Consider the following 110,634-nt stretch of genomic DNA (forward strand, 5'->3'; position numbering starts at 1 on the left):
AGGACCATGCGTCCGCCGGAGAAATAACCCGCGCCCGTACCGATACAGGTTGCGCCCGTGGTGGTGAGGTCGCCATCGACCGCCTGCCCTTTGCCATCCAGACTCACACGCATGTGCCAGCTCCTTGTGCTTGGTCAAGCCAAGGAACCTAGCAGCTCAGGCTGGGGCTTTTTCCCTGCATGCGGCGCAATAGACGCTTCCTACAAGCAATGCAGAAATTTCCGTCATGCTGTCGCACTGAGTAAAAAGAGCTGGCCTCGACGCCTCTCCGATCTCGTTTCGCTTGTCATGGGTGGGCTGCAACATTCAGTAACCTCTATGCGGGTGAGAGGAAAAATGGGATTCACTACCATTCGTACCTCTAAACCCATCGAGGAGTGCCTTCCATGTTGCCCCGCAAGCCCCTACTGGCCGCCCTGGCCCTGACCCTGTTCGGCGGCACCGCTCAGGCGGCGGACGAAGTGGTGGTGTACTCCTCGCGCATCGACGAGCTGATCAAGCCGGTGTTCGACGCCTACACCGCCGAAACCGGCGTGAAGATCAAGTTCATCACCGACAAGGAAGCCCCGTTGATGCAGCGCATCAAGGCCGAGGGCGCGAACGGCGTCGCCGACCTGCTGCTCACCGTGGATGCCGGCAACCTCTGGCAGGCCGAGCAGATGGGTATCCTGCAGCCGATCAAGTCGGACGTCATCGACCAGAACATCCCCTCCCAATACCGTGCCTCGTCCCATGACTGGACGGGCCTGAGCCTGCGTGCGCGGACCATCGTCTACTCCACCGAGCGGGTCAAGCCCGAGGAGCTGAGCACCTACGAGGCCCTGGCCGACAAGCAGTGGGAAGGCCGCCTGTGCCTGCGTACCGCGAAGAAGGTCTACAACCAGTCGCTGACCGCCACCCTGATCGAGAACCACGGCGAGGCCAAGACCGAAGAGATCATCAAGGGCTGGGTCAACAACCTCTCCACCGACGTGTTCTCCGACGACACCGCCGTGCTCCAGGCCATCGAGGCCGGCCAGTGCGACGTGGGCATCGTCAACACCTACTACTACGGCCGCCTGCACAAGGAGAAACCCAGCCTGCCGGTCAAGCTGTTCTGGCCCAACCAGGCTGACCGTGGCGTGCACGTGAACCTGTCGGGCATCGGCCTGACCAAGCACGCACCGCATCCGGAGGCCGCGAAGAAACTGGTCGAGTGGATGACCGGCGAGCGCGCGCAGAAGCTGTTCGCTGACGTCAACCAGGAGTTCCCGGCCAATCCGAAGGTCAAGCCTTCCGATGAAGTCGCCGCCTGGGGCAGTTTCAAGGCCGACAGCATTCCGGTCGAAGTGGCTGGCAAGCGCCAGGCCGAGGCGATTCGCCTGATGGATCGGGCTGGCTGGAACTAAGCGGCAGGCCTTATCCTTTGGGGCCATTCAGGCCCTGATTCGCGGCGGTTCGGCGCCCCGACAAGCCCGCTCCCACATGGCCGGGTACATCACATTGTGTGATCGACTCGGCCCCTATTGGGCGCGGGCTTGCCGGGGCGCCGAACCGCCGCGATGCGGTCGCCACGTCACCGAGATTTCAGCTTTGTCCCACGCCCCCCAACGCCGCTGGTACCTCCCGGTCTTCCTCATCGCCGCCCTGGTACTCCTGCCCCTGAGCGTCCTTGCGCTCTCGTGGCAATCGATCGACACGCAGATCTGGTCGCACCTGCTCGACACCCAGATGACCCGGTTGCTGAACAACACCCTCACCCTGGTGCTTGGCGTGGGCATCGGCGTGACCTTGCTGGGTGTGAGCCTGGCCTGGCTCACCAGCCTCTGCGAGTTCCCTGGGCGGCGTTGGCTGGACTGGGCACTCATGTTGCCCTTCGCCATCCCGGCCTATGTGCTGGCGTTCGTCTTCGTCGGCCTGCTCGACTTCGCCGGCCCCGTGCAGACGGCGCTGCGCGAGGTATTCGGGCCCATGCGCCTACCGCGGGTACGCTCCACCGGTGGCGTGATCATCGTCCTGGTGCTGGTGTTCTATCCCTATGTCTACCTGTTGGCGCGGACCGCCTTCCTGGCCCAGGGCAAGGGCCTGATGGAGGCGGCGCGGGTCCTGGGCCTGTCGCCGCTGCAGGCGTTCTGGCGGGTGGCCCTGCCGATGGCGCGGCCGGCCATCGGAGCCGGCATCGCCCTGGCACTGATGGAGACCCTGGCGGATTTCGGCGCCGTGGCCGTGTTCAACTTCGATACCTTCACCACGGCCATCTACAAGACCTGGTACGGCTTCTTCAGCCTGTCCAGCGCTGCCCAGCTGGCCAGCCTGCTGCTGCTGGTCGTGATGCTGGTGCTGTATGGCGAGCGCCGTGCCCGTGGTGCGACCCGCATCGGCAACGAGCGACCCCGAGGCCAGGCGCTCTATCACCTGCGTGGCTTCAAGGCGCTGGCGGCCAGTGGCTGGTGCCTGCTGGTATTCGCCTGCGCCTTCGTCATCCCGCTGCTGCAACTGCTGGCGTGGTTCTGGCAGCGTGGCCGGCATGACCTTGACGAGCGTTACGTCGGGCTGGTCCTGCACACCCTTTACCTAGGCGCCATGGCGGCGCTGATCACCGTCTGCGTGGCCCTGCTGCTGGCTTTCGCCCGGCGCCAGGCGCCGACCGGTGGCGTGCGGGCCGGTGTCGGCCTGGCCAACCTGGGCTATGCCTTGCCCGGCTCGGTACTGGCGGTGTCGATCATGCTGGCCTTCAGTTACCTCGACAACCAACTGGTGGTGCCCCTCTCCAAGTGGCTCGGTGGCGCCGGCAAGCCACTGCTGCTGGGAGGTCTCTCGGCGTTGCTGCTGGCCTACCTGGTGCGTTTCATCGCCGTGGCCTACGGCCCGCTGGAAAGCAGCCTCGAGCGCATCCGCCCCTCGCTGCCGGAGGCATCGCGCAGCCTTGGCGTCGGTGGGGCGAGATTGTTTTTCAAGGTGTATCTACCGCTGCTGGTGCCCGGTGCGCTGAGCGCCGCCTTGCTGGTGTTCGTCGACGTGCTCAAGGAAATGCCGGCGACCTTGCTGATGCGTCCGTTCGGTTGGGACACGCTGGCAGTCCGGGTCTTCGAGATGACCAGCGAAGGCGAGTGGGCACGGGCTTCGTTGCCGGCGCTGACCCTGGTGCTGGTCGGCCTGTTGCCGGTCATCGGCTTGATCCGCCGCTCGGCCCGGCGCCCGGGGCACCCTCGCTGAGGGTGCCAGGCTTCGCCCTTGCAGCTACAATGCGCGGCATTCGCTGCAGCGGGCCTTACAAGATCGGATGACGGACAGACGTCGCCACCCACCGCTGCTTCGCCACGCCCGGAAGGAGAAACCCATGGGACAGCGTACGCCTCTGTATGACCTGCACCTGGCGCTTGGCGCCAAGATGGTCGATTTTGGCGGTTGGGACATGCCCCTGCACTATGGTTCGCAGGTCGAGGAGCACCACCAGGTGCGCAGCGACTGCGGCGTCTTCGATGTCTCCCACATGACGGTGATCGACGTCGATGGCGTTGCCGCCACCCCTTGGCTGCAGCACCTGCTGGCCAACGACGTAGCGCGCCTGGACGGCCCCGGCAAGGCATTGTACAGCCCGCTGCTCAACGCGCAGGGTGGCGTCATCGACGACCTGATCGCCTACCGTACCGAAAGCGGCTACCGGCTGGTGGCCAACGCCGCCACCCGCGACAAGGTCCTGGCCTGGCTGCAGGCGCAGAGCGCCGGCTTCGCGGTCGGGTTCGTGGAGCGGCCGGAGCTGGCCATCCTGGCTATCCAAGGCCCCCATGCGCGGGAAAAGGTCGCCGACCTGCTCAGTGCCGCGCGCGCCGCGCTGATCCGCGAGCTGCGCCCGTTCGAGGGCGTCGCCGAGGGCGACTGGTTCATCGCCCGCACCGGCTACACCGGCGAGGACGGCCTGGAAATCATCTTCCCCGGCCAGCAGGCGCCGGCCTTCTTCAACGACCTGGTCGGCGCCGGCATCGCGCCGAGCGGCCTGGGCGCCCGCGACACCCTGCGCCTGGAAGCCGGCATGAACCTCTACGGCCAGGACATCGACGAAAACCATACTCCGCTGACGTCCAACCTGGGCTGGAGCGTCGCCTGGGAGCCGGCCGGGCGCGACTTCATCGGCCGTACCGGGCTGCTGGCGGAAATCGAGCACGGCGTGCAGGAGAAACTGGTTGGCCTGGTGCTCGAGGAGCGCGGCGTGCTGCGTGCCCACCAGGTGGTGCGGGTGGCCGGGATTGGCGAAGGGGAGATCACCAGTGGTAGTTTCTCGCCTACGCTGAGCAAGTCCATCGCCCTGGCGCGCGTGCCCATGGCCACCGGCGATCGCGCCGAGGTGGAGATCCGCGGCAAGTGGTACCCGGTGCGGGTGGTCAAGCCGACCTTCGTGCGCCACGGCAAGATCCTGATCTGAACAATTACCGGCGGGCCGACCGCTGAGCCAATCGAGGAATACAAGACATGAGCAATATCCCCGCCGAACTGCGTTTTGCCGAAAGCCACGAGTGGGCGCGCCTGGAAAGCGATGGCAGCGTGACCGTAGGTATCAGCGACCATGCCCAGGAAGCCCTGGGTGACGTGGTCTTCGTCGAGCTGGCGGAAGTGGGCAAGGTGTTCGCCGCAGGCGACGCCGCGGGCGTCGTCGAATCGGTCAAGGCCGCGTCGGACATCTACGCGCCGGTGGGGGGCGAAGTCATCGCCGTGAACGAAGCGCTGGCGGACAGCCCCGAAGAGCTGAACAACGACCCTTACGGTGCCTGGATCTTCAAGCTCAAGCCAAGCAATCCTGCTGAACTTGACAGCCTGCTGGACGCCGCCGGTTATAAAGCCGCCATAGGCGAGTAAGTTTTCCCACGGTATTGGCGATCCCTTCCTAGACTTATAAGTCTCCATGAGACCTGGTCTAGGAAGAGAGCGTCGCCATGTCCCAGTCGCCATCCCTGAGTCAACTGCAAGAGCTCAACCCCTTCCTGCATCGTCACCTGGGGCCTGACGCCTCGGAGCAGAAGGCCATGCTCGACGCCCTCGGCGTCGCCAGCCGCAGCGAACTGATCGAGCAGACCGTCCCGCCAGGCATTCGCTTCGATCGCCCTCTCGACCTGCCGCCCGCCCTGGATGAACAGGCAGCACTGGCCAGGCTGGCCGAGTACGCCGGGCAGAACCAGGTCTGGACCAGCCTGATCGGCATGGGCTACCACGGTACCGTCACGCCGACCGTCATCCTGCGCAACGTGCTGGAGAACCCAGGCTGGTACACCGCCTATACGCCCTACCAGCCGGAGATCGCCCAAGGGCGTCTGGAGGCGCTGCTGAACTTCCAGCAAATGGTCATCGACCTCACCGGCCTGCCCCTGGCCAACGCTTCGCTGCTCGACGAGGCGACGGCCGCCGCTGAGGCCATGGCCCTGGCCCGGCGCGTGGCCAAGAGCAAGAGCAACGCATTCTTCGCCGACGAGCACTGCCATCCGCAGACGCTCTCGGTGCTGCGCACCCGCGCCGAGGGTTTCGGCTTCGAACTGATCGTCGACTCCGTGGATAACCTGGGCCAGCACTCGGTGTTCGGCGCCTTGCTGCAATACCCCGACACCCATGGCGAGGTGCGCGACTTGCGGCCACTGATCGACCAGTTGCACGGCCAACACGCCCTGGCCTGTGTCGCCGCGGATATCCTCAGCCTGGTGGTGCTCACGCCGCCAGGCGAACAGGGTGCCGACGTGGTGCTCGGCTCGACCCAGCGCTTCGGCGTGCCCATGGGCTACGGTGGCCCTCACGCGGCCTATTTCGCCTGTCGCGACGAGTTCAAGCGGGCCATGCCAGGGCGCATCATCGGCGTGTCCCGCGATGCCCGTGGCAATACCGCCCTGCGCATGGCCCTGCAGACCCGCGAGCAGCATATCCGCCGTGAGAAGGCCAACTCGAACATCTGCACCGCCCAGGTGCTGCTGGCCAACATCGCTGGTTTCTACGCGGTCTACCACGGCCCCGAGGGGCTGCGACGGATCGCCCAGCGGGTGCACCGGCTGACCTTCATCCTCGCCGCCGGGCTGGAGGCCAAGGGCATCAAGCGGCTGAATGCGCACTTCTTCGACACGCTGACCCTCGACGTGGGCGGCACCCAGGCGGCCATCATCGAGAGCGCCGAGGCTGCGCACATCAACCTGCGCATCCTCGGCCGTGGCCACCTGGGCGTCAGCCTCGACGAGACCTGCACGGAAAAAACGGTGCTACGCCTGTTCGACATCTTCCTCGGCGTCGACCACGACCTGGACATCGCCGAGCTGGACCACAAGGCCCTGCCCGAAGGCATTCCCGCAGCTCTGGTGCGCCGCACACCTTTGCTCGAGCACCCGGTGTTCAACCTGCACCACAGCGAAACCGAGATGCTGCGTTACCTCAAGCAACTGGAGAACAAGGACCTGGCGCTGAACCAGTCGATGATCCCGCTGGGTTCCTGCACCATGAAACTCAACGCCACCAGCGAGATGATTCCCATCACCTGGCCGCAGTTCGCCCAGTTGCACCCCTTCGTGCCAGAGGCCCAGGCCCAGGGTTACAAGGCGATGATCGACGAGCTGGAACGCTGGTTATGCGCCATCACCGGTTTCGATGCCATCTGCATGCAGCCGAACTCCGGTGCCCAGGGTGAATACGCCGGGTTGATGGCGATCACCCGCTATCACCGCAGCCGCCACCAGCCCCAGCGCACCTTGTGCCTGATCCCGTCGTCGGCCCATGGCACCAACCCGGCGTCGGCGCAGATGGCGGGGATGGAGGTGGTAATCGTCGAGTGCGACGACGACGGCAACGTCGATATCGACGATCTCAAGGCCAAGGCCCATGCCGCCGGGGACAGGCTTTCCTGCCTGATGATCACGTATCCGTCGACCCACGGTGTGTACGAGGAAGGTATCCGCGAGATCTGCGAGGTGGTCCACCGGCAGGGGGGACAGGTCTACATGGACGGCGCCAACCTCAATGCCCAGGTCGGCCTGGCGCGGCCGGCGGACATCGGCGCCGACGTCTCGCACATGAACCTGCACAAGACCTTCTGCATCCCCCATGGCGGTGGTGGCCCAGGCATGGGGCCGATCGGCGTGCGCGCCCATCTCCAGCCATTCGTCGCCAGCCACCCGGTGGTACCGGTTCCGGGCCTGGACCCGAACAACAGCGCGGTCAGCGCCGCACCCTGGGGTAGCGCCAGCATCCTGCCGATCAGCTGGATGTACATTGCCATGATGGGGCCGCAACTGGTCGACGCCAGCGAGGTGGCGATCCTCTCGGCCAACTACCTGGCCAGCCAGCTGGGCGGGGCTTTCCCGGTGCTCTATCGTGGGCGCAACCAGCGCGTGGCCCACGAGTGCATCCTCGACCTGCGGCCGTTGAAGGCGCTGACCGGCATCACCGAGGAAGACGTGGCCAAGCGCCTGATGGACTACGGCTTCCATGCGCCGACCATGTCGTTCCCGGTGCCGGGTACCTTGATGGTCGAGCCGACCGAGAGCGAGTCCAAGGCCGAACTGGACCGTTTCGTCGAGGCCATGCTGGCGATCCGCGCCGAGATCGGCGAGGTGCAAGAGGGCAACTGGCCCGCCGAGGACAACCCGCTCAAGCATGCGCCGCATACCCTGGCCGACGTGCTGGCGCCGTGGGAGCGGCCATACAGCCTGGAGCAGGGCGTTGCGCCCAGCGCTCACGTGCGCCAGCACAAGTACTGGCCGGCGGTGAACCGGGTCGACAATGTGTATGGGGACAGGAACCTGTTCTGTGCGTGCGTGCCGGTGGAGGCGTATCGCTGAGGGATTGGCTTTGGGGCTGCAAAGCAGCCCCAGGATTACAACGCGCCTACAGGGTGAGCGACCTCGAAGCTCGCCCGAGGAGGTTTATTCGACGACGGCATTCTTGGCCAGGATCGCGTTGGCCAGTTCCATGTCGCTGGCTTGCACACCCGGATTGTCGGCACGCACCTGGCGGATCGCCGCCTCCAGGAACGGCCCGCGGATCGCGCCGTCGCTGGCGACGAAGCTGCCGGCGTCGTCCTGGGCGGCAACGATCAGCTTGTGGTCCTTGAACGTCAGGTAAGTCGATGCCGTGGTCGCGCCTGACGAGATGATATTGCGCCAGAAGGTGTCGGCCAGGGCAGAGCCAAAGGGTAACGAGAGCAGGGCAGTGACTGCGATGGCGGTTTTAAGACGCATGATGGTTTCACCTCGGTTGGTGAGGGCTGTGGATGACCGCTTTGAGCGTGTCGCGATGACGTAAGTTCCCTGTATACAAGGGGTTTTCCTCAGGAACAGACCCGTAGCACTTCCGCTGGGCTGGTCAGGCCGCGAGCCACTTTTTCGTCCCCGCAGCGCCGCAGATCGCGCAGTCCCTCGGCCAGGGCCAACTGGCGCAAGGCGGCGAGGTCCGTGCCGGGGCCGATGCTGGCGCGCAGGCGCTCGCCCGGCAGCAGCAGCTCGAACAGGCCGGTGCGGCCGTGATAGCCGGTGCTCCGGCAGGTCCGGCAGGAGGCTGCCCCGTGCTGGGCACTGCCCCGGCAGTCCTGGCATAGGGTGCGTACCAGGCGCTGGGCCATGACGCCGATCAGGGTGGCCTTGATCAGGTAGTCGGCTACGCCAAGCTCCTGCAGGCGGGTCACTGCGCCGCAGGCATCGTTGGTGTGCAGGGTCGAGAGCACCAGGTGCCCGGTGAGGGCGGCCTGGACTGCGACCTGGGCGGTCTCGCGGTCGCGTATCTCGCCGATCATGATGATGTCTGGGTCCTGGCGCAGCAGGGCGCGCACGCCATTGGCGAAGCCCAGGTCCAGCGCAGGCTGGACCTGCAACTGGTTGAAGGCTGGCTCCAGGCGTTCGATGGGGTCTTCGATGGTGCACAGGTTGACCTGCGGCGTGGCCAGTTGCTTGAGGCTGGCATAGAGCGTGCTGGTCTTGCCCGAACCGGTCGGGCCGGTGACCAGGATGATGCCTTGGCGCTGGCGCAGCAGGGCCTGCCAGCGTTGCAGCAGTTCGCCATCCAGGCCCAGGTTGTCGAAGTCTTCGTGCAACTGTTGCGGATCGAACAGGCGCAGCACCAGTTTCTCGCCGAAGGGCGTCGGCAGGGTGGACAGGCGCAGTTCCACTTCGCTTCCACCGGGCAGGCGGCTTTTCAGGCGGCCGTCCTGGGGGCGGCGTTTTTCGGCTACGTCCATGCGCCCCAGGTGCTTCAGGCGGCTGACCAGCGCCAGGATGACCCCGGCGGGGAAGGCGTAGACGGTGTGCAGCAGGCCGTCGATGCGATAGCGCAGGCGGCCCTGCTCGCGGCCGGGTTCGAGGTGGATGTCGCTGGCGCGCTGCTCGATGGCGTACTGCAGGATCCAGTCGACGATGTGCGCGATATGGGCATCGTCGACGCTGGCTTCGGCCTGGCGCTTGCCAAGCTCCAGCAGTTGCTCCAGCTCCCCCAGGCCAGTGGCCTGGTATTGCGCGCCCTGTACCGAGTGGGCCAGGCGCACGAAGGTCTGGCCCAGTTGGCGGATCTGCACCGGGTTGGCCAGCACGCGACGGATCGGCTTGCCCAGGCTGCGGGCCAGGTCGATTTCCCAGTCGCGCTGGCAGGGTTGTGCGCTGGCCACGGTGACGCCGTGTTCATCGACCGCCACGGCGAGGATGCCATGGCGCTGGGCGAAGGCAGGGGAGATCAGCCCGGCGACCTGCGACAGCTCCAGTTGCAGCGGGTCGAGGCGCAGGTAGGGTTGGCCCACCTTGCCGGCCAGCCACTGGCCCAGGCTGTCCAGGTCCAGGCGCTGGCCGGGCTGCTGGCGATCGTCCAGGGCCAGGCTGGCGAGGGTTTCCAGGGGATGTTCGTCGGGGTGGCTGGCGGCCCGTTCGAGCACGCGCATGACGTCGTTGGCGTCCAGGCGTCGCTCGGCCAGCAGGGCGTCGAGCAGGCGATTAAGGTCCAGGGCATGGTGTTGGTCGGTATACATGGCGGCGTCCGTGCCAGGTGTAGGTGTCCTGGGGAAGGCTAGCCGGGGGGAAGCAGATGCGCGCTGGCAAAGGGTTTCCGGATCTTGCGGCACGGGCCTTGCGCGATGAGTTCAGCCTGCCGCGAGTTCGACCATCTTCGGCATGTTCTCCAGGCTGACGTCACCCACGCACACCAGGTTGCGCAGCTTCTGCGCGATCACCTCGGCCCGGTGCCAGCTCAGGCCGTCGACGCCCACTTCGATGTCGAGCAGGTCATCCCGCTGGTTGACCTGGACGCGATGTGGCGTGAGGAACTGCAAGGCGAACAGGTTGAGCACCCGGCACAGGCTGTCTGGCTCGGCTTCGGCCTGCAGGCGGTAGTGCACGGTGCAGTGGACGGCGCTGGCGGCCCAGGTGTCGGTGCGGTGCGGGGTATCGGGCCGTTCGAGTGCGTTCATGCCGGTCTCCATCGGTGAGGGAGAAATTCTTGCACGCCTTAGCGGGTATTTTTTCGCTATGATCCCATCAATTTGCCTATTGGGCAGATAGATCTATTCGCCATTAGGCAGATTGGAGAATCATTCATGCAAGGTGAGCTGGACGCCTACGACCGACGCATCCTGGCGCTGCTGCAAGAAGACGCCTCGCTGTCCAGCGCGCAGATTGCCGAGCGCGTGGGCCTGTCGCAATCGCCGTGCTGGCGGCGTATCCAACGGCTCAAGGAGGAAGGGGTGATCCGTGGCCAGGTGACCCTGCTCGATCGCAAGAAGGTCGGCCTGAACACGCAGATATTCGCCGAAGTGAAGCTCAACGCCCACGGGCGCTCCAACTTCGCCGAGTTCACCGAGGCGATCCGGGGCTTTCCAGAGGTGCTGGAGTGCTATGTGCTGATGGGGTCGGTGGACTTCCTGCTGCGCATCGTGACCTCGGACATCGAGGCTTACGAGCGTTTCTTCTTCGAGAAACTGTCGAATGTGCCGGGGATCCAGGAAGTCAACTCGATCGTCGCGTTGTCGGAGATCAAGTCCACGACCAGCTTGCCGCTGGGGCGGTGATGCCGCCAGTTGGGACTGCAAAGCAGCCCCAATATCGCTTCGGCGGCCCCGGGTGGCTCAAGCCTTGAGCAGGTGCTTCCAGGCGCGGCTCTTGTCCACCAGACGTGCCTGCTCGACGCGGGCTTCCAGCAACTCATCCGACAGTGGCCGTTCGGCCAACTGGTGCAGCTTGTTCAGCTCACCATAGAGACGGTCCAGCTGCGGCGCCTCGACCACCTGGCGGGCATGGTGCAGCCAGGCCTGCAGGCGCTCGATACGAGGCAGTTGCTCGGCCAGGTCTTCCGGGCGCTGGGCATACAGTGGCAACTGCAGGGCGCGGGCTTCCTCGGCGAGCAGATGCAGCAGCCAGCTGGCCAGTTGCGCCTTGCCCTGGCGCTCGCCGCGGCCGGTGCGTTCGGCGGTCCAGGCGCGAGCCAGCAGCCAGCGCGAGGTCTCCAGGGAGAACTGGCCCCAGCGGGTGTCTTCCAGCTCCTCGGCGAACTGCTCCGGGGCGGCGCGGCGCACGTCCTCGTCGTCGTTGCCGGCGTGTACCAGTGGACGCCAGTCTTCCAGCAGGGCATCGAGGCTGGTGCGCAGGGTGCGGGTGCTGGCCCGTGGCGCAGCCTGGCCCAGGCTGCCGACCAGGGCACGCAGTTCGACCAGGCAGCCGACCCAGTCCTGCAGCAGGCGCCAGTGGCCGTTGTGGCGGTATTGCTCGGCCAGGCGCTGGCTGCTGCCCAGCAACTGCCAGGCGAGGGCGGCGAAGGCGTCGTCCAGCGCCATCTCGGCGTCCAGCTGGGTGCTCGGCAGGCTCAATTCGTAGCTATCGGGCTCGAGCAAGCGGTAGCCGCGCTCGGCCTTGCTGATGTCGCAAGGCATCAGCGGCAGGCTGGCGGCCAGCTCCGCCGCGAGCTCCAGCAGGGCTTCGGGGGCGCCTTCACGCAGTTCCAGCTCCAGTTCGCTGATCGCTTCCTTGCGCTTGCCGGCGATGACGAAACCCTGGTCGAGGGCGGCCTCGATCACCACCTTGGCCTTGCCGCGGCCCCAGGCGATCTCGGCGTATTCGCGGGTGAAGTCGGTGGTGAACAGCGGCTTGATGGTCTTCTTGTCCAGGTCGGCCAATTGCGCCGGCCAGCAACTGTCGTCGAGCTTCTTCAGGTCGAGCTTGACCTTGTCCAGGTACCATTCGTACTCGTTGCGCTCGGACAGGCCGGCCACGCTCTGGCCACGGCACTTGAGGGTCTGGATGATCACCTCGCCGTCGCGGCGCAGGCGCAGGGCGACGCGGGCGGCGGCGAGGTCGCGGGCCGGGGTGTCGAAGTACTGGTTGAGCAGCTCGCGGGTCTGCCAGCCGGACTTGTTGCGCTTTTTCAGCAAGGGGTGCTCGCGCAGCGCGGCGAGGGTTTCGCGGCTGGCACGGAGCTTGAGTTCGGTTTCTTTGTGCATCGCAGGCTCGAAGGAGAGGGCATCGTTGCCAGGCAGTTTACAGGAGTCGCTTGCGCACTGTGGGTTTACTGCTGGGGGCGGGCCGTCAGCTTGCCCGGGGACGGGCGTGCGTTGCTATGATGGGCAACGATTCCGAGGAGAACGTGCATGCCCTTGCCGTCGCTGAAAGACCAGTTCGCCGCCCTGATCGCCGCCCCCTCGGTCAGTTGTACCCAGCCTGCGCTGGACCAGTCCAACCGCCAGGTCATCGATCTGCTGGCCAGCTGGCTGGGCGACCTGGGGTTCGCCTGCGAAATCCGCCAGGTCACGCCGGGCAAGTTCAACCTGCTGGCCAGCCGTGGCAGCGGCCCGGGCGGCCTGGTGCTGGCCGGACACAGCGATACCGTGCCTTGCGACCCGAATTTGTGGGCCAGCAACCCGTGGACGCTGACCGAAGTCGATGGCCGTTGGATAGGCCTGGGCAGTTGCGACATGAAAGGCTTCTTCGCCCTGGTCATCGAGGCGGTCAGGCCCTTGCTGGAGCATGGCTTCAAGCGACCGCTGCTGATCCTCGCCACCTGCGACGAAGAAAGCTCCATGTCCGGCGCCCGCGCCCTGGCCGAGGCCGGGCAGCCTCTGGGGCGTGCGGCAGTGATCGGCGAGCCTACCGGCCTGCGGCCGATCCGCATGCACAAGGGGATTCTCATGGAGCGCATCGAGGTCCTTGGTCGCAGTGGCCACTCGTCGGACCCGAGCCTGGGCCGCAGCGCCCTGGAAGCCATGCATGCGCTGATGGGCGAGCTGATGGGGCTGCGCCAGCAATGGCAGCAGACCTATCGCAACCCGCAGTTCACGGTACCGACGCCGACGATGAATTTCGGTTGTATCCACGGTGGCGACAACCCCAACCGTATCTGCGGCCAGTGTGCCCTGGAGTTCGATCTGCGCCCCTTGCCGGGCATGGACGCCGAGCAGTTGCGTGCGGCGATCCGCGAGAAGCTGGTGCCGGTGGCGGAGCGTTTCGAGGTGCAGATCGACTATGCGCCGCTGTTCCCCGAGGTGCCGCCGTTCGAGCAGGCCGCCGATGCCGAGCTGGTGCAATTGGCCGAACGTCTGACCGGCCATCGCGCCGAAGCGGTGGCCTTCGGCACCGAAGCGCCTTATCTTCAGCAACTCGGTTGCCAGACCATCGTGCTCGGTCCCGGTGACATCGCCTGCGCCCACCAGCCGGGCGAATACCTGGAAATGTCACGAATCGAGCCTACCGTACGTCTATTGCGTGACCTGATCCGGCATTATTGCCTGAGCTAAACGCCCATTGACCTGATTCGTTCCTGCCTAGAGGAGAGCGCGCGTGACCGCAAGCCTGTTCCGACGATGATTTTGAACCGCGTCCGTTTCGCCGTTCTCCGTTCACTTATCCACAGGCCCCGTCATGCCCGAATACGTCAACTGGCTACGTCATGCCTCCCCGTACATCAATGCCCATCGCGACTGCACCTTCGTGGTCATGCTGCCCGGCGATGGGGTGGCGCATCCCAATTTCGGCAACATCGTCCATGACCTGGTGCTGCTGCACAGCCTCGGCGTGCGGCTGGTGCTGGTGCATGGCTCTCGTCCACAGATCGAGAGCCGCCTGGCCGCCCGCGGGTTGACCCCGCACTACCACCGCGGCATGCGCATCACCGACGCGGCGACCCTCGAATGCGTGATCGATGCGGTGGGCGCCCTGCGCATCGCCATCGAGGCGCGCCTGTCCATGGACATGGCGGCGTCGCCCATGCAGGGCTCGCGCCTGCGGGTGGCCGCCGGCAACCTGGTCACCGCCCGGCCGATCGGCGTGCTCGAAGGGGTCGACTATCACCACACCGGCGAGGTGCGGCGGATCGACCGCAAGGGCATCAACCGCCTGCTGGACGAGCGCTCCATCGTGCTGCTGTCGCCCCTGGGCTATTCGCCCACCGGCGAGATCTTCAACCTGGCCTGCGAGGACGTGGCGACCCGCGCCGCCATCGAGCTGGGAGCCGACAAGCTGCTGTTGTTCGGTGCCGAGTCGGGCCTGCTCGACGAGCACGGCAAGCTGGTGCGCGAGCTGCGTCCGCAGCAGGTCGCACCGCACCTGCTGCGCCTGGGCAGCGACTACCAGGGCGAGTTGCTGGACGCTGCGGCCGAGGCCTGCAAGGGCGGCGTGGCGCGCAGCCATATCGTCAGCTATGCCGAGGACGGTGCGCTGCTCACCGAGCTGTTCACCCGTGATGGCGGCGGCACCCTGGTGGCCCAGGAGCAGTTCGAGATCGTCCGCGAGGCGTCGATCGAGGATGTCGGCGGCCTGCTGGAGCTGATCAGCCCGCTGGAAGAGCAGGGCATCCTGGTGCGGCGTTCGCGCGAGGTGCTGGAGCGGGAGATCGAGCAGTTCAGCGTGGTCGAGCGTGACGGCATGATCATCGCCTGCGCGGCGTTGTACCCGATCGCCGATTCCGAGGCGGGGGAGTTGGCGTGCCTGGCGGTGAACCCGGAGTATCGCCATGGTGGGCGGGGGGACGAGTTGCTCGAGCGGATCGAGAGCCGGGCGCGCAAGCTTGGGCTCAAGACCTTGTTCGTGCTGACGACCCGTACCGCCCACTGGTTCCGCGAGCGTGGCTTCGCGCCCAGTGGCGTGGAGCGGCTGCCGGCGGCGCGGGCGTCGCTGTACAACTACCAGCGCAATTCGAAGATCTTCGAGAAGCCCCTGTAAGTAGCCTGTAGCGCGGTTTCTGTGTGGGGGCGGCCTTGTGTCGCGAAAGGCCGCTCCCACATCTGGGGGCGGCGTTTTCGTTTACACGGTATGCAGGTACCAGTTGTACTCGAGGTCGGAGATCGAATGCTCGAACTCCTCCAGCTCGCTCTCCTTGCACGCGACGAAGATGTCGATGTACTTCGGATCGATGTACTTGTTCAGGATCTCGCTGTCGTCCAGCGTACGCAGGGCATCGCGCAGGTTGTTCGGCAGGCTCTGCTCCAGCTGCTCGTAGGCGTTGCCTTCGATCGGAGTGCCTGGGTCGACCTTGTTGGTCAGGCCATGGTGCACGCCGGCCAGGACAGCGGCCATCATCAGGTACGGGTTGGCGTCGGCGCCGGCCACGCGGTGCTCGATGCGCACGGCGTCCGGGGTGCCGGTCGGCACGCGCAGGGCCACGGTACGGTTGTCCAGGCCCCAGCTCGGCGCATTCGGCACATAGAACTGCGCACCGAAGCGGCGGTAGGAGTTGACGTTCGGGCAGAGGAACGCCATGGACGCGGGCAGGGTCTCGAGCACACCGCCGACCGCGTGACGTAGCGCGGCGTTCTGCTCGGGATCCTCGCTGGTGAAGATGTTGTTGCCATCCTTGTCCAGCACGGAGATGTGTACATGCAGGCCGTTGCCTGCCTGGCCCGGGTAGGGCTTGGCCATGAAGGTGGTGTCCATCTCATGGTCGTAGGCGATGTTCTTGATCAGGCGCTTGAGCAGCACCGCGTAGTCACAGGCCTTGAGCGGGTCGGCGACGTGGTGCAGGTTGACCTCGAACTGCGCCGGGGCGCTTTCCTTGACGATGGCGTCGGCCGGGATGCCTTGTTCCTTGGCGCCTTCGAGGATGTCCTGGAGGCAGTCGGCGTATTCGTCGAGGTCGTCGATCAGGTAGACCTGGGTCGACTGCGGGCGCTTGCCGGAGATCGGCGAGCGCGGCGGCTGCGGACGGCCATTCACGTTCTCCTGGTCGATCAGGTAGAACTCCAGCTCGAACGCCGCGCAGATGGTCAGGCCCATGTCGGTGAACTTGCTCACCACCTGGCGCAGCACTTCGCGCGGGTCGGCGAAGAACGGCTCGCCTTCGAGCTCGTGCATGGTCATCAGCAGCTGGGCGGTGGGGCGCTTCTGCCAGGGTTCGTTGGACAGGGTGCCGGGGATCGGGTAGCAGATGCGGTCGGCATCGCCGATGTCCAGGCCAAGGCCTGTGCTCTCGACGGTGGAACCGTTGATATCCAGGGCGAAGAGGGAGGCGGGCAGGTTGATGCCTTTCTCGTAAACCTTGTGGAGGCTGGTGCGTTCGATGCGTTTGCCACGCACCACACCATTCATATCTGCAATCAGAAGGTCAACGTAGAGAACCTCGGGATGTTCCTTAAGGAACGCGTTCGCTTCGTTAAGCTGAACGGCACGCGGGGGTACCGACATGATGCAACACCTTTGTTGTTAAAAATATCAATCAAGGGGGGCTTGCAAGCCCAGTCAATCCGAAAGACCAGGTGAAGTCAAGCCAGCCCCATGATGCCCTGAAATGGCACATCGACGGCAGATTTGCTGCATATAGGGGCGTGCCATTATCCGCTATTTTGCCGTGGAAGGGCTATCTCGGGCTTAACGTGTTTTATTTTTTACAGAGGTGTTGTGTAAAAAAATGAACAAGGCTAAGCTCGGTCTCAACCCAGAACACAATAATACGAGGGTCACATGGTCCGCCTGCCGCGACCTGAAAGCGCCGCCTGCGCCGCGCAGTCAGGTATTTCCGTCACTTGCCGCAAGGGCTTCGCACGCATCGCCGATCGCGTGGGCGCTCTGGCCGCAATAATTGACGGCGGGTACAGCCCATCCTCCTTTCGTAGCAGTTTACTGCACGCTTTTTCGCTCATCTGCCCTTCGAGTTCTGCCCGGACGCACTCCACTGGCGTGTATCCACTGTCGTCCTGCGCGGGGGTTTTTGCTTTAGCAATCCACTCCATCCAGAATCAAGGCACGGGTCTGCCGCGGCCGTTCGGGTCGCACGGCAACCCCCTTGACCGACGCCAGGCGTCAGCGGCGCCCGGCTTTCGCCGGCCGGGCCACATTACCTCCTGAGGTATTTATGAGTAACAACCTCGACCAGCTCACCGATTGGTTGAAAGAGCACAAGATCACCGAAGTCGAATGCCTGATCAGCGACCTGACCGGCATCACCCGCGGCAAGATCTCGCCTACCAACAAGTTCATCGCCGAAAAAGGCATGCGCCTGCCCGAGAGTGTCCTGCTGCAGACCGTGACCGGCGACTACGTCGACGACGACATCTATTACCAACTGCTGGACCCGGCCGACATCGACATGATCTGCCGCCCCGACGAGAACGCGGTGTTCCTCGTGCCTTGGGCGATCGAGCCGACCGCCCAGGTGATCCACGACACCTACGACAAGAAGGGCAACCCGGTCGAGCTGTCGCCGCGCAACGTGCTCAAGAAGGTCCTCAAGCTCTATGCCGACAAGGGCTGGCAGCCGATCGTCGCGCCGGAGATGGAGTTCTACCTGACCAAGCGCAGCGAAGACCCGGACTTCCCGCTGCAACCGCCGGTGGGCCGCTCCGGTCGTCCGGAAACCGGGCGCCAGTCGTTCTCCATCGAGGCCGCCAACGAATTCGACCCGCTGTTCGAGGACGTCTACGACTGGTGCGAGCTGCAGCAGCTGGACCTCGACACCCTGATCCATGAAGACGGCACGGCGCAGATGGAGATCAACTTCCGTCATGGCAACGCCCTGCACCTGGCCGACCAGATCCTGGTATTCAAGCGCACCATGCGCGAGGCCGCGCTCAAGCACAACGTGGCGGCCACCTTCATGGCCAAGCCCATGACCGGCGAGCCGGGCAGCGCCATGCACCTGCACCAGAGCGTGGTCGACGTCGCCACCGGCAAGAACATCTTCGCCAACGAGGACGGCAGCATGAGCGAGCTGTTCCTCAACCACATCGGCGGCCTGCAGAAGTTCATTCCCGAGGCGCTGCCGCTGTTCGCCCCCAACGTCAACTCGTTCCGCCGATTCCTGCCAGACACCTCGGCACCGGTGAACGTCGAATGGGGCGAAGAGAACCGCACCGTCGGCCTGCGCGTACCGGACGCCGGCCCGCAGAACCGCCGCGTGGAGAACCGCCTGCCGGGCGCCGACGCCAACCCCTACCTGGCCATCGCCGCGAGCCTGCTGTGCGGCTATATCGGCATGGTCGAAGGCATCGGTGCCAGCGCGCCGGTCCAGGGGCGGGGCTACGAGCGGCGTAACCTGCGCCTGCCGCTGACCATCGAGGATGCGCTGGAGCGCATGCAGAACTGCCGGGCCCTGGACCAGTACCTGGGCAAGAAATTCATCACCGGCTATGTCGCCACCAAGCGGGCGGAACATGAAAACTTCAAACGGGTAATCAGCTCCTGGGAGCGCGAGTTCCTGCTGTTTGCCGTCTGATCAACCCTGGGGCCGCAGGAGCGCGGCTGTCGGATAACGGAGAAGCACATGAGCGTCAACAACCCGCAAACCCGTGAATGGCAAACCCTGAGCGGTGAGCACCACCTGGCTCCCTTCAGCGACTACAAGCAGCTGAAGGAGAAGGGGCCGCGCATCATCACCAAGGCCCAGGGCGTGCATTTGTGGGACAGTGAGGGCCACAAGATCCTCGACGGCATGGCGGGCCTGTGGTGCGTGGCGGTCGGCTATGGCCGTGAAGAGCTGGTGCAGGCGGCCGAAAAGCAGATGCGCGAACTGCCGTACTACAACCTGTTCTTCCAGACCGCCCACCCGCCGGCGCTGGAGCTGGCCAAGGCGATCACCGACGTGGCGCCCAAGGGCATGACCCATGTGTTTTTCACCGGCTCCGGCTCCGAGGGCAACGACACCGTGCTGCGCATGGTGCGCCACTACTGGGCGCTCAAGGGCAAGCCGGGCAAGCAGACCATCATCGGCCGGGTCAACGGCTACCACGGCTCCACCGTGGCCGGCGCCAGCCTCGGTGGCATGAGCGGCATGCACGAGCAGGGCGGCCTGCCGATCCCAGGCATCGTGCACATCCCGCAGCCGTACTGGTTCGGCGAAGGGGGCGACATGACTCCGGACGAATTCGGGGTCTGGGCCGCCGAGCAGTTGGAGAAGAAGATCCTGGAAGTCGGCGAGGACAAGGTCGCCGCCTTCATCGCCGAGCCGATCCAGGGGGCTGGCGGTGTGATCATCCCGCCCGAGACCTACTGGCCGAAGATCAAGGAGATCCTCGCCAAGTACGACATCCTGTTCGTCGCCGACGAAGTGATCTGCGGTTTCGGCCGCACCGGCGAGTGGTTCGGCTCCGACTACTACGACCTGCAACCCGACCTGATGACCATCGCCAAGGGCCTGACCTCCGGTTACATCCCCATGGGCGGTGTGATCGTGCGTGACACCGTGGCCCAGGTGCTCAGCGAGGGCGGCGACTTCAACCACGGCTTCACCTACTCCGGTCACCCCGTGGCGGCCGCGGTGGGCCTGGAAAACCTGCGTATCCTGCGCGACGAGAAGATCGTCGAGCGTGCCCGCACGGAAACGGCACCCTATTTGCAAAAGCGTCTGCGTGAGCTGCAGGACCACCCGCTGGTGGGCGAGGTACGCGGCCTGGGCCTGCTCGGCGCGATCGAGCTGGTCAAGGACAAGGCGACCCGCAGCCGCTACGAAGGCAAGGGCGTGGGCATGATCTGCCGTAATTTCTGCTTCGAAAACGGCTTGGTCATGCGTGCGGTGGGCGACACCATGATCATCGCACCGCCTCTGGTGATCAGCCGTGAGGAGGTCGACGAGCTGGTGGAAAAGGCGCGCAAATGCCTGGACCTGACGCTCGAAGCGGTCCGGTGACCGCCTGCTACGCTAGCGAAGTGACATTAAGCGGTTACAAGGCCCTGCTTTCCTTGAAACAGCGCCTTGTAACTTGCCAGACTAGCGGCTGTTTCAGTCGCCCAGCGCTGCACCGTGGGATCTTGGCTGCTGAACAGATGGCTTGATAATAAATTCTGGAGCATTACGCATGAAGAAAATGGGCAAGACGCTGCTGGCCACGGCCCTGATGGGTGTCATGGCGACCGCTGTTCAGGCTGACGACAAGGTGCTGCACGTCTACAACTGGTCGGACTACATCGCCCCGGAAACCGTGGCCAAGTTCGAGAAGCAGAGCGGCATCAAGGTGGTCTACGACGTCTTCGACAGCAACGAGACCCTCGAAGCCAAGTTGCTGGCGGGCAAGTCCGGCTACGACGTGGTCGTGCCATCGAACAACTTCCTGGCCAAGCAGATCAAGGCCGGCGTCTACCAGGAGCTGGACCGCTCCAAGCTGCCGAACTGGAAGAACCTCGACGAAGACCTGCTCAAGGCCGTCGGTGATGCTAGCGACCCGGGCAACAAGTACGCCTTCCCCTACATGTGGGGCTCCATCGGCATCGGCTACAACCCGGAGAAGGTCAAGGCCGCGCTGGGCGTGGACAAGATCGACTCGTGGGATGCCGTGTTCAAGCCGGAGAACATCGCCAAGCTCAAGAGCTGCGGCGTGAGTTTCCTCGATGCTCCGACCGAGATGATCCCGGCGGCCCTGCACTACCTGGGCAAGCCGACCGACAGCAAGGACAAGCAGGACCTGAAGGCCGCCGAGGAGCTGTTCCTGAGCGTCCGGCCGTCGATCACCTACTTCCATTCCTCCAAGTACATTTCCGACCTGGCCAACGGCAACATCTGCGTGGCCGTCGGCTACTCGGGCGACTTGGAGCAGTCCAAGGCCCGTGCCCACGAGGCCGGTGACAAGGTCAAGCTGGAATACGTCATTCCGAAGGAAGGCGCCGGTACCTTCTATGACATGGTCGCCATCCCCAAGGACGCCACGAACGTCGAAGGCGCCTACAAGTTCATGGACTTCCTGATGCAGCCGGAAATCATGGCCGAGATCACCAATGCCGTGCGCTTCCCGAACGGTAACAAGGCGGCCACCCCGCTGGTGGACAAGGAAATCTCCGGCGACCCGAGCATCTACCCCTCGGATGACGTGAAGAAGCAGCTGTATGCGATCAGCGACCAGGATGCAGGCACCCTGCGTCTGATCACCCGCAGCTGGACGAAGATCAAGTCGGGCAAGTAAGCCCGTCGCGGGCCCTCTGGGCCGGGGCTTCCCGGCCCAGAGGCGATGTGAGGCAAATAAGTTTGCGGCATCGATGCCGCGAAGGTAAGTTGCGCGCCGGTTTTGCGTGTACGGCCGCTTCGCGCCGTCACAGGCACTGATTGAGAGGACCACCCACTTGTCTATTTCCATATTTCGCAAGGCCATGATGGCTGGAGCGGGTCTGACGCTGGCATTCGGCGTCCAAGCAGCGCCTACGGTGCACATCTACAACTGGTCCGACTACATCGGCCCGACGACCCTTGCCGACTTCCAGAAGGAAACCGGTATCGCGGCCAAGTACGATGTCTTCGACTCCAACGAAACCCTGGAAGGCAAGTTGCTGGCCGGCCGTACCGGCTACGACGTGGTGGTGCCGTCCAACCATTTCCTCGGCAAGCAGATCAAGGCGGGCGCTTTCCAGAAGCTCGACAAGAGCCTGCTGCCCAATTATTCCAACCTGGATCCGGTGCTGATGAAGCGCCTCGAGAAGAACGATCCGGGCAACCAGTACGCCGTGCCTTACCTGTGGGGCACCAACGGTATCGGCTACAACGTCGAGAAGGTCAAGGCCGCGCTGGGCACCGACACGATCGACTCCTGGGCGGTGTTGTTCGAGCCGCAGAACATGGAAAAGCTCGCCAAGTGCGGCGTGGCCTTCCTCGATTCGGCCGACGAGATGCTGCCGGCGGTCCTCCAGTACCTGGGCCTGGACCCCAACAGCACCGACCCCAAGGACTACCAGAAGGCCGAGGAGAAGCTCCTGGCCGTGCGTCCCTACGTGACCTACTTCCATTCTTCCAAGTACATCACCGACCTGGCCAACGGCGACATCTGCGTCGCCGCCGGCTTCTCCGGCGATGTATTCCAGGCCAAGGCCCGCGCCGAAGAGGCCGGCAAGGGCGTGAAGCTGGCCTACGCCATTCCCAAGGAAGGCGGCAACCTCTGGTTCGACGTGCTGGCCATCCCCAAGGATGCCAGCAACGCCAAGGAGGCCCATGCCTTCATCAACTACTTGCTGAAGCCTGAGGTTATCGCCCAGGTCAGTGACTACGTCGGTTATGCCAACCCCAACCCCAAGGCTGGCGACCTGATGGACCAGGATGTGAGGACTGACGCTGCGGTTTACCCACCGCAGGAAGTACTGGACAAGATGTTCGTCAATGCCGAGTTGCCACCCAAGGTACAACGTTTGATGACCCGCAGCTGGACCAAGGTCAAGTCGGGCAAATAACAATCCAGAGCCGCCGCGCGCCCTGCAGCGACAGGGTGTGCGGGCATAAAAATCTTGTTGGGAGTTTCATTCATGGCAGTTGCCTCCGGAGCCTATAAGAAAGCCCTCGAGGGTAGCCAGCAGCCCAAGCAGGTGCTGGTCAAGATCGATCGGGTCACGAAAAAGTTCGACGAAACGGTAGCTGTGGACGATGTGTCCCTGGAAATCAGCAAGGGCGAGATCTTCGCCCTGCTGGGTGGCTCCGGCTCCGGCAAATCGACCTTGCTGCGCATGCTGGCGGGCTTCGAGCGCCCGACCGAAGGGCGGATCTTCCTCGATGGCGTCGACATCACCGACATGCCGCCCTACGAGCGGCCGATCAACATGATGTTCCAGTCCTACGCCCTGTTCCCACACATGACCGTGGCGCAGAACATCGCCTTCGGCCTGCAACAGGACAGGATGCCCAAGGCCGAGATCGACGCCCGCGTGGCCGAGATGCTCAAGCTGGTGCACATGACCCAGTACGCCAAGCGCAAGCCGCACCAGCTCTCCGGTGGCCAGCGCCAGCGTGTGGCCCTGGCCCGTTCGCTGGCCAAGCGGCCGAAGCTGTTGCTGCTCGACGAACCCATGGGCGCGCTGGACAAGAAGCTGCGCTCGCAGATGCAACTGGAACTGGTCGAGATCATCGAGCGGGTCGGCGTGACCTGCGTGATGGTGACCCACGACCAGGAAGAGGCCATGACCATGGCCCAGCGCATCGCCATCATGCACCTGGGCTGGATCGCCCAGATCGGCTCGCCGGTGGACGTCTACGAGACCCCGACCAGCCGTCTGGTCTGCGAATTCATCGGCAACGTCAACCTGTTCGAGGGTGAAGTGGTCGACGATGCCGAGGGCCACGCGCTGATCGCCTCGCCGGAGCTCGAGCGCAACATCTATGTGGGCCATGGCGTCACGACCTCGGTCGAGGACAAGCGCATCACCTATGCCCTGCGGCCGGAGAAGCTGCTGGTCACCACCGAGCAGCCGACCTGCGAGCACAACTGGTCGCGCGGCAAGGTCCACGACATCGCCTACCTGGGCGGCCACTCGGTGTTCTACGTGGAGCTGCCCACCGGCAAGGTCGTCCAGTCGTTCGTCGCCAACGCCGAGCGCCAGGGTACCCGGCCGACCTGGGGCGACGACGTGTACGTCTGGTGGGAAGACGACAGCGGCGTGGTACTGCGCTCATGAACATCCGCAAGCTCAAGCGAGCACTCAACAAGGTCACCCCGCAGGGGCGCCACCTGGTGATCGGTGTGCCGTTCATCTGGCTGTTCCTGTTCTTCATGCTGCCGTTCTTCATCGTCCTGAAGATCAGCTTCGCCGAAGCCGACGTGGCGATCCCGCCCTACACGGAGATCTACAGCTACGTCGAGGACAAGGTGCAGCTGGTGCTGAACCTGGCCAACTACGGCTTGCTGACCGAGGACGAACTGTACATCTCGGCCTACCTGGGCTCGTTGAAGATCGCTTTCTTCAGCACCCTGCTGTGCCTGTTGATCGGCTACCCCATGGCCTACGCCATCGCCAATGCACGCAAGGAAACCCAGACCGTACTGTTGCTGCTGATCATGATGCCGACCTGGACCGCGATCCTGATCCGCGTCTATGCCTGGATGGGCATCCTCAGCAACAACGGCTTGCTCAACAGCTTCCTGCTGTGGCTCGGGGTGATCGACCAGCCGTTGCAGATCCTCAACACCAACCTGGCGGTGTACATCGGCGTGGTCTATTCGTACCTGCCGTTCATGATCCTGCCGTTGTACGCCAACCTGGTGAAGCACGACCCAAGCCTGCTCGAGGCCGCGTCGGACCTGGGTTCGAGCACCTTCAACAGCTTCTGGAAAATCACTGTGCCGCTGTCGAAGAACGGCATCATCGCCGGCTGCATGCTGGTGTTCATCCCGGTGGTGGGCGAGTTCGTCATCCCCGAGCTGCTCGGCGGCCCGGAAACCCTGATGATCGGCAAGGTGCTGTGGCAGGAGTTCTTCAACAACCGTGACTGGCCGGTGGCGTCCGCCCTGGCGGTGGTGATGCTGGTGATCCTGATCGTGCCCATCCTCCTGTTCAACCGCAGCCAGGCCAAGGAAATGGAGGGCAGGGCATGAAGCGTTTCAGTTTCTCCACATTGATGCTGGTGCTCGGCTTGCTGTTCATCTACCTGCCGATGCTGATCCTGGTGATCTACTCGTTCAACGCCTCCAAGCTGGTGACGGTCTGGGGCGGCTGGTCGGTGAAATGGTACGTCGGCCTGCTCGACAACTCCCAGCTGATGGGTTCGGTGATGCGCTCGCTGGAGATCGCCTGCTACACCGCGGTCGCCGCGGTGGCGCTGGGGACCCTGGCGGCGTTCGTGCTGACCCGGGTGACCCGCTTCAAGGGCCGCACGCTGTTCGGCGGCCTGGTCACCGCGCCGCTGGTGATGCCCGAGGTGATCACCGGTCTGTCGTTGCTGCTGCTGTTCGTGGCCATGGCCCAGATGATCGGCTGGCCCCAGGAGCGTGGCATCGTCACCATCTGGATTGCCCACACCACCTTCTGCGCGGCCTATGTGGCGGTGGTGGTGTCGGCGCGCCTGCGCGAGCTCGACCTGTCCATCGAGGAAGCGGCCATGGACCTGGGGGCCAAGCCGTGGAAGGTGTTCTTCCTGATCACCATCCCGATGATCGCCCCGTCGCTGGCGGCGGGCGGCATGATGTCGTTCGCCCTGTCGCTGGACGACCTGGTACTGGCCAGCTTCGTGTCCGGTCCGGGCTCGACCACCCTGCCGATGGAAGTGTTCTCTGCCGTGCGCCTGGGCGTGAAGCCTGAGATCAACGCGGTGGCCAGCCTGATCCTGCTGTCGGTATCGCTGATGACCTTCCTGGTCTGGTATTTCAGCCGCCGCGCCGAAGAGCGTCGCCGCCGGGCGATCCAGCAGGCGATCGAGGAGAGTGCCGCCGGCGAGTGGCGCCAGCCAGAGGGCCAGCGCCCACCGGCTGCGGCATCCGCCTGATCCACTTCCTGGGGCCGCTTCGCGGCCCCAGGATGACAACGTCCCCGCCTGACTGCCCCACCTCGCCTCGAACACACCGCCCCAGTGCTGTTTATCGAACCCTGATCTACGCTAATAGTCGCATCCCTCGAATCATTGCGCGCAAACAAGGAGCCTGCATGACGTTGACGCGTCTGCTGTTGGTCGTTTGCCTGGTGCTGCCGTACATGCTGTCGGGCTGTAGCAGGGAAGAGAGCACGCCAGCGCTGCCCAGGGTCGGTGTCCTGCGGGTCGAGCCCACCGATTTCGCAGCCCGGGTGACCTTGACCGGCGATGTCCAGGCGCGGGTCCAGACCGACCTGTCGTTTCGCGTGGGCGGCAAGATCATTTCCCGCAGTGTCGATGTGGGCGACCACGTCAAGGCCAACCAGGTGCTGGCGCGCCTGGACCCGAAGGACCTGCAGAACAACGTCGACTCGGCCAAGGCCGAGGTGTTCGCCGAGCAGGCGCGGGTCACCCAGGCCAGCGCCGCCTTCGTGCGCCAGCAGAAACTGCTGCCCAAGGGCTATACCAGCCAGAGTGAATACGACGCCGCCGAAGCCGCCCTGCGCAGCAGCCAGAGCGCTCTGAAGGCCGCCCAGGCGCAGTTGGCCAACGCTCAGGAGCAACTGGGCTATACCGCGTTGGTTTCCGAGGCGGACGGCGTGATCACCGCGCGCCAGGCCGAGGTCGGCCAGGTGGTGCAGGCGACCATGCCGATCTTCAGCCTGGCCCGCGACGGCGATCGCGACGCGGTGTTCAACGTCTACGAGTCCCTGCTGGTGGCGCCGGCGAGCGATGAGGGCGTGATCGTCAGCCTGCTGGACGATCCGCGGGTCCGTGCCGAGGGGCATGTCCGCGAGATCACCCCGACCGTTTCCGCCCAGAGCGGTACGGTGCAGGTCAAAGTGGGCCTGCGCAACGTGCCGCCGGGCATGCGCCTGGGCTCGCCGGTGACCGCCACGGCCAGTTCCCAGGGGCGGCCGAGCGTCGAGCTGCCCTGGTCGGCCCTGACCAAGGCGCTGCACGAGCCTGCGGTATGGGTGGTGGGCGAGGGCGACAAGGTGGAGCTGCGCAAGGTCCAGGTGTCGCGCTACCTGACCGGCAAGGTGGTGATCGCAGGGGGCCTCAAGAGTGGCGAGACCGTGGTGGTCCGTGGCGGCCAGTTGTTGCATCCGGGCATGCAGGTGGAAAAGGTCGACACCCAGGATGAAGGGGGCGAGCCATGAAGCGCCTGCTGCCGATGTTCTGCGCTGCCTTGCTGCTGGCCGCGTGCAGCAGCGATGAGCAAAACACCGAACCGGTGCGCCCGGTGCTGTCCACGCTCGTCGAACCCCAGGTACAGGCGCAATTGGGGCGCTTCGCCGGCAGCATCCAGGCGCGCTACGAAAGCACCCTGGGCTTTCGCGTGTCCGGGCGCATCGCCCGGCGCTGGGTGGACGTGGGCACCCAGGTGAAGCCAGGCGACACCCTGGCCACCCTCGACCCGACCGACCAGCAGAACCAGTTGCGCGCCGCCGAGGGCGACCTGGCCAGGGTCCAGGCGCAGTGGATCAATGCCCAGGCCAACGCACGCCGCCAGCAGCAGTTGTACGACCGTGGCGTCGGTGCCCAGGCCCAGCTGGACATCGCCCAGACAGACCTGAAGACCACCGGTGCCTCCCTGGAGCAGGCGCGCTCGGCAGTCAGCCAGGCCCGCGACCAGCTCGACTACAGCACCTTGCGCTCCGACCACGCGGCGGTGGTCACGGCCTGGCAGGCCGAGGCCGGGCAGACGGTCAGCGCCGGCCAGGCGGTGGTCACCCTGGCGCGGCCGGACGTCAAGGAGGCCGTGATCGACCTGCCGATCCACCTGGCCGAACAGTTGCGCAAGGACCTGACCTTCACCGTCGCCTTGCAGCTCGAGCCCAGCATCCACACCACCGCGACCTTGCGCGAGCTGGAGCCCCAGGCCGACGCCACCACCCGTACCCGGCGCGCCCGCCTGACCCTGGCCAGTACCCCCGATGCCTTTCACCTGGGCACCGCGATCAGCGTCACCCTGACCTCAACGGTTTCCCCTCGCAGCGAACTGCCGAGCACCGCGCTGCTCGAGCGCGACGGCAAGACCCAGGTGTGGGTGGTCGACCCGCAGCAAAAGACCGTGGCCACCCGTGACGTCACCCTGATCGAGCGCAGCGCCAAGCGTATCGTCCTGGCCTCCGGCGTGCAGCCGGGCGAGCGGGTGGTCACCGCCGGCGTCAACAGCCTCAAGCCTGGCCAGAAGGTCACCTTCGACGAGGACGCGCGATGAAAGGAAGCTTCAACCTGTCCGAATGGGCCCTCAGGCACCAGTCCTTCGTCTGGTACCTGATGTTCGTCAGCCTGCTGATGGGTGTGTTCTCCTACTTCAACCTGGGCCGCGAGGAAGACCCCTCGTTCACCATCAAGACCATGGTGATCCAGACCCGCTGGCCCGGTGCGACCCAGGACGAGACGCTCTACCAGGTCACCGACCGCATCGAGAAGAAGCTCGAGGAGCTGGATTCGCTCGACTACGTCAAGAGCTACACCCGCCCGGGCGAGTCCACCGTCTACGTCTACCTGCGCGACACCACCAAGGCCGAGGACATTCCGGACATCTGGTACCAGGTGCGCAAGAAGATCCAGGACATCCGTGGCGAGTTTCCCCAGGGCATCCAGGGGCCGGGTTTCAACGACGAGTTCGGCGACGTGTTCGGCTCGATCTACGCTTTCACCGCCGACGGCCTGACCCTGCGCCAACTGCGCGACTATGTGGAGCAGGTGCGTGCCGAGGTCCGCGATGTCCCCAACATCGGCAAGATCGAGCTGATCGGCACCCAGGACGAAGTGCTCTACCTGAACTTCTCGACCCGCAAGCTGGCGGCCCTGGGGATCGACCAGCGCCAGGTCATGCAGGCGCTGCAAGCGCAGAACGCGGTGACCCCGGCGGGGGTGATCGAGGCCGGGCCCGAACGCATCTCCGTGCGCACCACCGGCCAGTTCGCCTCGGAGAAAGACCTGGAAGGCGTCAACCTGCGCATCAACGACCGTTTCTTCCGCCTGGCCGACATCGCCGACATCGAGCGAGGCTATGCCGATCCACCGTCACCGATGTTCCGCTACAACGGCCAGACCGCGATCGGCCTGGCCATCGGCATGAAGGCCGGCGGCAACATCGAGGTGTTCGGCCAGTTGCTCAAGACGAAGATGGACAGCGTCATCGGCGAGCTGCCGGTAGGGATTGGCGTGCACACGGTGTCCGACCAGGCGGTGGTGGTCAAGCAGGCAGTCGGCGGCTTCACCAGTGCGCTGTTCGAGGCGGTGGTGATCGTCCTGGTGGTGAGCTTCGTCAGCCTCGGCATTCGTGCCGGCCTGGTGGTGGCCTGCTCGATCCCGCTGGTGCTGGCCATGGTCTTCGTGTTCATGGAGTACAGCGGCATCACCATGCAGCGGATTTCCCTGGGCGCGCTGATCATCGCCCTGGGCCTGTTGGTGGACGATGCGATGATCACCGTGGAGGTGATGGTCACCCGCCTGGAGATGGGTGAGAGCAAGGAGCAGGCGGCGACCTTCGCCTACACCTCCACCGCCTTTCCCATGCTCACCGGCACGCTGGTGACCGTGGCCGGCTTCGTGCCGATCGGGCTCAATGCCAGCTCAGCGGGCGAGTACACCTTCACCCTGTTCGCGGTGATCGCCGTGGCATTGCTGGTGTCCTGGGTGGTGGCGGTGTTCTTCGCCCCGGTGCTGGGCGTGCATATCCTCAGCACCCAGGTCAAACCCCACGCGGCGGAGGCGGGGCGGGTCGGCAAGGCGTTCGAGCATGGCCTGCTGTGGTGCATGCGCCATCGCTGGCTGACGGTGATCGGCACCATCGTGCTGTTCGCCCTGTCGGTGGTCAGCATGCGTTTCGTGCAGAACCAGTTCTTCCCGTCCTCGGACCGGCCGGAGATCCTGGTGGACCTCAACCTGCCGCAGAATGCCTCGATCGAGGAAACCCGCAAGGTGGTCGATCGCCTGGAGGCGACCCTGAAGGGCGACCCGGACATCGAGCGCTGGAGCACCTATATCGGCCAGGGCGCGATTCGTTTCTACCTGCCGCTGGACCAGCAGTTGCAGAACCCCTACTACGCCCAGTTGGTGATCGTCAGCAAGGGCCTGGAGTCCCGTGGCGCGCTCATGGCGCGCCTGCAGGAGCGCCTGCGCAAGGACTTCGTCGGCATCGGCACCAACGTCCAGTCGCTGGAAATGGGCCCGCCGGTGGGCCGGCCGATCCAGTACCGGGTCAGCGGCAAGGACATCGACCAGGTGCGCCGTCATGCCATCGAGTTGGCCACGCTGCTCGATGGCAACCCGCATATCGGCGAGATGATCTACGACTGGAACGAGCCGGGCAAGGTGCTGCGGGTGGAGATCGCCCAGGACAAGGCGCGCCAGTTGGGGCTGTCGTCCGAGGATGTGGCCAACGTGATGAACAGCATCGTCAGCGGCGTGCCGATCACCCAGGTCAACGACACTATCTACCTGGTCGACGTGATCGCACGCGCCGAGGACAGCGAGCGTGGCTCGCCCGACACCCTGCAGAACCTGCAGATCGTCAGTCCCAACGGCACGTCCATCCCGCTGCTGGCCTTCGCCACCGTGCGCTACGAACAGGAGCAACCATTGGTCTGGCGGCGCGACCGCAAGCCGACCATCACCATCAAGGCTTCGGTCAACGGCGACATCCAGCCCACCGACCTGGTGGCCCAGCTCAAGCCCAGCATCGACGCGTTCGCCAGCCAGTTGCCGGTCGGCTACGAGGTGGCCACCGGTGGTACGGTGGAGGAGAGCAGCAAGGCCCAGGGGCCGATCGCCAAGGTCATCCCGCTGATGCTATTCCTCATGGCGACCTTCCTGATGATCCAGCTGCACAGCGTTCAGAAGCTGTTCCTGGTGGTCAGCGTGGCGCCGCTGGGGCTGATCGGCGTGGTCCTGGCGCTGGTGCCCACGGGGACGCCGATGGGCTTCGTGGCGATCCTCGGGATCCTCGCGCTGATCGGCATCATCATCCGCAACTCGGTGATCCTGGTGACTCAGATCGACGAGTTCGAGGCGCAGGGGTACGCCCCCTGGGATGCGGTGATGGAGGCGACCAACCACCGGCGTCGGCCGATCCTGCTCACGGCAGCGGCGGCCAGCCTGGGCATGATCCCGATCGCCCGGGAGGTGTTCTGGGGGCCGATGGCCTACGCCATGATCGGCGGCATCATCAGTGCAACGCTGCTGACGCTGCTGTTCCTGCCGGCGTTGTACGTGGCCTGGTACAAGATCCGCGAGCCAGAGACGCAAGGCTGAAGACCGGCCAGGGCTGCAAAACAGCCCAGGCCTCTCACATCCAATGACGGTTGGTTATATAAAAATTCTCAAACAGTATTTTTCAGAATAAATACCGCTCTCTAAGATTGCCCTCAAGCCAGGCGCAAACCCCTTCCTCTGCCCGGCGCCCTCATTCACAGGAGAACGAGCATGAGTGCATCTGTGCGTAGCATCGACGGCCAGGACGAAGCCACCATTCTGCGTGAGATCCAGAGCGCACTGCGGGATCTGCGTTTCGGCGCGGTGGAGATCACCGTACATAACGCCCAGGTGGTGCAGATCGAGCGCAAGGAGAAGTTCCGCCTGCAACAGCCGGGCAACAAGTCCGGCTGACACCGCATCACTTCCAACTAGAAAAAATGCCAATCGGGAGCTTCACCATGTCCATCCGCCGTTATGCCCTGGCCGCCCTGGCCAGTGCCGTTTTTGCCGGTTCCGCGATCGCCAAGGACTACGAACTGCTGAACGTGTCCTACGACCCGACCCGCGAGCTGTACCAGCAGTACAACGCCGAATTCATCAAGCACTGGCAGCAGTCCCACCCGGGTGACAAGGTGAAGATCCAGCAATCCCATGGCGGCTCCGGCAAGCAGGGCCGTGCCGTGATCGACGGCCTGCGTGCCGACGTGGTGACCCTGGCCCTGGCCGGTGACATCGACGAGATCGCCAAGCTCGGCAAGACCCTGCCGGAGGACTGGCAGAAACGCCTGCCGGACGCCAGCACGCCCTACACCTCGACCATCGTGTTCCTGGTGCGCAAGGGCAACCCCAAGGGCATCAAGGACTGGGGCGACCTGGTCAAGCCGGACGTCTCGGTCATCACCCCCAATCCCAAGACCTCCGGCGGCGCCCGCTGGAACTTCCTCGCCGCCTGGGCCTACGGCCTGAAGACCGGCGGCAGCGAAGAAAAAGCCAAGGAATACGTCCAGGAACTGTTCAAGCACGTGCCGGTACTGGACACCGGCGCCCGTGGTTCGACCATCACCTTCGTCAACAACGGCCAGGGCGATGTCCTGCTGGCCTGGGAGAACGAGGCCTTCCTGGCACTGAAGGAAGACGGTGGCAACGACAAGTTCGAGATCGTCGTGCCGTCCCTGTCGATCCTCGCCGAACCGCCGGTGGCGGTGGTCGACAAGAACGCCGAGAGAAAAGGCAACACCGAGATCGCCACCGAGTACCTCAAGCACCTGTACAGCCCCGCCGGGCAGAAGATCGCGGCAGAGAACTTCTACCGTCCGCGTGACGAGAAGGTCGCCGCCGAATATGCCAAGCAGTTCCCGAAACTCGAACTGGTGACCATCGACAAGGACTTCGGTGGCTGGAAGACTGCACAACCGAAATTCTTCAATGACGGTGGCGTGTTCGACCAGATCTACCAGGCACAGTGATATTGTTGCCCGACACGAGCTTCACCCTTCAGTAGCCTGCATGGGCCCGGGACGCGTCCCGGGCTTCGTGCGTTCAACCAGGGACCTTTATGTCACGTCGTATTTCCCCCGTCATACCCGGCTTCGGGCTGACACTGGGCTACACCTTGGTGTATCTCAGCCTGATCGTGCTGATACCACTGGCCGCCATGTTCGTGCATGCCGCGCAGCTCACCTGGGAGCAGTTCTGGAGCATCGTCAGCGCACCACGGGTGCTCGCCGCGCTCAAGCTGAGCTTCGGCACCGCCCTGGCCGCCGCCCTCATCAATGGCGTGATCGGCACCCTGCTGGCCTGGGTGCTGGTGCGCTATGACTTCCCCGGGCGCAAGATCATCGACGCGATGATCGACCTGCCGTTCGCCCTGCCCACCGCCGTCGCCGGCATCGCCCTGACTGCCTTGTACGCGCCCGCCGGCTGGGTCGGCCAGTTCGCCACCGACCTTGGCTTCAAGATCGCCTACACGCCGCTGGGCATCACCCTGGCGCTGACCTTCGTCACCCTGCCGTTCGTGGTGCGCACGGTGCAGCCGGTACTCGCCGACATCCCCCGCGAGGTCGAGGAGGCCGCCGCCTGCCTGGGGGCCAGGCCATTGCAGGTGTTCCGCCACGTGCTGGCACCGGCGCTGCTGCCGGCCTGGCTGACCGGCTTCGCCCTGGCCTTCGCCCGGGGTGTCGGCGAATACGGCTCGGTGATCTTCATCGCCGGCAACATGCCGATGAAGACCGAGATCCTGCCGCTGCTGATCATGGTCAAGCTGGACCAGTACGACTACACCGGCGCCACCGCCATCGGCGTGCTGATGCTGGTGGTTTCCTTCATCCTGCTGCTGCTGATCAACCTGCTGCAGCGGCGCATCGAAACCCCTTGAAGGAGGCCCGGTAATGTCTTCGTCATCCCTTGGCGCCGCCACCGCGGCCAATGCCGCCCGCCGTAGCAGCGCCACTTCGCGGCGCGTACTGGTCGGCCTGGCCTGGCTGGTGTTCGCGCTGTTCTTGCTGTTGCCGCTGTTCATCGTGGTGTCCCAGGCTTTGAAGAACGGCTTTGGCACCTTCTTCGAGGCGATCTTCGAACCCGACGCCCTGGCGGCGCTCAGGCTCACCTTGCTCGCGGTGGTCATCTCGGTGCCGTTGAACCTGGTGTTCGGTGTCTGCGCCGCCTGGTGCGTGAGCAAGTACGACTTTCGCGGCAAGAGCGTGCTGGTCACCCTGATCGACCTGCCGTTCTCGGTCTCGCCGGTGATCGCCGGCCTGGTCTACGTGCTGATGTTCGGCGCCCAGGGCCTGCTCGGGCCATGGCTGCAGGACCACGACATCCAGATCGTCTTCGCCCTGCCGGGCATCGTCCTGGCGACCATCTTCGTCACCGTGCCCTTCGTCGCCCGCGAGCTGATCCCGCTGATGCAGGAGCAGGGCACCCAGGAAGAAGAAGCCGCACGCCTGCTCGGCGCCAACGGCTGGCAGATGTTCTGGCACGTGACCTTGCCGAACATCAAGTGGGGCCTGATCTACGGCGTGGTGCTGTGTACCGCTCGGGCCATGGGCGAGTTCGGCGCGGTGTCGGTGGTATCCGGACATATCCGTGGCGTCACCAACACCTTGCCGCTGCACGTCGAGATTCTCTACAACGAGTACAACCACGTCGCGGCCTTCAGCGTGGCCAGCCTGCTGCTGATCCTGGCGCTGTTCATCCTGCTGCTCAAGCAGTGGAGCGAATCCCGTATTGACCGCCTGCGCCACGGCGCAGCGGAGGAATAATTCATGTCGATCGAAGTTCGTAACGTCAGCAAGCGCTTCAATACTTTCCAGGCCCTGGACAACATCAACCTGGACATCAACAGTGGCGAGCTGGTGGCCCTGCTTGGCCCCTCCGGTTGCGGCAAGACCACCCTGCTGCGCATCATCGCCGGCCTCGAGACCCCGGACCAGGGCAACATCGTGTTCCATGGCGAGGATGTCTCCGGCCATGACGTGCGTGACCGCAACGTCGGTTTCGTGTTCCAGCACTACGCCTTGTTCCGCCACATGAGCGTGTTCGACAACGTCGCCTTCGGCCTGCGCATGAAGCCCAAGGGTGAGCGCCCGAGCGAGAGCAAGATCGCCGAGAAGGTGCATGAGCTGCTGAACATGGTCCAGCTCGACTGGCTCGCCGACCGCTACCCCGAGCAGCTTTCCGGTGGCCAGCGCCAGCGCATCGCCCTGGCCCGCGCCCTGGCGGTGGAGCCCAAGGTACTGCTGCTCGACGAGCCGTTCGGGGCTCTCGACGCCAAGGTGCGCAAGGAGCTGCGCCGCTGGCTGGCGCGGTTGCACGAGGACATCAACCTGACCTCGGTGTTCGTGACCCACGATCAGGAAGAGGCGATGGAAGTGGCCGACCGTATCGTGGTGATGAACAAGGGCGTGATCGAGCAGATCGGCTCGCCCGGCGAGGTGTACGAGAAGCCGGCCAACGACTTCGTCTATCACTTCCTGGGCGATTCCAACCGGTTGAGCCTGAGCGACGACCATCATGTGCTGTTCCGTCCCCACGAGGTGTCGCTGTCGCGCCATGAGACCGAAGGCCACCATGCCGCCGAGGTTCGCGACATCCGCCCGCTGGGGGCGACTACCCGGGTCACCCTCAAGGTGCCGGGGCAGAGCGAGCTGATCGAAGCCGAGGTGGTCAAGGACCATGACAGCCTGACGGGGCTGGCGCGCGGAGAGACCTTGTTCTTCCGGCCGAAGGTCTGGCAGAAGGTGGTGGATATTTGATCGACCGTCAGGTTGAGAGGGCCAGGGGCTGCTTTGCAGCCCTTCGCTGGCAAGCCAGCTCCTCACCAGTTCCTCTCGCCGGCATCGATGCCTTGCATGAATATTTCGCATGCCCACGCTGCATCGCGATTCCGCTGCCCCGCTGCAGCCCTTGAATGACGCGGCTCAGCGGTAAATCATGAAAATTAATATTCAATAAAGTTCTATTTTTAAGTTTAAACATTACTTTCAGAGATAAGCCTCTGGCACCGATGATTCAGCCATGAATCAACACCCCAGGAGTGTGATCGATGGGTAATGTCCAGACGGCCGTCAGGGCCTACGACCAGCCGTGGCGCCCGGCGCCAGGCGACCTGGTCGAGCTTGGACGGGCGCTTCGTCTGCCACTGGCGCACGCGCGCCTGCAACGCACACCGGTCAGCGGCCTCAAGCGTCGCGACAAGCTGGCGCTGGGGCTGCTGGTCCTGGCCCTGCACGGTGCCGCCGCCTACTGGATCAGCCAGAAGCCGATAACGCAGCTGCCGGTGGTGCCGCCGCAGGTTCCCCCCATGACCATCGAGTTCGCCGCACCTGCGCCGCCCGTGGTCGAACCACCACCGCCCGCACCGGCCCCGGCGGTCGTCGAACCGCCACCACCGCCGGTGGTCGACGAGCTGGCGGCCAAGCCTGCAGCCAAGCCCAAACCGAAGCCTGCACCCAAGCCGGTGGCCAAGCCCCAACCCAAGCCCAAGCCGGTCGAGGCACCTCCTGCCCCGCCCGTGGCGGCCCCCGCGCCGCCGGCGCCGCCCGCACCGGCACCGGTCACGCCGCCGTCGGCCAACGCCGCCTACCTGAAGAATCCGGCGCCGGAATACCCGCAGATGGCCTTGCGTCGTGGTTGGGAGGGCACCGTGCTGCTGCGCGTCGAGGTACTGGCCAGCGGCAAGCCCGGGCAAATCCAGGTGCAAAAGAGCAGTGGTCGCCAGGCACTGGACGCCGCCGCCCTGGCTGCCGTGAAGCGCTGGAGCTTCGTGCCGGCCAAGCAGGGCGATGTGGCCCAGGCCGGCTGGGTCAGCGTGCCCATCGATTTCAAGCTTCGTTAACCCGCGTCCCTCGGCCGAACATAGGAAGACATCATCATGAGCCTGTTGGCATCCCCCCTCGAATCCGTTGAAAGCGCAGTCATCTGGCTGCTGGTCGGCTTCTCCGTCGTCACTTGGGCGTTGGCCCTGGTCAAGGTGGCGCAGTTCGTGCGCCTGAAGAACCAAGACAGGCGCTTCCATGCGCAGTTCTGGGCGGCCTCCAGCCTGGACTCGGCTGCGCCGACCAGTCATGAACTGCCAGGCCCTGCCGCCCGTGTGGCCCAGGCCGGCTACGCTGCCATCGCCGTTGGCGAGCCGGGCCAGGCCAACGACCTGAGCCACGCCATCAATCACCAGGACCGCCTCGAGCGTGCCCTGCGCCAGCAGATCGTTCGCGAGCGTCGCTCTCTGGAGACTGGCCTGGCGGTGGTTGCCAGTATCGGCAGCACCTCGCCCTTCATCGGCCTGTTCGGCACCGTGTGGGGCATCATGGAAGCGCTCAAGGGCATCAGCGCGGCAGGCTCGGCCAGCCTGGAGACCGTCGCCGGCCCGATCGGCGCAGCCTTGGTGGCCACGGGCGTGGGGATCGCCGTCGCGGTGCCGGCGGTGCTGGTCTACAACTACTTCCTCCGGCGCCTCAAGCTGACCGCTGCCGACCTCGACGACTTCGCCCACGACTTCTACAGCCTGGCCCAGAAGAGCGCCTTCCGCGTGCTGGTGCACCCGACCGCGCACAAGCCCCAGGCCGGTTTCACCCAGCCGGTGAAGGAGGCCTCCTGACATGGCGTTCTCGACCCAGGACAGCGACGAAGTCCTCAGTGAAATCAACGTCACGCCGCTGGTGGATGTCATGCTGGTGTTGCTGGTGGTGTTCATCGTCACGGCGCCACTGCTGACCAACGCTATCCCCATCAACCTGCCCAAGACCGAGGCCGTGGCGCCGGTGGAGCAGAAGGACCCGCTGGTGGTGAGCATCGACGGCGATGGCAAGTTGTTCATCAACAAGGACGAGATCCAGCCCGACCTGTTGGAAACCCACCTCAAGGCCGCCAAGGACAAGGACGCCGAGCTGCGTGTGCAGCTGCAGGCCGATGACGGCGTGAACTACGGCGAGGTGGCGCGGGCGATGGCGGCCATCGAACGCGCCGGGATCACCAAGCTGGCGGTGATTACCGCGCGCTGATCCGCCCACCCCTCTTCAGGCAAGTGCTTCAGGGCCATATCTCTTGGCAGGGGATGGCCTAATGCCGGTCAGTTAAGACTTTCAGTTGTCATTTGGGGCCGCTTCGCGCCCCATCGCCGGCAAGCCGGCTCCCACATTGTCCGTGCAAACCGCATCATGTGTGGTCGCCGCGGTCCCTGTGGGAGCCGGCTTGCCGGCGATGGGCTGCAAGGTAGCCCCAAAAATGACAAAGCGCCGCTTAACTGACCGGCATTAGGGGATGGCCCTTTTTTTTAGCTGCACGCTTTCAGGCAAAAAAGTTATTAATAAATATCTTCTTATTCCTTTACGAATATATTCGCCTCCCTATACTGGTCCCAAGCACGCAAACTTCCAGGAGGCGTCCCCATGCGCAATGAGTCGATTCGTTATCTGATTGTGCCGGGCTGGCAAGGATCGCCAGACAACCATTGGCAGAGTCACTGGCAGCGTACGTTGCCCAACAGTGCGCGCGTCGAGCAGCAGGACTGGCTGACACCGCAGCGGCACGACTGGGTGCAGGCGTTGGAGCAGGCGATTGCCGCCGAACGCTCGCCAGTGATCCTCATCGCCCATAGCCTGGGCTGCGTTACCGTTGCCCATTGGGCTGCCCAGGCCTCCCCAGCCTTGTTGCGCCGCGTACGCGGGGCCTTGCTGGTGGCGCCGGCAGATGTCGAGCGGCCAACCTGCGCGCCGGCCCTGCGCAACTTCGCACCTATTCCGCTGCAGGCCTTGCCGTTCCCCAGCCAGGTGGTCAGCTCCGACAACGATCCGGCAGTAAGCGTACCGCGGGCGCTGTACCTGGCCCGGGCCTGGGGCGCCGAGGCGGGTCTTTTGGCCAACGCCGGGCACATCAACGTCAAGTCCGGCCACGAACGCTGGGAGCAGGGCTTCGCCTACCTCTATCGCCTGCAGGGCCGGATCGAACAGCGCGCGCTGCGTCGCGCCTGATCCGGCGATTATCCATCGAATGCCTTGACGCCCGGCCGGCAACGGCCCTGGGCGGGAGTTCGTCATGACATTTCACAACACCTTCGGCCAGCCCTTGCTGACCTTTCCTGAACTGGATAAAAGCCCCCTGAGCATCCGTGCCAAGGCGCTGGTGTTCATCGATCCGCGCTCGCAGCAACTGCGCGAGGCCCTCGAGCACCTGGCGCCGCAGCCATTGCCGGTGCTGATCCGCGGCGAGACCGGCACCGGCAAGGAGCTGCTGGCCCGCCAGGTGCATCGCGCCAGCGACCGCAGCGGGTTGTTCGTCTCGGTGAGTTGCGCGGCGATCAGCCCGACCTATGCCGACGCCGAACTGTTCGGCTACAGCGCCGGAACCCACGGCGGTACTGCCAGCAGCCGGGCTGGCTGGTTCGGCTCGGCCAATGGCGGCACCCTGTACCTGGACGAGATCGCCGACCTGCCACTGGTGATCCAGGGCAAGCTGCTGGCGGCGCTGGAAAACCGTGAAGTCACCCGGGTAGGCGCCCAGCGTCCGCAGCCGGTGGATGTACGGCTGGTCGCCGCCACCAGCATCGACCTGGCCCAGGCCGTGCGTGCCGGGCGTTTCAACGAGCGACTATACCTCTACCTGCGCGAAGGCGAACTGGAACTGCCGGCCCTGCGCGAGCGGGTGGGCGACATCCTGCCTTTGGCCGAATACTTCGTCGGCATCTACAGTGCGCGCCTGGGCCGCGCGGTGCCGTTGATCAGCGAGCCGGCCCAGCAGGCCCTGGAAGCCCATGCCTGGCCAGGCAATACCCGCGAGCTGGAAAACGTCATCCATTTCGCCCTGCTGGTGAGCGACGGCGAGCAGATCCTGCCCGAGCACCTGGACCTGCCGGACACAACGCCCTTGGCCAGCCTGGCCGGCCAACTGGCGCAACTGGGGCGCAGCCGCGAACCGGAAACCCTGGCGACCCTGCGCCAGATCCTGCTGGCATCCCTGGCCAGCCTGGAGGAACCCGCGCGCTAGAGCGGCGCGAAGTCGGTCATAAGCAAAAGCCGTAATGGCTTTTTGTTTTTGGAATAAGCAGCTAAGCAAAAGATATTGTTACGGAATAAAAATTCCCGGTATCGTCCGCTTCACGCTCCTGCAGATAGCGGTGAGCAACCGACTTCGCCATCCCCGATGGCCCCAGCTTGATACAAGGATCGCCATGAAGAAAACCCTGCTGACCACCGCCCTGGCTGCCGCCCTGTCGTTGACTGGCCTGGCCCAGGCGGCCGAGAAACTGGTGGTGGCTGCCACCCCCGTACCCCACGCCGAGATCCTCGAGCTGATCAAGCCGACCCTGGCCAAGGAAGGGGTGGACCTGCAAGTGAAGGTCTTCACCGATTACGTCCAGCCCAACGTGCAAGTCGACCAGAAGCGCCTGGACGCCAACTACTTCCAGACCTTGCCGTACCTGAAGAACTTCAACGAGGGCAAGGGCACCCACCTGGAAACCGTGATCGGCGTGCACGTCGAGCCTTTCGGTGGCTACTCGAAGAAGGTCAAGAGCCTGGACGAGCTGAAGGAAGGCGCCACCGTCGCCATCCCCAACGAAGGCAGCAACAGTGGCCGTGCCCTGCTGCTCCTGCAGAAGGCTGGCCTGATCACCCTGAAGGATCCGAAGAATGCCCTGGCCACGCCCAAGGACATCGCCGAGAACCCGAAGAAGCTGAAGTTCCGCGAGCTGGAATCGGCCATGCTGCCGCGCGTGCTGGACCAGGTCGACCTGGACATGATCAACACCAACTACGCACTCGAAGCCGGCCTGAACCCGGCCAAGGATGCCCTGGTGATCGAAGGCAGCGACTCGCCTTACGTGAACTTCCTGGTGGCCCGCCCGGACAACAAGGACAGCGACGCCATCCAGAAGCTGGCCAAGGCGCTGACCAGTCCGCAAGTGAAGGCATTCATCGAGAAGAAGTACAGCGGTGCGGTACTGCCGGCGTTCTGATCGCCACGGCATTGCCCATCAAAGAACGCCGACGCATTTGCGTCGGCGTTTTCGTTTGTGCGGTGCACAGAACAGCAGGGCTGCAACGCAGCCCCAGTTCAGCGCTGCTCCCCAAGGGCCTTGCGCAAGGCCAGCAACCACTGGAGTTGTTCGTTCGAAGCCGGTGTGCTGGGGCTGTTCATCGCTATCGTCCTGGTTGCTCTTGGATGGGCCATGCAGGCCACAGTTCGAAAACTGTTTGAGGCGGCTTTTGCAGGAAAAATCCCGAGCAAACAAAGGAAATTTGCGGTTACCCGTCGGTGCAGGCGCTCGACATGCATATGCAAGGAATTGAGCGAGGGTACCAAGCCTGGGAGCGTAGGGCCGGAGACAGGGGATGTTCCCCGGGGGCTGCAAAGCAGCCCCAGTGGATCAACCGCTAGCGATTGCGTGGCAACCAGTTCAGCAGGAAATCACTCACGACCTGCGGGTTCTCCAGGCAGGAGATATGCCCGGCGCATGGAATTTGCGCCGCCAGGCAATCGATGAGCCGCGCCATCTCGTTGGACTCATGCGCCGGCCTTGGAATGTCCTGGTCGCCGCAGAGCACGATGGTACGCTCGGCCGCTAGCTCGCCCAAGCGAGACAACAGGTCCGGGCGCCCGAAGATCACCCGGCCCAGCGGATCGAGGCTGTTGCGGATGGCTTCGGCGCTACTGGCCTTGAGCTCGGCACGGAAGCGTTCGCGGATGTGTGGAACGGTCTGCCCACCGGCATGGAAGAAGATCGGCACGATGATGTCGAGCAACTGATCGGTGAACTCACCCGCCGCGCTGGCCATGTCGAGCAGCGCGAAGTACTTCTGCCGGGTCTCCTCCGGTTCGGCACCCAGGTAGGTGTCCATCAGCACCAGTCGATCGATCCGCTCGGCATGTTCGATGGCCAATGGCGCGCCCCACATGCCGCCGACCGACAGGCCCACCAGGTGGCATCGCTGGATGTCCAACGCATCGAGGAAGGCCACGTGCTGACGGGTGAGCGCGCTCATGTCGGTGGTCGTGGCCGGTGGCGCCTCCGAGTCGCCATGGCCCCAGAGTTCAGGCACCAGGACCCGGAAGTGCTTTGACAGTTGTTCGATCTGCGGCGCCCACATGGCGGCCGACCACAGGTAGCTGTGGCCTAGCACCACGGGGAAGCCTTGGCCTTGGTCGACGTAGCTCATCCTGGCTCCGTCGATTTCTACGAATTGCTTGCGCATGGACGCTTCCTTACCGAGAGAGGGGAAGAAGGAAAAGTAGCCGTACCGCTGCGCCACGGCTACTGGTAGAAATGACAGTCATCGTCAGGCGATTCCCAGGGTAAGGCTTCACTGCCCGGACGCCGCCCCTGCCGTCGGCACCAGCCGCAAGGTGCTGTGCGCCGGGATCGGCCCCAGTCGGGCCTTGTGGTAACGCCCTTCGATGTAGGCCTCGGCCTGGTCGTCGTAGTGCCTGTCGAAGGGCACACCGCTTTGCCCGACCGGGTTGATGGTCAGTGCCTGGCCTGCGTCGGCGAAGTCGATCAGGCGGCGGGTCGAGGGGCCATAGTTGACCGGCCAGGGCGCCGGGCCGATCTTCGCCGACAGGTTGTTCGGCACCTCGTGGGTGCCCGGCGCGGCGAAGGGGCCGACGTTGAACAATAGGTGCAGTGGCTTCTTCGCCCCCAGCGGGTGATTGTGGGTGAGGGTATGCGCCTTGCCCCACTGCCAACGGGTCGGGTCCTTGCCCATGCTGTCGCGCAGGTGGGCGAGGCTGCGTTGCCAGGCCAGGCGCACGATGGCCTGGCGATCGCTTCGCTCGTTGGCGCCCCGCAGGTTCCACCAGGGCGAATCCGGGTTGGCGGCCAGCCTCGGCAGGGCGGCATCGATGGCACGGGTGCCGATCAACACCGGGAACCAGGTATCGCCCAGCTCATCGTGCAGGGCGGCGAACGCCAGCTCGTAGAGGAACTGGTTGAACAGTGTGGCGCTGGTGGAGTCCAGTGGATAGTCGCCGCGCCAGGCTGCCAGTTGCTCGACCAGCTCGCGCTCCTCGTCGTTCGCGGCGACCGTGCGCAGGGTGCCGAGCAGTGGTGCCAGGGTGCGGGGGCCATAGTCGGTGGCGGTATCCAGTTGCAGGGCCTGGCTGTTCTGCGTGTCCCATTTCACTTGCGGGTCGGCCAGGTGACGATCGAGCTGGCGGCCACGGTCGGGCAGGTTGTAGTAGCCCGGCACCGGGATCACGGCTGGCGGCTGGTAGTTGGCCGAGACGATATAGCCACTGGCTGGGTTCTCCTGCTGCGGATTGACGCTGAACGGGTAGAAACCGAGCTTGTCGGCCTGGGCGCTGCTGCCGTCGAGGATGAACGCCGGATCGACCCCATCGGGGCGGATCGGCAGTTGCGCCGCGGCCCACCAGCCGATGTCGCCCTGGGCGTTGGCCCAGACCAGGTTGAGCCCAGGTGCCTGGATCTTCGCCGCGGCCTCGCGCATCTTGTCCAGGGTGTCGGCGCGGTTGAGCTGGTGGAAGCCGTCCAGGATCGGGTTCTCGGTTTCCAGGAATGCCCACCACATGGCGATCGGCGTGGGGCCGGCCGTCTCGCCGAGCACCTCGTTGACGACAGGGCCATGGGGCGAGCGGCGCAGGGTGATGCTGACCGGCGCCTCGCCCTTTACCGCGATTCGTTGCGTGGTCTTTTCCAGCGTTCGCCATTGGCCATCGACCCTGACTTGGTCGGGGTCCTGTGGATTGACCTGTTCCGCGACCAGGTCGACGTCGTCGTTCTGGAACATGGTCAGGCTCCAGCCGAAGTCACGGTTGTGGCCCAGCAGGGCGAAGGGGTTGAGGGCCTGGAAGTAGCCATACAGCTCGAAGCCCGGCGCCGACAGCTCGGCCTCGTACCACACCGCCGGCACGGCGAAGCTGATGTGTGGGTCGCCAGCCAGCAGGGGCTTGCCGCTGCGGGTCCGGCTGCCGGCCACCGCCCAGGCGTTGCTGCCTTCGAACTGGGGCAGGGCGGCATTGCCCAGGGCTTCGTGGCTCAGGCGTGCCAGGTGCTCGAGGCTGTGCCAGTCGGCATCGGCCAGGGGCGTGGAGAGGGCGCCGTCGGGTTGCCAGCCGAGGTCGAAGATCTCCAGGTATTCAGGGCCCAAGCGGTCACGGATGTAGGTCAGTGCAGGTTCGGTGCGAAAGGCCGCGGCGAAGCTGTAGGCCAGGTAGCCGGCGATGCTCAGGGTGTCCTCTGCGGTGAAAGGGCGCGGGGCGATGCCCAAAAGATCGAACTCCACGGGCTTGGGGTGGCTGGCCTGCCAGGCGTTGACGCCCTCCAGGTAGGCCTGCAGGGCGAGCCAGGCGGGGGATTGCCGGTCCTGGCGCGCCAGCATGCGTTCGGCCTGCTCACCGATGCGCAGGCTGCGGAACAGGGTATCGGTGGGCAACAGCGTGCTGCCGAGGATCTCGGCCAGCTCGCCCCGGGCCAGGCGGCGCATGATCTCCATCTGGAACAAGCGATCCTGGGCGTGCACGTAGCCCAGGGCGCGGTACAGGTCAGGTTCGTTGCGTGCCTGGATATGCGGCACGCCGCGATCGTCGTAGCGCACGCTGACCGGCGCTTGCAGCCCCGCCAGCGCCACCTCGCCATCCCGCTGTGGCAGCTTGCCCTGCACGTACCAGTAACCGGTGCCGGCGGCCACTGCGATCACCACCGCCAGCAGGGTCAGGCTGCGCTTCATTGAAACTCCTTGTGCATTCGGGCAGAAATTGTGGTCCGATCATCGGCGCAATCGCGAACTGAGACTAGTCCTGAAAGGAGTTTGCATGGCTCTCAGCGAAAAACAGAAGATGCTCAGCGGCCAGCTCTATCACGCCAGCTGTCCTGAACTGCAGGCAGAACAGATCGCCAACAAGCATTGGATGCACCGTTACAACGCCAGCGTCGAGCTGCTCAACGACGCGCGCCATGGCCTGTTGGTCGAGCATTTCGCCCAGGTTGGCGAAGGGGCGGTGATCCGCCCGCCATTCTATTGCGACTACGGCTACAACATCAGTGTCGGTGCCAACACCTTCATGAACTTCAACTGCGTGATCCTCGACGTGCTGCCCGTGCGCATCGGTGCCGACTGCCAGATCGGCCCGGCCGTACAGATCTACACCGCCGATCACCCGCTCGACCCTGAGGTACGCCGCACAGGGTTGGAAAGCGGGCGGCCGGTCACGATCGGCGACAACGTCTGGATCGGTGGCGGGGCGATCATCCTGCCGGGTGTGACCATCGGCGACAACGCCGTGGTCGGCGCAGGGAGCGTGGTCACTCGCGATGTGCCGGCCGGAGCCGTCGTGGTGGGCAACCCCGCACGGGTGCGTCAGCCGGCCCAGGGGCAGTAGCAGCCTACCGCCAGGGTGTTGGAGGCATTGACCTGGCGGCCGTCGATGAGCGCCTTGAGGATTGGCTCGACGAAGCTGTTGCTGGCATTGCACACGGCACCCTCGCTGTAGGGGCCGAAGTAGGCCAGGCGACCCTGGTGATCCCAGATGGCCACGGCGGGGCTGGCGGGCAGGCGCTCGCTGCCGGGCAGTTGCGTCAGGGGCTGCAAGGCGCCCAGGTCGGCCGGTGGTTGGCCATGGCTGCCGGGCTTGGACAGCACGTGGAAGGTGACACCCTGGGCGGCGAAGCGTTCGACCAACTCGCCCAGGTGCTGCTGGTTGCCGACGTTGCACGGGCAGCCTGGGTCCCAGAAGTGCACCACGCGGATCGGGCCTGGGCCGGCCAGCTCGGCGGGCAGGCGCAATTGGCTGCCGTCGAACAGCGTGGCCTGGCTGTCGAAAGGGCGCAGGTAGCGGGACTGGAAGCTGTCGTAGGCCCACCAGAGGGCGGCGGCGCAGAGCAGAACGGCGAGCAGGGTCAGCAGTCGTTTGAGGGGTCGTGGAGCCATGAGTTGTCCGCAAGGGCCTGGGGCCCGGCCTGTCTTGCCCGTTGCAAAGGTGCTCCAGCTTGCCACGACGAGGCCCAGAGCTGAATATCGCAGATCAATACTCGCTCCGGATGTACCGATGCCCGCCTCATTCCACCCCGATCTGCTGCGCGCCAGCCTGTCTCCCCTCGCGCATCGCCAACCCCTGTCGGCCCAGGCCGGCGACTACCAGCGCTACTACGGCCTGGACCTGCCGGCACAGAGCTGGCTGGGCAGCTTCCGGGCCGCGGGGTTCGAGCTGGTCGGGCAAGTCTGGTTGCCTGAGGCGCCGGTGGCGACCTTGTTCCTGCTGCACGGTTACTACGATCACATGGGCCTGTACCGTCATGTGATCGAGTGGGCCTTGCAGCAAGGTTTCGCGGTAATCAGCTGCGACCTGCCAGGCCATGGGCTGTCCAGCGGCGAGCGTGCCAGCATCGCCGACTTCGGCCTCTACCAGCAGACGCTCGATGCCCTGTTCGAACAGGCACGCGACCTCGACCTGCCACGCCCCTGGCACCTGTGCGGGCAGAGTACCGGCGGCGCGATCGCGGTGGATCATCTCCTGCACCGTGGCGAACAGAGCCCGGTCGATGGCCAGGTGATCCTGCTGGCCCCCTTGGTGCGGCCACGGGCCTGGTACTGGTCGAAATTCAGCTATTGCGTGCTGCGCCACTTCGTCAATGGCATCGAGCGGCGTTTCACCGACAACAGCAGCGACCCGGCCTTCCTGCCCTTCCTCGAGGCCGACCCGCTGCAGCCCAGGCGCCTGCCGACCGCCTGGGTCGGGGCGCTGGTGGCCTGGGTCAAGCGTATCGAGGCGGCGCCGCATAGCCTGCGCCGGCCTTTGATCGTGCAAGGGGAAGCGGACGCCACGGTGGACTGGCCCTACAACCTCAAGGTACTCAAGGCCAAGTTCGCCGAACCGCAGATCCTCATGCTGCCCGAGGCACGCCACCATCTGGCCAACGAGCTGCCGGGCATCCGCCAGCGCTACTTCAGTTTCATCGACCAGCGCCTGGGCTGATCACTGCAGGTCGGCGGTGCTCTGGCCTACCGCCAGGCCTGCGCGTACCGCCGCCAGGGCCGCCTTGTAGTAGGCCTGGCCCTCCGTGGATTCGGCAAAGGTGGCGAACGCCTCCAGCTCGGTATCGGACAGATCCCGGTAGACGTACAGCAGGGTATTGTTCAGGTCTTCGCCGATCTGCTGCATCAAGCGCTGACGCTGGCCATCGAGCAGGCCCTGGGCCTGGCCTGCGCCGAACAGGCCGGGGATCATCGAGCTGAGACTGTCGGCCGCCACGCCGGCGATCGCCAGGCTGACCTCGGCACCGGCTTCGCGGGCCGGCAGGGCCTGGGCCAGGTGACCGATGATCAGCAGGCGGTCGTCGCTGGCCTGGACCTTCGGCAGCCCCTTGGCGTGCTTGGCCAGTTGGTCCTTGCGGGTGGCCAGCAGCTCGGCGGCCACCACCTTGCGGCCGAGCGGCGACTGGAAGAACGCCAGGGCGGGCGTGGGATTCGCCAGGTTGGCGCGCAGTTGCGCCTGGGCGCGACGGTCCATGGCCTGGGGCTGGAAGCGTTGGTTGCTGTTGCTGACCAGCGCCTGGTAGACCGCAGGCGGCAGGCTGTTGCGGTAGCGCTGCTGGGCGGCGTTCACGGCATCGATGAAATGGGCGCGCTGGTCGGGCCAGCCGGCGGCCTTGTACAACTGGTCGAGGGTGTCTGCCCAGACAGGCATGGTGCAGATCATCAGCAGAAGCAGGGAAAACAAGCGGCGCATTCAGGACTCCTGTCGGCAGGTCGCTATTGTCCTTGGCGTGGCGGGGCTTTGTCGAGACGCAATGGCGACCGTCGGCCAAGTGGCGCTGGAGGGCTTCGGGGCGAGTGGCTATCATGCGCGCCATGCACACTTCATCCGAACATCCCCTGCGTTGGGCCATCGTCGACGACCTGGCGTCCCGTGGCTGGAGCCGGCAGGACGCCGTCCTGCCGCCAGGCCTGCTGCGCCAGCTTGCCTTCGAGTGCCGTCAACGCGAACTGAGCCCGGCCAGCGTCGGCCGTGGCGCCGGCCAGGAGGTCCGCGAAGCGATCCGTGGCGACCGCATCCAGTGGCTCGAAGCGGGCCAGTCCGAGGCCTGCGACCAGTATCTGGCGGCCATGGACGATCTGCGTCAGGCGCTGAACCAGGGCCTGTACCTGGGCCTGGAGGACTTCGAGTGCCATTTCGCCCTGTATCCGCCGGGTGCGTTCTACCGTCGGCACCTGGACCGCTTCCGCGATGACGACCGACGCACCGTTTCGGCGATCCTCTACCTCAACGAAGACTGGCAGCCCGAGGACGGTGGCCAGTTGCGCATGTTCCTCGCCGACGAGGTGGTGCACGACGTGCAGCCGCAGGCCGGGTGCCTGGTGGTGTTCCTCTCCGGCGACATCCCCCACGAAGTCCTGCCGGCCGGGCGTGAGCGCCTGTCGCTGACCGGCTGGTTCCGCCGCCGTGGCAACGATCCGTTCTGACCTGCCGAAGGTCCTGGTCAGCGCGTGCCTGCTGGGCCAGCCGGTGCGCTACGACGGGCGTGACAGTGGCCATCCGGGCCTGCTGCAACGCTGGCAGGCCGAGGGGCGCGTGGTGCCGCTCTGCCCGGAGGTGGCGGGCGGCTTGCCGACGCCGCGTCCGCCTGCGGAGATTCTGGGCGGGCAGGGCGCGCAAGTGCTGGAGGGGCAGGTACAGGTGCTGACGGTCGGTGGCGAGGATGTCAGCGAGGCCTTTCTCGCCGGTGCCCGGCAGGCCCTGGAGCTGGTGCGCCGGTATGGGATCCGGGTGGCGGTGCTCAAGTCCGGCAGTCCGTCCTGTGGCAATCGGCTGACCTACGACGGTAGCTTCAGCGGCGTGAAGGTGGCGGGTGAAGGGGTGACCACGGCGTTGTTGCGACGGGAAGGGGTGCAGGTGTTCAGCGAGCTGGAGCTGGAAGCGGCGCAGCAGGTGCTGGATGGGATAGCCCTGTAGCTGGGGCCGCTTTGCAGCCCCAGCGCTGGAACGCCGAAAGCCTACGGTTCATTCGCTGCCCGCCCCTCGAGCCACTTCTGCTCCAGCGCCGCCAGCCGTCCATCCGCCTCGATCCGCTGCAGGGCGTTGTTCACCGCGCTCTCGAAGGCCGGGTTGTCTTTCTGGAAAGGAATCACCAGGCTCTTGCGGCCATAGGGCTGGCTGAGGTCCAGTGCGCCGTCGGTTTTCTGTTCGGCGCCTGTCTGGTTGAGGGCGATGTCGTACTTGCCGTTCTCCACGCCCGGCAGCATGTCATCGGCGGTCGTTTCGATGAACTCCACGCGCACGTCCAGCTCGTTGGCCAGGGCCTGGCCAAGCTCGATCTCGAAACCGGTCAGGTGCTCGTTTTCCCTGTAGGCATAGGGCGGCGTGTCGGCCTGTACGGCAATGCGCAGCTCGCCCCGGTCATTGACCTCGTCTATCAGTTCGGCCTGGGCCAATGGGCTGATCAGTGCTGCCAGCAGTACGCCAATGGTCAAACGCATGGATGCTCCCTTTCCTGTGCGGTGGGTGAATGGCCTTCGCCGCGACGCAGGCTATGACCTCGACACCTTGGCGATGTTTAGGCCTTGCGGAAATATTTCTGGCGGCGCCGAAGGACACCTTTGGCCACAATTGGACTATGTTGAACTACCGCTGCCATTCGTTAAACCGGTAGCGGTCAATGAAGTGAATCACAGGAGAAGTGAATGAACAGCCTATTTTCGCGTGCTGCCGTTGCCGGCCTGCTGATGGGGGCGTCGGTGTTCGCCAGCGCCGCGGATGCCCTGAAGAGCCAGGAGCCGCCGGAGGGCGCCAAGGTCTTCATCGTTTCCCCCGCCGACGGTGCGACGGTCGAGAAGACCTTCACGGTCAAGTTCGGTATCGAGGGCATGGACCTCAAGCCTGCGGGTGATGCGACCCCTCATACTGGCCACCATCACCTGCTGGTGGACGTGAACGAGGCGCCTGCCGCCGACCAGCCGTTGCCCACCAGCCTGATGCCGGAGAACAACCAGCCGCTGCCGGCTGGTCCGCAAGTGCTGCACTTCGGCAAGGCGCAGACCGAAGCGACCATCACCCTGGCGCCGGGCAAGCACACCCTGCAATTGGTGCTGGGGGATCTGTACCACGTGCCGTTCAAGCCGAGCGTGGAATCGCAGAAGATCACCGTCGACGTCAAATAATGCTGATGGGGGCGCTCGGCGGTATTAGGGGCCGCTGAGCGCCCCATCGCCGGCAAGCCGGCTCCCACAAGGTGGCGCCACTCTTGAGATCGGCGCCCAACCTGTAGGAGCTGGCTTGCCAGCGATGGGCTGCAACGCAGCCCTTGGGATCAGAACAGTACGCGGGAGCGGATGGTGCCCTTGACGTGCTGGAGTTTCTCCTGGGCCAGATCGGAGTACTCGGCATCCACGTCGATGACCACGTAACCCACTTTCTCGTCGGTCTGCAGGAACTGGCCGGAGATGTTGATGCCGTTTTCGGCGAACACCTTGTTGATTTCGCTGAGCACGCCCGGGATGTTCTGGTGGATGTGCAGCAGGCGGTGCTTGCCCGGGTGCGCCGGCAGGGCCACTTCCGGGAAGTTGACCGACGATACCGAGGTACCGTTGTCGCTGTACTTGACCAGCTTCTCGGCCACTTCCAGGCCGATGTTGGCCTGGGCCTCGGCGGTGGAACCACCGATGTGCGGGGTCAGGATCACGTTGTCCAGGCCACGCAGTGGGCTTTCGAACTGCTCGTCGTTGGAGCGCGGCTCGACCGGGAACACGTCGATGGCAGCGCCGATCAGGTGCTTGTCCTTGATCGCGGCGGCCAGGTGGTCCAGCTCGACTACGGTGCCACGGGCGGCGTTGATGAGGATCGAGCCCTTCTTCATCGCGCGGATTTCCTTCTCGCCGATCATCCACTGGGTGGAGGGCAGCTCAGGCACGTGCAGCGAGACGATGTCGGCCAGGCCCAGCAGTTCGTGCAGGCTGGTCACCTGGGTGGCGTTGCCTAGCGGCAGCTTGGTCAGCGGGTCGTAGAAGTAGACCTGCATACCCAGGCTTTCGGCCAGGACCGACAGTTGGGTGCCGATCGAGCCGTAGCCGACGATGCCCAGCTTCTTGCCACGGATCTCGAAGGAGTTGGCCGCGCTCTTGATCCAGCCGCCACGGTGGCAGGAGGCGTTCTTCTCGGGGATGCCGCGCAGCAGCAGGATGGCTTCGGCCAGCACCAGCTCGGCGACGGAGCGGGTGTTGGAGTAGGGCGCGTTGAACACGGCGATGCCGCGCTCGCGGGCCGCGTTGAGGTCGACCTGGTTGGTACCGATGCAGAAGCAGCCGACCGCGACCAGTTTCTTCGCGCAGTCGAAGATCTCTTCAGTCAGTTGGGTGCGCGAGCGGATGCCGATGAAATGGGCATCGGCGATCTTTTCCTTCAGCTCGGCTTCCGGCAAGGAACCAGTGAGGTACTCGATGTTGGTGTACCCGGCAGCCTTGAGGGTATCGACCGCATTCTGGTGGACACCTTCAAGAAGAAGGAACCTGATCTTGCTCTTTTCGAGAGAAGTCTTGCTCATCTGCGTAAACCTGTATCCCGGAGAAAAAATGGCAGGGGGTGAAGCGGCGCGGCGTCGGCCTTAGCACGAACAGCGGGAGGGCTATGCTAGCATACGCGACACAATCTGAGCTTATCCCGACAGGTGAAGAGTGCTCAGGGTGACTATGAATAGTTCGAGAGTTCTACCGATGACCCAAGCCGCGGTACTTGATGAGCTGATGACCCTGGTCGACCCTGGCAAGGTCCTCACCGACCCGGCCTCGCTGGAGGCCTACGGCAAGGATTGGACCAAGCATTTTCCGCCCGCACCCAGCGCCATCGTCTTCCCCAAGACCATCGAGCAGGTGCAGGCCATCGTCCTGTGGGCCAACCGGCACAGGGTGGCGCTGGTGCCTTCGGGCGGGCGCACCGGCCTGTCGGGAGCCGCGGTCGCCGCCCATGGCGAGGTGGTGGTGGCCTTCGACTACATGAACCGGATCCTCGACTTCAACGCCTTCGACCGCACCGTGGTGTGCGAGCCGGGCGTGGTCACCCGCCAGTTGCAGCAGTTCGCCGAGGACAACGGCCTTTATTACCCAGTGGATTTCGCCTCGTCCGGTTCGAGCCAGATCGGCGGCAACATCGGCACCAATGCCGGTGGGATCAAGGTCATTCGCTATGGCATGACCCGCAACTGGGTCGCCGGCCTCAAGGTGGTGACCGGCAAGGGCGAACTGCTGGAGCTGAACAAGGACCTGATCAAGAACGCCACCGGCTACGACCTGCGCCAGCTGTTCATCGGCGCCGAGGGCACCCTGGGCTTCGTGGTCGAGGCGACCATGCGCCTGGAGCGCACCCCGCGCAACCTCACCGCCATGGTGCTGGGCACGCCGGACTTCGACTCGATCATGCCGGTATTGCATGCATTCCAGGGCCGGCTCGACCTGACCGCCTTCGAGTTCTTCTCCGACAAGGCCCTGGCCAAGGTCATGGGCCGCGGCGACGTGCCGCCGCCATTCGACACCGCCTGCCCGTTCTACGCCTTGCTGGAGTTCGAGGCCAGCACCGAGCAGGTGGCCAATGAAGCCCTCGCCACCTTCGAGCACTGCGTCGAGCAGGGCTGGGTGCTCGACGGCGTCATGAGCCAGAGCGAGACCCAGCTGAAGAACCTGTGGAAGCTGCGCGAGTACATCTCCGAGACCATCTCCCACTGGACGCCCTACAAGAACGACATTTCAGTCACCGTGTCCAAGGTGCCGGCGTTCCTGCGCGACATCGATGCTATCGTCGGCGAGCACTACCCGGACTTCGAGGTGGTCTGGTACGGCCACATCGGCGACGGCAACCTGCACCTGAACATCCTCAAGCCCGACGACATGGCCAGGGACGAGTTCTTCGCCCGCTGCGCGACGGTCAACAAATGGGTGTTCGAGATCGTCGAGCGCTACAACGGTTCGATCTCCGCCGAGCACGGCGTGGGCATGACCAAGCGCGACTACCTGGGCTATAGCCGCTCACCGGCGGAAATCGCCTGCATGAAGGCGATAAAGGCGGTATTCGACCCGAACGGCATCATGAATCCGGGTAAGATCTTCGCTCCTGAATAAAAAGCAGTGAGGAGTCGGCCATGAGTTACCAGCACCAGTACCTAGACGGCACACGCATCCACTTCCCCCTGGGCAAGGTGGTGTGCATTGGCCGCAACTATGCCGAACATGCCAAGGAGCTGGACAACCCCATTCCCAGCGAGCCGCTGCTGTTCATCAAGCCGGGTAGTTGCGTGGTGCCCCTGGACGATGGCTTCAAGATCCCGACCGACCGGGGCGCGGTGCACTACGAGGCGGAAATCGCCGTGCTGCTGGGCAAGCCGCTGTCCACGCACCCGACCGAAGAGGAAGTGCGCGATGCCATCTCCGGCTTCGCCCCGGCGCTGGACCTGACCTTGCGCGAGGTCCAGGCCAAGCTCAAGGAAAAGGGCCTGCCCTGGGAGCTGGCCAAGAGTTTCGATGGCGCCTGTGTGTTGCCGCCTTTCGTGGTCGCCGACTGCTTCGAGGACCTGGCCGACATCGGCATCCGCCTGTCGATCAACGGTGAAGTCCGCCAGGATGGCAACAGCGCGATGATGCTCAACCCTATCGTGCCGATCATCCAGCACATCGCCGCGCACTTTTCCCTGCAGCCGGGCGACGTGATTCTCACCGGTACCCCGGCCGGCGTCGGCCCACTGAATGTGGGCGATGAGCTGGTGCTGGAACTTCCGGGCGCGAGCCGGTTCGAAAGCCGCGTGCTCTGATCTTGTGGCGACGGCAGCCCTAGGGCTGCCATCGTGCGCCGTGCCCGCCTGGCGGTGTTTTGCCGTTTTTTTCACAAATGATCCGGATAATGCACGCGATAACGTCCATTCGCCGGTGTTAGGGAGAACTCGGCCAGCCTCCAGGAACTACCTTAAATGGCATTTTCTTCCAGTGCTTCCCTTCCTCCGCTGCGCAAGCGTGGCGTTCTCCTGCGTTGGCAATTCTGGCTGCTCCTGGCCGTGGTGGTGGGCTATGGCTTGTCCGTGGCCATGCACTGGGACGATCGTGGCCTGCTGTGGGTGCAGGAACGTTTCGAAAGCACGCTCGAGCGCCGCGAAAGCGTGTGGCTGCCGGACTACGTGGCGGACATCGACGCCAAGGTCCTGCCGGGGATGGAAGACGACGAGGCCTCCGACCTGGCCTTCAACCCGCATACCCGTACCCTGTTCGCGGTCATGGGCAAGAACCCCTTCCTGGTCGAGCTGAGCCTCGACGGCGATGTGCTGCGCAAGATGCCGCTGGTCGGCTGGAGCAATCCGGAAGGGGTCGCCGTCATGCAAGACGGGCAACTGGCGATCGTCGACGAGCGTGAGCACGACCTCACCCTGGTGACGGTGGATGCCCACACCACGTCGCTGAAGTACGCCGATTTCCAGCACTACGACCTGGGCGAGTCGGTGAAGAGCAACAAAGGGTTCGAAGCGGTCGCCTGGGACCCGCAGCAGCGGCGCCTGGTGATCGGCGAGGAGCGGCCGCCGAAGCTGTTCACCTGGGGTGTGGATGAGCGTGGTGCGCTCAAGGGCGAGAAACAGGTGCTGCCCAATGACGAGCTCGACCTGCGCAATCTTTCTGCCTTGAGCGTCGATCCGCGCACGGGCCACCTGCTGGTGTTGTCGGCCGATTCCAACATGCTGCTGGAGCTGGACGAGAAGGGCGAGCAAGTCAGCTTCATGACGGTGCTGGGTGGCTTCAACGGCCTTAAGGAAACTATCCCACGGGCCGAGGGCGTCGCCATGGACGACCGCGGCAACCTGTACATGGTGAGCGAACCCGATCTTTTCTATCGTTTCAGGAAGCACTGACGCCATCATCCGGTTTTCGATGCTGGCATTTAAGCTTTACTTCAGCTGTTCGTGGTTAGATTCGTGCCTCCTTTGTCGAGTCTGCCTTCATGCGCCGTCCATCACGTCTTACCCGGTTGGTTGTTTTCCTGGCCCTGGCCGTCCTGCTTCTGCTGGGCGTGGCGGCCCATGAGTTTCGCTTGTTCGAGCGCGGCTGGTTCAATCTCAAGACCTGGTGGCAGCCTGCCGAGCAGAGCATCGGTCTGGATCGCTATCGCGCGGTGATCCAGGCCCAGCCCATAGAAGGGCTGGACGACGATATCTCGGCGCTGACCTACGACCCTGATCGCAAGACCCTGTTCACCGTTACCAACCAGCGCGCGGAGCTGATCGAGCTGTCGCTGGACGGGCGCATCCTGCGCCGGGTGCCGCTGACGGGGTTTGGCGACCCGGAGGCGGTGGAGTATGTCGGACCCAACAGCTACGTGATCACCGATGAGCGCCAGCAGCGGTTGATCCGAGTGCATCTGGACGACGACACCCTGTTTCTCGACGCCAAGGATGCCGAGCAACTGACCCTCGCTATCGGTCGCAGCGGCAACAAGGGCTTCGAGGGCCTGGCCTACGATTCGGCGGGCAAGCGCCTGTTCGTGGCCAAGGAGCGCGACCCGATGATGATCTACGAGATCCATGGTTTTCCCCACGACAATGCCGGGCAGCCCTATGCCGTGCACGTGGTGCAGGACCGCAAGCGTGATTCGCGGCTGTTCGTGCGGGACCTGTCGAGCCTGCAGTTCGACGAGCGCAGCGGGCACCTGCTGGCGCTGTCGGACGAGTCTCGGCTGGTGGTGGAACTGGATGTGAAGGGCAAGCCGTTGAGCACCCTGTCGCTGAACAAGGGGTTCCAGGGCTTGGAACGCAGCGTGCCGCAGGCGGAGGGGATCGCCATGGACGATGCCGGGACCATCTACCTGGTCAGTGAACCGAACCTGTTCTACGTGTTCCGCCAGCCGGCCGATTGAGGCGGGGCCTGGGCTGGCCAATTCGCCGGCAAGCCCCTACTGGCTCGAGGGCAACGGTGAACCTGTGTGGGGCTGCTTGCCGGCGATGGGCTGCAAGGCAGCCCTAATTCAAGTGACTGGCTTACTCGGCCGTGAGGGTCTTCACGCCTTCGGCGGTGCCCAGCAGCAGCAGGTCGGCCGGCCGTGCCGCGAACAGGCCATTGGTCACCACGCCGACGATGGCGTTGATCTGGCGCTCCAGGCCTACCGGGTCGGTGATCTGCAGGTTGTGCACATCGAGGATGACGTTGCCGTTGTCGGTCACCACGCCTTCGCGGTACACAGGATCGCCCCCCAGCTTGACCAGTTGGCGCGCCACATGGCTGCGGGCCATCGGGATCACCTCGACCGGCAGCGGGAAGGCGCCCAGTACCGGGACCAGCTTGCTGGCATCGGCGATGCAGATGAAGGTCTTGGCCACCGCCGCGACGATCTTCTCGCGGGTCAGGGCCGCGCCGCCACCCTTGATCAGGTTCAGGTGCGCGTCGCTTTCGTCGGCGCCATCGACGTAGAACTCCAGCTCGCTGACGCTGTTCAGCTCGTAGACCGGGATGCCATGGCCCTTCAGGCGTTCGGCGGTGGCCTCGGAGCTGGCGACGGCGCCGTCGAAGGCGGTCTTGTGCTTGGCCAGGGCGTCGATGAAGAAGTTGGCGGTCGAACCGGTACCGACGCCGACGACGCTTTTCTCATCCAGCTTGGGCAGAATGAAGTCGACGGCGGCCTGGGCGACGGCCTGTTTGAGTTGGTCCTGGGTCATGCGGGCTCCGGGAGGGGCGGGGGCGGTTGGAAATTCGCCTAGTATAACGGCTCGTACGGCTTTGCTGTGGTCGCCCGACGCAGCGCTGGGGTAGACTCCCTGGCCTTGTCCCGCGGCCCAGTGATGCTTTCCCGATGCTCGAACAGTACGTCAAGAAGATCCTCACCTCGCGCGTCTACGACGTCGCGGTCGAAACCCCGCTGCAGAGCGCCAGCCAGCTGAGCAAGCGGCTGGGCAACCAGGTCCTGCTCAAGCGCGAGGACCTGCAGCCGGTGTTTTCCTTCAAGATCCGCGGGGCCTACAACAAGCTGGCGCAACTGAGCCCGGAGGAACTGGCCCACGGCGTGGTCACCGCATCGGCTGGCAACCATGCCCAGGGCGTGGCCCTGGCGGCGCGCGAGCTGGGTATCAAGGCGACCATCGTGATGCCCAAGACCACCCCGGAGATCAAGATCGAGGGCGTTCGCTCCCGGGGCGGCAAGGTGGTGCTGCATGGCGACTCCTTCCCCGAGGCGCTGGCCTACTCGCTGAAGCTGGTCGAGGAAAAGGGCTACGTCTATATCCATCCCTATGACGATCCACACACCATCGCCGGGCAGGGCACCGTGGCCATGGAAATCCTGCGCCAGCACCCGGGCCGATTGGACGCGATCTTCGTGCCGGTCGGCGGTGGCGGCCTGATCGCCGGTATCGCCGCCTATGTGAAGTACCTGCGCCCGGACATCAAGATCATCGGCGTCGAGCCGGACGACTCCAACTGCCTGCAGGCCGCCATGGCTGCCGGCGAGCGCGTGGTGCTGCCGCAGGTGGGGCTGTTCGCCGATGGCGTGGCGGTGGCGCAGATCGGCCAGCACACCTTCGACATCTGCAGGCACCATGTGGACGAGGTGGTGACCGTCAGTACCGACGAGATCTGCGCGGCAATCAAGGATATCTACGACGATACCCGCTCGATCACCGAACCTGCCGGCGCCTTGGGCGTGGCCGGCATCAAGCGCTACGTCGAGCTCCACGGCGTGACGGGGCAGACCCTGGTGGCCATCGACTCGGGGGCCAACGTCAACTTCGACCGCCTGCGCCACGTGGCCGAGCGCGCCGAGCTGGGCGAAAAGCGCGAAGCGATCATCGCCGTGACCATCCCCGAGCGCCCGGGCAGCTTCAAGGCCTTCTGCGAGGCCATCGGCAAGCGCCAGATCACCGAGTTCAACTACCGCTACCACGCCGACAAGGAGGCGCATATCTTCGTCGGCGTGCAGACCCACCCGGAAACCGACCCGCGGGCGGCGCTGGTGCAGCACCTGATCGATCAGGGTTTCCCCGTCACCGACCTGACCGACAACGAACTGGCCAAGCTGCACATCCGCCATATGGTCGGCGGCCACTCCGCCAGCGTCAGCGACGAAATCGTGCTGCGCTTCGAGTTCCCCGAGCGGCCGGGTGCGCTGTTCAACTTCCTCAACAAGCTGGGCGGGCGCTGGAACATCTCCATGTTCCACTACCGCAACCACGGCGCGGCCGATGGCCGTGTGGTCGCGGGCCTGCAGGTGCCGGACGACGAACGCCACCTGGTACCGGCGGCCCTGGCCAAGATCGGCTATCCATACTGGGACGAGACCGACAACCCGGCTTATACGCTGTTCCTGGGTTGAGTAGCTAAGCTTGGCGTAACGCTCAAGGACGTGAAGACATGGAATACCTGACCACGCTCAAGACCCTGCATATTCTCAGCACCGTGCTGCTGCTCCTCGGTGGCCTGGGGCTGGCCGTCTGGACCTGGCGTGCGCGCCGGCGCGGCGATGTCGAGGCCTATGGCAAGTTGCTGCGCCGGCCGTTGTTGTTCGTCTGGTTGGTGATGGGGGTGTGCCTGGTGAGCATGCCGTTCACCGGCTGGTGGCTGGTGCACCTGATCGGCTGGCCCCTGGGGCAGACCTGGGTGTTGGCGTCCAGCGTCATCTACACCCTCGGAGCCTTCAGCGCCTGGTGGTTGTTGGTGCGGCTGAACCGGCTGCGCAAGGCTGAGCCTACCGGGTTGCGCTTCACCTTGGCGCTGGCGGTGTTCAGCGGGGTGTGCTTCCTCTCCATCGCCGGGCTGATGGGCGCCAAGCCGGTCTAGATCCTTGGGGCTGCCAGGCCGCCCCAAGGCCATGCTCGATGATCCGATGCCCCAGACACATTCCGGCCACCTGTTCGGCATCCCGGGGATGCCCGTGCAACACCGACCTTCCACCTCGCCGCACATAAGCTCGGCGGGCGCGTTGCTGCGCTCGTGAGCTTTGTGGAACAATGCGTTGACATGCGTTTGCGAGGTTGCTGCCGTGATCGACCCGGATGGTTTTCGCCCCAATGTCGGGATCATTCTCACGAATGATGCCGGGCAGGTGCTATGGGCTCGGCGGATCAACCAGGATGCCTGGCAATTTCCCCAGGGTGGCATCAACCCTGACGAGACGCCGGAAGACGCCCTGTACCGCGAGCTGAACGAAGAAGTTGGCCTGGAACGCGAGGATGTGGAAATACTTGCCTGCACCCGTGGCTGGTTGCGTTATCGTTTACCCCAGCGCCTGGTGCGCACCCACAGCCAGCCGCTGTGCATCGGCCAGAAGCAGAAGTGGTTCCTGCTGCGCCTGGTGACCAACGAGCAGCGGGTGCGCATGGACCTGACCGGCAAACCGGAGTTCGACGGCTGGCGCTGGGTCAGCTATTGGTATCCGCTGGGCCAGGTGGTGACCTTCAAGCGCGAGGTGTACCGGCGCGCCCTGAAAGAGCTAGCCCCGCGCCTGCTGACGCGCGACTGAAGACGGAGTCCGACCCCGAGCCATGCTCAATACGCTGCGCAAGATCGTCCAGGAAGTGAACTCCGCCAAAGATCTCAAGACGGCGCTGGGGATCATTGTCTTGCGCGTCAAGGAAGCCATGGGCAGCCAGGTCTGCTCGGTGTACCTGCTCGACCCGGACACCAACCGTTTCGTGCTGATGGCCACCGAGGGCCTGAACAAGCGCTCCATCGGCAAGGTCAGCATGGCCCCCAACGAGGGCCTGGTCGGCCTGGTCGGGACCCGGGAAGAGCCGTTGAACCTGGAGAACGCCGCCGCCCACCCCCGTTACCGCTACTTCGCCGAGACCGGCGAGGAGCGCTTCGCCTCCTTCCTGGGTGCGCCGATCATCCACCACCGCCGTGTGGTCGGGGTGCTGGTCATCCAGCAAAAGGAGCGCCGCCAGTTCGACGAGGGCGAGGAAGCCTTCCTGGTCACCATGAGCGCCCAGCTCGCCGGCGTCATCGCCCATGCCGAGGCCACAGGCTCGATCCGTGGCCTCGGTCGCCAGGGCAAGGGCATCCAGGAGGCGCGCTTCGTCGGCGTGCCGGGCTCGCCGGGCGCGGCCGTCGGACGGGCCCTGGTCATGCTGCCGCCGGCCGACCTGGAGGTGGTCCCGGACAAGACCGTCGATGACATCGACACCGAACTCAAGCTGTTCAACAACGCCCTCGAGGGTGTGCGTGCCGACATGCGCAAGCTGTCGGCCAAGCTCGCCACCCAGTTGCGCCCGGAAGAACGGGCGCTGTTCGACGTCTACCTGATGATGCTCGACGATGCCGCCCTGGGTGGCGAGGTGATCGAGGTCATCAAGACTGGCCAGTGGGCCCAAGGCGCCCTGCGCCAGGTGGTTGGCGAGCACGTCAACCGCTTCGAGCTGATGGACGACGACTACCTGCGCGAGCGCGCCTCGGACGTCAAGGACCTGGGCCGGCGCCTGCTAGCCTATCTTCAGGAAGCCCGCTCGCTGTCGCTGGTGTACCCGGACAATACCATCCTGGTCAGCGAGGAGCTGACCCCGGCCATGCTCGGCGAGGTGCCGGAAGGCAAGCTGGTGGGCCTGGTCTCGGTGCTCGGCTCGGGCAACTCCCACGTGGCGATCCTGGCCAGGGCCATGGGTATCCCCACGGTCATGGGCGTGGTCGACCTGCCGTATTCGAAGGTCGACGGCATCGAGATGATCGTCGACGGCTACAAGGGCGAGGTGTTCACCAACCCGGGCGAGGTATTGCGCAAGCAGTACAGCGACGTGGTCGAGGAGGAGCGCCAGCTGGCCCAGGGCCTGGACGCCCTGCGCGAGTTGCCGTGCGTCACCCCGGATGGCCATCGCATGCCGCTGTGGGTCAACACCGGCCTGCTCGCTGACGTGGCCCGCGCCCAGCAGCGTGGCGCCGAGGGCGTCGGCTTGTACCGCACCGAAGTGCCGTTCATGATCAACCAGCGCTTCCCCAGCGAAAAGGAGCAGTTGGCGATCTACCGCGAGCAACTGGCGGCGTTCCACCCGTTGCCGGTGACCATGCGCACCCTCGACATCGGCGGCGACAAGGCGCTTTCGTACTTCCCGATCAAGGAAGAGAACCCGTTCCTGGGCTGGCGTGGTATCCGCGTCACCCTCGATCACCCGGAGATATTCCTGGTCCAGACCCGCGCCATGCTCAAGGCCAGCGAGGGGCTGAACAACCTGCGCATCCTGCTGCCGATGATTTCCGGCATCCACGAACTGGAAGAAGCCCTGCACCTGATCCACCGTGCCTGGGGCGAGGTGCGCGACGAGGGCACCGACGTGCCGATGCCGCCGGTCGGGGTGATGGTCGAGATCCCCGCCGCGGTCTACCAGACCCGGGAACTGGCGCGGCAGGTGGACTTCCTCTCGGTCGGTTCCAACGACCTGACCCAGTACCTGCTGGCCGTCGACCGCAACAACCCACGGGTCGCCGACCTGTACGACTACCTTCATCCGGCGGTGCTGCAGGCCCTGTTGACGGTGGTCCGCGAGGCCCACGGCGAAGGCAAGCCGGTGAGCATCTGTGGCGAGATGGCCGGCGACCCGGCGGCGGCCGTGTTGTTGATGGCGATGGGGTTCGACAGCCTGTCGATGAACGCCACCAACCTGCCCAAGGTCAAGTGGATGCTGCGCCAGATCAACATGAGCAAGGCCAAGGAGCTGCTGACCGAAGCCTTGGCCCATGACAACCCGCAGGTCATCCACAGTTCATTGCAACTGGCGCTGAAGAACCTGGGGCTGGCGCGAATGATCGGGCCTGGGGCCAACAAGACGCTGTAGGCATCGTTGGGGCTCTGTATGCTGGGGCTGCTTTGCAGCCATCGCCGGCAAGCCGGCTCCCACAGGGACGTGCAAACCGCATCATTCGTGATCGACTCGACCTTGTGGGAGTCGGCTTGCCGGCGATGGGGCGCGAAGCGGCCCCGAATGGCAGCAGAAAAGCTAACTGACCGGCACCGGCTCAGACCAGTAGCTCCACTTCCCCGAGGTGCCCGCCAAAGGGCCCGAAGCTGCGTTCGATGATCCGTCTTTTCCCCTGGTCATCGACGATCAACACGGTACTGGCCCGCGTCCCATAGTTCTGGCTGGCGATGAACACGCTCGACAACAGCTTCTCCGTGGCCAGGCCCACCCCGGTTTCCGGCAATTCCGTCTCCGCTGCAGGCTCAGCATCGGCCAGCAATGCCAGCAGCCGCTGCGGCTCGGGCGACCCGAGCAAGCCCTCCAGCCCGCTGCGTGCCTTGAGCAGCTTGGGCCACGGCGTATCCAGCCCGGCATTGGACAGCCCGTACACCCCAGGGCCCAACAAGCGCGGCGCGGCCTCGCGGGCATGCAGGTAACCCAGGCGTTCGCCATCGCCCACCAGCAGGTTGAAGCCGGAATACTGGGTGCTGCGGCTGGCCACCTGATCGAGATACGCCTCCATGCCCGAGTCGCCGCGCAGGTAGCCCGCCACCAGCTCGCCCCGTGAACGAGGCCCCGGGGGCGAACTGGGGTCACGAATGTTGGTCAGGGCGGCGAAGCGCCCGCCGGGCCCGACGCCGAGCCAGGTCCCGCCGGCCTCCAGATCGCGTCCGGCATGTACGCCCGGGGCGTCCTCCCAGGCGGCCAGGGCCTGGGTCGGCCGGGCATAGAACTCGTCACGGTTGGCCGCGACGATCAGCGGCAGGGCATGCCCTGGCCGCCAGGCGAATACGATCAGGCACATGGCATGGCCTCGTTGTTTTCCGCCACTCTACCCATTGCGCCTGCCTCTATCCATCATCTGACACAGACTTCACTAGAGCCCTGGGGTCGGCTTCCGTTACCATGCCGGATTGTTTTCCTGGGGGGCGACGAATGGAGTTCGTACTCTATCTGCTGTTGGGCGCATGCGCCGGCGTGCTGGCCGGGCTGTTCGGCGTGGGTGGCGGCATCATCATCGTGCCGGTGCTGGTGTTCAGCTTCACCTTGCAGGGCTTCGACCCCGCCGTGCTGACCCACCTGGCGGTCGGTACCTCGCTGGCGACCATCGTCTTCACCTCGATCAACGCCGTGCTGGAGCACCAGCGCAAGGGCGCGGTGCGCTGGCCGATCTTCGCCTGGATGACCCTGGGCATCCTCATCGGTGCCGGCATCGGTGCCAAGACCGCCTCGTTGATCCAGGGCCCCATGCTGCAGAAGATCATCGGCGTGTTCGCCTTGGTCATCGCCGCGCAGATGGCCCTCGACCTCAAGCCCAAGGCCAGCCGCGGTATCCCCGGCAAGCCGATGCTGGCCGCCGCCGGTGGGGTGATCGGCTGGGCCTCGGCGATCTTCGGCATCGGTGGCGGCTCGCTGACCGTGCCGTTCCTGACCTGGCGCAGCCTGCCGATGCAGCAGGCGGTGGCCACGTCCTCGGCCTGCGGCCTGCCGATCGCCCTGGCCAGTGCCCTGGGCTTCATGTGGCTCGGCTGGCACGAGGCGCACCTGCCGGCCCACAGCCTGGGCTACGTCTACCTGCCGGCGCTGGTCGGCATCGCCGTGACCAGCATGTTCTTCGCCCGCTTCGGCGCGCGCCTGGCGCACAGGCTGTCGCCGCGGCTGCTCAAGCGCCTGTTCGCCGCGCTGCTGTTCTGCGTTGGCCTGAGCTTCTTGATCTAGCTTCCTGATTCGAACCGAGAGGACCCTACATGCTGCCTTACCCGCAGATCGACCCCGTGGCCATCGCCATCGGGCCGCTGAAAATCCACTGGTACGGCTTGATGTACCTGATCGGCATCGGCGGTGCCTGGCTGCTCGCCTCGCGCCGGCTGAAGCGCTTCGACCCCACCTGGAACCGCGAGAAGCTCTCCGACCTGGTGTTCTGGTTGTCGATGGGGGTGATCGTCGGCGGGCGCCTGGGCTACGTGCTGTTCTACGACTTGCACGCCTACCTGGCCAACCCGACGCTGATCCTCGAAGTGTGGAAGGGCGGCATGTCATTCCACGGTGGCTTCATCGGCGTGATGTTGGCGGCGCTGTGGTTCGGCAAGCGCCACAACAAGTCGTTCTTCGAGCTGATGGACTTCGTCGCCCCGCTGGTGCCGATCGGCCTGGGGGCCGGGCGCATCGGCAACTTCATCAACGCCGAGCTGTGGGGCAAGCCGACCGACGTGCCCTGGGCGATGATCTTCCCGCCGTTCAGCGACCCCGCCCAATTGCCGCGCCACCCGTCGCAGCTGTACCAGTTCGCCCTGGAAGGTGTGGCACTATTCCTGATTCTCTGGGCGTTCTCGCGCAAGCCGCGTCCCACCATGGCGGTGTCGGGCATGTTCGCCCTGTTCTACGGCATCTTCCGCTTCATCGTCGAGTTCGTCCGGGTACCGGATGCCCAGCTCGGCTACATCGCCTTCGGCTGGCTGACCATGGGCCAGTTGCTCTGCGTGCCGATGATCCTTGGTGGCATCGGCCTGATCTGGTGGGCCTATCACCGTACACCCACGGCCAAGGCCGCCGCTTGAATCCATGCGGCAGGGGCGATCCCCCTGCCGTCCTTGCTACAGGTAAGCCATGAAACAGTATCTAGATCTGGTCCGTGACGTCATCGAGAACGGCACCCTGCAGGAGAACCGCACCGGCATCCGCACCATCAGCCTGCCGGGCGCCATGCTGCGCTTCGACCTGCAGAAGGGCTTTCCGGCCATCACCACGCGCAAGCTGGCGTTCAAGTCGGCGATCGGCGAGATGGTCGGTTTCTTGCGCGGCGTGAAGAACGCCGGGCAGTTCCGTGAGCTGGGCTGCAAGGTCTGGGACCAGAATGCCAACGAGAATGCCCAGTGGCTGGCCAACCCGTTCCGCCAGGGGCATGACGACCTGGGTGAGATCTACGGCGTGCAATGGCGCCAGTGGCCGGGCTACAAGCGCATTCCGCTGAGCAATCCGGCGGCCATCGCGATGGCCGAGGGGCAGGGCTTTCGCAAGATCGCCCAGGACGAGGAAGACGGCCAGGCGTTCGTCATCCTGTACAAGGCCATCGACCAGGTGCGCCAGTGCCTGGACACCATCGCCAACGACCCGGGCAGCCGGCGCATCCTGTTCCATGGCTGGAACTGCGCCCAGCTCGACGAGATGGCCCTGCCGCCGTGCCACCTGCTGTACCAGTTCCACCCGAATGTCGAGACGAAGGAGATTTCCCTGACCCTCTACATCCGTTCCAACGACCTGGGCCTGGGCACGCCGTTCAACCTCACCGAGGGTGCGGCATTGCTGTCGCTGTTCGGCCGCCTGACCGGCTACACGCCGCGCTGGTTCACCTACTTCATCGGCGATGCCCATGTGTACGAGAACCACCTGGAGATGCTCAACGAGCAGCTCAAGCGCGAGCCGCTGGCGGCGCCGAAGCTGGTGATCAGCGATCGCGTGCCGGCGTTCGCCGAGACGGGCAAGTACGAACCTGAGTGGCTGGAGAAGATCGAGCCAAGCGATTTCAGCCTCGAGGGGTATGAGCACCATGCGCCGATGACGGCGCCGATGGCGGTCTGACGGATCGCATTGGGGCTGCAAGGCAGCCCACTGGCGGCAGAAAGTCTCGACTGATCGGCGTGCCCCGCGCCTACATTCGCAGGCCAGGGCTCAATGCCCGTGACTGCGCCCCACGTGCGAATGCTCCGCCTCCGGTACGGTCACCGCGCCGTTCGTCTCCAGCCGCTGCAGGATCGCGCACTCCGACCCCTGCGCATTGCAGCGTTGACGCAATTCCACCAGTTGCGCCTGCAGCGCCATCAAGCCATCGATCCGTGCCTGCACATGCTCGATATGCTCGTCGATCAGCGCATTGACGCTGCCGCACGCGCCTTCGGGGCTGTCGCGCAGGCTCAGCAGGCTGCGGATTTCGTCCAGGGTCATGTCCAGGGTGCGGCAATTGCGGATGAACGTCAGGCGCTCCACGTGGGCCTGGGTGTAGAGCCGGTAGTTCCCTTCGGTGCGAGCCGGTGCCGGCAGCAGTTGCTCGCGCTCGTAGTAACGGATGGTCTCGACGGGGCAGTCGGTGGCCTTGGCCAGTTCTCCGATCTTCATTGGCAATCTCCACGGGTGGGCTTGACCCTATAGTGGCTACAGGGTGTTCACTTGGCAACAGGCTCACCTAAGGATTGAAACCATGAACCAGCCTGTCAGCCACGAACACAAGCATGACCACGGCCAGGAAGGCCATTGCCATGACCATCCTGCGCACAGCTGCTGCGCCGCTGCGCCAGCGCCTGCCCTGGTGCAACTGAGCGAATCGGCCAGCGACAGCGCGCGGCTCAGCCGCTTTCGCATCGAGGCCATGGACTGCCCCACCGAGCAGGGCCTGATCCAGGACACGCTGGGCAAGCTGGCCGGTATCGAGCAACTGGAATTCAACCTGATCAACCGGGTGCTTGGCGTGCGCCATACCCTGGACGGTACCGCTGCGATCGAGCGTGCCATCGACAGCCTGGGCATGCATGCCGAGCCCTTGGCCGACGAGGACGATGGCACCAGCACCGCTCCCCACGCCAGCAAGACCCGGTGGTGGCCGCTGGCCCTGTCCGGCCTGGCGGCGATCATGGCCGAGGTCGTGCATTTCGGCGCATTGGCACCTGAGTGGGTCGTGGCTGCATTGGCGCTGGCGGCGATCCTTGGCTGCGGCCTGGGTACCTACAAGAAGGGCTGGATCGCCCTGAAGAACCGCAACCTCAACATCAATGCGCTGATGAGCATTGCCGTGACGGGTGCGGTGCTGATCGGCCAATGGCCGGAGGCGGCCATGGTGATGGTGCTGTTCACCGTCGCCGAACTGATCGAGGCCCGCTCCCTGGACCGGGCGCGCAATGCCATCAGCGGGCTGATGCAGCTCAGCCCGGACATGGCCACGGTGCGGCAGGCCGATGGCCAGTGGCGTGAGGTCGAGGTGCGCGCGGTGCCCATCGGCGCCCTGGTGCGGGTGCGCCCAGGCGAGCGCATCGGCCTGGACGGCGAGGTGGTCATGGGGCAGTCCAGTGTCGACCAGGCGCCGATCACTGGTGAAAGCCTGCCGGTGGAGAAGGCCCCCGGCGACAAGCTGTTCGCCGGCACCATCAACCAGGCCGGTGCCCTGGAGTACCGTGTCACTGCCGCTGCCGGGCAATCGACCTTGGCGCGGATCATCAAGGCGGTGGAACAGGCCCAGGGCGCCCGGGCGCCGACCCAGCGCTTCGTCGACCGCTTCTCGCGCATCTACACCCCGGCAGTGTTCGCCGTCGCCCTGGCCGTGGCGATCGTCCCGCCGTTGTTCATGGCCGGTGCCTGGTTCGACTGGATCTACCGCGCCCTGGTGCTGCTGGTGGTGGCCTGCCCCTGTGCATTGGTGATCTCCACCCCGGTGACCATCGTCAGCGGCCTGGCTGCCGCGGCGCGCAAAGGCATCCTCATCAAGGGCGGGGTGTACCTGGAGGGTGGGCGCAAGCTGGACTTCCTGGCCCTGGACAAGACCGGCACCCTCACCCACGGCAAGCCGGTGCAGACTGACAGCAACGTGCTCGATCCGCTGTTCGAAGGCCGCGCCCAGGCGCTGGCCGCTAGCCTCGCCACCCGTTCCGACCATCCGGTGTCGGGGGCCATTGCCCAGTATGCGAGGGCGCAAGGCCTGGCCTTCGACGACGTCGGTGAGTTCGCCGCCCTCGCCGGGCGCGGCGTGCGCGGTGAGGTGGACGGTGAGCTGTATCACCTGGGCAACCACCGCCTGGTCGAGGAACTGGGCCTGTGCTCGCCGCAGTTGGAAGCCGAGCTGGACCAGTTGGAGCGCCAGGGCAAGAGCGTGGTCCTGCTGATTGGCCGCACGGGGCCTCTGGCGCTGTTCGCCGTGGCCGACACGGTCAAGGACAGCAGCCGCCAGGCCATCGCCGAGCTGCATGAGCTGGGTATCAGGACTGTCATGCTGACCGGCGACAATCCGCACACGGCCCAGGCCATCGCCGGCCAAGTCGGCATCGACCGCGCTGAAGGCAACCTGCTGCCGGCAGACAAGCTCACGGCCATCGAGGACCTGTACGCCGAGGGACACCGGGTCGGCATGGTGGGCGACGGTATCAACGACGCACCGGCCCTGGCCCGCGCCGAGATCGGTTTCGCCATGGCCGCCGCCGGTACCGACACGGCCATCGAGACCGCCGACGTGGCCTTGATGGACGACGACTTGCGGAAAATCCCGGCGTTCGTCAGGCTGTCGCGCCAAAGCGCGGCGATACTCACCCAGAACATCGTCCTGGCCCTGGGCATCAAGGCGATTTTCCTGGCGATCACCTTTGCCGGCATGGCCACCATGTGGATGGCGGTGTTCGCCGACATGGGCGTGAGCTTGCTGGTGGTGTTCAACGGCTTGCGCCTGTTGCGCAAGTAGCGGCTGCAAGCTTCAAGTTGACCGAGGTGACAGTGAGTTGGATGAATGTGCACGGCCCTGCTTTTACTTGCAGCTTGCCGCTTGAAGCTTGCCGCTGCGGCCCCAAACCATGCTGAGCGCCGAACTCAAGGCTTTCTATATGGTGGCCCGGCTGGGCAGTATCACCCTGGCGGCGAAGAAGCTCGGGCTCAGCCAGCCCACGGTGACCACGCAGATCCGCAACCTGGAGAACCAGTATGCGGTGGAGCTGTTCTACCGTGGCGGGCGGCGGTTGGTGCTGAGCGACGAAGGCGCGCGCCTGCTGCCGATGGTCAAGGCGCTGCTGCAGCAGGAGGCCGATATCGAGTTCGAGTTGCGCAACAGCGGCCAGGCCCAGGGCAGCTTGCGCATCGCCGCCACTGCGCCGTACTACGTCCTCGACCTGGTGAAGATCTTTCGCGAGCGCCTGCCCCAGGTCGAGGTGGCGGTGGAGATCGGCAATTCCCAGCAAGTGCTGGAAATGCTCGAGGACTACCGGGTCGACATCGCCGCCTCGTCGCAACTGGTGGAAGACACCCGGCTGGTGCGTCGGGTGCTGGGCAGCGACCCACTGGTGGTGGCGGTGCACCGCAACCATCCCCTGGCCCATCGCCAGGTGGTTGCCATCGACGCCCTGGCCGGGCATTGCCTGTTGATGCGCGAGCAGGGCTCGACCACACGCAAGCTGACCGAGCGGATGCTTTCGCAAGCCAAGGTGCAGATGGGCGCGCTGCTGGAGATCGGTAGCCGCGAGTCGATCCGCGAGGCGGTGCTGCGCAATATCGGCATCAGCATCATTGCCCGCCACGAGGTGCCGCATAACTCGGAGCTGCGGGTGCTGGAGCTGGAGGATGCGCCGGTGATGCACGAGTACCTGTATTGCCTGAAAGAGCGGCGCCAGGCGCGATTGCCGGCGGCATTCCTGGGGGTGGCGCAGGAGGTGGCGGGGTCGCAGTTCTGATCGTTCTATCGGTGGCGTCTGTCCAAGCGGCTGGCGCTGCCTTGCAGCCCATCGCCGGCAGGGCCAATCCAAAATCCATGAATATCACTATCGGCAGCTTTTGCCTCTCAGCCACATAACCTTCGTATTGCCTCCCTAGCATGGCCTCCATCTCTTCGATGAGGCCCTGTCATGAACAACGCCATCGCAACCCCGGGCGCACAAATGAAAGTGCGCGGTATCCACAAGCGTTTCGGTGCCTTCACGGCGCTGAACGATGTTTCCCTGGACATCGCCGCCGGCGAGCTGGTCTGCCTGCTCGGCCCCTCGGGCTGCGGCAAGACCACCCTGCTGCGCTGCATCGCCGGCCTGGAGCGCCAGGACCGTGGCGAGCTGTACATCGGCGAGCGCAACATCTCCGACCTGCCGCCCCAGGCCCGCGATTATGGCATCCTGTTCCAGTCCTACGCGCTGTTCCCCAACCTCACCGTCGAGGCCAACATCGCCTACGGCCTGACCGGCAGCAGCCGCGACGAGGCCCGCCAGCGCGTGGCCGAGATGCTCGAGCTGGTCGGCCTGTCGGGCAGCGAAAAGAAATACCCCGGCCAGCTCTCCGGCGGCCAGCAACAGCGTGTGGCCCTGGCCCGCGCCCTGGCGCCATCGCCGTCGCTGCTGCTGCTCGACGAGCCGATGTCGGCCCTCGATGCGCGGGTCCGTGAGCACCTGTGCACCGAGCTGCGCCAACTGCAGCGGCAGTTGGGCATCACCACCCTGATGGTCACCCACAACCAGGACGAAGCCATGCTCATGGCCGACCGCATCGCCGTGATGAACAACGGCCAGGTCGAGCAGTACGCCACGCCCCAGGAAATCTACGACCAGCCGGCCACGCCATTCGTTGCCGAGTTCGTCGGCCAGGGCAACTGGTTGCCGTTCCAGCGCAGCAGTGACAGCCATGCCCAGGTCGGTGGCATGAGCATGCGCCTGGCGTCCGGGGCGGTGCGCGCCAGCAGTGGCCGGCTGTTCTGCCGTCCGGAGGCGATCACGGTCAACCCGCCGGTGCATGAGGAAAACCTGTTCCCGGCCATGGTCCGCGAGATCACCTTCCTCGGTAACCGTTGCCGCATGAGCTTCGAGCTCAAGGCCCTGCCGGGTCATGCCCTGCTCGCCGAGCTGGCGCCGGAAGCCATGCCGCGCCTGGGTTCCCAGGATATCTGGGTGGCCCTGCCGCCGCGCAGCCTGCAGGTCTTTGCCTGAGATGGCCGCGCCAATGTCCGTATCGATCGCCCAGGCCAGGGCCGTGCCACGCAGTGGTGTCGCCCTGGGGGACCGTCTCTTCGTCGTCGGCGGCAAGAGCCTGCTGCTGGTTTTGCTCATCCTCGCCGTGCTGATGCCCTTGCTGGCGATCTTCTGGCGCGGTTTCAGTGGCGACGCCGGCCAGGGTGGCGGCCTGCTGGCTGCCCGCGAGCTGTTCGCCAGCGCGAATTTCCACTGGTTGCTAGGCAACAGCCTGAGCGTGGCCTTCAGCGTCGCGGCCATCGTCGTGCCGCTGGCCTACCTGTTCGCCTATGCCTTGCAGCGTACCCTGATCCCAGCCAAGGGCCTGTGGCGGGGCATTTCCCTGCTGCCGCTGCTGGCGCCGTCGATGCTGCCGGCGATCGCCCTGGTGTACCTGTTCGGCAACCAGGGCCTGTTGCGCGGTTTGCTCAGCGACAACATCTATGGCTTCTGGGGCATCGTCCTCGGCGAGGCCATCTACACCTTCCCGCATGCCCTGATGATCCTGCTCTCGGCACTGTCGCTGGCCGATGCCCGTCTGTTCGATGCCGCGTCGAGCATGGGCGCCGGCCCCTGGCGGGCGTTTCGCAGCATCACCTGGCCGGCCACGCGCCAGGCGGTGTTCGCTGCCTTCTGTCTGGTGTTCACCTTGACCATCACCGACTTCGGCGTGCCGGTCGTGGTGGGGGGCGACTACCAGGTTCTGGCGCTGGAAGCTTACAAGGCTGTAGTCGGCCAGCAGCAGTTCGGCCGTGGCGCGCTGATCGGCATGGTCCTGTTGGTGCCGGCACTGCTGAGCTTCGCCGTCGACGCCTGGCTGCGCCGCCGTCAGGGCGAGGCCATGAGCGGCCGCGCCCAGGTGTTCCAGCCCAAGCCGTCGCGTCGCCGCGATGCCTGCTTCCTGGCCATCGTGCTGCTGGTCTGCGCAGTGCTGCTGCTGGTCGTCGGTATGGCGGTGTACTCCTCGCTGGTCAAGTTCTGGCCCTACAACCTGTCGCTGTCGCTCAAGCACTACATGTTCGAGGACACCGCCGGCGGCGGCTGGCTGGCCTACCGCAACAGCGTGACCATGGCCCTGGGCACGGCGCTGGTCGGCAGCATCGTGATCTTCACCTGCGCCTACCTGATGGAGAAGACCCAGGGCCAGCGCTTGCTCAACCAGGCCTTGCGCCTGCTGAGCTTCATCCCCATGGCGGTACCGGGGTTGGTCCTGGGCCTGGGCTACGTGTTCTTCTTCAACCTCAGCGGCAACCCGTTGCACGTGTTCTACGGTGGCATGACCTTGCTGGTGGTATGCACCATCGCCCACTACCTGACCACCGCGCAGATGACCGCGACCACCGCCCTGCGCCAGCTCGACGGCGAGTTCGAGGCTGCCGCGCTGTCGCTCAAGGCGCCGCTGTACCGGCACTTCCTGCGGGTCACCGTGCCGATCTGCCTGCCGGCGCTGCTGGACATCGTCCGCTACCTGTTCGTCTCGGCGATGACCACGGTATCGGCGGCGATCTTCCTGTACAGCCCCGACACCATCCTCGCCGCCGTCGCCGTGCTGAACATGGACGACGCCGGCAACGTGGGCGGCGCCGCCGCCATGTCGACCCTGATCCTGTTGACCAGCGCGGCCGCCTCGCTGCTGCTGGCCGGTGCTTCCCGCGGCCTGTTGCGCCGCTCCCAGGCCTGGCGCCAGCGCGCCGCCGACCACTGACTGACTGCCAACCCTGTAAGGAACCGCACCATGTTCAAGCCCCTGGTACTTGCCGCTGCCGTATCCGCCGTGTTCAGCCTGCAGGCTTCGGCCGCCGAGACCCAACTGACCGTCTATACCGCCCTGGAAGCCGAGCAGCTCAAGAGCTACAAGCAGGCCTTCGAGAAGGCCAACCCGGACATCGAGATCAAGTGGGTGCGCGACTCCACCGGCATCATCACCGCCAAGCTGCTGGCCGAGAAGGATCGCCCGCAGGCCGACGCGGTGTGGGGCCTGGCCGCCTCCAGCCTGGCCATCCTCGACCAGAACGGCATGCTCGAAGCCTATGCGCCGAAGGACCTGGCGAAGATCGGCGAACACTACCGTGATGCGGCCAATCCGCCGGCTTGGGTCGGCATGGACGTGTGGGCCGCGACCATCTGCTTCAACACCATCGAGGCCGAGAAGCAGGGCCTGAGCAAGCCGGTGAGCTGGCAGGACCTGACCAAGCCTGAATACAAGGGCAAGATCGTCATGCCCAACCCGGCCTCGTCCGGTACTGGCTTCCTGGATGTCAGCGCCTGGTTGCAGACCTTCGGCGAGCCCCAGGGCTGGGCCTACATGGACGCTTTGCACCAGAACATCGGCCAGTACGTCCACTCCGGTTCCAAACCGTGCAAGCTGGCGGCTGCGGGTGAGTTCCCGATCGGCATCTCCTTCGAATACCCGGCCGTGCAGCTCAAGCGCCAGGGCGCACCGCTGGACATCGTCCTGCCCAAGGAGGGCCTGGGCTGGGAGATCGAGGCGACCGCGGTGATCAAGGGCACGCCCAAGGCCGAGGCCGCCAGGCGCCTGGCCGACTTCTCCGCGAGCCCCGCTGCCATGGAGTTGTACAAGGAAAACTTCGCCGTGCTCGCCGCGCCGGGTATCGCCAAGCCGCAGACCGAATTGCCGGCGGACTACGAGCAGCGCCTGATCAAGAACGACTTCAACTGGGCCTCGCAGAACCGTGACCAGATCCTGGCCGAGTGGAGCAAACGCTATGACGGCAAGTCGGAGAAGGTTGCCCAGCAGTAAGTGTCTTCAGTTGTCATCTGGGGCTGCAAAGCAGCCCCAATACCGCTTGGCTGACTGGCCTGGGGGCTTGTTTAGAGTTCTGCCACCAAGGCTTCGAGCTGCTCCTGACGTTCTGCCTGGTTGATCCGCGCCCCGGCATTGAGCGACGACCATTGCGGATGCGCCCGCGCCCGTTTCAGCGCCTCGGGCAGCTTGCCTTCGCGCCAGGTCTTCTCATCCAGCTCGCCCAGGCGCACCCTGTCCTGTGCGGCATGCCCGCGATTATCCAATGCTGCCATCAACTGCTGTTGGCGCAACGCCAGCAAACGCAGTACCGCGTCGTCCACGGTCAGCTCGCGCTGGCCCTTCAGCTTGCCCATCAACCTGGCGCCATAGTTGCGCGCGGTTTGTAGCGCACCACCGGCGATGGCGCCTGCCAGCGCCGCAGCGCCGAGGGTCAGCCCGCCCACCAGCAGATCGACCCCCGCCCCGGCAGCGGCACCGGCCGCGACCCCGCTACCCAGGCGCACGCCAAGCAGTTTCAGTGTCTCGGGGTTGAACAGGTCGTCGCCCCAGCGCCCGTCCAGCAGCGGCAGGTCGCCAGCGTTGGCGTCGTCGTGGCGGAAGGCGTACAGCTTGAGCAGCGCCTCGACGCAACGTTGCTCGCGCTGGCGCACCTCCTGGCGCAAGGCTTCGATGGCCTTGGCTTCGGCGGCTGGCTCGGCCTCGACGCTGCGTCGGCAGGCGGCGCAGTCGAGCAGCAGCTCGGCGATCAGGCGCTTGCCGCTTTGCTGGCGGGCCTGGCGCTGGGCCTGCTGGTCGTCGATCAGCCGCTGCAGGGCAGGGCGGGCGTCTTCGAGCAGCAGGGCGAGGCTTTCGTACAAGCGCCGCTCGCCATCTTCCGGCGGGGCCACGCTGTCGAACCGCACCAGTGCATGCAGGCCCAGGCGGGCCAGGGCCTCGCGCCATTGCGGCTCGCGGTGCTGGCTGCTGGCGACGAAGTTGAGCACCGGCAGCAACGGCTTGCCGCAGCCGGCCAGCACTTCCAGTTCGTCACGGTACTTGGCCAGCACCGGTTCGCGGGCGTCGATCACATAGAGCCCGGCATCGCTGGACAGCAACTGGCGCAGCACCTTGGCCTCCTGCTCGAAACGCTGGCGCGCCTCGCTGCCCTGGAGAAAGCGCTCCAGCCGGGCCGGGCCATCCAGGCGTTCGCCGGGGCGTTCCAGACGTTCCAGGTAGTCGAGCAGGGCGATGGCATCCTCCAGGCCCGGCGTATCGTACAGTTCCAGCAAGGGCTCGCCGTCCACCGACAGGCGTGCCCCTTCCACGTGGCGGGTGGTGCTGGGGCGATGAGAGACCTCGCCGAAGCCGACATCGCGGGTCAGGGTGCGTAGCAGGGAGGTCTTGCCGACGTTGGTGTGGCCGACCACGGCCAGTTTCAGCGGCTCAGTCATGGCCATGCTCCAGCCAGGTCAGCGGCGAGGTGTCGGCGTGCGGCAGGCCGAGGCGGTCCAGGGCGTCGTGCCAGTCGCCCAGGCGGGCGGCATCCAGCGCCTGGCCCGGCAATGCCTGGAGCAGCCAGATGCGGGTGGCACCGGCGTTGCGCGCCAGTTCGGCGAGCAGCGCCAGGCTGCCGCGGTCCGGCGAACGGCGGGGGTCGCAGGCGATGGCCAGGCGCGCCGGGGGGAAGCGGCTCAATTGCTCCAGCAGCTTGTGGCGCGACTCGCGGCTGTCCAGTACACCGGCATCCATCACCGCCTTCGGCAGGGCCGGAGGCCAGGGGCGCTGGTCGTCCAGCTCCAGGCCCACCAGCAACGCCCCGCCGTGCTGTGCATCCACCTGGCCGGATTCGAAATGCGGCAGGGTAGCCGGGGCGGCATCTTGCACGCCAAGCCGTTCGCTGCTGGGCATCAGGGCGTCGCGCAGTTGGCTGTAGCCGGGCAGGCTCAGGTCCAGGGCCAGGCGCGCTCGGCCCTGGCGCCAGCGCCACAGGCACATGGCTGCCAGCAACAGGCGCGGCAGCAGGCCGTAGACCAGCACCACGCCGAGCAGCCAGCTGGCCCAGGCCTGGCGCGCCAGGTCGAGTGCGGGAAGGGTATCGCCGCTGGCGCGGATCATGGCTTCGTCAGGCACGGCGAAACCGAGCAGCGAGGGCAGGGCGCCGAGGGCCTGGGTCAGGGTGATGAAGGGTTCGGCAGCGAGCAGGGTGGTCTCCCAGACGAAGCCATAGCGGCGGGCGGCCAGCAGCGCCAGGAGCATGCCCAGCGCCGCGGCCATCGCCAGCGACCACAGGCCATGCACCAGCAGGCCGAGCAGCCAGCGGTTCAGGCGCTGGCGCTGCAGCATCACCAGCAATGCCGGGGCCAGGTGCGCAGCCTTGGCGTCGCGGGCGAAGCGTTCGCTCAGCCATAGCCACAGGCGTCCGAGGCTGGCGCCGTGTTCGCCGCTCAAGGCGAAGCCGATTGCCCAGCCCAGCAGCATCAGCAGGTTCAGCCCGAGCAGGCTGCCCAGGGCCCAGAACACGTTCACCGAGCGCTGGCCGTCGCCCAGGGCGGCGAGGCCCAGGCCGGCGCCGCTGAGCACGGCCAGCACCAGCAGGGCCAGCAGCGCCAGGCGCGCGCCCTGCTTCCAGTGGTGCAGGGCGGCGGTCATGCCGTCGCGTTCGGCCAGCCACAGGGCGCGGGTTTCGATACGCGCCGCCAGTTCGCCGCCCTGCTGTCGGGCGCGGCGGTTGGCCTCCTGGTCCTCGAGGGGGCCGGCGTGCTCCTCGCGCAGGCGCACCGCTTCGGTGAGCCAGCGTTTGTCGAATGGGGTCGGTGCAGTCACAAGGTCTTCCATTGCACAAGTCAGGGCAAAGCATAACCCAGGCGACGAGTGCTATCCTCGCCCCCATGAATACATCACTTCCCCTCAGCCTGATCGCGGCCCTCGCCGAGAACCGCGTGATCGGCATCGACAACTCCATGCCCTGGCACCTGCCAGGGGATTTCAAGTACTTCAAGGCCACTACCTTGGGCAAGCCGATCATCATGGGGCGCAAGACCTGGGATTCGCTGGGCCGGCCATTGCCGGGCCGCCTGAACCTCGTGGTCAGCCGCCAGCCGGGCCTTGCGCTTGCGGGGGCCGAGGTCTTCGCTTCGCTGGAGCAGGCGCTGGTGCGTGCCGAGCAGTGGGCCCGGGAGCAGGGTGTCGACGAGCTGATGCTGATCGGTGGGGCGCAGTTGTATGGGCAGGCGCTGGAGAAAGGGCTGGTCAGCCGTATGTACCTGACCCGCGTGGAGCTGTCGCCGGAGGGGGATGCCTGGTTCCCGGAGTTCGACCAGGCGCAGTGGGCGTTGACGTCGAGTGTGCCGCAGGCGGGCGAGGGTGAGGGGCCTGCGTATCGCTTCGAGGTCTGGGACAAGGTTTGAGACTGTTGGGGCCGCGCAGCGGCCCCAGGCGCTCAGGAGTGGCTCAGCTCGGCATGCTGGTCATCGGCCAGCACCTCTTTGTCGGTCTCTTTCAGCAACTGGCTGGTCACCACGCCCGCGGTCATCGAGCCGTTGACGTTCAGCGCGGTGCGGCCCATGTCGATCAGTGGCTCGACCGAGATCAGCAACGCCACCAGTTCCACCGGCAGGCCCATGGCCGGCAGCACGATCAGCGCGGCGAAGGTCGCACCACCGCCCACGCCGGCGACGCCCGCCGAGCTCAGGGTGACGATGGCCACCAGGGTAGCGATCCACAGCGGGTCGAAGGTGTCGATGCCCACCGCCGGGGCCACCATCACCGCCAGCATGGCCGGATACAGGCCGGCGCAGCCGTTCTGGCCGATGGTCGCGCCGAACGAGGCGCTGAAGCTGGCGATGGACTGCGGCACGCCCAGGCGGCGGGTCTGCGCCTCGATGTTCAGCGGGATGCTGGCGGCGCTGGAGCGGCTGGTGAAGGCGAAAGTCAGCACCGGCCAGACCTTGCGCAGGAAGCGCAGCGGGCTGACGCCGGAGATCGTCAGGATCACCCCGTGAACCACGAACATCAGCCCCAGGCCGAGGTACGACACCACCACGAAGCTGCCCAGCTTGAGGATGTCCTCCAGGTTGGAGCTGGCCACCACCTTGGCCATCAGCGCGAGCACGCCGTAAGGGGTGAGTTTCATCACCAGGCGTACCAGGCGCATCACCCAGGCCTGCAAGGTGTCGATGGCCGCCAGGGCGCGCCCGCCCTTGTCGCTGTCGTCCTTGATCAACTGCAGCGCGGCCAGGCCCAGGAACACGGCGAAGATCACCACGCTGATGATCGAGGTCGGCTTGGCCCGCGCAAGGTCGCCGACAGGGTTGCTGGGGATGAACGACAGCAGCAGTTGTGGCACGTTGAGGTCGGCGACCTTGCCCGCGTAGTCGCTCTGGATCGCCTGCAGGCGCGCGGTTTCCTGGGCTCCGGCCACCAGCCCTTCGGCGCTCAGGCCGAACAGGTTGGTCAGGGCGATGCCGATCAGCGCGGCGATGGCGGTGGTCAGCAGCAGGATACCGATGCTCAGCACGCTGATCCGCCCGAGGGACGAGGCGTTGTGCAGGCGCGCCACGGCACTGAGGATCGAGGCGAACACCAGCGGTATGACGATCATCTGCAGCAGGCCCACGTAGCCGTTGCCGACCAGGTCGAGCCAGCCGATGGTGGCCTTGAGCACCGGGTGGCCGGCGCCATAGAACGTGTGCAGGGCCAGGCCGAACAGCACGCCCAGGCCAAGGCCCAGCAGGACTTTCTTCGCCAGGCTCCAGTCGGTACGGCGGGTTTGCGCCAGGCCCAGCAGCAAAGCCAGGAACACCAGCAGGTTGAGTGACAGCGGCAGGTTCATTGAAGCTCCAGGATAAAGCAGAAAGGGCGTCGCCTCTGGTGAGCGATTGCGAACATAAATGCTAACAGTCTGAAAACAAACGAATTTATATCCAAATGGAATTTGGATAGTCGTAAATGGAATAACACCTTGTCGTTCCTGGCAATGAACACGGCGTTTGCAGCTGCGTGGAGGTCGTTGTCAGGGGGGCGATGGCAGGGTTGTTTGGCTAGCGTTCCAAGGCCACTTTTCAGGAGATTCGCACATGATCGCTCCGAAAGTCCTCGCCGGCGGCCTGGCCTTGGCGCTCAGCTTCACTACCTGGGCCGTCGAGCTCAAGCATTGGCCGCAGGATGCCGCCAGGCAGCTCGACCAGATGATCGCGGCCAATGCCAACCAGGGCAACTACGCCGTCTTCGACATGGACAACACCAGCTATCGCTTCGACCTGGAAGAAGCCTTGCTGCCCTTCATGGAGAACAAAGGGCTGATCAGCCGCGACACGCTCGACCCCTCCCTGAAGCTGATCCCGTTCAAGGACACTGCCGAGCACAAGGAAAGCCTGTTCAGCTATTACTACCGTTTGTGCGAGATCGATGACATGGTCTGCTACCCCTGGGTGGCCCAGGTGTTCTCCGGCTTCAGCCTCAAGGCGCTGAAGGCCCAGGTCGATGAACTGATGGCGTCCGGCAAGCCCGTCCCCGCCACCTATTACGACGGTGAGCAGGTCAAGCGCATGGAGGTGCCGCCGCCCAAGGTGTTCACTGGGCAGACCGAGCTGTTCAACAAGCTGATGGAGAATGGCATCGACGTCTATGTGATCTCCGCTGCGTCGGAGGAGCTGGTACGCATGGTCGCCTCCGACCCCAGGTATGGCTACAACGTGAAGCCCGAGAACGTCATCGGCGTCAGCCTGCTGCTCAAGGACCCCGCCACCGGTCAGTTGACCACCGCGCGCAAGCAGATCAGCGAAGGCCGCTACGATCCCAAGGCCAACCAGGACCTGGAGCTGACCCCTTACCTATGGACCCCGGCCACCTGGATGGCTGGCAAGCAGGCGGCCATCCTCACCTACATCGACGAGTGGAAGAAGCCGGTGCTGGTGGGAGGCGATACGCCGACCAGCGATGGCTACATGCAGTTTCATGGTGTCGACGTGGGCAAGGGTGGCATCCACCTGTGGATAAACCGCAAGGCCAAGTACATGGCGCAGATGAACGGGATGATCGCCAAGCAGGCCGCGGCCCAGGCGAAGGAAGGAGTGCCGGTGACGGCGGACAAGAACTGGGTGATCGTGACGCCGGAGCAGATCCAGTAGGGTTGTTTCAGATGAAAACTGAGCGACAGCTACGACCGCTGGCAGAAGTGGATCCAATGGCTATGGTTGATAGCTACTGGCTACCATTTCTGCGTGAGGTCATCAGTGGCTATTCGAGATCAGCAATTCATTTATCACCTGACCAGTGTCCACAATGTGCCTTCAATCATGCAGCGAGGGCTGATCCCTAGAGCTCAGCTGAATGGAGATTTCGCGGATATCGCTGATCCTGAGATCATTGAAGGGCGGTGTAGTGAGGCTCTGGAACAGTTTGTGCCATTTCACTGGTTTGCCAGGAACCCCTTTGATGGCAGGGTGCATCAGGACAGACCAGATGAGAGCTTTGTGCTGATTGCAGTGGAAAGATCTTTAGCGCGTCGGTGCAATTGGTGGGTGATTCCACGGCATCCACTGGCGGGTGGGGCTTTCGAGTTACTCGACTACGAGAGGGGGTTCGCGGCGATAGATTGGGATATGATGGATCGCCGAGATTACCGTGACCCACTTTGCAAACACGTCTGCATGGCGGAATGTCTATCTCCTGGGCCCGTGCCCGCAGCGCAGTTTGCAAAGATCTATACCCCATCGGCAGAGATCGAGCGAACCGTGCTTCAAGCGGCGCGGCAGTCGGGGTATAGCCGCCTGTGGGTTGACTCGAATCCGAATATGTTTCCACCTCGATGATCTATACCAGCCTCAACCCCTCCAAAGCGCTCATTTGGCGAATTGTCCATCGCGACAATCTTCCTTGGCTTTTGGATAACGGTTTGCACTCGGTTTCTTCCGGGAGGCTTTCCAGCGCCTACGTCGGTATCGGTAATCCAGATCTGATCAGCAAGCGGGCGCAGCGCTATGTGCCCATCGAGCCACGAGGTACATTGGCCGACTACGTACCGTTCTATTTCACCCCGTTTTCGGTGATGATGAAGAACATCCATTCGGGCTGGAGCGTACAGCAGCGCCGGAACGAAGAGATCGTGATCTTGGTCTCAAGCCTGTACCATGCGCGATCTCTTGGCCTGCGCTTCGTCTTCACCGACGCCCATGCCTACCCGCATTGGGCAGGCTACTACAGCGAGCTGCAGCATCTGGACAAGATCGATTGGGGGATCCTGCAGCGCAGGGACTTTAAGCGCGATCCTGACGATCCAAGAAAAATGGAGCGCTACCAGGCTGAGGCCTTGATCCACAGGCATGTTCCGACAGCTGGTCTTTTGGGTATTGTCTGCTACAACGAAGCTTTGAAACGTCGTGTTGACATGGAGGTTCAGCAGCGTCAGCTGAACCTTCCCGTGCATGCTCGACCCGGGTGGTACTTCTGATGATCCGCTTTACACAAGGTAACCTGCTGGAGGCGAAGGCTGAAGCGCTGGTTAACACAGTCAACACCGTAGGGGTGATGGGAAAAGGCATTGCGTTGATGTTCAAGGAACGCTTTGCCGAGAACTATCGCCTGTACGCGGCTGCCTGCAAAGCGGACGAGGTGGTCACCGGGAAGATGTTCGTCACCGAGGTCCGAGAATTGGAAGGGCCGCGATGGATCGTGAACTTCCCAACCAAACGGCATTGGCGCTCTCCCTCACAGATCGCCTGGATCATCGAAGGCCTGCACGATCTGCGCAGATTCGTTATCGAGAACAAGGTGATTTCCATCGCCATTCCTCCCTTGGGTGCAGGTAATGGAGGATTACCTTGGGCGTCCGTACGTGAGCAGATCGAAGCGATCCTGGGGGATCTGGAGGCGGATGTCCTGGTTTTCGAACCCACGGGCAAGTATCAGAACGTCTCCAAGCGCAGCGGTGTAGAAAAGCTGACGCCGGCCCGGGCGCTGATTGCGGAGCTTGTGCGCCGCTACTGGGTTCTCGGTATGGAGTGCAGTTTGCTAGAGATCCAGAAGTTGGCCTGGTTCCTTGAGCGTTCGATAGAGCGGTTCACGCCTGAGGATAATCCTCTGGATCTGAAGTTTTCTGCCCATAAGTACGGTCCTTATGCCAACCGGCTTGAGCACCTGCTGGACAATCTGGATGGGAGCTATCTCCATTGCGGCAAGCGCATCAGCGATGCGGGGCCGATGGACGTCATCTGGTTCGACGAAGGCCGAAAGGCTTTTGTCCAGGCGTACCTGAACAGTGAGGCCAAAGCATATCTGCCAGCCCTGGAGTTCACTACCAGCCTGATTGACGGTTTCGAATCGCCTTTCGGCATGGAGCTTCTCGCCACCGTGGATTGGCTACTGCATCGAGATGGTATTGAGCCGGATGTGTCCTCGATTCGCCGAGGATTGAAAGCCTGGTCCGGGGGGGCAGGTGCTGCAGCCCGAAAAAGCAAACTGTTCGACGACGAATCCCTCAGCATCGCCTTGAATAAGCTGTCTGTATTCAGGACGAGTCCAATCCCTGTCAGTGCAGTAAATTAGTCGTTCACTCTCAAGAATAAAAACCGGCGCACAGGGCGCCGGTTTTTATTTGCCGCGAGCCTTACAGCCCTTCGAGCATCGCCTTGTTGCGCACCGCGCCCTTGTCGGCGCTGGTGGCCAGCAGGGCGTAGGCCTTCAGGGCGGTGCTGACCTTGCGTGGGCGGGCTTCGGCCGGTTTCCAGCCTTTCTTGTCCTGCTCCACACGGCGAGCGGCCAGTTCCTCGTCGCTGACCAGCAGGTTGATCGAGCGGTTGGGGATGTCGATGAGGATCTTGTCGCCATCGCGCACCAGGCCGATGGCACCGCCTGCGGCGGCTTCCGGCGAGGCGTGGCCGATCGACAGGCCCGAGGTGCCGCCGGAGAAGCGGCCATCGGTGAGCAGGGCGCAAGCCTTGCCCAGGCCCTTGGACTTCAGGTACGAGGTCGGGTAGAGCATCTCCTGCATGCCTGGGCCGCCTTTCGGGCCTTCGTAGCGGATGATGACCACGTCGCCGGCTTTCACTTCGTCGGCGAGGATGCCGCGCACGGCGCTGTCCTGGCTCTCGAAGATCTTCGCGCTGCCCTCGAACACCAGGATCGACTCGTCGACACCGGCGGTCTTCACCACGCAGCCATCCTGCGCGATGTTGCCGTACAGCACGGCCAGGCCACCCTCTTGCGAGTAGGCGTGCTCGACGCTACGGATGCAGCCTTCGGCGCGGTCCAGGTCCAGGCTCGGCCAGCGGGTCGACTGGCTGAAGGCGGTCTGGGTCGGGATACCGGCGGGGCCGGCCTTGAAGAAGGTGTGCACCGCCTCGTCATCGGTCTGGGTAATGTCCCACTTGGCGATGGCTTCCTCCATGCTGCGGCTGTGCACGGTCGGCAGGTCGGTGTGCAGCAGGCCGCCACGGGCCAGCGAACCGAGGATGCTGAAGATGCCGCCAGCGCGGTGGACGTCCTCCATGTGGTACTTCTGGATGTTCGGCGCCACCTTGCACAGCTGTGGCACTTTGCGCGACAGGCGATCGATGTCGCGCAGGTCGAAGTCCACCTCGGCTTCCTGGGCCGCAGCCAGCAGGTGCAGGATGGTGTTGGTCGAACCACCCATGGCGATGTCGAGCATCATGGCGTTCTCGAACGCCTTGAAGTTGGCGATACTGCGCGGCAGGACCGAGGTGTCGTTCTCGCCGTAGTAGCGCTTGCACAGCTCGACGATGGTGCGCCCGGCGCTGAGGAACAGTTGTTCGCGGTCGGCGTGGGTGGCCAGGGTCGAACCGTTGCCTGGCAGGGCCAGGCCAAGGGCTTCGGTCAGGCAGTTCATCGAGTTGGCGGTGAACATGCCGGAGCACGAACCACAGGTCGGGCACGCGCTGCGCTCGTACTCGGCGACCTTCTCGTCGCTGGCGGACGAGTCGGCGGCGATGACCATGGCGTCGACCAGGTCCAGGCCGTGGTTGGCCAGCTTGGTCTTGCCGGCTTCCATCGGGCCGCCGGAGACGAAGATCACCGGAATGTTCAGGCGCAGGGCGGCCATCAGCATGCCGGGGGTGATCTTGTCGCAGTTGGAGATGCACACGATGGCGTCGGCGCAGTGGGCGTTGACCATGTATTCCACGGCGTCAGCGATGATCTCGCGGCTCGGCAGCGAATAGAGCATGCCGTCGTGGCCCATGGCGATGCCGTCGTCGACCGCGATGGTGTTGAATTCCTTGGCCACGCCACCGGCGCGCTCGATCTCGCGGGCCACCAGTTGGCCCAGGTCCTTCAGGTGCACATGCCCTGGGACGAACTGGGTGAACGAGTTGGCGATGGCGATGATCGGTTTCTTGAAGTCTTCGTCCTTCATCCCGGTGGCGCGCCAGAGGGCACGGGCACCGGCCATGTTGCGGCCCTGGGTGGAAGTCTTGGAACGGTAAGCAGGCATGAAGCACTCCTGGCGGCTGAATCAGGTCACAAAAAGGGGAGTGAGCTTCTCTTGTCCTTTGCGCCGAGGCCGGTTGCCACTGGCACGGATGAGGTCGAAGACAGCGCGGGATCGCCGCGTGCTCGACCAGAGCTCATAAACCCGCCGGGGATGTCTGGCGATGAATAGGCCGATTCTACACCGCTGGCGCGGCGAGGGAATGGCGATGTGGATGGCCGGCGGCCATCTGGGACGGGGTTCGGCGATGATTTCATCTGACAGACGCTCTGTAGGAGGCTTCCCAAATGTAGCCAGAAGGCCTTTTCGCCACTGACGCGCCGGTGCGCCTGGCCTATCATCCCCGCGCCGCATGTGCGGCTTCACGAGACACGACCTCAATGGACCTTCCCAGTTTCAGTTCGTCACGAACCTGCAACCTGGCACTGAGTGCGCCGTCGCCAGGGCTACCGAAGGCTTGAGCCGGCAAGGCTGAGGTCTGCGGGCGCCTGGGTCGGCGCCTGGAGAACCTTATGCACTGCACATCCGATACCCTCGCTTCGCCATTCGACCCGCGCCAGGCCGCCCAGGCCCGTCGCGATGGCCTCCTGCAACAGGGCCGCTATCTCGAGGGCACCGCCGGCGCCCTGATGACCGGCGAATACTCGAGTCTCGACCGCGGCCTGAGCGCCAGCCAGGCCATCGACATGCTGCGCCGAGAGGCCGCCGATGCCGAGACCATCTACCAGGCCTACGTCCTCGACGGGCAACGCAACCTGCTGGGTACCCTGTCCCTGCGCGAGCTGATCCTGGCCGCACCTGACCAGCCGATCGAGCGGATCATGGTGCGCGATGTCATTTGCGTCGGCACGTCCACTGGCCAGGAAGAGGTGGCCCGCCTGGTCCGCGAACACGACCTGCTGGCCGTGCCGGTGCTCGACGAGGCTGGCCGGCTGGTGGGCATCGTCACCTGCGACGATGCCATCGACGTGGTGGTCGAGGAGGCCACCGAGGATTTCCACAAGGGCGCGCTGATCACCAACCACGTCGGCAACCTCAAGGAGGCCACCATTGGCCTGCTGTACCGCAAGCGTGTGCTGTGGCTGGTGCTGCTGGTGTTCGGCAACCTGTTCTCCGGGGCGGGCATCGCCGCGTTCGAGGAGACCATCGCCGCGCATATCGCCCTGGTGTTCTTCCTGCCCCTGCTGGTGGACAGTGGCGGCAATGCCGGCGCCCAGTCGGCGACGCTGATGGTCCGTGGCCTGGCCACGGGCGAGGTGGTGTTACGCGACTGGCTGCGCATGCTGACCCGCGAATGCGCGGTGGCGCTGGCCCTGGGCGGCACCATGGCGATCGCCGTGGCGTCGCTGGGCATGCTGCGGGGCGGGCCGGAGATCGCCGTGATCGTCGCCAGCAGCATGTTGGTGATCGTGCTCATCGGCAGCCTGATCGGCATGAGCCTGCCGTTCATGCTCAGCCGCCTGAAGCTCGATCCGGCCACTGCTAGTGGGCCGCTGGTGACCTCGATCGCCGATGCGGCGGGGGTACTGGTGTACTTCGGGATCGCTTCGCAGGTGCTGGGTCTGTGATGCGACCTGGGGCCGCGAGGCGGCCCCAGGTGACGGTCAGCTGTTGGGCAGCAGTCGGCAGGTGATGCTCTTGATGTAGCGGGTTTCGGCGATCGCCGGGTGCACCGGGTGGTCCGGCCCCTGGCCGCCGCGCTCAAGCAGTTGCAGGTTGCGGTCCAGGTGACGGGCGCTGGTCAGCAGGATGCTGTGCAGGTCGTCTTCCGGCAGGTGCATCGAGCACGAGGCACTGACCAGGATGCCGTCCTTGGTGAGCATGCGCATGGCCTGCTCGTTCAGGCGACGGTAGGCTGCCTCGCCGTTCTTCAGGTCTTTCTTGCGTTTGATGAAGGCGGGCGGGTCGGCGATGATCACATCGAAACGTTCCTCGGCGGCCTTCAGTTCGCGCAGGGCCTCGAACACGTCACCTTCGATGCAGGTCAGCTTTTCGCCGATGCCATTGAGCGTGGCATTGCGCTCCACGCCGTCGAGTGCGAAAGCGGAGGCATCGACGCAGAACACTTCGCTGGCACCGAACGCGCCGGCCTGTACGCCCCAGCCACCGATGTAGCTGAACAGGTCCAGTACACGCTTGCCCTTGACGTAGGGCGCCAGGCGCGCGCGGTTCATGCGGTGGTCGTAGAACCAGCCGGTCTTCTGGCCGTCGCGCACCGGGGCTTCGAACTTCACGCCGTTCTCTTCCAGCGGCACCCAGTCGGGCACTTCGCCGTAGACGGTTTCGACGTAACGCCCCAGGCCTTCGGCATCGCGGGCGGCGGAGTCGTTCTTGAACAGGATGCCGCTGGGCTTGAGCACCTGGACCAGGGCGGCGATCACCTCGTCCTTGTGCTGCTCCATGGTGGCCGAGGCCAGTTGTACCACGAGGATGTCGAAGAAGCGGTCGACCACCAGGCCTGGCAGCAGGTCCGAGTCGCCGTAGACCAGGCGGTAGCAAGGCTTGTCGAACAGGCGCTCGCGCAAGGACAGGGCGACGTTCAGGCGGTGCACCAGCAGCGACTTGTCCAGCGGCAGCTTGGCATCGCGCGACAGCAGGCGGGCGCAGATCAGGTTGTTGGGGCTCACCGCCACCACGCCCAGGGGTTTGCCGTTGGCGGCCTCGAGGATCGCCTGCTGGCCGGCACGCAGGCCTTGCAGCGGGGTCGCGGCGACGTCGACTTCATTGCTGTAGACCCACAGGTGGCCGGCGCGCAGGCGGCGGTCGGCATTGGCTTTGAGGCGAAGGCTGGGCAGGGACATGACGTCGCTCCGGGAAAAAGAGCGGGATTATAGCGCGTTGGACATAGGGCCGGGGCGGTTGACGATAAAGCGTGGATCGGGTTCCGGGGGGCTGGTCCGGCCTGTTTACGGCGGTTCGGCGCCCCGAACCGCCGCGAATGGGCTGCCGGTTTCACCTCGCCAGCGCCCTGACCAACTGTTCGTTGAAGGCCGGGATGTCGTCCGGCTTGCGGCTGGTGATCAGGTTACCGTCCACCACCACTTCCTCGTCGACCCAGTTGCCGCCCGCGTTGCGGATATCGTCCTGCAGGGTCTTGTAGCTGGTCATCCGGCGTCCCTGGGCCAGTCCGCTGGACACCAGCAGCCAGGCGCCGTGGCAGATGACCGCCAGGGGCTTGCTGGCCGAGTCATGGCTCTTGACCAATTTTTGCGCGGCCGGAATCACTCGAATGGTGTCGGAATTTTGCACGCCGCCAGGTAGCACCAGGGCGTCGTACAGGTCGAGGCTGGCACTTTCGAAGGTGGCGTCGACCGGGAACGTGTCTGCCGGTTTGTCATGGTTCCAGCCACGCACGGTGCCTTCCTTGTCGCTCAGGATATCCACCACCGCACCGTGCCGCTCCAGGGTTTCGCGGGGGCCGGTGAGCTCCACCTGCTCGAAACCGTCGGTGACCAGGAAGGCCACGCGCTTGCCGTTCAGTTCTGCGCTCATGGGGTTGTGCTCCTTTTCTGGATGGGCCTGAGAAGGAGGCTGGCGGGGCTGTGGCAAAGTTCCTGGAAAAGGTGCCAGTGGTTGGTACGCCGATGGGATCCAGGGTTAGAATTCGCCGTCCTTTCCGAGTGTGTGTCCATGCCCCAGGAACTCAGCCCCGAACAGATCCAGCAAGCCTTGCAAGGCATCACCATCCCGCCGCAACCGCAGATCATGGTCGACCTGCAGTTCGAGCAATACATGCCCGACCCGGACCTGGAGACCATCGCCAAGCTGATCGCCCAGGACCCCGGCCTGTCCGGTGCCTTGCTCAAGCTGGTGAACTCGCCGCACTTCGGCCTTGCCAACAAGATCGGCTCGATCCAGCGTGCGGTGAACCTGCTGGGCAGCCGTTCGATCATCAACCTGATCAACGCCCAGTCGATCAAGGGCGAGATGAGCGACGAGACCATCGTCACCCTCAACCGCTTCTGGGACACCGCCCAGGACGTGGCCATGACTTGTCTGACCCTGGCCAAGCGCACCGGGCTCCAGGCGGTGGACGAGGCCTACACCCTGGGCCTGTTCCACGACTGCGGCGTGCCGCTGATGCTCAAGCGTTTCCCCGACTACATGCAGGTGCTGGAGGAGGCCTATGCCAATGCCGGCGAGGACCGGCGCGTGGTGGATACCGAGAACCGTGCCTTCAACACCAATCATTCGGTGGTCGGCTACTTCACTGCCAAGTCCTGGCGCCTGCCGGAGCACCTGAGCGCGGCCATCGCCAACCACCACAATGCCCTGGCGGTGTTCCGCGACGAGTCGTCGCGCAATACCCAGACCCAACTGAAGAACCTGCTGGCGGTGCTGAAGATGGCCGAGCACATCTGTGCCTCCTACCGGGTGCTGGGCAACCAGGGCGTTGACCATGAGTGGAACGTGGTCGGCCCGCTGGTGCTGGACTACATCGGCCTTTCGGAGTACGACTTCGAGAACCTCAAACAGACCATTCGCGAACTGGGTGGGCACTGATCCATGCCGGAATTGCCAGAAGTCGAGACTACGCGGCGCGGTATCGCGCCTTACCTGGAAGGCCAGCGGGTCAGCCGCGTGGTGGTCCGTGACGGGCGCCTGCGCTGGCCGATCCCGGAGGACCTGGACGTGCGCCTGTCGGGGCAGCGCATCGTCACGGTGCAGCGGCGTGCCAAGTACCTGCTGCTCAATGCCGAGGTCGGCACCCTGATCAGCCACTTGGGCATGTCGGGCAACCTGCGCCTGGTGGAGCTGGGCTTGCCTGCTGCCAGGCACGAGCATGTGGATATCGAGCTGGAGTCGGGCCTGGCCCTGCGCTACACCGACCCGCGCCGTTTCGGCGCCATGCTCTGGAGCCTCGATCCGCTCAACCACGAACTGCTGGTGCGCCTGGGGCCGGAGCCGCTGACCGACCTGTTCGACGGCGAGCGCCTGTTCCAGCTTTCCCGGGGGCGGGCCATGGCGGTCAAGCCGTTCATCATGGACAACGCCGTGGTGGTGGGGGTGGGCAACATCTACGCCACCGAAGCGCTGTTCGCCGCGGGCATCGACCCGCGCCGCGAGGCCGGCGGCATTTCCCGAGCCCGCTACCTGAAGCTGGCGATCGAGATCAAGCGGGTGCTGGCGGCGGCCATCGAACAGGGCGGCACCACGCTGCGCGATTTCGTGGGGGGCGATGGGAAACCGGGGTATTTCCAGCAGGAACTGTTCGTCTATGGCCGGGGCGGCCAGCCGTGCAAGGTCTGTGGCACCACCCTGCGTGAAGTGAAGCTGGGGCAGCGGGCGAGCGTCTACTGCCCGCGTTGCCAGCGCTGACATCCCTCTTGGGGCTGCTTTGCAGCCCATCGCCTTTGGCGTTGACCTCAAGAGCAGCGCGCCCCTTGTGGGAGCGGGCTTGCCCGCGATAGGGCCGCAAAGCGGCCCCTCTCGCAGGCTATTCGAATACCATGGCCTCGCCGACCCCACGCGGATCGCTCGCGGCCTCCAGTGTGCCGGCAGCCTTGTCCCAGTACAGCACCTGCTGGTTGCCATAGGTGCGCCCCAGGTCTTTCAGGCGGTAGCCGCGTGCCTGCAACTGCTCCTTCTGCGCCTGGCTGAAGGTCCCTGGTTCGTGTTCGAGCACATCCGGCAGGTACTGGTGATGGTAGCGGGGCATGGCCGGCCACTCGGCCACCGGGCGACCTTCGAGATAACCCAGCATCGACAGCAGCACCATGCTCGGGATGCGGCTGCCGCCCGGCGTGCCGAAGCTGGCGAACTGCTCCGGGCTTTCGATGAAGCTCGGGCTCATGCTCGACAACGGCCGCTTGCCCGCCGCCACCGCATTGGCCTGGCTGCCGGCCAGGCCATAGCTGTTGCTGCCGCCAGGGTCGGCGGCGAAGTCGTCCATCTCGTTGTTCAACACCACACCCGTGCCCGGCACGCTGAAGGCTGCGCCAAACGGCAGGTTGACCGAGAGCGTGGCCGACACGGCATTGCCCAGGGCATCGATCACCGCGAAATGCGTGGTGTGGTCGCCTTCGCGCCAGGCGCTGGCCGGTGGCAGGGTACTGCTGGGCGTGGCCTGGTGGACATCGATGCTGTCGGCCAGACCTGTCAGGTAGCCACGGGCCAACAGGCGGTCGATGGGGTTGGCGACGTAGTCCGGGTCGCCGAGCGAGCCACGGTCGCGGTACGCGCGGCGCAGCGTTTCGACCACGTAGTGGCTGCGCTGGACCGGCTCGGCCTGCTGCCACGGCAGGCGCTGGAGCATGGCCAGGCTCTGGGCCACGGCCACGCCGCCGGCCGAGGGGGGCGGGCTGCTGATCAGCTCGCGGCGCTCGGCCAGTGCGAAGCGCAGCGGTTCGCGCCAGGCGGTGTGGTAGCTGGCGAGGTCGTCGAGGGTCCAGATCCCGCCTGCCTGGCGTACACCATCGACCAGTTGACGCGCCAGGGGGCCACGGTAGAAGCCATCGCGACCGTGATCGGCCAGGCGTTGCAGGGTGTCGGCCAGCTCCGGCTGACGGATCACCGTGCCAAGGGCTGGCACCTGGCTGTCGCTCAGGAACAGCCGCGCGCTTTCCGGGTTGTCGCGCAGGGCAGACAGGCGCATGGTCGCGCGGTCGCGATAGATGCGATCGACGGCGAACCCCTGGTTCGCCAGGCGGATGGCCGGGGCCAGGCTGTCCTTGAGGGGGAGTTGGCCGTGGGCCTGCGCAAGGTCGGCCAGGGCCTGGGGCAGGCCGGGGATGGCGGCGGCCAGCGGTCCGTTGATCGACAGGTTGGGCAGGGGCTTGCCGTCTTTGAGGTACATGCCTGGCGTCGCTGCGCCAGGGGCGCGCTCGCGGGCGTCGAGAAAGGCATAGCGTGGTGTGTCGCCGGCTTCGCGGAGCAGGAAGAAACCACCGCCGCCGAGCCCGGAGCCATAGGGCTCGACCACCGCCAGCGCGGCGCTGATGGCAATGGCCGCGTCGAAGGCGTTACCACCTTGCGCGAGGATCTGCCGGGCAGCTGCGGTAGCCTCGCCATGGGGGCTGGCGATGGCGGCGCGACCGGGCCCGTCGGCCAGGGCGGCGCTGGCCAGCAGCGCCAGGAGCGTGCCGAGGCATACGCTGCGAAACGCGGCGACGAGTGGCATTAGGCCTTGCCGGTGATCCGGCGGTACTTGGCCATCAGTTCGTCGTGGGTCTCCGGGTGGGCTTCATCCAGGGGGATGCAGTCGACCGGGCAGACCTGCTGGCACTGGGGCTCGTCATAGTGGCCCACGCACTGGGTGCACAGGTTCGGGTCGATCACGTAGATCTCTTCGCCCTGGGAGATGGCGGCGTTCGGGCACTCGGGTTCGCAGACGTCGCAGTTGATGCAATCGTCGGTGATGATCAGGGACATGGGGACTCCGGCCGGGGCTCGAGGCCCGGGCATGTTTCAAACCAATGGGCACAATTGTGCCGCATTCGCGCCCGCAGTGCACGCGGGCGCGACGTTCAGGCAGGGGGCATCACTTCCTGAAGCGTTCGCTCAGGGCGTCGGCCACCACCGGATGAACGAACTTGCTGATGTCGCCACCCAGCGCGGCGATCTCCCGGACCAGGGTCGAAGAGATGAAGGAGTAACGCTCCGACGGCGTGAGGAACAGGCTCTCGACATCCGGTGCCAGTTGGCGGTTCATGTTGGCCAGCTGGAACTCGTACTCGAAGTCCGATACCGCGCGCAGGCCGCGCAGCAGCACATTGGCGCCCTGTTCCTTGGCGAACGCCGCCAGCAGGGTGGAGAAGCCGATGACTTCGACATTGGGCAGGTGCTTGGTGACCTCGCGGGCCAGCGCGACCCGTTGCTCCAGGGGGAACAGCGGATTCTTCTTCGGGCTGGCCGCCACGGCGATGATCACGTGGTCGAACAGGCGCGACGCACGTTCGACCAGATCGCCATGGCCTTTGGTAATGGGGTCGAAAGTACCCGGGTACAACACTCGGTTCATCGCGTCATCCTGGCTGGAGTGCGTTGGGGAGTCGGATGGTAGCGCAGGGACTGCGCCCGGCCAAGTCACGCGGCCGAATGATGGCACTATAGACAGTGCGGATAATCGTTGTCATGCGCCACGCGCCAGGCGGGTAGCCAGCGCCTCGCCGAGCCGGGCGCTGATGGCGTAGACCGACAGTTGCGGGTTGGCACCGATGCTGGTGGGGAACAGCGAACCGTCGTGGATCGACAGGTTCTGCAACTGGTGATGCCGACCCAGGCTGTCGCACACCGCTTGACGCGGGTCCTCGCCCAGCGCGCAGCCGCCCATGACATGGGCGCTGCCCAGGCGGGTGTGAAAGGGTTCCAGGCGCAGGCGCTCGATCAGTGCCTGGGCCTGGCGCAGGTCGTCGACGTAGCGTGCATCCCCATGTACCGGCATCACCTGGGCGGTGCTGGCGGCGAACTGGATCTGCGCCATGCTGTGGTAGGCCCGGCGCAGGCCGTCGCGCAGGTAGTCGGTGAGCGGGTAGTCGAGCACGGGCGAGCCGTCGCTGCGCAGCTCCACCTGGCCGCCCTGGCTCTGCGGGTGGAAACCGTCGCGCAGCAAGGCCAGCATCATGTGGGTATGCGGCAGCTCGGCCATGCGCTGGGCATTCTCCAGGCCATGCCCGCCCAACAGGGTACTGGCCAGGGCCGGGTGCAGCGGCGGCACCTCCAGCTTGTAGCCAATCGGGCCGTCGACACCCTCCAGCCACTGGAAATGATCGCTGTAGATGGACTGGGGCGCGCCGTAGAAAGGGTCGATCCGTTCGGCGAACCGCGCCACGCTGAAGTTGACCAGGTGCAGGAAGGTGCGCTTGCCCAGGCGCTGGTAAGGGTCTGGCGCTGCCGAGCGCAGCAGCAGGGCAGGGCTGTTGATGCCGCCGCCGGCCAGCACGTAGTGGCGAGCGCGGACCCGTACCTGGCGCCCGTTGGGATGTACGCCTTGGCTGTCCAGGGCCTGGCAGAGCAGTTCGCCAATGCGCTCGCCGTCGTGCAGGAAGCGCTCGGCCCGCGCCAGGTAGAGCAGTTCGCCGCCGTTGTCGAGGGTGGCCGGGATGCTGGTCACCAGCATCGACTGCTTGGCGTTGACCGGGCAGCCCATGCCGCAGTAGCCGAGGTTCCAGCAGTCGCGCACGTTGCGTGGGATCACCGCCCAGTGGTAGCCGAGGGCTTCGCAGCCGCGCCGCAGTACCTCGTTGTTGGCGTTCGGCGGGACGGCCCAGGGGCTGATGCCCAGGCGTCGCTCCAGGCGTTCGAACCAGGGTTGCAGGTCTTCGCTGCCCAGGCCTTTCACCCCGTGCTCCCTGGCCCAGTGGCCGAGGGTCTGTGGCGGCGTGCGGAAGCTCGAGGTCCAGTTGACTAGCGTCGTCCCCCCCACGGCTCGACCCTGGAGGATGGTGATGGCGCCGTCCTTGCTCATGCGCCCCAGCCCTTCCTGGTAGAGGCTGGCGTAGGCCTCGTTCTCCAGCAGGTGGAAGTCGCTGCTGGTCTTGAGCGGGCCTTCCTCGATCAGCAGGACCTTGAAGCCGGCGGCACTGAGTATTTCCGCAGTGGTGGCGCCACCTGCGCCGCTGCCGATCACGGCGACGTCGGCTTGCAGGGTCAGGTCTTGCTCCAGGCGCGAGGCATCATGGGTGATCCAGCCTTGTTCCAGGCCTTGGCGAAACGGGTCGGCTACGGGCATCGGGGAGGCTCTTGTGGGATCAGATGTTCGGAGGGCCGGGGTAACCACAGGCCGCCCAGGCTTCGGGGCGCTCGTACCAGGCCATGAGCAGCAGTTGCAGCAGCGAGGCGTGGCCCATGCGCAGCAGGTTCAGCGAGCTGTCCTGCCAGCGCGCGAGAAAGGCGCTGACCTGTGCGGGGCTGGCGTTCTCCCAGCGGCCCCAGACACCGGTCAAGGGCCCGCGGGTCAGCGGCAGGTTGAGCACGTCGAACAGTTGCCGGGTGAGCTTGAGCATCGCCGGCGACAGCGCCGCCAGCTTGTGGTCCAGGCTGTGCAGGACCAGCGTCGGCGACGCTTGGGTGCCGGCCAGCACCACGGGAATCAGGGCATGCAGCAGCGGCAGGTCGTCGTCGCGCAGCGTGCTGAAGCCCGGCGCGCTGGCCTGTGGCGAACAACCGACCAGGCTGGCGCCGGCCAGGAAGACGCTGGCGCCGAGGCTGAACTGGAGCAGGTCGCGGCGGTGCATGGGGGCGCCTCGCTCAGCGGATGAACAGCTTGTAGACCAGGCGTTGCAAGGCCTTGCCGTAAGGCGGGTAGATCAATCGGGCGGCGTTGAAGCGCTGCTTGGCCAGCACCGCCTTGGCCTTGCTGAAGGTCAGGAAACCCTCGTGCCCGTGGTAGTGCCCCATGCCGGATGGGCCGATGCCACCGAAGGGCAGGTCGTCCTGGGCCACATGCAGCAGGGTGTCGTTGAGGCAGACGCCGCCGGAATGGCTATGGCGCATGACATGGTCCTGCTCGGCGCGGTCGTAGCCGAAGTAATAGAGCGCCAAGGGGCGCGGACGGTCGTTGATGTAGGCCAGGGCGTCGTCGAGGCTGTCGTAGGGCACCAGCGGTAGCAAGGGGCCGAAGATCTCCTCCTGCATCACCTGCATGTCATCGTTCACATCCAGCAGCACATGGGGCGGCAGGCGCCGGCCCTGGCGAGGTTCGTCAGGGTAGAGGTCGAGCGCTTGGGCACCTTTGTCGCGGGCATCCTCCAGCAGTCGCTCCAGGCGCTGCAATTGCCGCGGGTTGACGATGGCGCTGTAGTCCGGGTTGTCGCCGATGCGTGGGTACAAGCGGCGCACGGCACGCCGGTAGGCATCGGCGAAGGCTCCCAGGCGTTGGCGTGGGACCAGTACATAGTCGGGGGCGACGCAGGTCTGGCCGGCGTTGAGGGTCTTGCCGAAGGCGATGCGCTCGGCGGCGGTGTCCAGCGGCACGCTGGCCGAGACGATGGCCGGCGACTTGCCGCCCAGCTCCAGGGTCACGGGGGTCAGGTTCTGTGCGGCGGCGAGCATCACGTGGCGGCCGACGGCAGTGGAGCCGGTGAACAGCAGGTGGTCGAACGGCAGGCGGGAGAAGGCCTGGCCGACTTGCATGTCGCCGAGCACGACACTGACCAGGTCGCCGGGGAACACTCGCTCCAGCAATGCCTTGAGCGCTTGCCCGGTGGCCGGCGTGGCTTCGCTGAGCTTGAGCATCACCCGGTTGCCGGCGGCCAGGGCGCAGGTCAACGGGCCGATGGCCAGGAACAGCGGGTAGTTCCACGGCACGATGATGCCCACCACCCCCAGCGGCTGGTACAGCACCCGGGCGCTGGCCGGCTGGAAGGCCAGGCCGACCCTGCGCCGCGAAGGTCGCATCCAGCGTTGCAGGTGACGCTCGGCATGGCGCAGGCCCTGTACCGATGGCAGCAACTCGGCCAGCAGGGTTTCGTCGGCGCTGCGGCCTGCGAAGTCCTGGTCGATGGCTTCGACCAGCTGTTGCTGCCCTGCCAGCAAGGCCTCGCGCAGGCTTTTCAGCCATTGCCGGCGTTGGGCCGCCTCGGGCATGGGGTGGCTGGCGAACGCCTGGCGCTGGGCAGCGAACGTCGCGGCCAGGTCGGGGTCGGAATACACAGGAGGCAAGGCGATCGGCGAAGTCATGGCGGCTCCACGAAAGGGGGCTGTTATGACTAGAGCCTATACTCTAATTTGCGCGCTGGCGCGAGTTTTTTGCGCCCTGGCACAGAACGGTGCATCCCTTGGCAGATACACCTTAAGATGGGCGATCATTGAAGTACGCAGACTTGGAGCTGAGCATGGCCCCGCGCATGAAGACCCGTGAGCGCATCGTGCAGAACAGCCTGGAGCTGTTCAACCAGCAGGGCGAACGCAGCGTCAGTACCAACCACATCGCCGCGCACATGGAAATCTCGCCTGGCAACCTGTACTACCACTTCCCTAACAAGCAGGCGATCATCGCCGTGCTCTTCAGCCAGTACGAAGCGCTGGTGGACAGCTTCCTGCGGCCTCCCCAGGGGCGCACCGCGACGGTCGAGGACAAGCGCTTCTACCTCAAGGCCCTGCTGGCGGCGATGTGGAACTATCGCTTCCTGCACCGCGACCTGGAGCACCTGCTCGACAGCGACCCGGAACTCGCCGCCCGTTACCGGCGTTTCTCCCAGCGTTGCCTGCAGCAGGGCCAGGCGATCTACCGGGGCTTCGTCGAGGCCGGGATCCTGGCCATGGATGCGGCGCAGATCGAATCGCTGACCATCAACGCCTGGATCGTCCTGACCTCATGGGTTCGTTTTCTCAGCACCACGCGCGAACATTCCGCGCACCTGGGTGAAGAAGCCTTCAAGCGCGGCGTCTACCAGGTACTGGTGCTGGAACTGGGGTTCGTCACCGCCAGTTCGCGCGCTGCCGTGGATACGCTCTGCGAGGAGTTCCACGTACCGTTCAACCAGGCCCTGGAGCAGTGACTCCAGGGCCTTTCGTGCCATCGATCAGGAGATTGTCATGCCCCTTGCGCAATTGATCACCCCGCAGCAGTTGGCCGACCGCCTGGAGTCGCCGGGGTTGGTGATCCTCGACTGTCGTTTTGCCCTGGAGGATGTGGATTACGGCCAACGCAGCTATGCCGAGGGGCATATCGCGGGGGCGCACTTCGCCGACCTGGAGCGGGACCTGAGCGGGCCGGTGGTCAAGGGCCGCACCGGGCGCCACCCGCTGCCGGATCCGCGACGGCTGGTCGAGCGCCTGCGCGAATGGGGCATGGACAACGACAGCCAGGTGGTGCTGTACGACGATGGCCCCGGCGCGTTTGCCGCCCGCGCCTGGTGGCTGCTGGCCTGGCTGGGCAAGCGCGATAACGTTTTCATCCTCGATGGTGGCCTCAAGGCCTGGCATGCCGCCCATCTGCCGCTGAGCCTCGATCCACCGGTCAAGCGCGAGGGCAGTTTCACCGGTGAGCCGGACATGAAGCTGCTGATCGACGCCGAGCGTCTGGCCAAGCGCCTGGGGCAACCGGAGTTGACCCTCATCGATGCCCGCGCGCTGCCGCGTTTTCGTGGCGATGTCGAGCCGATCGACCCGGTGGCCGGGCATATTCCGGGGGCCCAGTGCTTGGCGTTCACCGACAACCTGGGGCCGGATGGCCACTTCCTGCCGGCCGCGCAGCTCAAGCAGCGTTTCGACGAGGCACTGGCAGGGCGGGCACCGGAACAGCTAGTAGCCTATTGCGGCTCGGGGGTGACCGCTTGCCACAACCTGTTCGCCCTGGCGCTGGCGGGGTACCCGCTGGGGCGGTTGTATGCCGGGTCGTGGAGCGAGTGGATCAATGATCCACAGCATGGCGTGGCGAAAGGGGACTGAGCTTTCGAGGTCTTCGTCATCTGTGAAAGCAGGTAGTTCTGGCAGGCAGTGGGGTGTCAGGGCTGTTCTAGGCGCCCTCTGCCAACCATTGCGCAATCCTCCGCTCCAGGTAATACCCCGGATTGCGCAGGCTGCCATCGACGAACCCCACATGCCCGCCTCGCTCATGTAGCTCCAGATGCGTCTGTGCCGCCAACTCGCTGGCTGCGGGCAGGCTGTGGCCGGACACGAACGGGTCGTCGGTGGAATGGATGATCAGTGTCGGCGTCCGGTTCTCGCCTAGGTAGTAGCGGCTCGACGAGCGCCGGTAGTAGTCATGGGCATCGCTGAAACCATTCAACGGTGCGGTGACCTTGCCGTCGAAATCCCAGAACGTGCGCAGGTTGCGTAACGGCCCCAGGCGCTCGAGCGCCGCCAACCCTTCGTGATGGCCGCTCTCGCGAAAGTGCCGCTGCTTCTGCTGCACATAGGCAAGCATCTCGCGCATGAAATGCGCCTGGTAGACCTTGGAAAAACCCTGGCCGATGCGATCGGCGCACTGATCCAGGCGAAACGGCACCGACACCGCCACCGCGGCCTCCAGTTGGCTGGTCGTACCGCTCTCGCCCAGGTACTTGAGCAGCACATTGCCGCCCAGCGAATAACCGACCGCATACAGCGGCGCCAGCGGGCGCTGGGCGCGCAGGTGGCGAATGGTCTCGGCCAGGTCTTCGCTGGCGCCGGAGTGGTAGCTGCGCGGCAGCAGGTTCGGCTCGCCGGAGCAACCGCGCCAGTTGACGGCGACGCTGGCCCAGCCACGGGCCTGCAGCGCCTGCTGCAGGCCTTTGACGTAGGGGGAGGCGGACGAGCCAGTCAGGCCGTGCAGCACCAGCACCAGCGGGGCGGCGGGCTGGTGTGGGCCATGCCAGTCCAGGTCGAGGAAGTCGCCATCGGCCAGCCACAGGCGCTCGCGGGTGCGCTGCAGGTCGGGGAGCTTGCGCCACAGCGGCCCCCACAGGGTCTGCAGGTGGGGGTTGGACAGGCCGGTGGCCGGACGGAAAGTGGCGTTGAGGCTAGGCATGCTGGGTGACCCCTGTTGTGCCTGCCTAGCTTGACATGAATCGTCGCCACTGTACCTGCGCTATTGGTCGCAGCCGTGCCTGCCGCTGGACGTCAGCCGCGCTGCCAGAGCGCGTAGTGCACCTGGCCGGTCTTCTTTTCCCGGTGCAGGCGCCAGTTGCCAGGCATCGGCAGGGTAGAGGGCGCAGCTTCGCTCTCGGTGTAGATCCAGGCCTGTTCACGCAGCCACTGGCCGTCTTCGAGCAGGTTGCAGGTGTTGGCCAGCAAGTCCTGATGGAAAGGCGGGTCGAGGAATACCACGTCGAACCGCTGCTTGGCCGGCCCTTGCAGGTAGCGCAGCGCGTCGGTCTGCAGGATCTGGCCGCGGGGGCAGCGCAAGACCTCCAGGTTGTGCTTGAGGTTGGCGATCGCTGCCGGGTTGCTGTCCAGGGCCACAGCGTCCTCGGCTCCACGCGACAGGGCCTCCAGGACCAGCGCCCCGCTGCCGGTGAAGGCATCCAGCACCTGGGCGCCCTCGATATACGGTGCCAGCCAGTTGAACAGGGTTTCGCGGACCCGGTCGGGGGTCGGGCGCAGGCCGTCTCCTTCGGGTACCGTCAGGCGGCGGCTGCGCCACTCGCCGGCGATGATGCGCAGGTGGCCCGGGCCCTTGCTGGGCCCTTGGCCCGGGTGGGCGGGTCTGGATGGCTTGGCCATTAGTGCTCCGGTACGCCGAGCGGTTGCTCGGCGGGTTTGTCAGTGAGCGGTGGCAGCGGTTTCTGCGGCACCTTCGGGCCGGCCGTGACGATCACCAGCTTGTCTGCCGACAGGTGCTTGTTCATGGCCGCCTTGACCTGCTCGACAGTCAGGTCCTGGGATTGCTGCATGAAGTCCTCGAGCCAGGTCAGCGGCAGGTTGTAGAAGCCTATCGCCCCCAGTTGACCGACGATACTGGCGTTGCTGGCATTGGACAGCGGGAAGCTGCCGGCCAGTTCGCGCTTGGCGTCGTCCAGCTCTTGCTGGGTCGGGCCATGTTCCAGGTAGTCGGCGAGGATATCCTGGACCAGCTTGAGGGTGCCTTCGCTCAATTCGGCGCGGGTCTGCAGGTTGATCATGAATGGCCCGCGCACCTGCATCGGGCTGAACACCGAATAGACGCCATAGGTCAGGCCACGTTTCTCGCGGACCTCGCTCATCAGGCGGGTGCCGAAGGCGCCGCCGCCAAGGATCTGGTTGCCCAAGGAGAGGGCGGCCCAGTCCGGGTTCTGGCGGTCGATGCCGAGCTCGGCCAGCATCAAGTGGGTTTGCTTGGAGGGGAAGTCGATGTGGGTCAGGCCCGCCTTGGGCTCGACAGGCTCGGCCGGCTTGGGCAGGGCCGGGCCCTTGGGCAGGGCAGTGGAAACCTGGGCGGCGATGGCCTCTGCTTCGTCGCGGCTGAGGTCGCCGACCAGGGCGATCACCGCGTTGCCGGCCGCATAGGCCTTGGCGTGGAAGGCGCGCAACTGCTCCAGGGTGATTCCGGGGATGCTCTCGGCGGTGCCGTCGCTCGGATGGGCGTAGGGATGATCGCCGTACAGCTTGGCGAACAGCGCCTTGCCGGCGATCTTGCCGGGGTTCTGCTTCTCGTACTCGAAGCCTGCCAGCAGTTGGTTCTTGATGCGCGTGAGGGCATCGTCCGGGAAGGTCGGTTTGCCCACCACCTCGGCGAACAGCTTCAGCGCCGGCTCGCGCTTGTCGGCGGCACTTAGGCTGCGCAGGGTGGCCACCGCCATGTCGCGGTAGGCGCCGTTGCCGAAGTCCGCCCCCAGGCCTTCGAAGCCTTCGGCGATGGCGGTCACGTCCTTGCCGGCCACGCCTTCGTTGAGCATGGCGTTGGTCAGGGTGGCCAGGCCTGGCGTGTCGCCGTCCTGGCTGCTGCCGGCGGCGAAGGTCACGCGCAGGTCGAACATCGGCAGCTCGCGGGCTTCGACGAACAGCACGCGGGCGCCTTCGGCGGTATTCCAGCTCTGGATGTTCAGCTGGCGCCGGCTGGGCGCCTTGCCGTCCAGCTCGGCCAGGGACTGCAGGGTGTTGGCCGGACGGGCGGCGGTGCTGTCGGCCTGTGCCACGTTGTCCGACTGGGCTGGGCGGGCCAAGGCCATGGCCAGGGCCACCACCAGCACGATGATGCCGAGGCCGAACAGGGTGTAGCGAGTTGCGCTGCGGTCACTCATGGGCGGACTCCTCGGGCAGTACATGGGCAACGCTCAGGCGTTCGCGGGTGAAGTAGGTGCGGGCGGCGTCCTGGATGTCCTGCGGGGTCACGCGCTTGAGCTCGTCGAGTTCGCTGTCGATCAGCTTCCAGGACAGGCCCACGGTTTCCAGTTGGCCGATGGTGGTGGCCTGGCTGCTGATGGAGTCACGGTCGTAGACCAGGCCGGCGATCACCTGGGCGCGCACGCGCTCGAGCTCCTCGGCGCTGGGCGGCGTGGTCTTGAGTTCGTCGAGCAATTGCCAGATGCCTTTCTCGACGTCGGCGAGGGTCTTTTGCTTCTGTACGTTCGGAGTGGCCGAGACCAGGAACAGGCTGTCGCCACGGGTGAAGGCGTTGTAGCTGGACGAGGCGCCGGCCACCAGCTCCTGGCCGCGCTCCAGGCGGGCTGGCATGCGGGCGCTGTAGCCGCCGTCGAGCAGGGCGGAGATCAGGCGCAGGGCATGGACGCTGCGTGGGTCCTTGGCGGTGGCCAGGCCTGGTACGTTGAAGCCGTAGATCAGGCTTGGCAACTGGGTGCGCACATGCAGGGTCAGCTGGCGCAGGCCGGGTTCGGCCAGCTCCAGCGGCAGCTTGGCCGGCGGCACGGCGCGCTTGGGAATGGCGCCGAAATACTTGTTGGCGAGGCCCTTGACCTCGTCGACGCTGACATCGCCGACCACCACCAGGGTGGCGTTGTTCGGCGCGTACCAGGATTCGTACCAGTGGCGCAGTTCCTCGACCTTCATGCGCTCGAGGTCGGCCATCCAGCCGATGGTCGGGGTATGGTAGCCGCTGGCCGGGTAGGCCATGGCGCGGAACAGCTCGAAGGCCTTGGCATTGGGCTGGTCGTCGGTGCGCAGGCGGCGCTCTTCCTTGATCACCTCGATCTCGCGGCTGAACTCGTCGGCCGGCAGGCGCAGGCTGGCCAGGCGGTCGGCCTCCAGCTCCAGGGCCACCGGCAGGCGGTCGCGGGCGAGGATCTGGTAGTAGGCGGTGTAGTCGTCGCTGGTGAAGGCGTTCTCTTGCGCGCCGAGGTCGCGCAGGATGCGCGAGGCCTCGCCAGGGCCGACCTTGGCGCTGCCCTTGAACATCATGTGCTCCAGGGCGTGGGACAACCCGGTCTGGCCCGGGGTCTCGTAGCTGGAGCCGACCTTGTACCAGATCTGCGAAACCACCACCGGGGCGCGATGGTCTTCGCGCACGACCACCTTCAGGCCGTTGTCGAGGATGAACTCGTGGGTGGGCTGCGGATCGGCGGCGAGGGCCGCGAGCGGCAGGCAGAGCGCGCTGAGCAACAGACCAGCGGCGCGGCGGGCTAGAGCATTCATACGTTGGTTAACCTGTACGGCGGCCCGCTTGGCTTAGCGTCGGCGGGCCAGGAGGTGCTAGGATACTGATCCGGTTGCCTGGCGACCATGCCTGTCGCCGTTCTGGCCCACAGGCCACTTCGACAAAACGTTGCGCATGAACCAGCCGGATCCAAGAGAGTCTGTTCTGCGTTACCAAGAATTTCCGATGCGCCGTTGATGGCCCATCGCTACCCTGAGATAGCCGTCTTCCATGTTTGGTTCCAACGACGACAAAAAAGCGCCGGCCGAGGCTGGTGAGAAGAAAGGCCTGTTCAGCTGGTTTCGCAAGAAGCCGCAGCAAGCTGTCGCCGAACAGCCGCAATCCCCTGAGCCTCAGGCTGCCGAGCCGGTAGCGCCGCAGGCGCCTGTCGAACAGCCTGCTCCGGTCGCCGAGGCGCCGGTCGTGGCTCCAGCCCCTGTCGAGTCCGCACCTGCCGCCGCGCCGCAGCCCCCTGCTGGCGCGCCGGTGCTGCCTGTCGCCGAGGATCAAGCCCTGGCGGCCCCTGTGGGAGCGGGCTTGCCCGCGAACGAGGCCACGCCGTCGCCAGCGCTGGCGGGCAGCGCCTCCCAGCCTGCCAGCACCCTGACCCTGCCAGTCGCCGAGGAGCCTGTGGCCCTGGTCCCAGACCTGGAACCCAGGACGCCCCCCGTCATTCCCGAGCGCCCGGCCCCTGAGCCGGAGCCGGCTGAGGTTCGAACCGAGCGCCCCGAACCCGTACCGGTCGCTGCGCCGGCGCCTGTCGAACCTGTGCCCGCGCCGGACGCTGTGCCGACGCCCGTCGAGCCTACCCCCGAGCCGGTCGCTGCTGCGCCCGCTGGCGCCGCCGAGCCTTCCAAGGTCGGTTTCTTCGCCCGCCTCAAGCAGGGCCTGTCCAAGACCAGCGCCAGCATCGGCGAGGGCATGGCCAGCCTGTTCCTTGGCAAGAAGGTCATCGACGATGACCTGCTCGACGAGATCGAGACACGCCTGCTCACCGCCGATGTCGGCGTGGAGGCCACCTCGACCATCGTCCAGAACCTGACCCAGAAAGTGGCTCGCAAGCAGCTGGCCGACGCCGATGCGCTGTACAAGTCGCTGCAGGAGGAGCTGGCCGCCCTGCTGCGCCCTGTGGAACAGCCACTGACGATCCAGTCGCAGGGCAAGCCGTACGTGATCCTCGTGGTCGGTGTGAACGGCGCGGGCAAGACCACCACCATCGGCAAGCTGGCCAAGAAACTGCAGCTCGAAGGCAAGAAGGTCATGCTGGCCGCTGGCGACACCTTCCGCGCCGCGGCCGTGGAGCAACTGCAGGTGTGGGGCGAGCGTAACCAGATCCCGGTGATCGCCCAGCACACCGGTGCCGACTCGGCTTCGGTGATCTTCGACGCCGTGCAGGCCGCCAAGGCCCGTGGCATCGACGTGCTGATCGCCGATACCGCCGGTCGCCTGCACACCAAGGACAACCTGATGGAAGAACTGAAGAAAGTGCGCCGGGTCATCGGCAAGCTCGATGCCGAGGCACCCCACGAGGTCCTGCTGGTGCTGGACGCCGGCACCGGCCAGAACGCCATCAGCCAGGCCAAGTACTTCAACCAGAGCGTCGAACTGACCGGCCTTGCCCTGACCAAGCTGGACGGCACCGCCAAGGGCGGAGTGATCTTCGCCCTGGCCAAGCAGTTCGCCCTGCCGATCCGCTTCATCGGCGTCGGCGAAGGCATCGACGACCTGCGTACCTTCGAGGCCGAGCCATTCGTCAAGGCTCTGTTCGCCGAGCGGGAGCATCCATGATCCGATTCGAACAGGTTGCCAAGCGCTACCCCAACGGCCATGTCGGCCTGCACGAACTGAGCTTCCGGGCGCGCCGGGGCGAGTTCCTGTTCGTCACCGGCCACTCCGGTGCCGGCAAGAGCACGCTGCTGCGCCTGCTGCTGGCCATGGAGCGTCCGACCAACGGCAAGCTGCTGTTGGCCGGGCAGGACCTGGGCCAGATCAGCAACGCCCAGATCCCGTTCCTGCGTCGGCAGATCGGCGTGGTGTTCCAGAACCACCAGTTGCTGTTCGACCGCACGGTGTTCAACAACGTCGCGTTGCCGCTGCAGATCCTAGGCCTGTCCAAGCCCGAGATCGCCAAACGGGTGGACTCGGCCCTGGAGCGAGTGGCCCTGGCCGACAAGGGCGAGCTGTTCCCGGCCGACCTGTCCACCGGCCAGCAACAGCGGGTCGGCATCGCCCGCGCCATCGTCCACCAGCCGGCCCTGCTGCTGGCCGACGAGCCGACCGGCAACCTCGATCCGCGCCTGGCCGCGGAGATCATGGGGGTGTTCGAGGACATCAACCGCCTGGGCACCACGGTATTGATCGCCAGCCATGACCTGGCGCTGATCGCGCGCATGCGGCACCGCATGCTGACCCTGCAGCGCGGTCGACTGATCGGCGATGGGGAGGCCGGGCAATGAGCACTACACGTACGCCGAAGGTTTCCGAGCGCGTCGCGCCCAAGGCCGCCGACCCGCAGCCGGCGAAAAAACGCGCAGGTCACGACGACGACGGCCCAGATTTCCGTACCCTGCTGCACGCCTGGCTGGAAAGCCACCGGGCCAGTCTGGCCGACAGCCTGCGGCGCCTGGGCAAGCAGCCGATCGGCAGCTTCTTCACCTGCCTGGTGATGGCGGTGGCGCTGAGCATGCCCATGGGGCTGTCGCTGCTGCTGAAGAACGTCGAGAAGCTCGGCGGTTCCTGGCAACGTGCCGCGCAGATCTCCCTGTTCCTCAAGCTCGACGCCGGTGGCAAGGAAGGCGAGGCCTTGCGCGACGAGATCAAGGGCATGCCTGGCGTGGCCGATGCCCAGTATGTCAGCCGCGAACAGGCGCTGGAGGAGTTCCAGCAGCAGTCCGGCCTGGGCGAAGCCCTGCGCGAGCTGCCGGAGAACCCGTTGCCCGGCGTGGTGGTGGTGACCCCGACCGAGGTCGACAAGCCGGCCCTGGAAGCCCTGCGTCAGCGTCTGTCGGAGCTGCCGCAGGTCGAGGTGGCGCAGTTGGACCTGGTGTGGGTGGAGCGCCTGGCGGCGATCCTCAAGCTGGGTGACCGTTTCGTCTTCGGCCTGGCCGTGCTTCTGGTTTCGGCCCTGCTGTTGGTAATTGGTAACACAATTCGCCTGCACATCGAGAACCGCCGCACCGAGATCGAAGTGATCAAGCTGGTGGGCGGGACCGACAGCTACGTGCGCCGCCCCTTCCTCTATATGGGGGCCCTGTACGGCCTGGGCGCGGGGTTGCTGGCCTGGGGGATCCTGGCGTTCTCCCTGGACTGGCTGAACGATGCGGTCATAGGGCTCTCCGGGCTGTACGGCAGCGACTTCGCCCTGGGCGGCGTGCCGGGTTCCGATGGTCTGTCGCTCTTGATCGGGGCCGTGCTGTTGGGGTATATCGGTGCATGGATCGCGGTCGCCCGCCACTTGAACGAGTTGGCGCCTCGATAATGTTTTCTGGCCAGCATTGACTTTTTTCTCAGTCTGGGAACTTGTTTCTTGGTTTCCGGTCAATGTTGGCAGTGCCCAAAAGGCACGAGTTCAGTGAGTCGGAGGTTCTTGAATGACCACTTCGTTGCAACCTGCTTATGCCCTGGTTCCCGGTGCAAACCTGGAAGCCTATGTGCACACGGTCAACAGCATCCCCCTGCTGACGGCCGAGCAGGAGCGTGAACTGGCCGAGCGTCTCTACTACGAGCAGGATCTTGAGGCCGCTCGGCAAATGGTGATGGCCCACCTGCGTTTCGTCGTACACATCGCCCGTAGCTATGCAGGCTACGGCTTGGCCCAGGCCGACCTGATCCAGGAAGGCAACGTCGGCCTGATGAAGGCGGTAAAGCGTTTCAACCCGGAAATGGGCGTGCGTCTGGTGTCCTTCGCGGTGCACTGGATCAAGGCCGAGATCCACGAGTTCATCCTGCGCAACTGGCGCATCGTCAAGGTGGCCACCACCAAGGCCCAGCGCAAGCTGTTCTTCAACCTGCGTAGCCAGAAGAAGCGCCTGGCCTGGCTGAACAATGACGAAGTCCATCGCGTGGCCGAAAGCCTTGGCGTCGAGCCTCGCGAAGTGCGCGAGATGGAAAGCCGCCTGAGCGGCCAGGACATGGCCTTCGACCCAGCTGCCGAAGCCGATGACGACAGTGCCTTCCAGTCGCCAGCGCATTACCTGGAAGACCACCGCTACGACCCGGCCCTGCAACTGGAGGATGCCGACTGGAGCGACAACTCCACCAGCAACCTGCACGATGCCCTGCAAGGCCTGGACGAGCGCAGCCGCGACATTCTCTATCAGCGCTGGCTGGCCGAGGAAAAAGCCACCCTGCACGAGCTGGCGGAGAAATACAGCGTGTCGGCGGAGCGTATTCGTCAGTTGGAGAAGAACGCGATGAACAAGGTCAAGGCGTTGATCGCGGTCTGATCGACGGCTGGGCTGGATCGATAGAACCGCTTGTCTTATGGGCAGGCGGTTTTTTATGCCTGGCATTTCAAGGTGCCTGAACTGGCCCTATCGCTGGCAAGCCAGCTCCCACAGGGTCCGAGTCGATCACGCATGATATGGATTGCAGGGTCATGTGTGGGGCTTGCCAGCGATAGGGCCAGGCAGGGCAGGGGCAGGGTGGTGCAGGAGTATCAAGGCCTGCGCGATGCCTCCAGCTGCATCAGGTAGCTGGCCCCGCCCAACTGGCTCATTTGCCGGCGGATCCAGCCGGCCCGGCTGGCCACGTAGGCGCTGGGCCGGCTGGCGCTCCACTTGATCGGGCTGGGCAGTACGGCCGCCAACTGGCTGGCCTGCTGGCGGGAAAGGCGGCTGGCATCGATGCCGAAGTGGTAGCGTGCGGCCGCCTGGGCGCCGAACACACCTGGCCCCCATTCGGCACTGTTCAGGTAGATCTCGAGGATCCGCTCCTTCGACCAGAACAGCTCGATCAGCCCGGTGAACCAGGCCTCCAGCCCCTTGCGCAGCCAACTGCGACCGGACCACAGGAACAGGTTCTTGGCCACCTGTTGGGTGAGAGTGCTGGCGCCGCGCAGGTTGCCGCCGCGTTCGTTATGGGCGAGGGCCGCCTGGATGGCCGGGATGTCGAAGCCCCAGTGGCTGGCGAACTTCTGGTCTTCGCCGGCGATGACCGCGACCTTCAGTTCGTCGGAGATCCGCGCCCAGGGCGTCCAGTCACGCTGCAGGTCGATCGGCTCGCCGGCCATCCACGACTGGACCTTGCGCTCGACCATCAGTGCCGTGCCCGGAGGCGGTACCCAGCGCAGCGCCAGGACCAGCACGATGCTGCCGGCGGCGAACCAGAGCAGGGCGCGGACGAGGCGGCGGATGAGGGATGACAGCATGGCGATGGCTTGGCCGGAACCTGTGGAGCGGGCCATTATACAGACCCCACCCGAGGAGTCGTCCCCATGCTTCGCAGCTTCCTGATGCTCGCCGCGTTCTTTGGATTCACTGGTGTCGCCCTGGGGGCTTTCGCCGCCCACGGCCTGAAGAGCCGGCTCACGGCCGATTACCTGGCGATCTTCCACACCGGCGTGACTTATCAACTGGTCCACGCCCTGGCCCTGCTCGGCGTCGCCGTGCTGTCGACGCACTTGCCCGGACGCCTGGTGGGCTGGGCCGGCGGTCTGTTCGCCGTGGGCATCGTGCTGTTCTCCGGTAGCCTCTATGTGCTGACCACCAGTGGCCTGGGCAAGCTTGGCATCATCACCCCCATCGGTGGCCTGTGCTTTCTCGCCGGCTGGCTGTGCCTGGGGCTGGCGGCGTGGCGATTGAGCTGACCAAGTGGTCCACAATCACGACTAATGGCCGCTCGTGCCCTTGGGTTCGAGCGCTGATCGGGGCTAGAATGCGGGCCCCCAAAGAACAATGGTGGCCGTGCGCATGCGCATTCAATTGAACGGTGAACCTTACGAATTGCCCGATGGCGAGAGCGTCGCGGCCCTGCTGAACCGCCTGGAACTGGCCGGTCGCCGGGTAGCGGTGGAGCTCAACCTGGATATCGTGCCGCGCAGCCAGCACGACAGCACGCTGCTCAACGACGGCGACCAGGTCGAAGTGGTCCATGCCATCGGTGGCGGTTGATCCGTCGGCGATTCACCTGCAAGCCCCGTAACCTTTTCCAGAGGAACAACGATGAGCAACGTTCGTAGCGACAAGCCCTTCACCCTGGCCGGGCGCACTTTCCAGTCGCGCCTGCTGGTCGGTACCGGCAAGTACCGTGACATGGAAGAGACCCGCCTGGCCATCGAGGCCTCGGGTGCCGAGATCGTCACCGTCGCCGTGCGCCGTACCAACATCGGCCAGAATCCGGGCGAGCCGAACCTGCTCGACGTGCTGCCACCGGACCGCTACACCATCCTGCCGAACACCGCCGGCTGCTACGACGCCACCGAAGCGGTGCGTACCTGCCGCCTGGCCCGCGAGCTGCTGGATGGCCACAACCTGGTCAAGCTGGAAGTCCTGGCCGACCAGAAAACCCTGTTCCCCAACGTGATCGAAACCCTCAAGGCTGCCGAAGTGCTGGTCAAGGACGGTTTCGACGTGATGGTCTACACCAGCGACGACCCGATCATCGCCCGCCAACTGGCCGAGGCCGGCTGCATCGCAGTGATGCCGCTGGCTGGCCTGATCGGCACCGGCCTGGGGATCTGCAACCCCTACAACCTGCAGATCATCCTTGAGGAGTCCAAGGTCCCGGTACTGGTCGATGCCGGCGTGGGCACCGCCTCCGACGCCACCATCGCCATGGAGATGGGCTGCGAGGCCGTGCTGATGAACTCGGCCATCGCCCATGCCCAGCAGCCGGTGCTGATGGCCGAGGCCATGAAGCATGCCATCGTCGCTGGTCGCATGGCCTACCTGGCCGGGCGCATGCCGAAGAAACTCTATGCCAGCGCCTCGTCGCCGCTGGAAGGTCTGATCAAGTAAGAGCCCCTGATGACTGAATCGCAAGAAACGCCGATCACCACCGACGGCGAAGCGCGCCCCCACCGCCGTATCAAGAGCTTCGTGATGCGTGCCGGGCGCATGACCGAAGGCCAGCAACGCGGTCTGGAACAGGGCGGCCCCCTGTTCATCCTGCCCCTGGCCGACAGCCCGGTGGACTACGACCAGGTGTTCGGCCGTTCGGCGCCGCGCACCCTGGAGATCGGCTTCGGCATGGGCCATTCCCTGCTGGAAATGGCCGCTGCCGCGCCTGAACAGGACTTCATCGGTGTCGAGGTGCACCGTCCAGGTGTCGGCGCGCTGCTCAACGGCGTGCTGACCCAGGGCCTGAAGAACCTGCGGGTGTACGATTGCGACGCCATCGAGGTGCTCAACCGCTGCGTGGCCGACAACAGCCTCGACCGGCTGATGCTGTTCTTCCCCGACCCTTGGCACAAGGCGCGCCATCACAAGCGCCGCATCGTCCAGCCGGAATTCGCCGAGCTGGTGCGGCGCAAGCTCAAGGTCGGGGGCGTGTTCCACATGGCCACCGACTGGGAGCCCTATGCCGAGCACATGCTGGAGGTGATGAGCGCCGCGCCGGGGTATCGCAACCAGGCCGCCGACGGTACCTATGTGCCGCGCCCGCAAGAGCGCCCGATCACCAAGTTCGAACGCCGTGGCGAGCGGCTGGGGCATGGGGTGTGGGATCTGAAGTTCGAGAAGCTGGGTTGAGTGGCTTGGGCTGACGCCACACTGCCTGCGTAATGCAATAAAAAAACCGCCTTTGAAAGGGCGGTTTTTTTTGCAATGACGGATTGAGAGGCCGTCAATGCGGATGCTTCACTGGAAATCAATCACAGCGTCGATGATAGAAAGCATCGAGTGGGGCGTCAATTGAGTTGACATATCCAGCAGTAGTTAATTGCCTTCAGGCAAAGCAGTTCCGCGTATTATCGGCCCTGCTCTCATGTGAGTGGATCCAATGAAAGGGCTGGGTAGGCGAAGGATTTTGCTGTCTAGCCCCTTCGACACGGCCTGAGAACCGTGCCGGTGATTTTCTTCGAAGGGCCATCAACCTGGCCACTTCACTGGAAATCAATCACATGGATTCCGAAAGCATCGACGTACCGGCTAGATGCTGGAAGATTGGCCCAGCCAACACGGAGGCCAAGGCATATGAAGCGTTTGCTTGATACGCTGAGCCGCGTGTGGAAGCTCATTCGGGTCCTGACTGTGCTCAAGACCGCGCGGGATTTCATGCGTGATCACTTCGACGATTCCCTCTAGGGGATAGTCGGCGTGGAGAGGCCGCCCTGGTATTCCAGGGCGGCTTTTAGGATCACCCCCGCCGATCGGCCACCACGCCGATCAACACCAGCACCACCAGCAGCACCGGCGCCAGGGCATAGTTGTTGAACTGGCTCAGCCCCTTCACCACCCAAGGCGTTGCATAGATCAGCGCCGCACCGCTGCCGATCATCACCAGCAGGGCCATGAATGGCACGCGCAAGGCGCCAGCCAGGCCGCCCAGGCGCTGTTCCACCCAGCCCTTGATATCGGTGCCGAACAGCACCAGCAGGCAGCCTACCAGGGCCAGGGAGATCTCCGAGAGGTTGCTGCGGCTCCAGCGAGAAACGGTCGCGAGCAGGTCAAGTACCAGGTCCATGGGTCATCCTCAGGTCAAGAAATACTGCAACAGGTCATTGAGGAACAGCTGGCCTCGCGGCGTTGCCGCCAGTCGATCCGGTTCGACCTGCAAAAGGCCCTTTCGTTCGGCCTCGCGGCGCGCCTCGGCGAGTTGCTCCAGCGGCAGGCCGGTGCGCAGGGTGAAAAGCTCGGCTTCCACGCCTTGGGTCAGGCGCAGGGCGTTCATCAGGAACTCGAAGGGCAGCTCGTCGGCTGGCAGCAGCTTCTCGCCGGCCTTGAACGGCTTGGCCGGGTTCAGGTAGTCCTTGGGCAGGCGAGTCTTCCAGGTGCGCAGGATGCGCCCATCCGGGAACGACAGCTTGCCATGGGCCCCCGCGCCGATGCCGATGAAGTCGCCGAAGCGCCAGTAGTTGAGGTTGTGCTGTGCGGCGCGGTCCGGCTGGGCATAGGCCGATACTTCGTACTGCTGGTAGCCCTGGGCGGCCATCAGGGCCTGGCCCGCCTCCTGGATATCCCAGAGGATGTCGTCTTCGGGCAGCTCCGGTGGCTGGCTCCAGAACACCGTGTTGGGCTCCAGGGTCAACTGGTACCACGACAGGTGGGTCGGCCCCAGGTCGATGGCTTGGCGCAAGTCGCCCAGGGCGTCGTCCAGCGACTGGTCGGGCAGGCCGTGCATCAGGTCCATGTTGAAGTTGTCGAAGCCCGCAGCGCGCGCCATGCCGGCGGCACGCACGGCCTCGTCACCGTTGTGGATGCGCCCGAGCTTTTCCAGTTTCGCCGGCTGGAAACTCTGCACGCCGATGGACAGCCGGTTGATCCCGGTCTGCCGGTATGCCTTGAACTTGTCCTGCTCGAACGTCCCGGGGTTGGCTTCCAGGGTGATCTCGATGTCAGGCGCGAACGGCGTGCGCTGCTCCACGCCGCGCAGCAGGCGACCCAGCGCATGTGCGCTGAACAGGCTCGGCGTGCCACCCCCGAAGAAGATCGAACGGATCGGGCGCCCCTGCACGGCGGGCAGTTCCTGGTCGAGGTCGGCGAGCAGGGC

The 110,634-nt window shown here is 65.2% G+C and carries 100 protein-coding genes and 1 pseudogene (1 of these 101 cut by a window edge); 68 read left to right on the forward strand and 33 right to left on the reverse strand.

The window, feature by feature from the left end; translation table 11 throughout:
- Positions 1 to 386: 386 nt before the first annotated feature.
- From ABFA30_RS01440 to gcvP, 5 genes are all read left to right on the forward strand, one after another.
- A complete protein-coding gene (locus ABFA30_RS01440; protein WP_225787650.1) occupies positions 387 to 1,388 on the forward strand; it encodes an extracellular solute-binding protein in 1,002 nt (333 codons plus the stop codon).
- 184 nt (positions 1,389 to 1,572) lie between these two features.
- On the forward strand, positions 1,573 to 3,195 hold the full coding sequence (locus ABFA30_RS01445; protein ID WP_368815371.1) for an ABC transporter permease: 1,623 nt from the start codon (positions 1,573 to 1,575) through the stop codon (positions 3,193 to 3,195).
- Between the two features lie 124 nt (positions 3,196 to 3,319).
- Positions 3,320 to 4,402: a glycine cleavage system aminomethyltransferase GcvT gene (gene gcvT, locus ABFA30_RS01450; RefSeq protein ID WP_225787648.1), complete on the forward strand. Its 1,083-nt coding sequence runs from the start codon at positions 3,320 to 3,322 to the stop codon at positions 4,400 to 4,402.
- Positions 4,403 to 4,449: 47 nt separating this feature from the next.
- Complete coding sequence (gcvH, locus tag ABFA30_RS01455; RefSeq protein ID WP_225787647.1) at positions 4,450 to 4,833, forward strand: glycine cleavage system protein GcvH; 384 nt, start codon at positions 4,450 to 4,452, stop codon at positions 4,831 to 4,833.
- 77 nt (positions 4,834 to 4,910) lie between these two features.
- Positions 4,911 to 7,784 carry an aminomethyl-transferring glycine dehydrogenase gene (gene gcvP / locus ABFA30_RS01460; RefSeq protein WP_253090967.1) on the forward strand — a complete coding sequence of 958 codons (2,874 nt, stop codon included), beginning with the start codon at positions 4,911 to 4,913 and terminating at the stop codon, positions 7,782 to 7,784.
- An 84-nt stretch (positions 7,785 to 7,868) separates the two neighbouring features.
- Here the strand turns inward: gcvP and ABFA30_RS01465 are convergent, their stop codons facing one another.
- The 3 genes from ABFA30_RS01465 to ABFA30_RS01475 form a co-directional block, all read right to left on the reverse strand.
- A complete protein-coding gene (locus ABFA30_RS01465) occupies positions 7,869 to 8,183 on the reverse strand; it encodes a DUF2388 domain-containing protein (RefSeq protein WP_225787645.1) in 315 nt (104 codons plus the stop codon).
- A gap of 89 nt (positions 8,184 to 8,272) precedes the next feature.
- A complete protein-coding gene (locus ABFA30_RS01470; RefSeq protein WP_410045091.1) occupies positions 8,273 to 9,952 on the reverse strand; it encodes a GspE/PulE family protein in 1,680 nt (559 codons plus the stop codon).
- Positions 9,953 to 10,063: 111 nt separating this feature from the next.
- The gene (locus ABFA30_RS01475; protein WP_368815373.1) at positions 10,064 to 10,390 is read right to left on the reverse strand and encodes a hypothetical protein; all 327 of its coding nucleotides are present in this window, start codon (positions 10,388 to 10,390) and stop codon (positions 10,064 to 10,066) included.
- A gap of 126 nt (positions 10,391 to 10,516) precedes the next feature.
- Between ABFA30_RS01475 and ABFA30_RS01480 the strand changes: the two genes are divergently transcribed.
- A complete protein-coding gene (locus ABFA30_RS01480; protein ID WP_368815374.1) occupies positions 10,517 to 10,987 on the forward strand; it encodes an Lrp/AsnC family transcriptional regulator in 471 nt (156 codons plus the stop codon).
- 57 nt (positions 10,988 to 11,044) lie between these two features.
- On the opposite strand, the gene ABFA30_RS01485 is transcribed toward ABFA30_RS01480, so the two are convergent.
- Positions 11,045 to 12,412, reverse strand: a complete 1,368-nt coding sequence (locus ABFA30_RS01485) for an inorganic triphosphatase (protein WP_225787641.1) — start codon at positions 12,410 to 12,412, stop codon at positions 11,045 to 11,047.
- A gap of 147 nt (positions 12,413 to 12,559) precedes the next feature.
- Between ABFA30_RS01485 and argE the strand changes: the two genes are divergently transcribed.
- The gene (gene argE, locus ABFA30_RS01490; protein ID WP_410045092.1) at positions 12,560 to 13,702 is read left to right on the forward strand and encodes an acetylornithine deacetylase; all 1,143 of its coding nucleotides are present in this window, start codon (positions 12,560 to 12,562) and stop codon (positions 13,700 to 13,702) included.
- 124 nt (positions 13,703 to 13,826) lie between these two features.
- Positions 13,827 to 15,125, forward strand: a complete 1,299-nt coding sequence (gene argA, locus ABFA30_RS01495) for an amino-acid N-acetyltransferase (RefSeq protein ID WP_225787639.1) — start codon at positions 13,827 to 13,829, stop codon at positions 15,123 to 15,125.
- 81 nt (positions 15,126 to 15,206) lie between these two features.
- On the opposite strand, the gene ABFA30_RS01500 is transcribed toward argA, so the two are convergent.
- A complete protein-coding gene (locus ABFA30_RS01500; RefSeq protein ID WP_225787638.1) occupies positions 15,207 to 16,583 on the reverse strand; it encodes a glutamine synthetase family protein in 1,377 nt (458 codons plus the stop codon).
- Positions 16,584 to 17,250: 667 nt separating this feature from the next.
- On the opposite strand from ABFA30_RS01500, the gene ABFA30_RS01505 reads away from it, so the two are divergent.
- The 21 genes from ABFA30_RS01505 (at position 17,251) to ABFA30_RS01605 (ending at position 40,306) form a co-directional block, all read left to right on the forward strand.
- Positions 17,251 to 18,609, forward strand: a complete 1,359-nt coding sequence (locus ABFA30_RS01505; protein WP_225787637.1) for a glutamine synthetase family protein — start codon at positions 17,251 to 17,253, stop codon at positions 18,607 to 18,609.
- Positions 18,610 to 18,657: 48 nt separating this feature from the next.
- Positions 18,658 to 20,019 (forward strand): aspartate aminotransferase family protein, encoded by a 1,362-nt coding sequence (locus ABFA30_RS01510; protein ID WP_253079835.1) that lies wholly within the window; start codon positions 18,658 to 18,660, stop codon positions 20,017 to 20,019.
- Positions 20,020 to 20,188: 169 nt separating this feature from the next.
- The gene (locus ABFA30_RS01515; protein ID WP_410045093.1) at positions 20,189 to 21,286 is read left to right on the forward strand and encodes a polyamine ABC transporter substrate-binding protein; all 1,098 of its coding nucleotides are present in this window, start codon (positions 20,189 to 20,191) and stop codon (positions 21,284 to 21,286) included.
- A 157-nt stretch (positions 21,287 to 21,443) separates the two neighbouring features.
- Positions 21,444 to 22,538 carry a polyamine ABC transporter substrate-binding protein gene (locus tag ABFA30_RS01520; protein ID WP_410045094.1) on the forward strand — a complete coding sequence of 365 codons (1,095 nt, stop codon included), beginning with the start codon at positions 21,444 to 21,446 and terminating at the stop codon, positions 22,536 to 22,538.
- Between the two features lie 72 nt (positions 22,539 to 22,610).
- Entirely contained in the window at positions 22,611 to 23,753 is a 1,143-nt protein-coding gene (gene potA / locus ABFA30_RS01525; RefSeq protein WP_225787634.1) for a polyamine ABC transporter ATP-binding protein, read from the forward strand.
- Complete coding sequence (locus ABFA30_RS01530; protein ID WP_225787633.1) at positions 23,750 to 24,670, forward strand: ABC transporter permease subunit; 921 nt, start codon at positions 23,750 to 23,752, stop codon at positions 24,668 to 24,670. The genes potA and ABFA30_RS01530 overlap by 4 nt, the downstream gene beginning before the upstream one ends.
- The gene (locus tag ABFA30_RS01535) at positions 24,667 to 25,557 is read left to right on the forward strand and encodes an ABC transporter permease subunit (RefSeq protein ID WP_225787632.1); all 891 of its coding nucleotides are present in this window, start codon (positions 24,667 to 24,669) and stop codon (positions 25,555 to 25,557) included. Before ABFA30_RS01530 ends, ABFA30_RS01535 begins: the two co-directional genes overlap by 4 nt.
- A gap of 158 nt (positions 25,558 to 25,715) precedes the next feature.
- Entirely contained in the window at positions 25,716 to 26,804 is a 1,089-nt protein-coding gene (locus ABFA30_RS01540; RefSeq protein WP_225787631.1) for an efflux RND transporter periplasmic adaptor subunit, read from the forward strand.
- The gene (locus ABFA30_RS01545) at positions 26,801 to 27,868 is read left to right on the forward strand and encodes an efflux RND transporter periplasmic adaptor subunit (RefSeq protein ID WP_225787630.1); all 1,068 of its coding nucleotides are present in this window, start codon (positions 26,801 to 26,803) and stop codon (positions 27,866 to 27,868) included. The genes ABFA30_RS01540 and ABFA30_RS01545 overlap by 4 nt, the downstream gene beginning before the upstream one ends.
- Positions 27,865 to 30,915, forward strand: a complete 3,051-nt coding sequence (locus tag ABFA30_RS01550; protein WP_225787629.1) for an efflux RND transporter permease subunit — start codon at positions 27,865 to 27,867, stop codon at positions 30,913 to 30,915. Before ABFA30_RS01545 ends, ABFA30_RS01550 begins: the two co-directional genes overlap by 4 nt.
- A 171-nt stretch (positions 30,916 to 31,086) precedes the next feature.
- Positions 31,087 to 31,269, forward strand: coding sequence for a sulfur starvation response protein OscA (gene oscA / locus ABFA30_RS01555; protein ID WP_070092048.1), 183 nt, complete (start codon positions 31,087 to 31,089; stop codon positions 31,267 to 31,269).
- A 47-nt stretch (positions 31,270 to 31,316) separates the two neighbouring features.
- Positions 31,317 to 32,324, forward strand: a complete 1,008-nt coding sequence (locus ABFA30_RS01560) for a sulfate ABC transporter substrate-binding protein (RefSeq protein ID WP_225787628.1) — start codon at positions 31,317 to 31,319, stop codon at positions 32,322 to 32,324.
- 89 nt (positions 32,325 to 32,413) lie between these two features.
- The gene (gene cysT / locus ABFA30_RS01565) at positions 32,414 to 33,232 is read left to right on the forward strand and encodes a sulfate ABC transporter permease subunit CysT (RefSeq protein ID WP_225787627.1); all 819 of its coding nucleotides are present in this window, start codon (positions 32,414 to 32,416) and stop codon (positions 33,230 to 33,232) included.
- A 13-nt stretch (positions 33,233 to 33,245) separates the two neighbouring features.
- Complete coding sequence (cysW, locus tag ABFA30_RS01570) at positions 33,246 to 34,118, forward strand: sulfate ABC transporter permease subunit CysW (RefSeq protein ID WP_225787626.1); 873 nt, start codon at positions 33,246 to 33,248, stop codon at positions 34,116 to 34,118.
- Between the two features lie 3 nt (positions 34,119 to 34,121).
- Complete coding sequence (locus ABFA30_RS01575; protein WP_225787625.1) at positions 34,122 to 35,111, forward strand: sulfate/molybdate ABC transporter ATP-binding protein; 990 nt, start codon at positions 34,122 to 34,124, stop codon at positions 35,109 to 35,111.
- 290 nt (positions 35,112 to 35,401) lie between these two features.
- Positions 35,402 to 36,193 carry an energy transducer TonB gene (locus ABFA30_RS01580; RefSeq protein ID WP_253090969.1) on the forward strand — a complete coding sequence of 264 codons (792 nt, stop codon included), beginning with the start codon at positions 35,402 to 35,404 and terminating at the stop codon, positions 36,191 to 36,193.
- 36 nt (positions 36,194 to 36,229) lie between these two features.
- On the forward strand, positions 36,230 to 36,952 hold the full coding sequence (locus ABFA30_RS01585; RefSeq protein ID WP_225787623.1) for a MotA/TolQ/ExbB proton channel family protein: 723 nt from the start codon (positions 36,230 to 36,232) through the stop codon (positions 36,950 to 36,952).
- Position 36,953: 1 nt separating this feature from the next.
- Complete coding sequence (locus ABFA30_RS01590) at positions 36,954 to 37,355, forward strand: ExbD/TolR family protein (protein WP_253090970.1); 402 nt, start codon at positions 36,954 to 36,956, stop codon at positions 37,353 to 37,355.
- Between the two features lie 387 nt (positions 37,356 to 37,742).
- Positions 37,743 to 38,324 (forward strand): alpha/beta hydrolase, encoded by a 582-nt coding sequence (locus ABFA30_RS01595; protein WP_253090971.1) that lies wholly within the window; start codon positions 37,743 to 37,745, stop codon positions 38,322 to 38,324.
- Positions 38,325 to 38,388: 64 nt separating this feature from the next.
- On the forward strand, positions 38,389 to 39,336 hold the full coding sequence (locus ABFA30_RS01600; protein WP_253079839.1) for a sigma 54-interacting transcriptional regulator: 948 nt from the start codon (positions 38,389 to 38,391) through the stop codon (positions 39,334 to 39,336).
- Between the two features lie 184 nt (positions 39,337 to 39,520).
- Complete coding sequence (locus tag ABFA30_RS01605; protein ID WP_225787619.1) at positions 39,521 to 40,306, forward strand: MetQ/NlpA family ABC transporter substrate-binding protein; 786 nt, start codon at positions 39,521 to 39,523, stop codon at positions 40,304 to 40,306.
- Positions 40,307 to 40,724: 418 nt separating this feature from the next.
- On the opposite strand, the gene ABFA30_RS01610 is transcribed toward ABFA30_RS01605, so the two are convergent.
- Both ABFA30_RS01610 and ABFA30_RS01615 read right to left on the reverse strand, forming a co-directional pair.
- Positions 40,725 to 41,543, reverse strand: coding sequence for an alpha/beta fold hydrolase (locus ABFA30_RS01610; protein ID WP_225787618.1), 819 nt, complete (start codon positions 41,541 to 41,543; stop codon positions 40,725 to 40,727).
- A 108-nt stretch (positions 41,544 to 41,651) separates the two neighbouring features.
- On the reverse strand, positions 41,652 to 44,033 hold the full coding sequence (locus ABFA30_RS01615; RefSeq protein WP_410045095.1) for a penicillin acylase family protein: 2,382 nt from the start codon (positions 44,031 to 44,033) through the stop codon (positions 41,652 to 41,654).
- 85 nt (positions 44,034 to 44,118) lie between these two features.
- Here ABFA30_RS01615 and ABFA30_RS01620 point away from each other — a divergent pair, with 85 nt between their 5' ends.
- Positions 44,119 to 44,685, forward strand: a complete 567-nt coding sequence (locus ABFA30_RS01620) for a sugar O-acetyltransferase (RefSeq protein ID WP_225787616.1) — start codon at positions 44,119 to 44,121, stop codon at positions 44,683 to 44,685.
- Here the strand turns inward: ABFA30_RS01620 and ABFA30_RS01625 are convergent.
- Positions 44,664 to 45,233 (reverse strand): DUF6436 domain-containing protein, encoded by a 570-nt coding sequence (locus ABFA30_RS01625; protein WP_225787615.1) that lies wholly within the window; start codon positions 45,231 to 45,233, stop codon positions 44,664 to 44,666. The two genes, ABFA30_RS01620 and ABFA30_RS01625, sit on opposite strands and share 22 nt — an antisense overlap.
- 118 nt (positions 45,234 to 45,351) lie before the next feature.
- On the opposite strand from ABFA30_RS01625, the gene ABFA30_RS01630 reads away from it, so the two are divergent.
- Positions 45,352 to 46,278 carry an alpha/beta hydrolase gene (locus tag ABFA30_RS01630; protein WP_225787614.1) on the forward strand — a complete coding sequence of 309 codons (927 nt, stop codon included), beginning with the start codon at positions 45,352 to 45,354 and terminating at the stop codon, positions 46,276 to 46,278.
- Here ABFA30_RS01630 and ABFA30_RS01635 read toward each other — a convergent pair whose 3' ends face one another.
- Positions 46,279 to 47,031 carry a DUF2059 domain-containing protein gene (locus ABFA30_RS01635; RefSeq protein ID WP_225787613.1) on the reverse strand — a complete coding sequence of 251 codons (753 nt, stop codon included), beginning with the start codon at positions 47,029 to 47,031 and terminating at the stop codon, positions 46,279 to 46,281.
- Positions 47,032 to 47,144: 113 nt separating this feature from the next.
- Here ABFA30_RS01635 and ABFA30_RS01640 point away from each other — a divergent pair, with 113 nt between their 5' ends.
- Both ABFA30_RS01640 and ABFA30_RS01645 read left to right on the forward strand, forming a co-directional pair.
- On the forward strand, positions 47,145 to 47,765 hold the full coding sequence (locus tag ABFA30_RS01640; RefSeq protein ID WP_410045096.1) for a 2OG-Fe(II) oxygenase: 621 nt from the start codon (positions 47,145 to 47,147) through the stop codon (positions 47,763 to 47,765).
- Entirely contained in the window at positions 47,755 to 48,255 is a 501-nt protein-coding gene (locus tag ABFA30_RS01645) for a DUF523 domain-containing protein (protein WP_253079871.1), read from the forward strand. The genes ABFA30_RS01640 and ABFA30_RS01645 overlap by 11 nt, the downstream gene beginning before the upstream one ends.
- A 41-nt stretch (positions 48,256 to 48,296) precedes the next feature.
- On the opposite strand, the gene ABFA30_RS01650 is transcribed toward ABFA30_RS01645, so the two are convergent.
- Positions 48,297 to 48,779, reverse strand: coding sequence for a transporter substrate-binding domain-containing protein (locus tag ABFA30_RS01650; protein WP_410045097.1), 483 nt, complete (start codon positions 48,777 to 48,779; stop codon positions 48,297 to 48,299).
- Between the two features lie 204 nt (positions 48,780 to 48,983).
- Between ABFA30_RS01650 and ABFA30_RS01655 the strand changes: the two genes are divergently transcribed.
- Entirely contained in the window at positions 48,984 to 49,460 is a 477-nt protein-coding gene (locus ABFA30_RS01655; protein WP_225787610.1) for a DUF4399 domain-containing protein, read from the forward strand.
- A gap of 149 nt (positions 49,461 to 49,609) precedes the next feature.
- On the opposite strand, the gene serA is transcribed toward ABFA30_RS01655, so the two are convergent.
- Positions 49,610 to 50,839, reverse strand: a complete 1,230-nt coding sequence (serA, locus tag ABFA30_RS01660) for a phosphoglycerate dehydrogenase (RefSeq protein ID WP_225787609.1) — start codon at positions 50,837 to 50,839, stop codon at positions 49,610 to 49,612.
- A 169-nt stretch (positions 50,840 to 51,008) separates the two neighbouring features.
- Between serA and ABFA30_RS01665 the strand changes: the two genes are divergently transcribed.
- The 4 genes from ABFA30_RS01665 to ABFA30_RS01680 all read left to right on the forward strand — a co-directional run bounded on the left by ABFA30_RS01665 (position 51,009) and on the right by ABFA30_RS01680 (position 55,176).
- Positions 51,009 to 52,406: an FAD-binding oxidoreductase gene (locus tag ABFA30_RS01665; protein ID WP_253079842.1), complete on the forward strand. Its 1,398-nt coding sequence runs from the start codon at positions 51,009 to 51,011 to the stop codon at positions 52,404 to 52,406.
- 20 nt (positions 52,407 to 52,426) lie between these two features.
- Entirely contained in the window at positions 52,427 to 53,092 is a 666-nt protein-coding gene (locus tag ABFA30_RS01670; RefSeq protein WP_225787607.1) for a fumarylacetoacetate hydrolase family protein, read from the forward strand.
- A 156-nt stretch (positions 53,093 to 53,248) separates the two neighbouring features.
- A complete protein-coding gene (locus ABFA30_RS01675) occupies positions 53,249 to 54,175 on the forward strand; it encodes an SdiA-regulated domain-containing protein (RefSeq protein WP_253079843.1) in 927 nt (308 codons plus the stop codon).
- A gap of 89 nt (positions 54,176 to 54,264) precedes the next feature.
- The gene (locus ABFA30_RS01680) at positions 54,265 to 55,176 is read left to right on the forward strand and encodes an SdiA-regulated domain-containing protein (protein WP_225787605.1); all 912 of its coding nucleotides are present in this window, start codon (positions 54,265 to 54,267) and stop codon (positions 55,174 to 55,176) included.
- A 121-nt stretch (positions 55,177 to 55,297) separates the two neighbouring features.
- Here the strand turns inward: ABFA30_RS01680 and rpiA are convergent, their stop codons facing one another.
- Complete coding sequence (gene rpiA / locus ABFA30_RS01685; RefSeq protein WP_225787604.1) at positions 55,298 to 55,972, reverse strand: ribose-5-phosphate isomerase RpiA; 675 nt, start codon at positions 55,970 to 55,972, stop codon at positions 55,298 to 55,300.
- A 134-nt stretch (positions 55,973 to 56,106) separates the two neighbouring features.
- Here rpiA and ilvA point away from each other — a divergent pair, with 134 nt between their 5' ends.
- The 4 genes from ilvA to ptsP all read left to right on the forward strand — a co-directional run bounded on the left by ilvA (position 56,107) and on the right by ptsP (position 61,069).
- Positions 56,107 to 57,621 (forward strand): threonine ammonia-lyase, biosynthetic, encoded by a 1,515-nt coding sequence (gene ilvA / locus ABFA30_RS01690; RefSeq protein WP_253090973.1) that lies wholly within the window; start codon positions 56,107 to 56,109, stop codon positions 57,619 to 57,621.
- 38 nt (positions 57,622 to 57,659) lie between these two features.
- Positions 57,660 to 58,085 carry a DUF2269 domain-containing protein gene (locus ABFA30_RS01695; RefSeq protein ID WP_253079844.1) on the forward strand — a complete coding sequence of 142 codons (426 nt, stop codon included), beginning with the start codon at positions 57,660 to 57,662 and terminating at the stop codon, positions 58,083 to 58,085.
- Positions 58,086 to 58,287: 202 nt separating this feature from the next.
- Positions 58,288 to 58,767 carry an RNA pyrophosphohydrolase gene (locus ABFA30_RS01700; protein WP_225787601.1) on the forward strand — a complete coding sequence of 160 codons (480 nt, stop codon included), beginning with the start codon at positions 58,288 to 58,290 and terminating at the stop codon, positions 58,765 to 58,767.
- A gap of 22 nt (positions 58,768 to 58,789) precedes the next feature.
- On the forward strand, positions 58,790 to 61,069 hold the full coding sequence (gene ptsP, locus ABFA30_RS01705; RefSeq protein WP_225787600.1) for a phosphoenolpyruvate--protein phosphotransferase: 2,280 nt from the start codon (positions 58,790 to 58,792) through the stop codon (positions 61,067 to 61,069).
- Positions 61,070 to 61,250: 181 nt separating this feature from the next.
- On the opposite strand, the gene ABFA30_RS01710 is transcribed toward ptsP, so the two are convergent.
- Positions 61,251 to 61,997 carry an NRDE family protein gene (locus ABFA30_RS01710; RefSeq protein WP_225787599.1) on the reverse strand — a complete coding sequence of 249 codons (747 nt, stop codon included), beginning with the start codon at positions 61,995 to 61,997 and terminating at the stop codon, positions 61,251 to 61,253.
- A gap of 131 nt (positions 61,998 to 62,128) precedes the next feature.
- Here ABFA30_RS01710 and ABFA30_RS01715 point away from each other — a divergent pair, with 131 nt between their 5' ends.
- The 3 genes from ABFA30_RS01715 to ABFA30_RS01725 are packed head-to-tail and all read left to right on the forward strand — an operon-like array spanning position 62,129 to position 64,771.
- A complete protein-coding gene (locus ABFA30_RS01715; RefSeq protein WP_225787598.1) occupies positions 62,129 to 62,911 on the forward strand; it encodes a sulfite exporter TauE/SafE family protein in 783 nt (260 codons plus the stop codon).
- Between the two features lie 29 nt (positions 62,912 to 62,940).
- A complete protein-coding gene (lgt, locus tag ABFA30_RS01720) occupies positions 62,941 to 63,750 on the forward strand; it encodes a prolipoprotein diacylglyceryl transferase (RefSeq protein WP_225787597.1) in 810 nt (269 codons plus the stop codon).
- Between the two features lie 49 nt (positions 63,751 to 63,799).
- On the forward strand, positions 63,800 to 64,771 hold the full coding sequence (locus tag ABFA30_RS01725) for a thymidylate synthase (RefSeq protein WP_225787596.1): 972 nt from the start codon (positions 63,800 to 63,802) through the stop codon (positions 64,769 to 64,771).
- Between the two features lie 90 nt (positions 64,772 to 64,861).
- On the opposite strand, the gene cadR is transcribed toward ABFA30_RS01725, so the two are convergent.
- Complete coding sequence (gene cadR / locus ABFA30_RS01730) at positions 64,862 to 65,305, reverse strand: Cd(II)/Pb(II)-responsive transcriptional regulator (RefSeq protein ID WP_225787595.1); 444 nt, start codon at positions 65,303 to 65,305, stop codon at positions 64,862 to 64,864.
- Between the two features lie 82 nt (positions 65,306 to 65,387).
- Between cadR and ABFA30_RS01735 the strand changes: the two genes are divergently transcribed.
- The 5 genes from ABFA30_RS01735 (at position 65,388) to ABFA30_RS01755 (ending at position 72,625) form a co-directional block, all read left to right on the forward strand.
- On the forward strand, positions 65,388 to 67,628 hold the full coding sequence (locus ABFA30_RS01735; protein ID WP_410045098.1) for a heavy metal translocating P-type ATPase: 2,241 nt from the start codon (positions 65,388 to 65,390) through the stop codon (positions 67,626 to 67,628).
- Positions 67,629 to 67,737: 109 nt separating this feature from the next.
- Positions 67,738 to 68,607 carry a LysR family transcriptional regulator gene (locus ABFA30_RS01740; protein WP_225787593.1) on the forward strand — a complete coding sequence of 290 codons (870 nt, stop codon included), beginning with the start codon at positions 67,738 to 67,740 and terminating at the stop codon, positions 68,605 to 68,607.
- Between the two features lie 171 nt (positions 68,608 to 68,778).
- Positions 68,779 to 69,843 (forward strand): putative 2-aminoethylphosphonate ABC transporter ATP-binding protein, encoded by a 1,065-nt coding sequence (locus ABFA30_RS01745; protein ID WP_253079846.1) that lies wholly within the window; start codon positions 68,779 to 68,781, stop codon positions 69,841 to 69,843.
- 1 nt (position 69,844) lies between these two features.
- Positions 69,845 to 71,569, forward strand: a complete 1,725-nt coding sequence (locus ABFA30_RS01750; RefSeq protein WP_225787591.1) for a putative 2-aminoethylphosphonate ABC transporter permease subunit — start codon at positions 69,845 to 69,847, stop codon at positions 71,567 to 71,569.
- 30 nt (positions 71,570 to 71,599) lie between these two features.
- Positions 71,600 to 72,625 (forward strand): putative 2-aminoethylphosphonate ABC transporter substrate-binding protein, encoded by a 1,026-nt coding sequence (locus ABFA30_RS01755; RefSeq protein ID WP_410045099.1) that lies wholly within the window; start codon positions 71,600 to 71,602, stop codon positions 72,623 to 72,625.
- A 71-nt stretch (positions 72,626 to 72,696) separates the two neighbouring features.
- Here ABFA30_RS01755 and ABFA30_RS01760 read toward each other — a convergent pair whose 3' ends face one another.
- Both ABFA30_RS01760 and ABFA30_RS01765 read right to left on the reverse strand, forming a co-directional pair.
- On the reverse strand, positions 72,697 to 74,061 hold the full coding sequence (locus ABFA30_RS01760) for a GTPase/DUF3482 domain-containing protein (protein WP_225787589.1): 1,365 nt from the start codon (positions 74,059 to 74,061) through the stop codon (positions 72,697 to 72,699).
- A complete protein-coding gene (locus ABFA30_RS01765) occupies positions 74,054 to 75,445 on the reverse strand; it encodes a DUF2868 domain-containing protein (protein WP_225787588.1) in 1,392 nt (463 codons plus the stop codon). Before ABFA30_RS01765 ends, ABFA30_RS01760 begins: the two co-directional genes overlap by 8 nt.
- A 53-nt stretch (positions 75,446 to 75,498) precedes the next feature.
- Between ABFA30_RS01765 and ABFA30_RS01770 the strand changes: the two genes are divergently transcribed.
- Positions 75,499 to 76,017 (forward strand): dihydrofolate reductase, encoded by a 519-nt coding sequence (locus ABFA30_RS01770; protein ID WP_225787587.1) that lies wholly within the window; start codon positions 75,499 to 75,501, stop codon positions 76,015 to 76,017.
- 32 nt (positions 76,018 to 76,049) lie between these two features.
- Here the strand turns inward: ABFA30_RS01770 and ABFA30_RS01775 are convergent, their stop codons facing one another.
- A complete protein-coding gene (locus ABFA30_RS01775) occupies positions 76,050 to 77,441 on the reverse strand; it encodes an L-cystine transporter (protein WP_225787586.1) in 1,392 nt (463 codons plus the stop codon).
- Between the two features lie 244 nt (positions 77,442 to 77,685).
- Here ABFA30_RS01775 and ABFA30_RS01780 point away from each other — a divergent pair, with 244 nt between their 5' ends.
- From ABFA30_RS01780 to ABFA30_RS01795, 4 genes are all read left to right on the forward strand, one after another.
- A complete protein-coding gene (locus ABFA30_RS01780; RefSeq protein ID WP_225787585.1) occupies positions 77,686 to 78,738 on the forward strand; it encodes a haloacid dehalogenase-like hydrolase in 1,053 nt (350 codons plus the stop codon).
- Between the two features lie 105 nt (positions 78,739 to 78,843).
- The gene (locus ABFA30_RS01785; protein WP_225787584.1) at positions 78,844 to 79,422 is read left to right on the forward strand and encodes a DarT ssDNA thymidine ADP-ribosyltransferase family protein; all 579 of its coding nucleotides are present in this window, start codon (positions 78,844 to 78,846) and stop codon (positions 79,420 to 79,422) included.
- Positions 79,419 to 80,060 (forward strand): DUF4433 domain-containing protein, encoded by a 642-nt coding sequence (locus ABFA30_RS01790; RefSeq protein WP_225787583.1) that lies wholly within the window; start codon positions 79,419 to 79,421, stop codon positions 80,058 to 80,060. The genes ABFA30_RS01785 and ABFA30_RS01790 overlap by 4 nt, the downstream gene beginning before the upstream one ends.
- Positions 80,060 to 81,154, forward strand: coding sequence for a macro domain-containing protein (locus ABFA30_RS01795; RefSeq protein WP_225787582.1), 1,095 nt, complete (start codon positions 80,060 to 80,062; stop codon positions 81,152 to 81,154). Before ABFA30_RS01790 ends, ABFA30_RS01795 begins: the two co-directional genes overlap by 1 nt.
- 61 nt (positions 81,155 to 81,215) lie before the next feature.
- On the opposite strand, the gene ilvD is transcribed toward ABFA30_RS01795, so the two are convergent.
- Positions 81,216 to 83,057 carry a dihydroxy-acid dehydratase gene (ilvD, locus tag ABFA30_RS01800; RefSeq protein WP_225787581.1) on the reverse strand — a complete coding sequence of 614 codons (1,842 nt, stop codon included), beginning with the start codon at positions 83,055 to 83,057 and terminating at the stop codon, positions 81,216 to 81,218.
- 509 nt (positions 83,058 to 83,566) lie between these two features.
- Between ilvD and mgtE the strand changes: the two genes are divergently transcribed.
- Positions 83,567 to 84,622, forward strand: a complete 1,056-nt coding sequence (mgtE, locus tag ABFA30_RS01805; RefSeq protein ID WP_225787580.1) for a magnesium transporter — start codon at positions 83,567 to 83,569, stop codon at positions 84,620 to 84,622.
- Positions 84,623 to 84,658: 36 nt separating this feature from the next.
- Here the strand turns inward: mgtE and ABFA30_RS01810 are convergent, their stop codons facing one another.
- A complete protein-coding gene (locus ABFA30_RS01810; RefSeq protein WP_225787579.1) occupies positions 84,659 to 85,855 on the reverse strand; it encodes a class I SAM-dependent rRNA methyltransferase in 1,197 nt (398 codons plus the stop codon).
- Between the two features lie 151 nt (positions 85,856 to 86,006).
- Complete coding sequence (locus tag ABFA30_RS01815; protein WP_225787578.1) at positions 86,007 to 86,546, reverse strand: type 1 glutamine amidotransferase domain-containing protein; 540 nt, start codon at positions 86,544 to 86,546, stop codon at positions 86,007 to 86,009.
- Positions 86,547 to 86,738: 192 nt separating this feature from the next.
- Between ABFA30_RS01815 and ABFA30_RS01820 the strand changes: the two genes are divergently transcribed.
- The gene (locus ABFA30_RS01820; protein WP_225787716.1) at positions 86,739 to 87,557 is read left to right on the forward strand and encodes an HDOD domain-containing protein; all 819 of its coding nucleotides are present in this window, start codon (positions 86,739 to 86,741) and stop codon (positions 87,555 to 87,557) included.
- A 3-nt stretch (positions 87,558 to 87,560) separates the two neighbouring features.
- On the forward strand, positions 87,561 to 88,373 hold the full coding sequence (gene mutM, locus ABFA30_RS01825; RefSeq protein WP_225787577.1) for a bifunctional DNA-formamidopyrimidine glycosylase/DNA-(apurinic or apyrimidinic site) lyase: 813 nt from the start codon (positions 87,561 to 87,563) through the stop codon (positions 88,371 to 88,373).
- A gap of 118 nt (positions 88,374 to 88,491) precedes the next feature.
- On the opposite strand, the gene ggt is transcribed toward mutM, so the two are convergent.
- From ggt to ABFA30_RS01855, 6 genes are all read right to left on the reverse strand, one after another.
- Positions 88,492 to 90,174: a gamma-glutamyltransferase gene (gene ggt / locus ABFA30_RS01830; RefSeq protein WP_225787576.1), complete on the reverse strand. Its 1,683-nt coding sequence runs from the start codon at positions 90,172 to 90,174 to the stop codon at positions 88,492 to 88,494.
- The gene (locus ABFA30_RS01835; protein WP_225787575.1) at positions 90,174 to 90,425 is read right to left on the reverse strand and encodes a YfhL family 4Fe-4S dicluster ferredoxin; all 252 of its coding nucleotides are present in this window, start codon (positions 90,423 to 90,425) and stop codon (positions 90,174 to 90,176) included. The genes ggt and ABFA30_RS01835 overlap by 1 nt, the downstream gene beginning before the upstream one ends.
- 109 nt (positions 90,426 to 90,534) lie before the next feature.
- Entirely contained in the window at positions 90,535 to 91,014 is a 480-nt protein-coding gene (gene coaD, locus ABFA30_RS01840) for a pantetheine-phosphate adenylyltransferase (protein ID WP_225787574.1), read from the reverse strand.
- A 111-nt stretch (positions 91,015 to 91,125) separates the two neighbouring features.
- Positions 91,126 to 92,724 carry a GMC family oxidoreductase N-terminal domain-containing protein gene (locus ABFA30_RS01845; RefSeq protein ID WP_410045100.1) on the reverse strand — a complete coding sequence of 533 codons (1,599 nt, stop codon included), beginning with the start codon at positions 92,722 to 92,724 and terminating at the stop codon, positions 91,126 to 91,128.
- Between the two features lie 19 nt (positions 92,725 to 92,743).
- Positions 92,744 to 93,229 carry a twin-arginine translocation pathway signal protein gene (locus tag ABFA30_RS01850; protein WP_225787572.1) on the reverse strand — a complete coding sequence of 162 codons (486 nt, stop codon included), beginning with the start codon at positions 93,227 to 93,229 and terminating at the stop codon, positions 92,744 to 92,746.
- Positions 93,230 to 93,242: 13 nt separating this feature from the next.
- Positions 93,243 to 94,673: a coniferyl aldehyde dehydrogenase gene (locus tag ABFA30_RS01855; RefSeq protein WP_253079854.1), complete on the reverse strand. Its 1,431-nt coding sequence runs from the start codon at positions 94,671 to 94,673 to the stop codon at positions 93,243 to 93,245.
- A 155-nt stretch (positions 94,674 to 94,828) separates the two neighbouring features.
- Here ABFA30_RS01855 and ABFA30_RS01860 point away from each other — a divergent pair, with 155 nt between their 5' ends.
- Both ABFA30_RS01860 and ABFA30_RS01865 read left to right on the forward strand, forming a co-directional pair.
- Positions 94,829 to 95,494: a TetR/AcrR family transcriptional regulator gene (locus ABFA30_RS01860; RefSeq protein WP_225787570.1), complete on the forward strand. Its 666-nt coding sequence runs from the start codon at positions 94,829 to 94,831 to the stop codon at positions 95,492 to 95,494.
- 37 nt (positions 95,495 to 95,531) lie between these two features.
- The gene (locus tag ABFA30_RS01865; protein WP_225787569.1) at positions 95,532 to 96,386 is read left to right on the forward strand and encodes a sulfurtransferase; all 855 of its coding nucleotides are present in this window, start codon (positions 95,532 to 95,534) and stop codon (positions 96,384 to 96,386) included.
- A 67-nt stretch (positions 96,387 to 96,453) separates the two neighbouring features.
- Here ABFA30_RS01865 and ABFA30_RS01870 read toward each other — a convergent pair whose 3' ends face one another.
- From ABFA30_RS01870 to ABFA30_RS01885, 4 genes are all read right to left on the reverse strand, one after another.
- The gene (locus tag ABFA30_RS01870; protein WP_253100287.1) at positions 96,454 to 97,446 is read right to left on the reverse strand and encodes a hydrolase; all 993 of its coding nucleotides are present in this window, start codon (positions 97,444 to 97,446) and stop codon (positions 96,454 to 96,456) included.
- Positions 97,447 to 97,538: 92 nt separating this feature from the next.
- Positions 97,539 to 98,141, reverse strand: coding sequence for a 16S rRNA (guanine(966)-N(2))-methyltransferase RsmD (gene rsmD / locus ABFA30_RS01875; protein WP_225787567.1), 603 nt, complete (start codon positions 98,139 to 98,141; stop codon positions 97,539 to 97,541).
- Positions 98,141 to 99,637 carry a M16 family metallopeptidase gene (locus ABFA30_RS01880; RefSeq protein ID WP_253090977.1) on the reverse strand — a complete coding sequence of 499 codons (1,497 nt, stop codon included), beginning with the start codon at positions 99,635 to 99,637 and terminating at the stop codon, positions 98,141 to 98,143. Before ABFA30_RS01880 ends, rsmD begins: the two co-directional genes overlap by 1 nt.
- Positions 99,630 to 100,985 carry a M16 family metallopeptidase gene (locus ABFA30_RS01885; RefSeq protein ID WP_410045101.1) on the reverse strand — a complete coding sequence of 452 codons (1,356 nt, stop codon included), beginning with the start codon at positions 100,983 to 100,985 and terminating at the stop codon, positions 99,630 to 99,632. Before ABFA30_RS01885 ends, ABFA30_RS01880 begins: the two co-directional genes overlap by 8 nt.
- Positions 100,986 to 101,217: 232 nt before the next feature.
- On the opposite strand from ABFA30_RS01885, the gene ftsY reads away from it, so the two are divergent.
- The 4 genes from ftsY to rpoH all read left to right on the forward strand — a co-directional run bounded on the left by ftsY (position 101,218) and on the right by rpoH (position 105,431).
- Positions 101,218 to 102,774, forward strand: a complete 1,557-nt coding sequence (gene ftsY / locus ABFA30_RS01890; protein ID WP_410045102.1) for a signal recognition particle-docking protein FtsY — start codon at positions 101,218 to 101,220, stop codon at positions 102,772 to 102,774.
- Positions 102,771 to 103,442, forward strand: a complete 672-nt coding sequence (ftsE, locus tag ABFA30_RS01895; RefSeq protein ID WP_225787563.1) for a cell division ATP-binding protein FtsE — start codon at positions 102,771 to 102,773, stop codon at positions 103,440 to 103,442. Before ftsY ends, ftsE begins: the two co-directional genes overlap by 4 nt.
- Entirely contained in the window at positions 103,439 to 104,464 is a 1,026-nt protein-coding gene (ftsX, locus tag ABFA30_RS01900; RefSeq protein ID WP_225787562.1) for a permease-like cell division protein FtsX, read from the forward strand. Before ftsE ends, ftsX begins: the two co-directional genes overlap by 4 nt.
- 112 nt (positions 104,465 to 104,576) lie before the next feature.
- On the forward strand, positions 104,577 to 105,431 hold the full coding sequence (gene rpoH, locus ABFA30_RS01905) for an RNA polymerase sigma factor RpoH (protein ID WP_225787561.1): 855 nt from the start codon (positions 104,577 to 104,579) through the stop codon (positions 105,429 to 105,431).
- A 212-nt stretch (positions 105,432 to 105,643) separates the two neighbouring features.
- On the opposite strand, the pseudogene mtgA reads toward rpoH, so the two are convergent.
- Positions 105,644 to 106,383 (reverse strand): annotated as a pseudogene (gene mtgA, locus ABFA30_RS01910) (monofunctional biosynthetic peptidoglycan transglycosylase); the annotation flags it as partial.
- Positions 106,384 to 106,420: 37 nt separating this feature from the next.
- Here mtgA and ABFA30_RS01915 point away from each other — a divergent pair.
- The 4 genes from ABFA30_RS01915 to trmB all read left to right on the forward strand — a co-directional run bounded on the left by ABFA30_RS01915 (position 106,421) and on the right by trmB (position 108,674).
- A complete protein-coding gene (locus ABFA30_RS01915) occupies positions 106,421 to 106,792 on the forward strand; it encodes a DUF423 domain-containing protein (RefSeq protein WP_225787559.1) in 372 nt (123 codons plus the stop codon).
- 103 nt (positions 106,793 to 106,895) lie between these two features.
- Positions 106,896 to 107,096 carry a sulfur carrier protein ThiS gene (thiS, locus tag ABFA30_RS01920; RefSeq protein WP_225787558.1) on the forward strand — a complete coding sequence of 67 codons (201 nt, stop codon included), beginning with the start codon at positions 106,896 to 106,898 and terminating at the stop codon, positions 107,094 to 107,096.
- A 51-nt stretch (positions 107,097 to 107,147) separates the two neighbouring features.
- Positions 107,148 to 107,942, forward strand: coding sequence for a thiazole synthase (locus ABFA30_RS01925; protein ID WP_253100168.1), 795 nt, complete (start codon positions 107,148 to 107,150; stop codon positions 107,940 to 107,942).
- Between the two features lie 9 nt (positions 107,943 to 107,951).
- On the forward strand, positions 107,952 to 108,674 hold the full coding sequence (gene trmB / locus ABFA30_RS01930; RefSeq protein WP_225787556.1) for a tRNA (guanosine(46)-N7)-methyltransferase TrmB: 723 nt from the start codon (positions 107,952 to 107,954) through the stop codon (positions 108,672 to 108,674).
- A gap of 607 nt (positions 108,675 to 109,281) precedes the next feature.
- On the opposite strand, the gene ABFA30_RS01935 is transcribed toward trmB, so the two are convergent.
- Both ABFA30_RS01935 and hemW read right to left on the reverse strand, forming a co-directional pair.
- Positions 109,282 to 109,608, reverse strand: coding sequence for a DUF3392 domain-containing protein (locus ABFA30_RS01935; protein ID WP_003257821.1), 327 nt, complete (start codon positions 109,606 to 109,608; stop codon positions 109,282 to 109,284).
- A gap of 9 nt (positions 109,609 to 109,617) precedes the next feature.
- Positions 109,618 to 110,634, reverse strand: partial view of a radical SAM family heme chaperone HemW gene (gene hemW / locus ABFA30_RS01940; protein WP_253100165.1) — the 3' portion only. The gene runs 198 nt beyond the window's last position; 1,017 of the gene's 1,215 nt are visible here — the last part of the coding sequence; the start codon falls outside the window, past its right edge — the gene reads right to left on this strand; the stop codon is at positions 109,618 to 109,620.

It is taken from the genome of Pseudomonas sp. HLMP (genome assembly GCF_046365545.1).
GTDB lineage: Bacteria > Pseudomonadota > Gammaproteobacteria > Pseudomonadales > Pseudomonadaceae > Aquipseudomonas > Aquipseudomonas guariconensis_B.

What these genes read in the sequence shown, in the direction of transcription:
- ABFA30_RS01440 (WP_225787650.1), top strand. Translation starts at nt 387, where the DNA reads ATGTTGCCCCGCAAGCCCCTACTGGCCGCCCTGGCCCTGACCCTGTTC.
- gcvT (WP_225787648.1), top strand. Translation starts at nt 3,320, where the DNA reads ATGGGACAGCGTACGCCTCTGTATGACCTGCACCTGGCGCTTGGCGCC.
- gcvH (WP_225787647.1), top strand. Translation starts at nt 4,450, where the DNA reads ATGAGCAATATCCCCGCCGAACTGCGTTTTGCCGAAAGCCACGAGTGG.
- gcvP (WP_253090967.1), top strand. Translation starts at nt 4,911, where the DNA reads ATGTCCCAGTCGCCATCCCTGAGTCAACTGCAAGAGCTCAACCCCTTC.
- ABFA30_RS01465 (WP_225787645.1), bottom strand. Translation starts at nt 8,183, where the DNA reads ATGCGTCTTAAAACCGCCATCGCAGTCACTGCCCTGCTCTCGTTACCC.
- ABFA30_RS01470 (WP_410045091.1), bottom strand. Translation starts at nt 9,952, where the DNA reads ATGTATACCGACCAACACCATGCCCTGGACCTTAATCGCCTGCTCGAC.
- ABFA30_RS01475 (WP_368815373.1), bottom strand. Translation starts at nt 10,390, where the DNA reads ATGAACGCACTCGAACGGCCCGATACCCCGCACCGCACCGACACCTGG.
- ABFA30_RS01480 (WP_368815374.1), top strand. Translation starts at nt 10,517, where the DNA reads ATGCAAGGTGAGCTGGACGCCTACGACCGACGCATCCTGGCGCTGCTG.
- ABFA30_RS01485 (WP_225787641.1), bottom strand. Translation starts at nt 12,412, where the DNA reads ATGCACAAAGAAACCGAACTCAAGCTCCGTGCCAGCCGCGAAACCCTC.
- argE (WP_410045092.1), top strand. Translation starts at nt 12,560, where the DNA reads ATGCCCTTGCCGTCGCTGAAAGACCAGTTCGCCGCCCTGATCGCCGCC.
- argA (WP_225787639.1), top strand. Translation starts at nt 13,827, where the DNA reads ATGCCCGAATACGTCAACTGGCTACGTCATGCCTCCCCGTACATCAAT.
- ABFA30_RS01500 (WP_225787638.1), bottom strand. Translation starts at nt 16,583, where the DNA reads ATGTCGGTACCCCCGCGTGCCGTTCAGCTTAACGAAGCGAACGCGTTC.
- ABFA30_RS01505 (WP_225787637.1), top strand. Translation starts at nt 17,251, where the DNA reads ATGAGTAACAACCTCGACCAGCTCACCGATTGGTTGAAAGAGCACAAG.
- ABFA30_RS01510 (WP_253079835.1), top strand. Translation starts at nt 18,658, where the DNA reads ATGAGCGTCAACAACCCGCAAACCCGTGAATGGCAAACCCTGAGCGGT.
- ABFA30_RS01515 (WP_410045093.1), top strand. Translation starts at nt 20,189, where the DNA reads ATGAAGAAAATGGGCAAGACGCTGCTGGCCACGGCCCTGATGGGTGTC.
- potA (WP_225787634.1), top strand. Translation starts at nt 22,611, where the DNA reads ATGGCAGTTGCCTCCGGAGCCTATAAGAAAGCCCTCGAGGGTAGCCAG.
- ABFA30_RS01530 (WP_225787633.1), top strand. Translation starts at nt 23,750, where the DNA reads ATGAACATCCGCAAGCTCAAGCGAGCACTCAACAAGGTCACCCCGCAG.
- ABFA30_RS01535 (WP_225787632.1), top strand. Translation starts at nt 24,667, where the DNA reads ATGAAGCGTTTCAGTTTCTCCACATTGATGCTGGTGCTCGGCTTGCTG.
- ABFA30_RS01540 (WP_225787631.1), top strand. Translation starts at nt 25,716, where the DNA reads ATGACGTTGACGCGTCTGCTGTTGGTCGTTTGCCTGGTGCTGCCGTAC.
- ABFA30_RS01545 (WP_225787630.1), top strand. Translation starts at nt 26,801, where the DNA reads ATGAAGCGCCTGCTGCCGATGTTCTGCGCTGCCTTGCTGCTGGCCGCG.
- ABFA30_RS01550 (WP_225787629.1), top strand. Translation starts at nt 27,865, where the DNA reads ATGAAAGGAAGCTTCAACCTGTCCGAATGGGCCCTCAGGCACCAGTCC.
- oscA (WP_070092048.1), top strand. Translation starts at nt 31,087, where the DNA reads ATGAGTGCATCTGTGCGTAGCATCGACGGCCAGGACGAAGCCACCATT.
- ABFA30_RS01560 (WP_225787628.1), top strand. Translation starts at nt 31,317, where the DNA reads ATGTCCATCCGCCGTTATGCCCTGGCCGCCCTGGCCAGTGCCGTTTTT.
- cysT (WP_225787627.1), top strand. Translation starts at nt 32,414, where the DNA reads ATGTCACGTCGTATTTCCCCCGTCATACCCGGCTTCGGGCTGACACTG.
- cysW (WP_225787626.1), top strand. Translation starts at nt 33,246, where the DNA reads ATGTCTTCGTCATCCCTTGGCGCCGCCACCGCGGCCAATGCCGCCCGC.
- ABFA30_RS01575 (WP_225787625.1), top strand. Translation starts at nt 34,122, where the DNA reads ATGTCGATCGAAGTTCGTAACGTCAGCAAGCGCTTCAATACTTTCCAG.
- ABFA30_RS01580 (WP_253090969.1), top strand. Translation starts at nt 35,402, where the DNA reads ATGGGTAATGTCCAGACGGCCGTCAGGGCCTACGACCAGCCGTGGCGC.
- ABFA30_RS01585 (WP_225787623.1), top strand. Translation starts at nt 36,230, where the DNA reads ATGAGCCTGTTGGCATCCCCCCTCGAATCCGTTGAAAGCGCAGTCATC.
- ABFA30_RS01590 (WP_253090970.1), top strand. Translation starts at nt 36,954, where the DNA reads ATGGCGTTCTCGACCCAGGACAGCGACGAAGTCCTCAGTGAAATCAAC.
- ABFA30_RS01595 (WP_253090971.1), top strand. Translation starts at nt 37,743, where the DNA reads ATGCGCAATGAGTCGATTCGTTATCTGATTGTGCCGGGCTGGCAAGGA.
- ABFA30_RS01600 (WP_253079839.1), top strand. Translation starts at nt 38,389, where the DNA reads ATGACATTTCACAACACCTTCGGCCAGCCCTTGCTGACCTTTCCTGAA.
- ABFA30_RS01605 (WP_225787619.1), top strand. Translation starts at nt 39,521, where the DNA reads ATGAAGAAAACCCTGCTGACCACCGCCCTGGCTGCCGCCCTGTCGTTG.
- ABFA30_RS01610 (WP_225787618.1), bottom strand. Translation starts at nt 41,543, where the DNA reads ATGCGCAAGCAATTCGTAGAAATCGACGGAGCCAGGATGAGCTACGTC.
- ABFA30_RS01615 (WP_410045095.1), bottom strand. Translation starts at nt 44,033, where the DNA reads ATGAAGCGCAGCCTGACCCTGCTGGCGGTGGTGATCGCAGTGGCCGCC.
- ABFA30_RS01620 (WP_225787616.1), top strand. Translation starts at nt 44,119, where the DNA reads ATGGCTCTCAGCGAAAAACAGAAGATGCTCAGCGGCCAGCTCTATCAC.
- ABFA30_RS01625 (WP_225787615.1), bottom strand. Translation starts at nt 45,233, where the DNA reads ATGGCTCCACGACCCCTCAAACGACTGCTGACCCTGCTCGCCGTTCTG.
- ABFA30_RS01630 (WP_225787614.1), top strand. Translation starts at nt 45,352, where the DNA reads ATGCCCGCCTCATTCCACCCCGATCTGCTGCGCGCCAGCCTGTCTCCC.
- ABFA30_RS01635 (WP_225787613.1), bottom strand. Translation starts at nt 47,031, where the DNA reads ATGCGCCGCTTGTTTTCCCTGCTTCTGCTGATGATCTGCACCATGCCT.
- ABFA30_RS01640 (WP_410045096.1), top strand. Translation starts at nt 47,145, where the DNA reads ATGCGCGCCATGCACACTTCATCCGAACATCCCCTGCGTTGGGCCATC.
- ABFA30_RS01650 (WP_410045097.1), bottom strand. Translation starts at nt 48,779, where the DNA reads ATGCGTTTGACCATTGGCGTACTGCTGGCAGCACTGATCAGCCCATTG.
- ABFA30_RS01655 (WP_225787610.1), top strand. Translation starts at nt 48,984, where the DNA reads ATGAACAGCCTATTTTCGCGTGCTGCCGTTGCCGGCCTGCTGATGGGG.
- serA (WP_225787609.1), bottom strand. Translation starts at nt 50,839, where the DNA reads ATGAGCAAGACTTCTCTCGAAAAGAGCAAGATCAGGTTCCTTCTTCTT.
- ABFA30_RS01665 (WP_253079842.1), top strand. Translation starts at nt 51,009, where the DNA reads ATGACCCAAGCCGCGGTACTTGATGAGCTGATGACCCTGGTCGACCCT.
- ABFA30_RS01670 (WP_225787607.1), top strand. Translation starts at nt 52,427, where the DNA reads ATGAGTTACCAGCACCAGTACCTAGACGGCACACGCATCCACTTCCCC.
- ABFA30_RS01675 (WP_253079843.1), top strand. Translation starts at nt 53,249, where the DNA reads ATGGCATTTTCTTCCAGTGCTTCCCTTCCTCCGCTGCGCAAGCGTGGC.
- ABFA30_RS01680 (WP_225787605.1), top strand. Translation starts at nt 54,265, where the DNA reads ATGCGCCGTCCATCACGTCTTACCCGGTTGGTTGTTTTCCTGGCCCTG.
- rpiA (WP_225787604.1), bottom strand. Translation starts at nt 55,972, where the DNA reads ATGACCCAGGACCAACTCAAACAGGCCGTCGCCCAGGCCGCCGTCGAC.
- ilvA (WP_253090973.1), top strand. Translation starts at nt 56,107, where the DNA reads ATGCTCGAACAGTACGTCAAGAAGATCCTCACCTCGCGCGTCTACGAC.
- ABFA30_RS01695 (WP_253079844.1), top strand. Translation starts at nt 57,660, where the DNA reads ATGGAATACCTGACCACGCTCAAGACCCTGCATATTCTCAGCACCGTG.
- ptsP (WP_225787600.1), top strand. Translation starts at nt 58,790, where the DNA reads ATGCTCAATACGCTGCGCAAGATCGTCCAGGAAGTGAACTCCGCCAAA.
- ABFA30_RS01710 (WP_225787599.1), bottom strand. Translation starts at nt 61,997, where the DNA reads ATGTGCCTGATCGTATTCGCCTGGCGGCCAGGGCATGCCCTGCCGCTG.
- ABFA30_RS01715 (WP_225787598.1), top strand. Translation starts at nt 62,129, where the DNA reads ATGGAGTTCGTACTCTATCTGCTGTTGGGCGCATGCGCCGGCGTGCTG.
- lgt (WP_225787597.1), top strand. Translation starts at nt 62,941, where the DNA reads ATGCTGCCTTACCCGCAGATCGACCCCGTGGCCATCGCCATCGGGCCG.
- ABFA30_RS01725 (WP_225787596.1), top strand. Translation starts at nt 63,800, where the DNA reads ATGAAACAGTATCTAGATCTGGTCCGTGACGTCATCGAGAACGGCACC.
- cadR (WP_225787595.1), bottom strand. Translation starts at nt 65,305, where the DNA reads ATGAAGATCGGAGAACTGGCCAAGGCCACCGACTGCCCCGTCGAGACC.
- ABFA30_RS01735 (WP_410045098.1), top strand. Translation starts at nt 65,388, where the DNA reads ATGAACCAGCCTGTCAGCCACGAACACAAGCATGACCACGGCCAGGAA.
- ABFA30_RS01740 (WP_225787593.1), top strand. Translation starts at nt 67,738, where the DNA reads ATGCTGAGCGCCGAACTCAAGGCTTTCTATATGGTGGCCCGGCTGGGC.
- ABFA30_RS01745 (WP_253079846.1), top strand. Translation starts at nt 68,779, where the DNA reads ATGAACAACGCCATCGCAACCCCGGGCGCACAAATGAAAGTGCGCGGT.
- ABFA30_RS01750 (WP_225787591.1), top strand. Translation starts at nt 69,845, where the DNA reads ATGGCCGCGCCAATGTCCGTATCGATCGCCCAGGCCAGGGCCGTGCCA.
- ABFA30_RS01755 (WP_410045099.1), top strand. Translation starts at nt 71,600, where the DNA reads ATGTTCAAGCCCCTGGTACTTGCCGCTGCCGTATCCGCCGTGTTCAGC.
- ABFA30_RS01760 (WP_225787589.1), bottom strand. Translation starts at nt 74,061, where the DNA reads ATGACTGAGCCGCTGAAACTGGCCGTGGTCGGCCACACCAACGTCGGC.
- ABFA30_RS01765 (WP_225787588.1), bottom strand. Translation starts at nt 75,445, where the DNA reads ATGGAAGACCTTGTGACTGCACCGACCCCATTCGACAAACGCTGGCTC.
- ABFA30_RS01770 (WP_225787587.1), top strand. Translation starts at nt 75,499, where the DNA reads ATGAATACATCACTTCCCCTCAGCCTGATCGCGGCCCTCGCCGAGAAC.
- ABFA30_RS01775 (WP_225787586.1), bottom strand. Translation starts at nt 77,441, where the DNA reads ATGAACCTGCCGCTGTCACTCAACCTGCTGGTGTTCCTGGCTTTGCTG.
- ABFA30_RS01780 (WP_225787585.1), top strand. Translation starts at nt 77,686, where the DNA reads ATGATCGCTCCGAAAGTCCTCGCCGGCGGCCTGGCCTTGGCGCTCAGC.
- ABFA30_RS01790 (WP_225787583.1), top strand. Translation starts at nt 79,419, where the DNA reads ATGATCTATACCAGCCTCAACCCCTCCAAAGCGCTCATTTGGCGAATT.
- ABFA30_RS01795 (WP_225787582.1), top strand. Translation starts at nt 80,060, where the DNA reads ATGATCCGCTTTACACAAGGTAACCTGCTGGAGGCGAAGGCTGAAGCG.
- ilvD (WP_225787581.1), bottom strand. Translation starts at nt 83,057, where the DNA reads ATGCCTGCTTACCGTTCCAAGACTTCCACCCAGGGCCGCAACATGGCC.
- mgtE (WP_225787580.1), top strand. Translation starts at nt 83,567, where the DNA reads ATGCACTGCACATCCGATACCCTCGCTTCGCCATTCGACCCGCGCCAG.
- ABFA30_RS01810 (WP_225787579.1), bottom strand. Translation starts at nt 85,855, where the DNA reads ATGTCCCTGCCCAGCCTTCGCCTCAAAGCCAATGCCGACCGCCGCCTG.
- ABFA30_RS01815 (WP_225787578.1), bottom strand. Translation starts at nt 86,546, where the DNA reads ATGAGCGCAGAACTGAACGGCAAGCGCGTGGCCTTCCTGGTCACCGAC.
- mutM (WP_225787577.1), top strand. Translation starts at nt 87,561, where the DNA reads ATGCCGGAATTGCCAGAAGTCGAGACTACGCGGCGCGGTATCGCGCCT.
- ggt (WP_225787576.1), bottom strand. Translation starts at nt 90,174, where the DNA reads ATGCCACTCGTCGCCGCGTTTCGCAGCGTATGCCTCGGCACGCTCCTG.
- ABFA30_RS01835 (WP_225787575.1), bottom strand. Translation starts at nt 90,425, where the DNA reads ATGTCCCTGATCATCACCGACGATTGCATCAACTGCGACGTCTGCGAA.
- coaD (WP_225787574.1), bottom strand. Translation starts at nt 91,014, where the DNA reads ATGAACCGAGTGTTGTACCCGGGTACTTTCGACCCCATTACCAAAGGC.
- ABFA30_RS01845 (WP_410045100.1), bottom strand. Translation starts at nt 92,724, where the DNA reads ATGCCCGTAGCCGACCCGTTTCGCCAAGGCCTGGAACAAGGCTGGATC.
- ABFA30_RS01850 (WP_225787572.1), bottom strand. Translation starts at nt 93,229, where the DNA reads ATGCACCGCCGCGACCTGCTCCAGTTCAGCCTCGGCGCCAGCGTCTTC.
- ABFA30_RS01855 (WP_253079854.1), bottom strand. Translation starts at nt 94,673, where the DNA reads ATGACTTCGCCGATCGCCTTGCCTCCTGTGTATTCCGACCCCGACCTG.
- ABFA30_RS01860 (WP_225787570.1), top strand. Translation starts at nt 94,829, where the DNA reads ATGGCCCCGCGCATGAAGACCCGTGAGCGCATCGTGCAGAACAGCCTG.
- ABFA30_RS01865 (WP_225787569.1), top strand. Translation starts at nt 95,532, where the DNA reads ATGCCCCTTGCGCAATTGATCACCCCGCAGCAGTTGGCCGACCGCCTG.
- ABFA30_RS01870 (WP_253100287.1), bottom strand. Translation starts at nt 97,446, where the DNA reads ATGCCTAGCCTCAACGCCACTTTCCGTCCGGCCACCGGCCTGTCCAAC.
- rsmD (WP_225787567.1), bottom strand. Translation starts at nt 98,141, where the DNA reads ATGGCCAAGCCATCCAGACCCGCCCACCCGGGCCAAGGGCCCAGCAAG.
- ABFA30_RS01880 (WP_253090977.1), bottom strand. Translation starts at nt 99,637, where the DNA reads ATGAGTGACCGCAGCGCAACTCGCTACACCCTGTTCGGCCTCGGCATC.
- ABFA30_RS01885 (WP_410045101.1), bottom strand. Translation starts at nt 100,985, where the DNA reads ATGAATGCTCTAGCCCGCCGCGCCGCTGGTCTGTTGCTCAGCGCGCTC.
- ftsY (WP_410045102.1), top strand. Translation starts at nt 101,218, where the DNA reads ATGTTTGGTTCCAACGACGACAAAAAAGCGCCGGCCGAGGCTGGTGAG.
- ftsE (WP_225787563.1), top strand. Translation starts at nt 102,771, where the DNA reads ATGATCCGATTCGAACAGGTTGCCAAGCGCTACCCCAACGGCCATGTC.
- ftsX (WP_225787562.1), top strand. Translation starts at nt 103,439, where the DNA reads ATGAGCACTACACGTACGCCGAAGGTTTCCGAGCGCGTCGCGCCCAAG.
- rpoH (WP_225787561.1), top strand. Translation starts at nt 104,577, where the DNA reads ATGACCACTTCGTTGCAACCTGCTTATGCCCTGGTTCCCGGTGCAAAC.
- ABFA30_RS01915 (WP_225787559.1), top strand. Translation starts at nt 106,421, where the DNA reads ATGCTTCGCAGCTTCCTGATGCTCGCCGCGTTCTTTGGATTCACTGGT.
- thiS (WP_225787558.1), top strand. Translation starts at nt 106,896, where the DNA reads ATGCGCATTCAATTGAACGGTGAACCTTACGAATTGCCCGATGGCGAG.
- ABFA30_RS01925 (WP_253100168.1), top strand. Translation starts at nt 107,148, where the DNA reads ATGAGCAACGTTCGTAGCGACAAGCCCTTCACCCTGGCCGGGCGCACT.
- trmB (WP_225787556.1), top strand. Translation starts at nt 107,952, where the DNA reads ATGACTGAATCGCAAGAAACGCCGATCACCACCGACGGCGAAGCGCGC.
- ABFA30_RS01935 (WP_003257821.1), bottom strand. Translation starts at nt 109,608, where the DNA reads ATGGACCTGGTACTTGACCTGCTCGCGACCGTTTCTCGCTGGAGCCGC.